Origin of the sequence: Nonomuraea jiangxiensis, from assembly GCF_900099965.1 — a bacterium.
In the GTDB taxonomy this organism is placed as follows: Bacteria; Actinomycetota; Actinomycetes; order Streptosporangiales; family Streptosporangiaceae; genus Nonomuraea; species Nonomuraea jiangxiensis.
Map to the genome: position 1 here is coordinate 227745 of NZ_FNDJ01000012.1, position 113594 is coordinate 341338.

Consider the following 113594-nt stretch of genomic DNA (forward strand, 5'->3'; position numbering starts at 1 on the left):
CTTGACGGGTACGGGGCAGGGCGCGGCCGCGTGAATCGCATACCTAAGCGACGAAATATCGTATTTTGTCCGGGTTTCTGGTGGCAGCTTGAGCAGCTTGATGAACATCGTGGGCACGAGCTGCGAGTGCGTCACCCCGTACCGCTCGACCAGCTCCAGATACCGCTCCGGCTCGAAGCGCTCCATCACCACCACCGTGGCGCCGAACCGCTGGAACGTCAGGCAGTAGCGCAGCGGGGCGGCATGGTAGAGCGGCGCGGGCGAGAGGTAGACGCTGTCCTCCGCCGGCGCGAACAGCGCTCCGATGAGCTTGAACAGCGTGCCGGGATCGGTGAGCGGGGGGTGCGCCGAGGGCCACTTGACGCCCTTCGGCCGGCCGGTGGTGCCCGAGGAGTAGAGCATGTCCGCGCCGGTGCACTCGTCGTCGATCGGGGTGACCGGCTGCTTGGCGACGGCCTCCTCGTACGACTCGAAGCCGGCGGCCACGCCGTCCAGCATGAGCCGGAGCTCGACGCCGGGCGTGGCGGCGGTGATCGAGGTGGCCGGCTCGGCGAGGTCGGCGCTGGAGATGAAGACCCGCGCGCCGCAGTTGTCGACGATGTAGGCCAGCTCGTCGGTCTGCAGCCGGGAGCTGATGGGCGTGTAGTAGAGGCCCGAGCGGTGCGCGGCCCAGGCGATGGCCAGGAAGAGGGGGTGGTTGGCGAGCATGAAGGCGATGTGGTCACCTGGGCGTAGCCCGGCCGCGCGGAACAGGTGTGCCAGCCGGTTGGACTCCTCCTCCAGCTCGCGATAGGTGATGACCTGTCCGGAGCCCGCCATGATCACAGCGGGCTTGTCTGGGGTGACTGCTGCGATGGCTCCCGGATACATGAACAGAACAGTATTCGGTTGTTCGCTCGCCGCGCCAGAACCCGGCAGGCCCCGGAGCCCCGCGCTGAACCCGTGAACCGCGGCCTCGCCGTTGAGGCCGCGGTTCACGGGGAGAGGATCAGGCGGCCGCGTGGTAGACGTCCTCCCAGCCGGAGTGGTAGCCGCTCGGGCCGTGCCGGGGGCCCGTGCTCACGTCCACATAGATATGGGCGGCGTTCCTGCCGAAGAAGGAGAATTCCTTCGCGCGCTTGGAGCAGTTGGAGAAGCTCTTGAAGTACGAGGAACCGTCCAGGTTCACGACCTTGAACGTCTCCCAGGCGCAGTTGCGCTTGCCCCACCACTTGTTGTTCTGCAGCGTGCTGTGCACCGTGTAGAAGGACTCGTAACGCCACTCCCACGTGTGCTTCTTGACCTTCTTCACGACCCAGTGGCAGTCTTTCTCGCCTTTGTGCTCGCCCTTGGCCTTGTGGTCATCCTTGCCCTTGTGGTCGTCCTCGCAGACCCACTTCTTGACCGGCACCCACTTCCAGAACCAGTGCTTGAAGCGCTTCTGGTCAACGCTCACGTGGCCGGAAGCCTTGGCCTTGTGGTCACTGGAGAAATAGGGTCCCCAGTCGTCGGAGTAGTCAGTGGCGGATGTTGCGGACGTGGTGGACGCGTTCGCGGCGACGGGAGCGCCGATCGCCACCACAGTGGCCGCCGCGACGCCGATGAGGATTCGTGAAACGAATCGCACTTTGGGGCCTCCTCGGGAGAGGTTTTGCTGTCCCCGCTTTCGTACGCCGGACGGATTGCGCCGTACTTACAATTCGCTTAACGCCACCCATTTGCCGATAAAGGCGGATATTTCCGATCATCCACGCGTTTCCACATCTCCCTCCGCCCCAGCCCGGCCGGTTTCTCCCGGCGACGGATCCGAATCCGTCGACCGAGATCAGCTGTACGGGTCGCGCAACTCCGTGATCCGTTCGGCGAAGTCCTCCTTGATCCGCTCCATGCGCGGACCCGGCGCGTAGAAGCGCCCCTTGGTCTCCCCGTACGGCCGCAGCCAGCCCTTGGCGGCGAGATCGCGCATGTCCCGGGCGGCCTGCCCCTGGCTGAGGCCCTCATCGGCCTGGTAACGGCTCCTGCGCAGCCGCGTGTTCACGAACACCTCGTAGAGCGCGGAGACGGTACGGCCGTTCAGCCCGTCGGCGTCGACCTGTTCCTCCAGCAGAGTCCAGATCTCTCCGGCTTCGGCCAGCCGCCCGCGAACCCGCTGCGCCTGCATGTGATGCGCCCTCAGGCAGAACCGCACCCACGGCAGCGTGTCCCCGTGCGGACTCCATCGCCGCCCGCCCACCTCGCCGAGCACGTCGTAGTAGTCGAGGGTGGCGCGCTGCTGACCGAGCCACTCCTCGATGGAGGAGAACTCGGGCGGCAGGATCTGCTCCCGGCCCAGGATGAGCGTCTGCAGCGCCCTGGACATGCGGCCGTTGCCATCGCGCCACGGATGGATCTTGACGAGGTTGAGGTGGGCCATGGCGGCCCGCACATAGCCGGGAGCGTCCAGGTCGCCCTCGTTGAGCCAGGCGACCAGCTCGTCCATCGCGCCGGGGACCAACGCCGCGTCGGGACCTTCGTAGACGACCTTTCCCGTGTCGGAAGCACGGACGTAAATGGCCCCCGGCCGGATGACCCCAGGACCCTTGTGGCGATGATGGCCGATGATCATGAAGTTGAGCGCGTTGAGCACCCCGACGTCGTATCGGAACACCGGAGCACACGACAAAACCTGTATGTAGGTGAGTGCCTGCTGATAACCCGCGATCTCCCGCGCCACCCGCTCCGACGTCTCCAGCGGCTCCTCACCGGCCATGATCGACTGGATGTCCTCGACACTGGCCTGGTAACCCTCGATCGCGTTCGAGCCCTGGATCGCCCGCGCCTGCAGTTGCCTGCGCAGTTGCCCGTCCCATCGGTGGGTTTCGGCCAGCCGGTATTTCAGGTCACGCCGCATCTCCTCGATCTCCTCAAGGACGGCCTTGTCCGCGGATTCGAGCGCTGGAGCCCCGTACAGCATGCCCTCATGTCAGCATGGCCGATTCATTCAGTCAAACGACGGAATGAATCGTTCAATTGCCCTCGAACCGGGCGTAGCTCCGCAAGACGGAACTGGCGGCTCAAGGGCGAGGCGGTGCGGCAGAAGCCGCCGGGCGAAGCGACGCTGCCCCGCCGCACCCCCGTTGGGGTGTGGCGGGGCAGCGGGCGCCCGCGGTGGTCAGGCGGCCACGGTGGAGGCGACCTGGGCCGGGCTGAGCGCGATGTCCAGGACCTCGCGAACGTCGCTGACCGGGTGGATGGTCAGCTCGCCGCGAACCTCCTCGGGCACGTCGTCCAGGTCCGGCTCGTTGCGGGCCGGGATGAGCACGGTGGTGATGCCCGCCCGGTGCGCGGCCAGGAGCTTCTGCTTGACGCCGCCGATCGGCAGCACCCGGCCGGTCAGCGAGATCTCGCCGGTCATGGCCACGTCACCGCGGACCAGGCGGCCCGACAGGAGCGAGGCCAGCGCGGTCGTCAGCGTCACGCCGGCCGAGGGGCCGTCCTTCGGCACCGCGCCCGCAGGGAAGTGGACGTGGACCGAGCGGTCCTTCAGCGCGGTGACCGGCAGCTCCAGCTCCGCGCCGTGGGAGCGCAGGTAGGACAGCGCGATCCGGGCCGACTCCTTCATCACGTCGCCGAGCTGGCCGGTGAGCGTGAGGCCGGTCTCGCCGGTCTCCGGGTCGGCCAGCGACGCCTCCACGTAGAGAACGTCGCCACCGGCGCCGGTGACCGCCAGGCCGGTGGCCACGCCGGGCACCGACGTGCGCTGGGCGGCCTCGGGCAGCGACGACTCCGGCACGAACCGCGGCCGGCCGAGGTAGCCGACCAGGTCATCCTCGCCGACCGTGACCGGCAGCTCGCCCCCGTCCGCCGTCGCGGCCGCCACCTTGCGCAGGATCCTGGCGATCGCCCGATCCAGCGAGCGGACGCCTGCCTCGCGGGTGTACTCGCCGGCCAGCCTGCGCAGCGCGCCGTCCTCGACCGTGACCTCCTCGGCGGTCAGCCCGGCCAGCTCCCGCTGCCTGGGCAGCAGGTGGTCGCGGCCGATGGCCACCTTCTCGTCCTCGGTGTAGCCGTCGAGGGTGACGACCTCCATGCGGTCCAGCAGCGGCCCGGGGATGGCCTCCAGGACGTTGGCCGTGGCCAGGAACAGCACGTCGGACAGGTCCAGCTCGACCTCGAGGTAGTGATCGCGGAACGTGTGGTTCTGCGCCGGGTCCAGCACCTCAAGCAGGGCGGCCGTGGGGTCGCCGCGGTAGTCGGCGCCGACCTTGTCGACCTCGTCGAGCAGCACGACCGGGTTCATCGAGCCGGCCTCGCGGATGGCGCGGACGATGCGGCCGGGCAGCGCGCCGACGTATGTGCGCCGGTGGCCACGGATCTCCGCCTCGTCGCGGACGCCGCCGAGCGCCACCCGGACGAACTTGCGGCCCATCGCGCGGGCCACGGACTCGCCGAGCGAGGTCTTGCCGACCCCGGGAGGGCCGGCCAGGGCCAGCACCGCGCCGCTGCGCCGGCCGCCGACCACGCCGAGGCCCTTGTCCTGGCGGCGCTTGCGTACGGCCAGGTGCTCGATGATGCGGTCCTTCACGTCGGCCAGGCCCGTGTGGTCGGCGTCGAGCACCGCCCGCGCGCCGGTGATGTCGTAGTTGTCCTCGGTGCGCTCGTTCCACGGAATGTCGAGCACCGTGTCGAGCCAGGTGCGGATCCAGCCGGTCTCGGGCGACTGGTCGGAGGTCCGCTCCAGCTTGTCGACCTCCTTGAGGGCGGCCTCGCGCACCTTCTCCGGCAGGTCGGCGGCCTCCACTCGGGCCCGGTAGTCCTCCTCCTCGGACTCGCCGGCGTCGCCGTTGAGCTCCTTCAGCTCCTTGCGCACCGCGGCGAGCTGCTGGCGCAGCAGGAACTCGCGCTGCTGCTTCTCCATGCCCTCCTGAACGTCCTTGCGGATCGTCTCGGCGACGTCCAGCTCGGCGAGGTGCTCACGGGACCATTCGATCAGCCTGGCCAGCCGGTCGGCGGGGTCGGCCGCCTCCAGCAGCTCGACCTTCTGTGCCGTGGTCAGCCACGGGGTGTAGCCGGAGCTGTCGGCCAGCACCGACGGGTCGTCGATCTGGTTGACCTGGTCGACCACCTGCCAGGCGCCGCGCTTCTGCAGGATCGTGGTGGCCAGGGCCTTGTACTCCTTGGCCAGCTCGTGCGCGCGCTCGCCGGCGGGAACGGTGTCCATGGTCTCGGCCTCGACCCACAGCGCGGCGCCGGGGCCGGTCGTGCCGGTGCCCACGCGGGCGCGGCCGACGCCGCGCACCACGGCGGCCGGCTCACCGCCCGGCAGCCTCCCCACCTGCTCGACCACCGCCTGTACGCCGATCGCACCGTAACGGCCGTCGATTCTGGGAACGAGCAGGACCCGCGGCTTGTTGCCACCGGATGCGCGGGCCGCGTCTATGGCAGCGCGCACCTCGGAGTCTGACAGGTCCAGCGGGACCACCATGCCCGGGAGGACGACCGCGTCGTCCAGCGGCAGCACCGGGAGGGTCAAGCTCTCACTCATGCGAACTCCAAAGGGTTGAGTTATACCGACTCAATTCATCGGAGCCCGCTAATGTTCCCAAGGTTGCCCGTGTTCGCTCATGGCGATCGTAATTGTGTAAGTGATACCTGAGGGTGACGGGCAGGATCAGACCCTGGTGTGACGCCCTCGGCGGGACGGCTCCGTAAGCTTGACCAGGTGATCTCCGTCCGACGCGCCCGCGACCAGCGCCAGCGGCCCCACCCGCCGCAGGCCCGTACCCGCCCGCCGCAGGACGCCCCCATCCCGATCACGCCGACCCCCGATCACCAGACCACCGACAACACCACACTCGATCCGAAAACCACCGACGGCACCCAGCCGACTCCCATCCGGGATACTCCCGAGGCCGCCGACCTGACCCCCACCCAGGACGCCACCGACTCCGGCGCTCCCCCTCCCGTCCAGGCTGTCCCCAAGGACACGAAGCCGCCCGCCCAGACCGATCCAGGCGCCATCGACCGCACACCCACCGGAGACAGCCCCACCGAGGCCACCCCCAGCGGGGATGATTCCGCCCAGAACACCTCCTCCGGAGAGCACGATTCCGACCGCGACAGCTTCGACCCCAACGGCTCCACGGGAGTGGACACCACTGGGGACAACCTCACCGGCCACAACCCCGCCGGGGAAGCCCCCAGACGGAACGGCTCCGCCCTGCGCGCCTCCACCGGGCACGATTCCACCCGGAACGGCCCTGTCCTTGGCGACTCCGGCCCGGGCGACTCCGGGCGGGGCGACTCCGGGCGAGGCGACTCCGGGCGGGGGTGGCTCCGGAGGGAATCGATTCGGGCTGGGTGGGTGGTGGCCGGGGCGGGGTGAGGGGGTCGGGCGGGGTGACGGGGTCCGGCGGGGTGACGGGGTCCGGCGGGGTGACGGGGTCCGGCGGGGTGAGGAGGTGGGCGGGCGGGTTTCGTGGCAAGGGGTTGGTGGGGTGATCTGGCCGCGGATGCAGGTCACCTTGCGGCCGTTCGCGATGGCGTTGGTGCAGGGGGATGCCGACCCTCCTCCGGCCTCCGGGCGGCTGTCGTTCCGGACGCCGCGCTGGCTCGCGCTGCTGTTCCCGTTCAGGATCGTCAGCCTGGTCCAGGTGGCCGATCTGGTGCTGGCCCTCGTCCTGTTCCTCCTGACCCTGTCGACCGTCTCGGACTGGAACGTCCAGGCGGCGCGGGCCCACGAGGTCAACCCCGCCGTGCCGGGGCCGGTCCCTATGTGGTTCCTCTATCTGACCGCTTTCGGGGCCTCTTTGCCCGTGGCCCTGCGGGACCGCCGGCCGCTGGTCGCCTGGCGGGTGGCGGCCCTGCTGATGCCCGTCTCCATCTGGGTGGCTGGCACCATCGGCCATACCGACCCGCCCTACGTGTCCACCGTGATCCCGGCTTATCTGCTGGTCCTCTATTCCGTCGGGGTGCGCTGCGACCGGCAGATCACCGTGGGGGTCTGGCTGGTGTCGGTGCTGGCGGCCTGGATCGTGCATCCCAACTCGATGATGCTGGTGACCGTCATCGTGACGGTGGCGCTGCTGTTCGGCTACAACGTGCGCGTCCGGCGGCGCGCCACGGACAAGCTGGTGGTCGAGGAGCGCCGATCCCAGGAGGCCAAGAGCGCGCAGGCCGTACTGGCGGAGCGCGCCCGCATCGCCCGCGAGCTGCATGACGTGGTCGCGCACCACATGTCGGTGATCGCGATCCAGGCCGAGGCGGTGCCGCTCAAGGCCAAGGGGGATCCCGTGCAACTGGAGGCGGGGCTGACGGAGATCAGGCAGCTGTCGCTGGAGGCCATCGCGGAGCTACGCCAGGTCCTCGGCGTGCTGCGCGATCAGGACGGCCGCACCGACACCGCGCCGCAGCCGGGGCTCGACCGGATCGACGAGCTGGTCACCAACGCCCGCGCCGCCGGCCTGGCGGTGCTCGTCAAGCAACCCGAGCCGCCGGGCAGGCTGCCGCCCGCCGTGGAGCTGTCGGCGTACCGTATCGTGCAGGAGTCGCTGAGCAACGTGATGCGGCACGCACCGGGCGCGCCCGTCGCGGTGGACATCGCGCTCAACGGCGAGGAGTTACTTCTGCACGTCGTCAACGGGCCGGGCGCCGAGCCCGGCGCGGCGCCCGGGGCCGGTCAGGGGCTGGTGGGCATGCGCGAGCGGGCGGCGCTGCTCGGCGGCACGCTCACCGCCGGGACCGTCACCGGCGGCGGCTTCGAAGTACGCGCGAGGCTGCCCATCGCCGACAGGGAGAGCCTTTGATCCGGGTGCTGATCGCCGACGACCAGGGGATGGTGCGCACGGGGTTCACCGTGTTCCTCAGCGCGCAGCCGGACATCGAGGTGGTGGGCGAGGCGGCCAACGGGCGGGAGGCGGTCGAGCGGGCCGCCGAGCTGGGCCCCGACGTGGTGCTGATGGACGTTCGGATGCCGGTGATGAACGGCCTGGAGGCGACCAGGGAGCTGATGTCGCGGGCCGCGCCGCCGAAGGTGCTCATCCTGACGACGTTCGACCTCGACGACTACGTCTACGAGGCGTTGCGGGGCGGGGCCAGCGGGTTCCTGCTGAAGGACGCCTCCGCCGCGCAGCTCGCCGAGGCCGTACGGGTGGTCGCGGCCGGGGACGCGCTCATCGCGCCGGCGATCACCAAGCGACTGATCCACGAGTTCGCCCGGCTCGGCGGACCCGCCCGGCCCGCGCCGCAACGGCGGCTGAGCGAGCTGACCGAGCGCGAGATGGAGGTGCTCAGGCTGGTCGCCCAGGCGCTGTCCAACCACGAGATCGCCGAGCGGCTGTTCGTGGCCGAGCAGACGGTCAAGACGCATGTGGGGCGGGTGCTGACGAAGCTCGGGCTGCGCGACCGCGCCCAGGCGATCGTCTTCGCCTACGAGACGGGGTTGGTCCGCCCTGGTGAATGAGGCAGGAGCGGGGGTCACTCCCCGTCCCGGTGAAGGAGGCCGGAGCGGGCGTCACTCCCCGTCCCGGTGAAGGAGGCCGGAGCGGAGGTCACCTCCCCGTCCCGGTGAAGGAGGCCGGAGCGGGCGTCCTTCCCCTGTCCTGGTGATGAGGCTGGAGCGGGGGTTACTCCCCCGTCCTGGTGAATACGGCGAGCGCTCATTGGCCAGGCGGCTGAGGTGGACGATCCGGTGGCGCCCGACGAGCGGGGCGAGCGTCTCTCGGCCAAGCGACCGGGGCCGGCGGACGATCCTCCGCTCCCACGAGCGGGGCGAGCGTCCTCCGGGGATCGCCGAGTGAGGTGGGCGTTCTCCAGCGCTCGCCGAATAAGGCGGGCGGGCGTTCTCCGGCCGGCGAGTCAGGCGGACAATCCTCCGGCTCCGCACGAATGGGGCGGGCGTTCCCCAGCGACCGACGAGTGAGCCGTGCCTTCCCCAGCCAGACGGACGAGGCCGACGATCCTCCAGCGGCCCACGAACGACGCGGGCGTTCCCCAGCGACCGACGAGTGGGCGGGCATTCTCTTGGGGCCCGGTGACCGACACGGGTACTCCTCGCGTCCGGCGGTCAACACCGGGGAGCCTCGCGCCCGGAGGCCAACCTCCTCGGCCCCGGAGACCGGCGCCGGGGGTACTCCTCGGGGCCGGTGGTCGGGACGGGGGGGTGGTTTGGAGTTTGGAGGGGGAGGTGGGTGGTTTGTTGGGGTTTGGTGATCGTGGTGGGCGTTTCGGTGGGGTGGGGAGGGGTCGTAGAGTCGGCGGATGGACCCGGTTGAGCTCTTTCATCGAGTGGCGGCGACCGTTCCCGCTTATAGGGCGTTTCTGGCGGAAAATCACGTCGATCCCCAGAAAATCGAGACATTTCAGGATTTCGTGGGGCTGCCGATGACCACGAAGGACACCTACACCCTCCGGCACCCCCTCCCCGACCTGTGCCGGGACGGCGTGATCGGGGACATGATCGCCGTGTCGTCCGGCTCGGCGGGAGTGCCCTCGTTCTGGCCCCGGTCCGCCTCCGACGAGCGAGTGATCGCCGAGCGCTTCGAGGAGGTCTTCCGCGACTCCTTCGCCGCCCGCGAGCGCCGCACCCTGGCCGTGGTCTGCTTCGCCCTCGGCACCTGGGTGGGCGGCCTGTTCACCGTCAACTGCTGCCGCCACCTGGCCGAACGCGGCTACCCGATCACCGTGGTGGCCCCCGGCACCGACCGCAGGGAGATCCGCCGCGTCATCCCGGAGCTGGCGCCGTACTTCGACCAGGTGGTGCTCCTCGGCTACCCGCCCTTCCTGAAGAACGTCATCGACACCGAGGACCTCCCCTGGGCCGACTGGAACGTCAAGCTGGTCACGGCGGGCGAGGTGTTCAGCGAGGAGTGGCGCACCCTGGTCGCGCGGCGGGCCGGGATCGCCAACCCGGTACGCGGCATCGCCTCCCTGTACGGCACCGCCGATGCCGGAGTCCTGGGCAACGAGACCCCGCTGTCGGTCGAGATCCGCCGCTTCCTCGCCACCCGCCCGGACACCGCCAGGCGACTGTTCGGCGAGTCCCGGCTGCCGAGCCTGCTCCAGTACGACCCGGACGTGCGCTTCTTCGAGGCACACGACGGCACCCTGCTCTTCTCCGGCGACAACGGCGTCCCGCTCATCCGCTACCACATCGCCGACGAGGGCGGCGTCATCCCGTACCGGGACCTGCTCGGCTTCGTCAGGGAGCACGGCTTCGAGCCCGCTGTGACGGGCCCCGAGCGCCCGTTCGTGTACGTCTTCGGCCGCAGCCACTTCACGGTGTCCTACTACGGCGCCAACGTCTACCCGGAGAACATCGCGATCGGCCTGGAGCAGCCCGCGGTCAGCGGTGTGGTGACGGGCAAGTTCGTGCTGGAGGTGGTGACGGACGCGGCCCAGGACCGGCACCTGACGGTGACGGTGGAGCTGATGCCGGGCGAGCAGCCCTCGGAGGAGACGGCCCAGGCGGTCGGCGCCTCGATCCTGTCCCAGTTGCTGCGGCTGAACAGCGAGTATGCGAACTACGTGCCCGCCGCGCAGCAGGCGCCGTTCGTCCGGCTGCGTGAGACGGGCGACCCGGAGTACTTCCCACCGGGCGCCAAACACCGCTACACCCGCTAGAGGGCGCGAGTCGCCCCGCCGGCCTGCTAAAGCGTGAGCTCCTGGGTCAGGGCCGCGGCGACGCGGTCCTCGGCCCACGGCACCATGAGGAAGCCGCGCTTGACGGTCAGCACCTGCACGCCCGCCGTCCACGACTGGATGCCCGGCACCGAGGCCAGCGTGCGCGAGGTGAAGTGGTGCAGGTCGGCCGTGGTCGGCACGATCACCTCGCACATCAGCGACGCCTGCCCCAGCATGGACGCGATCATCCGCACCCCCCGCTCGTTCGACAGCCGCTCGGCCACGCTGTCCTGCATGCTGGGCTCGACCGACAGCCAGAACAGGATCTCCGCCTCGTAGCCGAGCGCGGCGGCCGGGATGAACGTGGCCACCGTGGCGCAGCCGCGCTCCAGCATGGCCTCCAGCCGTCGCCGGGCCGTGCTCTCGCTGATGCCCAGCCGCCGCCCGACCGACTGGAAGCTCGCCCGCCCGTCCTCCCGCATCGCCGCGAGCACCTCGCGGTCGAGGTCGTCGAGGTGGCCGCGCTCGCACGCGTGGACGCGGGGCGGCGCCGCGAACGGCACCGCCCGCTCCCCCAGCAGCGGAACGCTCCAGTCGTAGCTCACCTTGTAGGTGTGCAGCACCAGGTCGGCGTTGCTCTGCTGGGTGCCCGGAATGGTCTCCACGAACTGCACCAGCATCGAGTACAGGTCCCGATGCTTGGGGGCGACCAGCTCGAACACGATGTCGTAGCCGCCCGTGACGATCGTGACGTACCGGATGTCGGGGTTGCGGGCGAGCAGCCCGGCGACCTTGAGCTGGCTGCCCGGCGCGCAGGTCAGCCGCACGATGAACACGTGGATGGGTCCGTCGTGCTCCAGGTGCGGCAGCACCGCCACCCGGGCCAGGCCCGCCGCGAACAGGCTCTGCGCCCGCCGGGCCACGGTCGTGGTGGAGGTGCCGAGCAGCTGCGCGATGTCGGTCCAGCTCGCCCTGCCGTTCACGTGGAGTGCGGCGAGGATCTTCCGGTCCAGGTCGTCGAGATCATCCATCGGGGGCATCATCGCGCGTTCAGTGCCGTTCTCGCACCCTGACGAGGAAGTCGCGTACGGTCGCCTCCCACAGCTCGGCCTCCTCGACCTGCGGCGAGTGCCCCGACTGCTCGAAGACGCGCAGCTCGGCGCCGGGGATCAGCCCGGCGATGGTCTCGCTGCACGCCACCGGCGTGATCCAGTCGTGCCTGCCGACGGTCACCAGCGTGGGCGCCGTGATGGCGGGCAGGAGGTGCTTGATGTCGTAGTTCGGCTGGTTCACGGCGAACGCGAAGTTGTGCGTCCTGTAGTGGTACGGCGTGGCGGCCACCCGCTGCTCGACCTTGGCCGGGTCGTAGTCGTGGTCGTAGAGCGGCAGGATCTCCCGCCAGCAGTCCCGCAGGTCGGCGTCGTCGCGCACGGTGCCGGACATGATCCGGTCCAGCTTCTCCTGGTCGATCGTCACCCGGGAGGAGGCGGCGGCGTTGCGGACGGCCAGCTCCTGGTTGCCGTTGTCGGCCGAGGTGTCACGCAGCACGACCGCGCTCACCCGGGAGGGGTGGCGGGCGGCGTACTCCATGGCGATGAATCCGCCGTACGAGCCGCCGGCGATCACGACCTGCTCCACGCCGAGCCACTGGCGCAGCGCCTCGACGTCCGCGACCCACTGCTCGTGCGTGAACGGGCCGTCCTGCCCGCTCCGCCCCGAGCCCCGGGCGTCGAAGACGACCACCCGGTACGCGTCCGCGAGCCGCCCGAAGCTGGCCGCCGGCTCGGCGAGCGAGCCGAGCCCCGGCGCGCCGTGGTGGGCGATGATCGTCTGCTCTCCGTCCCCGAGGATCTCGACGTTGAGCGAGGTGCCGTTGATGTCGACGAACACGTGTCTCTCTTTCAGATGATGTCGGTGGGCTCGCTCGGCGGCGAGCAGGTCATGAGGCGTCCCTGTGGTTGCGGGCGTCGTTGTAGGCGACCGACAGCAGCGTCGTGGACAGGACCAGTAGCAGGATGGCCAGCGACGGGAACAGGGTGGTCCACCAGGCGGAGGCCAGCGAGCCCGACTGCTGCGCCTTGTGCAGGATCGTCCCCCACGACCAGCTGCTCGGGTCGCCCAGGCCGAGGAACGACAGCCCGGCCTCGGCGATCACGGCGCGGGAGGTGGTCAGCACGACCGACACGCCCACGACCGGGATCACGCCCGGCAGCAGGTGCTTGCGCACGATCCACAACGAGGACCCGCCGACGACCTTGGCCGCCGACACGAACGGCATGGGCACGATCGACAACGCCTGCGAGCGCACCACGCGGGCCACCTCGGGCCAGCTGAACAGCGCGATCACGACGGCCAGCGTGCGCACGCTCGGCCCGGCCAGCGCCGCCACCAGGATCATCAGCGGCAGCATGGGCAACGACAGCGACAGGTCCACCAGCACCCCGAGCGGGGTGTCCAGGCGCCGGAAGTAGGCCGCGCTGACGCCGATCAGCAGACCGATCACGATGGCCAGCACCGAGGCGCTGACGCCGACCGCCATGCTGACCCTGGTGCCCCAGATCACCTGGGCGAACACGTCCTGCCCGATGTCGTCGGTGCCGAACCAGTGCGCGCCCGAGGGCGGCTGCGAGGTGTCGGTGCCGTACCCCTCGGGGAAGGGGGCGATCAGCGGCGCGAAGATCGCGATCAGCGCCAGCAGGACCAGCACCACGCCGCTGGCCAGGCCGAGCGGGTTGCGCCGGAAGGAGGCCCACGTCCGCTGGCGGGGCGTGAGTTCCACGGTTGCCGCGGTCATGTGCGCACCCTGGGGTCGAGGATTCCGTACGCCACGTCGGTGATCAGGTTCGCCACCACGACGGCGGCCGCGAGCAGCACGAACGCGCCCTGCAGGACAGGGAAGTCGAGCTGCCCGACCGCCTCGTAGATGGCCCGCCCGATGCCCGGGTAGGCGTAGATGGTCTCGGTCAGCACCGCGCCGCCGACCAGCGTGCCGAGCTGGAGCCCGGCGATCGTGGTCGTCGGCAGCAGCGCGTTGCGCAGGGCGTGCTTCCACACGACCTTGCCCGGCCGCACGCCCTTCGCCTTGGCCAGCGACACGTAGTCCTCGCCCAGCGCGTCGATGAGCGTGGTGCGCATCGTCAGCACGTAGCCGCCGAGCTGGACGAGCACCAGCGACAGGCACGGCAGCACCAGGTGGTGGATCATGCTGAGGGTGGCGCCGATGCCGGTGGCGTCGAGGTCGACGGCGCCGCCGATGGGGAACCAGCCGAGCCAGACGCCCAGGACGTACATGAGGAAGATCCCGACGCTGGGGACGAACAGCGACTGCGCGGTGACGCCGGTGATCTGGATCACCCGGTCCAGCCAGCCCTTGGCCCTGGTGGCGGCGAGCACGCCGAGCGGGATGCCCAGCACGATCGTCACCACCATGGCCGTGATCGTCAGAATCAGCGTCCACGGCAGCCGCTCCATCAGCACGGTCGTCACCGGGATCGACTGCCGGAAGGACATGCCGAGATTGCCGTGCAGGAGCTGGCCCAGGTAGTCGAGGTACTGCACCCCGAGCGGCTGGTCCAGGCCGAAGTCGGCCAGCAGCTTCTGGTGCAGTTCCTCGGTCATGTTCGGGTCGGCCACGGCCAGCACCGGGTCGCCGGGCAGCAGGCGGACCAGGAAGAAGGTCACCGTGACCGCGAACCACAGGGTGAGCACGCCGCGGGCCAGCCGTAGGCCGATGAACCTCATCCGATCAACCCGCCGGTTTCGCCGCGGCGAGGGAGAGCGGGTTCAGGATGGACAGCAGCTCGCTGGGCATCGGCTTGAACCCCGTCCACCCGGTCGAGTACGCGATGTTGAACGTCTCCACGTACAGGACGTTGTCGTAGACCTGGTCGTGGATGATCCGCGCGGCCTGCTGGATCGGCGCCTTGGCCTCGGCCGGGCTCAGCGCCCGCTGCGACTGGTCGATCAGGTCGTCCAGCTTGGGGTCGGTGACCTTGCCGTAGTTGATGAACCCGCCGCTCTTGAAGGCCAGTCCCAGGTTGGCGGGCGGGTTGTCCATGATCGCCCACGACCCGGCGTAGATGTCGAAGTCCGACTTCAGGCTCTTGTCCACGTACGTGTTCCGCTCCAGGCCCTGGAGGTTGATCGTGATCCCGGCCTTCTTCGCCGAGTCGCGGACCATGGGGGCCCAGCGGGCGATGTTCGGGTCGGCCTGGTCGTAGATCATGCCCAGGGTGAGGTTGGAGACCCCGGCCTCGGCCAGCAGCTTCTTGGACAGCTCCGGATCGAAGGTGTACTCCTTCGAAGTCGGGTCCATGTAGGCCGGCTGCGAGGGCGTCAGCACGCTGGAGTTGGAGGACTTGGCGAAGCCCTTCATCGCGATGGTCCTGATGGCCTCGTAGTCCACCGCGTGCGCGAGCGCCTGGCGGACGCGGACGTCGTCCATCGGCTTGCGCTTGGTGTTGTACTGCAGGTGCGCCCAGCCCAGCGACGCGATCTGCTGCAGCTTGACCTTGGGGTCGCTCTTCAGCTCGGCCGCGGTGGCGGGCGGCAGCACGTTGCCGATCAGGTCGATCTCGCCGTTGCGCAGGGCGAGGACCTCGGTGTTCACGTCGGGGAAGACGCGGAAGACGACCTGCTTGATCGTCGGCTGTCCCGGGCCGAAGTCGGCGACGCGGTCCATGACGTAACGCTGGCCGCGCTCGACCTTGGTCAGGTTGAACGGCCCCGCGCTCACCCAGTTGGAGTCGTTGGCGAACTTCTGCACGCTCGGCGCCTTCTCGAACACGTGCTTGGGCACGACCGGCAGCCAGAAGCCGACGTTGTCCAGGAAGGTGCCGTCGGGGCGGGTGAGGTGGAACCGCACCTCGGTCGGCGAGACCGCCTCCGCCTTGTCCAGCGCCGTGATGAGCCCGGCGACGACGCCGAAGTTCTCCTTCTTCACGGCGTTCACGGTGAAGGCCACGTCGTCGGCGGTGACCGGCTTGCCGTCGGTCCACTTCATGTCGTCGCGCAACGTGGCCGTGGCGGTCTTGCCGTCCTCGGAGTAGGACCACTCGGTGGCCAGGTACGGGATGCGCTTGCCGGCCTCGTCCATCTGGGTGAGGTGCGGGTACATCAGGTCGGTGACCCAGGAGTCCGTACGGCTGTTGCCGACCAGCGGGTTGTAGTTGACCACGTCGGCGGTGGTGCCGATGGTCAGCCGGTCGGCGCTGGCGGCCGGGGCCTGCGAGCCGGACGTGCCGCTCGATGACCCGGGCACGCTCGGGGCGCAGGCCCCGCTCAGGGTAAGGGCCGCCAGCGCGGCCAGCAGGGTGGCACGTCTCATCAGATCCAGACCTCTTCCAGTACCCGCAGCACGTTGCCGCCGACGACCTTGGTGATCTCCTCGTCGGAGTAGCCGTGGCCGACGAGCCAGGCGATGATGTTCCAGAAGCACTCGGCCGGGTTCTCCAGGCCGTCCACGTACGCGACCTTCTCGTACGGGGTGTCGCCGTGCGCCTCGTTGAGCGACAGGTGCTCGGCGAAGGTGTCGTGCAGGCCCACGTGGTCTCCGAACAGCGTGTCCGGGCCGAAGGCCACGTGGTCGATGCCGACCAGGTCCACACAGTACGTGAAGTGGTCCATCACCGACTCCAGGCTGTGGCGGGGGTGGTCCGGCGACAGGGTCGTGTGCGGGGCCGCCTCCAGGCCGATCACGCCGCCGCGCTCGGCCGCCGCCTTGATGACCGAGTCCGGCTTCATCCGGTTCGTCGGCCAGACCGAGCGGGCGCCCGCGTGGGTGATGAGGATCGGCTTGGTGGAGTGCCGGATCGTGTCGAGCGCGGTCTGGTCGCCGGAGTGCGAGACGTCGATGGCGATGCCCAGCTTGTTCATGCGGCGCACGGCCTTCTCGCCGAACAGGGTCAGGCCGCCGTCGCCGCGCTCCTTCAGGCCGCTGCCCAGGGTGTTGGCCTCGCTGTAGGCGATGCCCATCTGGCGGACGCCGAAGCCGTACAGCATGTCGACGCGGTCGACCTCGTTCTCGATCATGGTGGCGGCCTCAAGGGCGAGGACCAGGCCCATACGGCCGGTCTCGTGCGCCTCGCGTACGTGGGCCAGGCGCTCGACCTTGATCAGGTAGTCCTGGTGGGCGATGTCCGACAGGCGCATGCCGATGTCGGCGACCACGTCGTCCCACTTCCAGCCGGCCTGGCTGGTGATGCAGCAGGTGCCGTCCATGAGGTTGTCGAAGACGACGGTCATGCCGGAGCGGGCCAGGCCCTCGTATCCGGTGCGGTGGCGGGCGGTGCGGTTGTAGTCGACGGTCTGGCTGATGTCGTCGGGGAAGATCGACGGGTGGTCGTGCAGTGAGATGACCAGGCTGTCGGTCAGCAGGCGGCGCACCCGCTCGGTCTGCTCGGCGGTGAGCTCGGGGCCCTGGTACGCGGGAACCCTGCCGAGTTCCGGCGCCAGGTCGAACTCGCGGTAGTCCACACCCGCCTCCAGGTATTCGTAGGAACGGTAACCCTTGTAGCTCTTCGCGGCTTCCAGCACTTGCTATCCCCTCTTGTCCGATTGCGGGAAGTTTGCCAGGATCAGGCGCGAAAGACAATATTGGAGTTGTTTTCCGGCAGCCAAGCCGGAGTGAGCGCCAAGTTTCGTCACAACTGAGGAAGGGGTGCGGTGAGCGAAGCACCGGTCCTGGAAATTCGTGACCTCCACGTCACGTTCACCGCCCACGGGCGCGAGATCCCGGCGGTCCGCGGCGTGGACCTGACCATCGAACGCGGCCAGACGCTGGCGCTGCTGGGCGAGTCCGGCTCGGGCAAGTCCGTCACCGCCAAGGCCGTCATGGGCCTGCTCGACCAGCCGAACGTGCACGTACGGTCCTCCGTGGCCCGGCTCGCCGGCCGGGACCTGCTGACCATGTCGGCCGAGGAGCGCCGGGAGCTGCGCGGCAGCGGCATGACCCTGGTCTTCCAAGACGCCCTGTCGGCCCTGAACCCCGTGCTCAGCATCGGCGACCAGGTCGGCGAGCTGTTCCGGGTGCACCGGGGCCTGTCACGCAAGGAGGCCAGGGCCCGCTCGATCGAGATGCTGGACCTGGTGGGCATCCCGGCCGCCGCCAGGCGCATCGACGACTATCCCCACCAGTTCTCCGGCGGCATGCGGCAGCGCATCCTGGTGGCCATGGCGGTCGCGCTCGAACCCGACCTGATCATCGCGGACGAACCGACGACCGCGCTGGACGTGACCGTGCAGGCGCAGATCCTGGAGCTCATCGACCGGCTGCGGCGCGAGCTCGGCACCGCCGTCCTGCTCATCACCCACGACCTGGGGGTGGCTGCGGAGGTCAGCGACCGGGTCGCGGTGATGTACGCGGGGCGGATCGTGGAGAGCGGCGAGGTCCAGGAGTTGTACGACCTGCCCGCGCATCCGTACACGGCCGCGCTGCTCGCGGCCATTCCCGACCTGGAGCGCCCGTCCTCGACGCTGCGCGCCATTCCGGGTTCGCCGCCGAGTCCCGCGTCCGTGCCGCCGGGGTGCTCGTTCGCGCCGCGCTGCGACCGGGCCACCGGCATGTGCTCGGAGGCCCGGCCGGCGCTGAGGCTCCTGGACACCGGCACCGGCCGGCGCGCCGCCTGCCACTACTCGGAGGAGATGCTCAATGGCGCCCTCGCCTGAACCGACCACCGCCGGCGGGCGCGCGGCCACCGCCGCCGAGCCCGTGCTGCGGGCCTCGGGACTGCACAAGACCTACCACGGCGGCATGCTGTCCCGGGGCGGCGCGGTGCGCGCCGTCGCGGGCGTGGACCTGGAGCTGTACGCCGGGGAGACGCTGGGCATCGTCGGCGAGTCGGGGTGCGGCAAGTCGACCCTGGCCCGCATGCTCGTCGGCCTCGAACGCCCGGATCAGGGCGAGGTGACCTTCCGCGGCCGGCCGTTCTTCACCCGCGGGGGCGTGCCGCGCGACATCCGCCGGCGGGTCCAGATGGTCTTCCAGGACCCGCTCACCTCGCTGAACCCGCGCATGACCGTGCACGACATCGTGGCCGAGCCGCTGCGCGTGCACCGCCTGTCCCCGAACGCCCGCGCGATGCGGGACCGGGTCGGCGAGCTGCTGACCCTGGTGGGGTTGCCGCCGGACCGGATGAACCGGTTCCCGCACGAGTTCTCCGGCGGGCAGCGCCAGCGCGTCGGCATCGCCCGCGCCCTGGCCACCGAGCCGGACGTGATCGTCTGCGACGAGCCGGTCTCGGCGCTGGACATGTCGGTGCAGGCGCAGGTGGTGAACCTGTTCGCCGAGTTGCAGAGCACGCTGGGGGTGGCGCTGGTCTTCATCGCCCACGACCTGGCGGTGGTGCGGCACGTGTCGCACCGGGTGGGGGTGATGTACCTGGGCAAGCTCGCGGAGATGGGGCCGGCGGCCGAGGTGTACGGGGCGCCCGCGCATCCGTACACGATGGCGTTGATGTCGGCGGCGCCGGTGCCGAAGCCGCAGCTGCGGGGGCGCTCGCGGATCATGCTGGCCGGCGACCCGCCGAGTCCCGTCGCGCCGCCTCCCGGGTGCCGCTTCCACACGCGCTGCTGGAAGGCGACCGAACGGTGCGCCGAGGTGGAGCCCGCGCTGGAGGCGGTCGGCGACCACTTCGCCGCCTGTCACTACGCGGAACGCGCGTCGTAGGTAACCCCCGTCCCCCTGGGGTACTACGCGGAAGTTCAAACCCTGCGGTGACGCGGCCGGAGGGCCACTCTCCGTAGCGTCGCGGCATGCTCAGACACCTCTCGCTCTCCGCGATCCTGGCGGCCGGCGCGATCCTGGCCTGGCCGGGGCAGCCGCCGGGCCGGCTGGTGAAGGTCTACGGCGATCCGGCCACGGCCGATCGGGTGGCGGTCATCGTGCCGGGTGCGGACACCACGGTGGCGACGTTCGACAACAGCTACCGGCGGCCGGGCGGGGCGGCCCGCGCGCTCCGCGCCGAGGCGGCCCGGCTGGCGCCCGGGCAGGAGCTGGCGGTGGTGGCGTGGCTGGGTTACGACGCGCCGCTCACGGTCAGCCTCGACGTGCTGACGGACGGCGCGGCCGTCGAGGGGGCGGCGGCGCTCCGGCACACGGTCGAGCGGCTGCACCGGGGCACCACCGCGTCGATCGCGCTGCTGTGCCACAGCTACGGCTCGGCGCTCTGCGCGCGGGCGGTGCCCGGCTTACCGGTGACCGACCTGGCCGTCTTCGGCAGCCCCGGCCTGGCGGCGCCCTCCGCCGCCGCACTGGCGGGCCCGCCGGGCCCCACCCCCGGCACCACGCCGGCGACCCCGCCCCTCCCCACCTCCGGCGCCACGCAGGCGGGCCCGCACCGCCCCACCTCCGGCGGCAAGCAGGCGGCGGGCGCCGGATCGGCCTCGCCGCTGCGGGTGTGGGCGGGGCTCGGGGGCGACGACTGGGTGAGGTTCGTGCCCAAGGTCAAGATCGGCCCGTTCGGCTTCGGCGCCGACCCGATGAGCGGGGCGTTCGGCGCCCGGGTCTTCGAGACGGGCCCCGGCGGTCACAGCGACTACTTCGCCCCAGGCACCCCCTCACTGCGCAACCTCGCCCTGATCGCCCTGGGCCGCCGCGGCCAGGTGACCCCCTTGACCTCCCCGATCCTGGGTAGGTGACATGAGGAGGAGACTTTAATGACATGGTGTCGTCATAAGCTTGACGCTGTGTGCCGATGTTTGTGACACTTCGTCATGAAATGTCAGTGCGAGTTGGGGTGAGCCGTGACCACGCCGTTCTCCGAGACCTTGCGCAACGCCACCTGGGCCGACCACGAGTCGGCCGAATCCGGGGGCTACCTCGCGGAGCTGATGGGCGGGCGGCTGAGCGAGCACGAATACGGCGAGATGGTCGCCCAGCACTACTTCGCGTACACCGCCCTCGACGGGGTGTCGCGGGAGCTGGCCGGCCACCCGGTGGCGGGCCGGTTCGTCTTCCCCGAGCTCTATCGCGAGCGGGCGCTGGAGCGGGACCTCGTCACGATCTACGGGCCGGACTGGCGCGCCCGGGTCACGCCGTCCAAGTCCACCCGCACCCTCGTCGCCCGCATCCACCAGGTCGCCGACTGGCCGGGCGGCTTCATCGCCCACCACTACACCCGCTACCTGGGCGACCTGTCGGGCGGGCAGTTCATCCGGATGGAGCTGCAGAAGATCTACGGCTACCGCGAGGGCGGCGGCGTCGACTTCTACATCTTCGACGAGCTGGGCAGCCTGCCCCGGTTCAAGAGTGACTACCGGGCCCGGCTGGACGAGCTGGAGCTGGACGAGCGCGAGCGGCAGCGGATCATCGGCGAGGTCAGGCTCGCCTACCAGCTCAACACGGAGGTCCTGACCGACCTCCACCGCACCGTCAGGACCGCCGCCTGACCTTTTTCGCCCGTGGGCTCGGCAGGCCGGGTGATCTTCCGTCCGGCCTACCATGGGCATATGCCCCGCATCTCGGCCGCCACGATCGGCGAGCACCGCGCCCAGACGCGCGACCGGATCCTGCAGGCCGTCTCCCGGCTGTCCAGGGTGCAGGGCATCGACGCCATCTCCATGACGGACGTGGCCCACGAGGCCGGCATCACCAGGACCGTGCTCTACAACTACTTCCCGGACAAGACCGCCCTGCTGCTGGCGTTCACCGAGCGGGTGACCCGCTACTTCATCGACAGCTACGAGCGGGACCTGCCCGAGGACGCCTCTCCGGCCGACCGGCTGCGGGCGTTCGTACGGCTGCAGCTCGCGGGGCTGGTGGCCCACCCGCACCCGGGGGCCGCCGACCTGAGCGCCGCCCTGGGCCCGGACGCCTACCAGCGGCTGGCCGAGCACGTCGCGCCCATGCAGGCGATCCTGGTCCAGATCCTGGAGAGCGGGGCCGCCGCCGGGGACTTCCGCATGCCGGACGTGGCGGCGACGGCCCGGATGGTGCTCGCGGTCATCGGCGCCGAGCGGGTGCCGCTGATCAGCGGCGAGGTCACGGTGGAGGCGGCCGGGGAGCTGGTGTCGGAGTTCGTGCTGCGAGCGCTCGAGGCGGGGCAGGGTAACCGAACAGCGTAGCGCCACCGTCGTGGCCGCCGGTGGCCAGGTCCGGGCGATCGGGCGGCAAAGGGCGGTGACAGGATTGAACCATGACATCCGGCCCAGAAGAGCCCCCCGCCGACGGCCACGTCAGGCTCAAGTCAGCCCGCGGGCGGTGGATCCTCGGAGCGACCGTGCTCGGCTCCGGGCTGGCCCTGCTCGACAGCACGGTGGTGAACGTCGCCCTGCCCTTTCTGGGCAAGGAGCTCGACGCCGGCATGGACGGGCTGCAGTGGACGATCAACGCCTACACGCTCACCCTCGCCGGGCTGATCCTGCTCGGCGGTTCCCTCGGTGACCGGTACGGCCGGCGCAAGATCTTCCTCATCGGCACGGTCTGGTTCGCCGTGGCCTCCGCGCTGTGCGGGCTGTCGCCGAACATCGAGTTCCTGATCACGGCCCGGGCGCTGCAGGGCATCGGCGGGGCGCTGCTCACGCCGGGCTCGCTGGCGATCATCCAGGCCTCGTTCGTCCGGCACGACCGCCCGCGTGCCGTCGGGGTGTGGTCCGGGCTCGGCGGGGTGGCCAGCGCCATCGGGCCGTTGCTCGGCGGCTGGCTGGTGCAGACCGCCGGGTGGCGGTGGGCGTTCCTGATCAACCTGCCGTTCGCGCTGCTCATCGTGTTCGTCGCTCTCCGGCACGTGCCGGAGAGCAAGGACGAGCTGGCCGCGGGGCGCTTCGACGTGCTCGGCTCGGTGCTGGCGGCGCTCGCCCTGGCCGGCATCACCTACGGGCTGGTCCAGAAGGGGGCGCCGCTGCCGCTGGTGGCGGGGGTGCTGCTGGGCGCGGCCTTCGTGGCGACCCAGATCCGCCGCTCGCCGGACTCGCTGGTGCCCGTGTCGATCTTCCGCAACCACGTCTTCACGGCCGTGAACGTGGTGACGCTGATCATGTACGCGGCCATGGGCGTGGTGTTCTTCCTGCTCGTCATCCAGCTCCAGGTCGTGTCGCACTTCTCCCCCATCGCGGCCGGGCTGGCCATGCTGCCCACGACGATCCTGATGCTGCTGCTGTCGGCCAGGGCCGGGGAGGTGGCCAAGCGCTTCGGGCCCCGCTGGCCGATGACGTGCGGGATCCTGCTGGCGGGCGTCGGGTTCCTCTGGATGAGCACGATCGGCCCCGGGGCCTCCTATCCGTTCCAGGTGCTGCCCGCGGTGTCCGTCTTCGGCCTGGGGCTGTCGGCGGCCGTCGCGCCGCTGACCGCGACCGTGCTGGCCAGCGCCGACGAGCGGTACGCGGGCACGGCCAGCGGTGTCAACAACGCGGTGGCCCGTACCGGCAGCCTGCTCGCGGTGGCCGCCGTGCCGCCGCTGGTGGGACTGGTCGGCGACGCGTTCGAGCAGCCGCCGGTCTTCGACGCCGGGTTCAAACTGGCGATGCTGATCAGCGCCGGGATGATGGTGGTGTCGGCGCTGATCACGTTCTTCACCATCAGGACGAACGTGCTCGCCACCGAGGACTAAGAAGCGCCCCGGGGACTAGAAGGTGAACGCCTGGCTGCGCACGCTGTTGTCGAAGTTGGACAGCAGCAGCTCGGGCTCCCCGACCGAGCGGATGTCCGGGAGCCTGGTCAGCAGCTCGCGGAACATCGTACGCATCTCCTGGCGAGCCAGGTTGGCGCCGAGGCAGAAGTGCGGCCCAGGACCGCCGAAGCCGACGTGCGGCTTGGTGTCGCGGGTGATGTCGAACGTGTCCGCGTCGTCGAACACCGACTCGTCCCGGTTGGCCGAGCCGTAGAACAGCACCACCTTGTCGCCCCGCTTCAGCTCCAGGCCGCGCAGCGAGCAGTCCTCGGTCACCGTGCGGCGGAACTGCATGATGGGCGAGACGTAGCGGACCATCTCCTCGATCGCGCCGTTGATGTGCTTGTCGAAGTCGCTCATCAGCAGCTCGCGCTGGGCCGGGTGGTCGGTGAGCAGCTTGATCCCGTGGGCCATCGTGTTGCGGGCCGTCTCGTTGCCCGCAACCAGCAGCAGCGCGAAGAACGAGCCCAGCTCCTTGTCGGTGAGCTTCTCCCCGTCCGGGTTGGCGTTGACCAGCAGGGAGAGCAGGTCGCCCTTGGGCTGGGCGACGCGTTCGTGGCCGAGCTTGATGACCATGCGCTGCAGGGCGAGCAGCGCCAGCATGTTCTGGCCGGCCAGCTGCACGCTGCGGGCCAGGCTGGGCCGCACCCCGGTGTAGGCGGTGGAGATGTCGACGTGCTGGTGGACCTTGGCCCGCAGCTCCCGCGGGATGTCGAGCATGTCGCAGATGACGTGGATGGGCAGCCGGGCGGCCACCTGCTCGACGAAGTCGCCGGGGCCGTCCTTGATCACGTCGTCCACGATGCGGGCGCAGGCGGCCTCGATGTCGTCCTGCAGCCCGGCCAGCATGCGCGGGCTGAAGGAGCGGGTGACGATGCGGCGCAGCCGGGCGTGGCGCGGGTCGTCCATGTTGACCATCGACTCGCCGAACACCTGCTTCACCCAGCCCGGCGGCTCCGGGTTGGTCACGGCGGGCTCGCTGGAGAAGAGCTTGGCGTTGCGGCTGGCCTCGACCACGTCGGCGTGCCGCACGAGGGCGTAGAAGCCCTTGCCCGAGCGCAGGAACGGCACCTTCTTCTCCGGGAAGAACACCGGCTGCTCCTGCTGCCGGAGCCAGGCGAACGCCTCATTCCGCTCTTTGGGCGGTTTGCGCCAGAAGTTGAGATCCGCGAGGTCGATGTTCACGCGACTATCCTGGCACGTTCCCGAGGCCCGGGGACAACCCGGAACCCCGGCCGGCACGGGCCTTTCGCAACAAACGATCATATCTCGCGCAAGTGGGCGCTCCCCGGGGAGGATGAGTGTGCATCCTGCCCTCCTGACCCGTTCCCGCGCTGTTCAGACCCGGTTCCAGCAGGCTGGACATTACTTCCGGTATGAAGGTTCTCCTGGCCGCCTGCCTGCTTCTTCCCCTCGCTTCCGGTACGTCCTCCGCCGCGGCGTCATCGTGCGCCGGGCACCCCTCCGACTTCGACGGCGACGGCCGGCCCGACCTGGCCGTGGCAGCCCCCTACGACGCCTCCAGGGCCGGCTCCGTGACCGTGATGTACGGGTCCGGCAAGCAGGTCAAGCTCACCCAGGACGGCGCGGAGCCCGGCGACTCGTTCGGCTCGGCGCTGGCCGTGGGCGACTTCAACGGCGACCGCTGCGCCGACCTGGCCGTGGGCGTGTCGGAGGAGTTCATCGGCCGGCGGGTGCCCGGCGCGGACGGCAACGGGGTCGTCCAGATCTTCGACGGGTCCGCCACGGGGCTGGTCAAGGGCAGGGAGCTGAGGCCGGCCAAGCCGTCGAGCGACCGGTTCGGGGCCGCGCTGGCCGCCGGGGACCTCGACGGGGACGACACCGACGAGCTGGTCGTGGGAGCGCCCAGCCAGCGCTCCGGCGGGGCGGTGACGGTCTACGGGATGAGGGGCCGCAAGCCGTACCAGATCACGCAGAAGACGGCGTGGGTGCGGCAGGCGGCGAGCATGACCGACCAGTGGGGCGCGGCGCTGGCCACCGGTGACTTCGACGGCGACGGGCGGGACGAGCTGGCCGTCGGCGCGCCCGCGGACAGCGTCAAGCTGGACGGGCAGGGCTCGGTCACGGTGATCGACGTGCGCGGGCAGCGGGCTCGGCAGTACACGCAGAGCACCCCGGGCATCGCGGGCGCCTCGGAGAAGTGGGACTCGTTCGGGGCGGCCCTGGCCACCGGCGACTTCAACGGCGACGGGCGGGCCGACCTGGCCATCGGCGTGCCCGGCGAGGGGCTCAGCGAGAACCAGCGGGCCATGGACTACGGCGACGGGACCGTGGACGTGCTCTACGGCGGCCGCGGCGGCCTGAGCACCTCCGGCAGCGAGGCCTGGTCGCAGAACACGCTGGAGGGCATCGCGCGCTACTACGACCGGTTCGGGGCGTCGCTGGCGGCCGGGGACCTCAACGGCGACGGCAGGGACGAGCTGGCCGTGGGCGTGCCCGGCGAGAAGGCGGTCCAGGTGCTGGCGGGACGCTCCTCCGGCGGCCTCACCCGCGAGGGGAACCTGCTGGTCAAGGGCGAAGGCCGGGACTTCGGCGCCGCGGTGGCCATGCTCCCGGGCTGGGAGCGGTACAAGCCGCTGGAGGAGCGGCGGCCGCTGTACGGGCTCGTCGTCTCCGCGCCCGACCAGGGGCTGGTCATGTACGCGCCCGGCTCGCGTACGAAGGGGCTGAAGCTGGGCAAGGTACGGCAGCTCAGCAAGGGCACCGGCCTGTACGGCTACACCTTCGGCTGAAAACCGGGCACCTCAGAGCGGCAGGATCACCCGGAACAGGGCGCCCTTGCCCGGTTCGCTCTCCGCCACGATGACCCCGCCGTGCGCCTCCACCAGCGTCGCCGCGATCGACAACCCCAGCCCGGAGCCGCCCGCGCTGCGCGCCGGATCGGCCCGGTAGAACCGCTCGAACACCCGCTCGGCCACCTCCTGCGGGAACCCGGGCCCCTCGTCGGCCACCTCCACCACGGCCTGCTCCCCGTCGGTCCCGACCCGCACCTGGAAGGGCGTGCCCGCCGGGGTGTGGATGAGGACGTTCGTGACGAGGTTGTTGAGCACCTGGCCGAGCCGGGTCTCGTCGCCCGTCGTCACCACGTCCCCCTCGCCGCCGAACAGCCGTACCAGCTCGATCCGCCGCTCGGGCGCCAGCGTCTGGGCGTCGATCACGGCGGTGGCGGCCAGGCTGAGCAGGTCCACGGGCCGCCGGGCCAGCTCGCGCCGCTGGTCCAGCCTGGCCAGCAGCAGCATGTCCTCCACCAGCAGCCCCATCCGCGCCGCCTGCCCCTCGATGCGGCTCAGCAGCCGCACGGCCTCGGCCAGGTCCTTGTCCTCCCCCAGCCGGTACAGCTCGGCGAACCCCCTGATCGACGTCAGCGGCGTGCGCAGCTCGTGCGAGGCGTCGGCCATGAACCGGCGCATCAGCTCCTCGGAGCGCCTGGCGGCGGTGGCGGACGCGCGGGCGGACTCGGCCGCCGACTCCCGCTCGCGCGCGGCGGCCTCGATCTTGACGAGCATGGTGTTGAAGGCGCGGCCGAGCTTGCCGACCTCGGTGGTCGACGCCCACAGGGGCACGCGGCGGGACAGGTCGCCGCCGGCGATCTCCTTGGCCGTACGGGCGATCTGGCCGAGCGGGCGCAGGCTCCGGCGCACCACCCAGTAGCAGCCGAACCCGAGCACGATCAGCGTGCCGCCACCGCCGACCGCCACGATGAGCGCGAGCTGCGAGACCGTGGCCTCGGCGTCGGCCAGGCTGATGGCGATCACCCGGCTCTGGCCGTCGCGTACCGGCACGGCGACCACCCGCCAGTCGGGGCCGCCCTCCACCCGCGACGGAACGGTGAACGGCCGGCCGCGCAGCCGCTGCACGTCGGTGCCGGTCAGCTTGGGCAGGTCGGGGGTGTGGTCCTCGGTGGACTCGCTGATCGTCCTGACCGTGGCGCCGTTCGCGTCCAGGACCACCGCGTGGAACAGCCCGTAGAACCGTTGCGTCCGGCCGGCGGGCCGCGGCGGCTCGGGCGGCGGATCAGGGGGTCCCTCCCGGAACGGGCGGGTGGCGGCGGAAAGCTGCTGGTCCACCCGCTCGACGAGATAGCCGCGCAGCAACCGCACGGCGAACAGCCCGGTCAGCGTGATGGCCAGGGTGACCAGCAGCAGGGTCGCCGACACCAGCCGCAGCCACAGCGGGGCCCGCGCGAGGTGCTTGCGCAGCGCCGCGCCCTTCCGCAGCGCCCTGTCCTTCCAGGCCGCGACCCGCCTTCTCGGGGTGCTCATCTCCGGTGCCTTCACCAGCGGGCGTCTCAGATGCGCGGCGGGCGCAGGATGTAGCCGACGCCGCGCAGCGTGTGCAGGTATTTGATCTCGCCGGTGTCCACCTTGCGCCGCAGGTAGGACACGTACGACTCCACCAGGCCGACGTCGGTGCGCCAGTCGCCGTTCCAGACGTGGTCGAGGATCTGCGTCTTCGACAGCACCCGGCCCACGTTGAGCATGAAGTAGCGCAGCAGCCTGAACTCCGTCGGCGACAGCCGTACCGGGACGCCGTCCCGGTAGACCTCGCAGTTGTCCTCGTCCAGCTCCAGATCGGCGACCCGGAGCCGGTTGGGCGCCGGCGCGCCGCGCCGCGTCCTGCGCAGCACCGCGCGGATCCTGGCGATGACCTCCTCCAGGCTGAACGGCTTGGTCACGTAGTCCTCGCCCAGCCTCAACCCGGCGATCCGGTCCTCCGGCGTGTCCTTGGCGGTCACGAACAGCACCGGGACCCGCCGGCCGCGCGAGCGCAGCCGGCCCGCGACCGCCAGGCCGTCGAGGTCGGGCAGCATCACGTCGAGCATCACCAGGTCGGGCGCGCTCTCCTCGGCCACCCGCAGCGCCTCCATGCCGTCGGCCGCGGTCAGCACCTCGAACCCGGCCATCCGCAGGCTGGCCGAGAACAGCTCCCTGATGTTGGGCTCGTCGTCGACCACCAGCAGCCTGGCCTCGGGTTCGCTCATCGCCGGCCTCCTTGCCCTCCCTGGTTGATCGACACCGCCGTCACGGAGCCGTCCTCGCCCTGCCGGCCCCGCACCACGACCGTGGCACCTGTCTTGAGATCGGCCACCTTACCCGCCTGGCTGACCGTGACCGCTGTCTGGGCGTCGGTGAGCACCATGACGGTGGTGCCGTCCGCCGTCTTGACGTACACCTTGCCGCCCTCGACCTTCTCCACGGTGCCCAGGGTGCCCCCGCCGGCGGCGCCCATCCGCTGGCCGCCGCCGCGCTGGGCGCCGAAGCCGGGCTGCCCGCCCTGGGCGCCATCGGGCTGCCCGCCCTGGCCGACGCCGCCCTCCCGGCCGCCGAAGCCGCCCATCGGCCCGCCGCCCCGCTGCTGGGCCGCGGCCGGCACGTCCCGGCCGCCGGCGGCCTTGCCCGCCTGGATGCCGATGAGAATGCCGGCCACCAGCACGACCCCGGCGGCCAGCGTCAGCGTCAGCTTGGACATGCCCGCGCGCGGCCGGACGGCGAGCTCCTCCCGCAGGTCGTCGGGGTAGGGCGAGGAGTCGAGCTGGGCCATGTCATTCTCCTTACTCATGGCACGAGCTATTCATGGCGGAGGGCCTGGATCGGCCTGAGCTTGGCCGCCCTGTTGGCGGGATAACTGCCGAAGAACAGCCCGATCCCCACCGAGACGCCCAGCGCCAGCGCGACCGACGACGGCACGAGGACCGGCTGGATGCCGGCGAAGGAGAACCTGGTCCCCAGGAACGCCAGCAGCACGCCCGCCAGCCCCCCGATCAGGCTCAGCAACGTGGCCTCCACCAGGAACTGCCCCAGGATCGCGCTCCTGGGCGCGCCGATGGCCTTGCGGATGCCGATCTCGCGCGTGCGCTCCGTGACCGTGACCAGCATGATGTTCGTGATGCCGATGCCGCCGACCAGCAGCGAGATGCCGGCGACCGCGGCGAGCAGCGCCGTCAGGATGCCGGTCGCCTGGCTGACCGTCTCCTGCAGCGTGGCCTGGTTGAGCACCCGGTAGTCGGCGTTCTCGTCCGTGGTGCCGTGCCGCTGGTTGAGGATGGCCGTGACCTCCGACTGCGCCGCCGTGGTGGTCTCCGCCCCCGTCGCCTGCACGACGATCGAGCCGAGCGGCCCGAACCCGCTCAGGCTCTGCTGCACCGCCGGCAGCGGCGCGATGGCCACGTCGTCGGCGTCCTGCGTGCCGGCCGAGCCGCTCTCCTTCAGCACGCCGACCACCGTGAACGGCACCCCGGACACGCTGACCTGCTTGCCGATCGGATCGACGGTCCCGAACAGCTCCTCCACCACGGTCTGGCCCAGCACCACGACCTTCCTGGCGGCCAGCACGTCGTCGTTGAAGAAGTAGGTGCCCTTGGCCACGGGCTTGTTGACGGCCTCGAAATAGCTGGGATACGTGCCGACGAACTGCCCGACGGCGTGGCTGGCGGCCCCGTACGCGGCCGTCTGGGAGGCGGCGGTCACGACCGGCGAGACGGACTTGACGCTGGGCGCGAGGGTCCTGTCGGTCAGCGCCTTGGCGTCGGCCAGGCTGAGGTCCCTGGCCTGCGTGCGCGGGCCGGTGTTGCCGCCGCCGCCCTGCCCGCGCATCCCGCCGCCCCCGCCCCCTCCGCCGCCCGAGAACGACGGCGAGATGGTGATGGTGTTGGCGCCCAGGCGCTGGATGTTCTGCTGGATGCTCTGCGAGGCGCCCTCGCCGACGGCGACCAGCATGATGACTGCGCCGACGCCGATGAGGATGCCCAGCGTGGTCAGCGAGCTGCGCAGCTTGTTGGCCAGCAGGCCGCGCAGCGCGAAGCGGAGGATCTCGAAGGGGTTCATCCGGCCGCCTCCAGCAGCCGCGGCGGCGGGCCGTCCACCGGCGCCTGCCGGCGGTCCTCCACGACCTCGCCGTCCACCAGCCTGATCACCCGTTTGGCGTGCGAGGCCACGTCGTCCTCGTGGGTGATGAGCACGATCGTGCGGCCTTCCTCGCTGAGCCGGTCCAGGATCCGCAGGACGTCGCCGGTGGAGGCGGTGTCGAGGTTGCCGGTCGGCTCATCGGCCAGCAGCAGCGCGGGCGCGGTGACCAGCGCCCTGGCCACGGCCACGCGCTGCTGCTGGCCGCCGGAGAGCTGGTTCGGCTCGTGGTGCACCCGGTCGGTCAGCCCGACCTGGTCCAGCGCGGCCAGGGCGCGGGCGCGCCGCTCGGCCTGGCCGACGCCGCCGTACACGAGCGGCAGCTCCACGTTGGCCAGCGCGCTCATGCGGGGGATCAGGTTGAACGACTGGAACACGAATCCGACCCTGCGGTTGCGCAGGATGGCGAGCTGGCGCTCGTCCAGCAGGCCCACGTCGGCGCCGTCGATCAGGTACGTGCCGGAGGTGGGGATGTCGAGGCAGCCCAGGATGTTCATGAGCGTGGACTTGCCGGAGCCGGAGGCGCCCATGATGGCGACGTAGTCGCCGCGGTGGACGTCCAGGCTGACGCCGCGCAGGGCGCGTACCCTGGCGTCGCCCTCGCCGTACTCCTTGACGAGGTCGCGTACGCGCAGGACGGGCACGGAATCCGTCATGGGGTGACCACCCGCCTGGCGCCGCCGCCGCCACCGCCGCCAGGGAAGCCCCCGCCGCCGCCGGGGAAGCGCAGGTTGCCGCCGCCCGTCCCGCCGGTGGAGGTGGGCGGCACGATCTGGTCGCCCTCGGACACGCCCGACTTGATCTCGGTCAGCGTGGTGCTCCGCAGGCCGACCTGTACCGGGGTGGTGACCTGGCGGCCGTTCACGAGCAGGGTGACCGTGGTCCGGCCGCCGCTGGTGGAGACGGCGGTGGAGGGCACCGTGATCACGTCGTCGGCCCGGCCGGTCTCGACTTCGACCGTGGCCGTCTGGCCCAGCCGTACCTGGCTGGGGACCTTCGTGAAGGTGACCGTGACCGGATATTGCACGACGTTGTTGCTGGTGGCGGCGACCGGCTCGATCTGGGTGACCTTGCCGGTGGCGGTCACCCCCGGCAGGGCGTCGAACGTGATCGTGGCCTGCTGGCCCTGCTTGAGCTTGCTCACGTCCGACTCGGTGAAGGTGCCGACGAGCTGCAGCCTGCCGGTGTCCGCGATCTCCACGAACCCGCCGGATCCGGCCTTCTGCGCGCCACCGGCGCCTCCGCCGCCCGCGGCGTTGCCGGTGCTGCCGCTGGAGGAGTCGCCTCCGCCGGAGCTGGCGCCGCCCACGGAGCCGTTGACCGCGGTGACCGTGCCCTTGAAGGGGGCCTTCAGCACGGTGGCGGCGACCGTTCGCTGGGCCTCGCGGTAGGCGTTGCGCGCCTTGATGTAGGCGGCGTTGAGCTGGGCCGTGTCGGTGCCGTCGTCCACGGCGCCGTCGTAGGTGGCCTTGGCCGCCGACAGGTTCTCCTGGGCGGCGTCGTCGTCCAGCCGGGCCAGGAGGTCGCCCGCGGCCACCTTGTCGCCCGGCTTGACGTAGATCTTCTCGACCGTCCCGGTCGTGCCGAACGACAGCGCCCTGGACTTCGCGCTCTCGACCGCGCCCGAGGCGGAGACCGAGGCGGTCACGGAGCCGCGGGTGGCGACCACCGTACGCACGTTCGACTGGCCCGCGGCCCGGCCCGTGCCGAGCTGGGCGTAGGCGAGCACGGCACCGCCCAGCAGGAGCACGGCCAGCACTCCGTTGGTCATCAGCGCTCTGCGCCTTCTCGACACCTTCACAGCCGGTGACCCTTGCACACAATGCTGCGCCGCAGCCGCGAGCAAGCTGAACGTTCGCTGACAACCCGGCGGTCGCGACGGACCCACAGGTAACTCTGAGGCGGCTCGCAGCCTGGCGCGAACCTGCTGCGCCAGGATGGGCGCCCATGAGACCGACTTTCGCGCTGGGCGGGCTCGCCCTGGCGGTGCTGGTCGCCGGGTCCGGCCTGGCGCTGGCGCTGCGCGACGACGCCCCGCCCGCCGTCCAGGTACGGCTCGCCGCCGCCCAGCGCGGCCAGGTCACGTCCTCGGTCAGCGCCGCGGGCAACACCGTGGACGGATCGCGCCGGGACCTGGCGTTCGGGTCCTCGGGGGTGTTGACCAAGGTCTACGTCAAGGCCGGGACCAAGGTGAAGAAGGGGCAGGTACTGGCCCGGATCGACAGCCGGAAGGCGAAGGAGGCGTACGAGGCGGCCAAGGCCGACCTGACGGCCGCCCAGGAGGCCCTCGACCAGGCCCAGGACGCCTCGAACAGCACTCCCGCGCCCTGCCCGACGACCGGCCCAGCGACCGGCGCCACGACCGGCACCGCGCCCGGTGCCGCGACCGGTGCCGCCGCGTCGACCGGCTCCCCCACCGGCAGCGGCCCATCCTCTGGCGGCGCGGCGAGCGTCGTCCCGGCCGGCAGCGGGGCGCAGGCCGGCGGTGCGGTGGTCGTCATCCCCGTCGGCAGAGGCGCGGAAGGCCGTCCGGCCGGTGGCGTCTTCGGGCCGGCGGAGCGTGCCTCCGCGAGCCCGAGTACGCGGCCGGAGCACCACCGGGGCTCTCCTGCGGGCGGGCACCCGACCCCCCGGCCCACTCCCACACCGACCCCGACCCCGACGCCTACCGAGGAGCCCACCGGCGGGCCGACCGACGAGCCCCCGGGGCACGAGCCCAAGCCCACGGTGACGGTCACCGTGACGGCCACCGTCACCACGACGGTCACCGCCACCCCCACCAGCCCGCCCGGCGGCGGCACCGGACAGCCGGGAGGTCACCCACCCGCGACCGGAGGCCCCACGGGCGGACCCACGAGCGGCCCCACCGGCGGAAACCCGTCCCCCACGGCCTCACCCACCGGCAAGCCGTCCGCCGGCGGCAAGCCCTCCACCGGCGCGAAACCGACCGCCGGCGGCAGGCCGTCCGGAGGCGGTCCCTCGGCCCGGCCCGGCAACCGGGGAACGGGCGGCGCGCGACCGGCGGGTTCCTGCGGCCAGGGCGCGGGCACGGCGGGCAGGGGCGGGCTCAGCGAGGACCAGGCCACCGCGAACGTGGACCGCGCGGAGGGGGCACTCGAAGAAGCGGCGGACGGCGTACGGGCGACCCGCATCGTGGCCCCGGCGGCGGGAACCGTGCTGTCGGTGGCGGGCGGCGTCGGCGACACGGCCGGCACCGGCACCTTCGTCAGCCTCGGCGACCTGAACGAGCTCCAGGTCCAGGCCATGGTCACCGAGTCCGATGTGAACCGGCTCAAGCTCGGGCAGAGCGCCCAGGTCACCCTGGCCACCCGACCCGGCGAGCGCTACTCGGGCACGGTGACCGCGATCGCGCCGACCGCGACGGTGGACGGCCGGCTCGTCCGCTACTCGGTCACCCTCGCCTTCGACGAAGCCCCGGCCGGGCTCATGCTCGGGCAGACCGCCTCGGTGACCATCACCACCGACGAGGCCGAGGACGCGATCTATGTGCCCGCCGCCGCGGTGCGCAGCAGGTCGGACGGCACGCAGGTGGTCACGGTACGCGCCGGCGGCCACGACTCGTCGAAGGTGGTCAAGACGGGCGTACGCGGTGACCAGTACGTCGAGGTCACCTCCGGACTGGGCGAGCACGACCAGGTGGTCATGTCGGGCGGCACCTCGGGCGAGTTCCCCGACGGGACCTGGCCGGGCGCCTGAACCCGGACGAACCCCCAGGAGCCGGCCCGCGGCGTTGAGCGAACTCTCAGCAAGCTCCCAGCCGGCGTTCAGCCGGCCTGGGGAGCTCCCGCCTGCCCGGCCGCGGCGGCGGCCGTGATGGCCGGCAGGTTCAGGTGGTGCGAGGTCCTGGCCTTGGCGCCCTTGCGCGAGATGTAGTCCAGCGTCCGGAAGTCGACGGACAGCTCGTCCCGCGTGAGCCGCGCCATCAGGTACCCGCGCCGCTGGTCGATGTAGGAGAAGTGGGGGTTCTCCTGGAGCGCCTCGGCGATCCAGGTCCGGTCCCGGTAGCCGTCGCCGTCGCTGGCGATGGACGAGGCCACCAGCTCCGTGGCGACCGCCGGCGAGTCGGGGTCGTCGAAGTCGGCCTTGAGCTCGGCCAGGTGGTGCATGTGCGCGTCGCCCGTCAGCACCACCGGGTTGGCCGTGCGGGCCAGCGAGTCGAGCAGGCGGGTGCGCTCGGCCGCGTACCCGTCCCAGGAGTCCAGGTTGACCTCCCGGCCCGGACCGATCTTGAAGTCGCGCTGGGCCACCATGATCTGCTGCCCGAGCAGGTTCCAGCGGGTGGTGGAGCCGCTCAGCCCCTCCTCCAGCCAGCGCCACTGGTCGGCCCCGAGCAGGGTGCGGTCACTCGACAGCCGGGTGTCGCATCCCGCCCGCACCCCGTCCAGGCACGCCTGGTCGTCGCGGAACTGCCGGGTGTCGAGCAGGTGGAACCGCGCCAGCGTGCCCCAGGACACCCGCCGGTTCACCCGCAGCACCGCCCCCTGGAGGCTGGCCCGCCGCAGCGGCATGTTCTCGTAGTAGGCCCGGAACGCGTCCGCCCTGCGCCTGGCGAACCCGGGCTCGCCCGTGCTGGAGGTGTGCCCGGCCCAGTTGTTCTCCACTTCGTGGTCGTCGAAGGCCACCAGCCAGGGCGCCACCGCATGCGCGGCCTGCAGGTCGGGGTCGCTCTTGTACTGGGCGTGCCGCAGCCGGTAGTCGGCCAGCGTCCGGCACTTGCCGGGCGTGTGCGTACGTACGCGCCCGGCCAGCGAGGTGTAGCCGCTGGGGGCGTACTCGTACATGTAGTCCCCGAGGAACACCACCAGCTCCGGCTCCTGCTCCGCCAGGCGGCGGTAGGCGGTGTAGTAGCCGTGCTCGTAGTGGGCGCACGCGGCCACCGCGAAGTTGAGCGTGCTCTCCCCCGCGGGCGCCGTCCTGGTGCGGGCGGCCGGTGAGAGGCGGCCCTCGCTCTTGAACCGGTAGAAGTAGTCGCGCCCCGGCTCCAGGCCCTTCAGCTCGACGTGAACGCTGTGCGCGTCGCGCGCCCTGGCGGTGGTGGCGCCGGACCTGACGATCGAGGAGAAGCGCTCGTCGGTGGCGACCTGCCAGTTCACGTCGATGTCACGGGACGGCATGCCGCCGCGGCCGTCGCCGCCGAGCGGGTCGACGGCCAGCCTGGTCCACAGGACGAAGCCGTCGGTCGAGGGGTCGCCGGAGGCCACCCCCAGGGTGAAGGGATCGGATCTGAGGGTTCTCGACGAGGCCGCCGCGGGGACGGACTGCGGGATGAGGAGGCCGGCTGTCGCCGCTGTCAGGAAGGCTCTGCGGTCCACGTCACCAGGTATGTCCCGTCGCGCTGACTCCGCCGTGACAGTGGAGTCAAGCGCGGGTGAACAGCATCGGTCGTCCTGTTCGCGAAGTTTCTCCGGGAGATGACAGAGCCGGTCCGCGCCGTCCTCGCCGTCCTGCTCGACGTACGCGCCGGGCGCGGCCCGGCTGCCCCAGCGGGCGGATCAGCGGGACGCGAGCACTCCCTCCAGTGCCCCGCGCAGCGCGGTGGCGTCGGTGAAGTGCACGCCGGTCATGCCCGCGCGCGCGGCGCCCTCGATGTTCTCCTCACGGTCGTCGATGAAGACGATCTCCGACGGGTCGGCGCCGAGCTCGCCGGCCATCCGGTCGTAGATCTCCCGGTCCGGCTTGACCAGGCCCATCCGGCCGCTGTAGAAGCGGCGGTCGATCGCGGCGATCCACGGCAGCTCGTCGACGCCGTCGCCGATGCAGATCGGCGCGTTGGACAGCAGCGCCACGTTGTGGCCCGCCTCGATCAGCTCGCCGAGCAGCGTGACGGTGCCGGTGTCGGGGTAGGCCCAGCTGGCCACGTCCATGGCGACCAGGCGGGCGATCTCGGCCTGGGTCGCCGGCCGCTCCAGCACCGCCGACCAGTACGCGAACGGCGTCAGGGTGGCCCGGTCGAACTCCAGGCGGTGCTCCCAGTAGCCGCGCTTGAACGCTCCCGGGTCCGCCTCCACCGCCAGGGCCATGGCGTCGGCGTCGGACTCGGACTGGGGCAGGCTCAGGACGCCGCCGTAGTCGAAGACAATCCACGTCATGCAAGGAATGGTCGCAGATGTGGATCGAGTGCCGGGCAACCCAGGTGCTTCTCGGCGGCGTGGAAGTCGATCCGGTCGTCCTTGTCGGGGATGTTCACCCAGCGCCCGACGTTTCGCGGCCGTTGACGGGGCGGGCCCGAAAGGCGGCCGACTTTAGTCTTGCCTAAAGGTTTAGGCAGAGCTAAACTCAAAGCATCAGCAGGAGGACGTCGAGAGCGAGACCGTGATGGCCCTTCGCCGTAGCACCCGTGACGAGGTGGGCGGACTCGCCCAGGAAGTCGTCGACGAGATCACGTGGTACATGCGGGAGCACAAGATCTCCCGCGCCGACCTGGCCACGTCGATGGGCGTGTCGCCCGGCAGGGTGAGCCAGATCCTGTCCGGCGACGAAAACCTGACCCTCCGCACGCTAGGTGCCGTCGTCGAAGCGCTCGGCGCCCGCCTGGACATCACGCTCGGCGACGCGGAAGGCTCCTCCAGCGCCCTGCGGGACCTCCCCTGACCTGACGGACCCGGGGTCATCGGGCGCGCCTGGCCGCTTCGCCGCCGCGCGTGAAGGGCGCCGTCGGCGCCGACGGCGCGAACTTGGCCAGCGAGCGATATCCCGCGCGGTAGGCCGAGCTCAGCAGCCGCAGCAACTCGCTCTCCGCGTCGTGCCTGAGCACGCCGTGCAGCCGGGTCAGGTCGTTCAGATAGCGCTCATACCGGGCCAGCCGGGTGTACCGGGACCCGTTCAGCGCCGTGACGACCTTCGACCGGGGCGCCCCGTCCTCGATCAGCGCCGCCACGTCCAGCCGCCGCTCGATCGCCTCCAGCCGGGCGTGCACCCGCTCCCGCCGGCGCTCCTCGGGCGAGAGGCGCTCGACGATGCGCTCGTAGTAGCGGTTGGCGGCCAGGCTGAGCTCGTAGACGTTCCAGGAGTCGTCCACCCGCTTCTCGCACCAGATCCGCTGGTCCTCGGCCATCGCCTGATCCAGCTTCGCCAGCAGCGACACCAGCCAGAACGTCGCCGCCTCCCGCGCCAGCGACCGCCGCTCCTCCTCCTTGCCCCGCATCTGGCTGAGCCAGAGCCCGCTCGGCGCGATGGCCCCGAGCAGGGTGGACAGGTGCTGGTTCAGCAGCGCCCCGCCCGCCAGCGCGACCCCGGCGGAGACGCACCCGGTCAGTACGGTGATCGCCAGGGCGAGCCGGCGCCCCGCCGGCCCGAACGGCCGCCCCTTCCCCTGGCACCGCAGCAGCAGGAACCCGACCGCCGAGACGATGGCCAGCACCACGGTGAAGCCAACCTGCGCCGCCGAAACAGGCTGCATGGAATTCGCCTCTCCTGTGTGGTGTTCCTTTCATATTCGCAGCGACGGCGTAGCTTGGAAATGCCGTTGCGAACGGCATATGTCACCCATGTACGGTGATATCCGCATCAACGGCGCACATCGTGAACAGGAGCCCCACGCATGCCCGGCCCGCTGGTCGTCAACGACTCGGTCGTCATTCCCGACGCCGAGCTCGTCTGGCGTTTCTCGCGCTCGTCAGGCCCGGGCGGCCAGGGCGTCAACACCACGGACAGCCGTGTGGAGCTGGTTTTCGACGTGGCCGCGACGACCGCGCTGCCGCCCGAGCTGAAGGCCAGGGCACTCGATCGCCTGGGCGTCACCACGATCACCATCGCCGCCTCCGAACACCGTTCCCAGCTCAGGAACAGGGAGGCCGCCGCCGACCGGCTGGCGCAGCGCGTGCGCGAGGCCATCGCCCCGCCCCCGAAGCACCGCCGCAAGACCAAGCCCAGCCGGGGCGCCGTCGAACGCCGCATCGCCGCCAAGAAGCAGCGCTCCGACCTCAAGCGCCTGCGCCGCGAGCCCTGACGGGCCGCCCGGCCTGGCTCAGAGCGACAGCGCGGGTTCCAGCACCTGGGCCGGGCAGAGCTGCCCGATCACGGCCCGCACCTGCGCCCTCAGGTCGGGCGAGGTCAGATGGCCGTCCTCGTCGAAGTGGGGCCAGACCGGTGAGATCACCAGCTCGGCCCCCATGACGACGGCCCCCGCCCCCTGCAACTGCTTGTAGAGCTCGGCCTGGGCCCACATGGCGCCGCAGGCCCGCGCGCTCGCGCTCATCGCCGCGACGTGCTTGCCCGACAGCTCGCCCAGGGCCGCCATCCAGTCCAGCGCGTACGTCAGCTCGGCCGGCAGCAGGCTGTGCTCGGGAGCGGTCACCAGTACGGCGTCGGACGACGCGACCAGCCTGGACAACTCGCGCACGGAGGCCGGGACGGCGGGCCCGGCGGTGTACGGCGGGATCTCGCCGAGCCCCTGCCACACCTCGAAATCCACGCCCTCGGGCAACTCGCCGCCCGCCGCTTCCAGCAGTCTGTTGATGAACGACCCCGCGTGGAGGCTGGCGGCGATCCCGATGATTTTCACCCTTGCTCCCCAGGCTTCCGGTGTGTACGGAAAACCTGCCCGATGCCCGGGATGCCAAGACCATCCCCCGGTCAAGAGGCGCACAGGGTTCGGCGGTCCACCCGCCCGGCGAGTCGCGATCGTGGCGGGGAGCTCCGCGCCCCGCCGATCAGTTCACCCGTGGCGACCGGTCAGCCCGCGGTGGCGGCCGCGCGGGCCCGGCGCTCTTCCCTGCGCTCGACGAACCTGGCCGCCGTGGTCTCGGTCTTGGCCAGGAACGCGGCCAGCTCCTCGCGGGCCCGCTCACCCTCGTCGTCCAGCCCGGTCTTCTCGAACACCGACCACTGCCGCAGCACCGGCATCAGGACGTCGTCGAGGTGCAGACGGAGGTCGTAGATGCCCTCGTTCGCGATGATCATGGCCTTGCGGGCGAACCCCTCGATGCCCGTGCCCGGCATCTGGAACGTGGTGACGACGTCGGTCACCGAACGCATGGTCTGGTTGGGGTCGAGCTCGAAGGCCGCCTTGAGCAGGTTGCGGTAGAAGAGCATGTGCAGGTTCTCGTCGGCGGCGATCCTGGCCAGCAGCCGCTCACAGCCCTCGTCGCCGGAGGCCCTGCCGGTGTTGCGGTGCGCGATGCGGGTGGCCAGCTCCTGGAACGAGACGTACGCGAGCTGGTGCAGCATGGTGTCGTAATCGCTGACGAACCCGTTCTCCATGTGGTGCATGCGGGCCCGCTCCAGGGCGACCGGGTCGACGGCGCGGGTGACGGTCAGATAGTCACGGAGGGCGGTACCGTGCCGATCCTCCTCGGCCGTCCACCGGTGAACCCAGGTCCCCCAGGCGCCGTCGCGGCCGAACGTGGTGGCGATCTCGTGGTGATAGCTGGGGAGATTGTCCTCGGTGAGGAGATTGACGATCAGCGAGACGCGGGCGGCCTCGGGGATCTTCGAGTCGCCTTCCTGCCAGGCCTGGCCCCCGTAGACGCCGTCGAAGTCACGGCCCTCGCTCCACGGGATGTACTCGTGCGGGAACCACTCCTTGGCCATCGTGTGATGGCGGTCGAGCTCCACCGCGACTACCGGCTCGAGCTCGTGCAGCAGCTCCGTCTGAGTCATCGCCATAAAAGATCTTCTCCTTCAGGTTACGGTACCGTAGGTTAGGCTACCCGAAGGACATACCGGTCATAGAGGGTTCCGATATGCGACCCGGTGTCCGCTGTGTCCCACTTACCATTCTGGACGCCTGGAGCGCACGACGCGACTATGCGCTCTCCTGCAACAGCCGATCGAGCTTGATACCCAGATCGGTCATCTCCGAACGGACGGAGCCGAACTCCTGCTCGATCTCGGACCGCACGGAGGCGAACTGGTCGGCGATCTCCGTCCGGATCCACGTGTCGTCGGCCTCCGTGCCGGCGAGCCGGGTGTTCACCTCTCGCCGGATCGCCGCCACCTCGGTCTCGACGGCCGCGAACTGCTCGGCCACCTCGACCCTGGACGTCGCCATCCCGGCCCTGATCGCGGCGATCTCCGACTGCAGGTGCTTGGTCCGGTCGTTGATCTCACCCAGGAGACCCTCCTCCCGGCCCCGCTCCTCCCTCGACGCCGCCTCGCCTAAGCGCATGGTGGCTTCGAGGGTCTCCACACGGAGCTTCAGATCGAGGATCTCCGCCCGTACGTCCACGCACGCCACCTCTGTATCGCCCTGCATCGCCACGAAGGAACGTGACCAATCTATCCCGAGCCACCCTCCCCTCGTCACCACTTGGTCGCAGTCCGTAAGCAAAACCCACCCCACCACACCGAAACCGCCACCCCGCGCACGGGGTGACGGCTCCCGATTCGACCACCCAGCCGCCGCGACGACGGCTACGCGCCCAACTTCCGCAGCACCCGATCCAGCTTGGACCCCAGATCGGCGATATCACCCTTCACCTCGGTCCGGAGCTCGGCGATCTCGCCCTTCAGCTCGGTCCGAACACTCGCGACCTCGGCCCGGACTTCGGCGATCTCGCCCTTCAGCTCGGTCCGGACACTCGCGACTTCGGCCCGGACTTCGGCGATCTCACCCTTGAGCTCGGTCCGAACACTCGCGATCTCCGTGCGGACCTCGGTGATCTCGCCCTTGAGCTCCTTGTGGACATCGGCGAGGTCGCTCTTCAGCACGGTGATGTCGCCCTGCATCACCGCGATGTCGCCCCCCATCACGGTGATGTCCCCCCGCATCGCCGTGATGTCGGTCTGCATCACGCGGATGCGATCGTTCATGTCGTAGAGGACTCCATTGTGCCGATCGAGCTCCTTGCTGTGATCCGAGACCAGTCCACCCGACACCATGAGACCCTCCACCTTCCGCAGCCGGACGTCCAAATTCCGGATCTCGGCCTGCACGTTCATGTGCCCTCCTCTAGGGTGCGAGAAGGGACCTGGCTAGTGATAGTAGCCGGGTCCCACTTTCTGTAAGCACATGGTTGCAGAGAGTTCAAGATCGCATGACCCGGCCGCGACGGCCGGGAGTGGTTTCTTCCACCCGGGTGGGGTCGGGGTCATGTCCGGTCTTCGATCTCCCACAGGTGGTCCACGACGTGCCAGATGATGCGGCGGACGCCGTAGCGGGGCGGCCAGCCTGTGGTCAGTGGCGGCTCCCAGGGGTGGGAGAGCGCCTCGGCCAGTTCCTCCCGCATGGCGTCCCGGTCGGCCCGCGACCTGTACGGCCGGTGCCGGACGCCGAGCTTCCTGGCGTAGGCCCGCTCGGCCTCCTCCACGTGGGCGACCATCTTCGCCAGGTCCCGTCCCCCGCCCCGCGGCCCCTTGCGGAGCTCCTCCGGGGACCCGCCGGCCGTCTCGTCGAAGAGCGCCCAGGCGGCCCGCATGAGGGCGACGCCGCGTTCGGCCTCATCGGCCGGTACGGGCGCCAGGTCCAGGTCCGGCACGGTGTACGGCACGCCGAAGTCGGTGGTCTGGCTGCCCGGCACCCGCCCGGTCACCACCGGGTCCCCGGGCGAGAAGTCCAGCCCGGCGCGGGCGGCCACCACGCGGTAACGCGGGACGTACTCCATGAGACGGTCGAGCGCCGCCTCCTCGCCTGCGGCGATCCGGCACCAGCCGGGCCAGTCGATCGCGCAGGCGAAGACCTTCTTCGGGCCGCTCTCCAGGTAAACGCGGGTCATGCCACGTCACCCTGCCACGCATACCTGTCAGGGCCGGTCAGGTTCAGATGAGGTCGACGAGGTCGGCCACCGAGTCGACCACCAGCGAGGGCCGGTAGGGGAAGCGGTCGATCTGCTCACGCTGGGTCACGCCGGTCAGCACCAGGATGGTGAACAGGCCCGCCTCCATGCCGGAGACGATGTCGGTGTCCATGCGGTCGCCGATCATCGCCGTGGTCTCGCTGTGCGCCTCGATCTCGTTGAGCGCGCTGCGCATCATGCGCGGGTTGGGCTTGCCGATGAAGTAGGGCTCGACCCCGGTGGCCTTGGTGACGAGGGCGGCCACGGCGCCGCAGGCCGGCAGGGAGCCCTCGGTCGAGGGGCCGATGGGGTCGGGGTTGGTGGCGATGAAGCGGGCGCCGCCCTCGATGAGGCGGATGGCCCGGGTGATCTGCGAGAAGCTGTAGGTGCGGGTCTCGCCCAGCACGACGTAGTCGGGCTGGCTGTCGGTGAGCACGTAGCCGACCTCGTGCAGCGCCGTCGTCAGGCCCGCCTCGCCGATGACGTACGCGCTGCCGCCGGGCCGCTGGTCGTCCAGGAACTGGGCGGTGGCCAGGGCGGAGGTCCAGATGGACTCCGGCGGCACGTGCAGGCCGGCGCCGCTCAGCCGCGCCGACAGGTCGCGCCGGGTGTAGATCGAGTTGTTCGTCAGGATCCTGAACCTCCTGCCCGACTCGCTGAGCCTCTTGACGAACTCGTCCGCGCCGGGAACCGGCCGCCCCTCGTGGACGAGTACGCCGTCCATGTCGGACAACCAAGAATCGATCCGCTTACCCTGAGTCACCCGGACATCGTACCGAGCGCGCCTTATCGACTTCCTGCCTGGTACGTGAACAATGTGAACCATGTCGTTCACTGAATCCGCAGAGGACATGCGGGAAGAACTCATCCAGCTCAGACACTCGTTGCACACCACGCCGGAGGTCGGCCTCCACCTGCCGCGCACCCAGGAGAAGGTGCTGGCGGCGCTGGACGGCCTGCCCCTGGAGATCAAGACGGGCACCGCCCTGAGCTCCGTAACGGCGGTGTTGCGCGGTGGCAGGCCGGGACCCGCGATCCTGCTGCGCGGGGACATGGACGCCCTGCCGGTGATGGAGAAGAACGACCTGCCCTACCGGTCGGAGTCACCCGGGCAGATGCACGCTTGCGGCCACGACCTGCACACCACGATGCTGGTGGGCGCGGCCCGGCTGCTCAGCGCGCGGCGGGAGGAGCTCGCGGGTGACGTCATCTTCATGTTCCAGCCGGGCGAGGAGGGCCACGACGGCGCCAAGCACATGATCGGCGAGGGCGTGCTGGACGCGGCCGGGGAGCGGCCGGTGGCGGCGTACGGGATGCACGTGGTCTCGTCGATGTTGCCGCCGGGGCTGTTCTCGGCGCGGCCCGGGCCGATGATGGCGGCGGCCGACGTGTTCTGCGTCACGGTGAAGGGCCGTGGCGGGCACGGTTCGACCCCGCACCGGGCGCTGGACCCGATCCAGGCCGCCTGCGAGATGGTGGTGTCGATGCAGGCGATGGTGACCAGGTCGTTCGACGTGTTCGACCCGGTCGTCGTGACCGTGGGCACCTTCCACGGCGGGTCGAAGGACAACATCATCCCCGACGACGCCATGTTCGAGGCCACCGTGCGCACCTTCAGCAAGGAGAACCGGAGGCTGATCAAGCGCCGGCTGGTGGAGGTCGTGGAGGGCGTCGCGGCGGCGCACGGGCTGCGGGTCGAGACGTCGTTCGGGATGGGCTACCCGGTGACGGTCAACAACGAGGACGAGGCGGCCTTCGTCGGGCGCACGGCCGAGGAGTTGTTCGGGGCCGGGCGCTTCTTCGTCACGCCGAACCCTGTGATGGGCTCGGAGGATTTCTCGTACGTGCTGGAGTCCGTGCCGGGGGCCTTCGCCTTCCTGGGCGCGTGCCCGCCGGACCGTGACCCGGCGACGGCGCCGTACAACCACTCGCCCGAGGCGCTCTTCGACGACGCGGTGCTGCCGGACGGCACCGCGCTCTACGCGGCGCTGGCCTTCTCGCGGCTGTCCTGACATGCGGGCCTGGGTGGTGGACCGGCCGGGACCGATGGCGTCACGGCCGCTGGTGGCGGTCGAGCGGGAGGTGCCCACGCCCGGTCCGGGCGAGGTGCTGGTACGGGTGGAGGCGTGCGGCGTGTGCCGTACCGACCTGCACCTGGCGGAGGGGGATCTGCCCCCGAAGCGGCCCCGCACCACGCCCGGGCACCAGGTGGTCGGGCGCGTGGTGGGCACCGATGAGCGGGTGGGGGTCGCCTGGCTGCGCTCCACCTGCGGGACGTGCCGCTACTGCCGCAGGGGCATGGAGAACCTCTGCCCGTACTCGGCCTACACCGGGTGGGACGCCGACGGCGGGTACGCCGAATACGTCGTCGCGCCGTCCGGCTACGTCTACCCCCTGCCCGACGAGCCGCCCGCCGAGCGGCTGGCCCCGTTGTTGTGCGCCGGGATCATCGGATACCGGGCGCTGGCGCGGTGCGACCTGCCGCCCGGCGGGCGGCTGGGCATCTACGGGTTCGGCGCCTCGGCCCACCTGACCGCCCAGGCCGCCATCGCCCAGGGCGCCGTCGTGCACGCCGTCACCAGATCCGCCGCCTCCCGGGAGCTGGCGCTGGAGCTGGGGGCGGCCTCGGCAGGCGACCGGCCGCCTGAGCCGCTGGACGCGGCGATCCTGTTCGCGCCGGTGGGGACGCTGGTCCCGCCCGCGTTGGAGGCACTTGACCGGGGAGGTACTCTGGCGATTGCCGGGATCCACCTCACGGACATTCCCGTGCTCAACTACGAGCGGCACCTGTTCCAGGAGCGCACCGTGCGCAGCGTGACCGCCAACACAAGGGCCGACGGGCGGGCCTACCTGGCACTGGCACTGGCGCATCCGCCGCGGGTGACCACGACGCCCTACTCCTTCACAGAGGCCGATCGGGCACTGTCCGATCTGGCCGCGGACCAGGTCAACGGGGCTGCCGTCCTGGTCGTGGCTTGACCAATTATTTGGTGGAACTTAGTACCACTTCGTACACTCATGAAGGAAAGTTACATTAACCTCACAACCTCTGGAGATTATTGACGCCGATCGGCCGCGATCGTAGGGTCCGGTCAACTCCTACTGATCCACTTTTGGTCCGACATTCCCCGGAGCGGCACATGAAGCGACTGGCAGCGGTAGTGGCGTTGGCGAGCCTTGCCACCGCTACTGCGGCGTGCAGTGGTGGCACCACCAACACGTCCGGCGGCCCTGGCGGCGGTGGCGGGCTCTTCACCACGATCGACGTGAGCAGACCCGGCCTCGACGCGAGCGCCCCAGCCAATATCTGGAACCCGAAGGGCAACTCCTTCATCGGCTACAACGCGATGAAGCTGGGCTGGGTCAAGAACTCCCTGACCGACCCGAACCAGTTCTACCCAGGCATCGCGGCCAAATGGGAAATCGCGCCCGACAACTCCTCCATCACCCTGCACATCCAGCCGAACGCCAAGTGGTCCGACGGCAAGCCGGTCACGGCCGAGGACGTCAAGATGTCCATCGGGCTCGCCTACACCACCGGCAGCACCGCGTTCGCCCTCACGCCGGGCGCGGCGGGCGCCGCCGCGGACGTGCAGATCGTGGACGACAAGACCGTCAAGGTCACCCAGGACATGGCGAACCCCAGCAGCAAGTTCGCCCGCGGCGTCATCGACAACTGGGTCGAGCCGGCCCACATCTGGGGCAGCCTGCTGCCCGCCGACTTCTGGGAGAAGCTCAAGGCCTCCCGGGGCACCGGCGCGACGGCCGACAAGGACCGCGAGGAGATCCTCGCCATCGGCCAGAAGGTGCTCGCCTTCGCGCCGCCGAAGGACGTCTCGGCGGGGCCGTTCACCCTGGAGCGGGTGAACCCGGGCGAGGCGCTGCTGGTCAAGAACAAGTACTTCTACAACGCCGCCAACGTCACCCCCGACCAGGTGAAGTTCCTCAACTACAGCGGCAACGAGCAGGTGTGGAACTACCTGAGCGCCGGCAAGCTCGACCACTCCGGCTTCACGGCCGCCCCCACCGACGTGATGACCCGGATCAAGAACGCCCCGGGCTCGGAGATCATCAAGGGCTTCTCGCCGGTGGCCGTCGGCATGGCGTTCAACCAGAGCAAGAAGCCGTACGACAACGTGCACGTGCGCCGCGGCCTGGCCTACCTGATCGACCGCGCGCAGGTCACCAAGGTGGCCTCGCCCGAGGGCGGCACCCCGGCCCTGACGACCTCCGGCATCCACCAGAAGCCCGCCCAGGAATGGATCGGCCCCGAGCTGTCCAAGCTCAACCCCTACCCGCACGACGTGGCCAAGGCGGCGGCGGAGTTCAAGGAGGCCGGCCTGCGGCAGAAGGACGGCAAGTGGACGCTGCCCGACGGCTCGCCGTGGACGGTGACCATGACGGCCCCCTCCGGCTTCTCCGACTGGATCTCCGCGCAGGAGAACATCAAGAGCCAGCTCATCGAGAACGGCGTCAACGCCGAGGTCGTGACCGTCGCCGACTACCCGATCTACCTGGAGGAGCTGGCAGCCGGCAAGTACGACGTGGGCTTCTGGCTGATGGCCCTGGGCCCGGCACCGTACGACATCTTCCAGCGCCTCTACGGCACCCCCAACGGCTGGACCAACGTCGCGGGCAAGGTCACCCACAACGCCCCCGGCAAGGCCGGCAACTGGATGGGCGGCCCGGAGGAGCTCGACGTCCAGGGCGTCGGCAAGATCAACCCGGGTGAGCTCACCGCCAAGCTCAACGCGGCCTCGCCCGAGGAGGCCAAGCCGATCATGGCGCAGCTCGCCATGGCGGCCAACCAGGACCTCCCGGCCATCCAGCTCTGGGACTACGTCAACACGCAGTTCGTCAACACCAGCCGGTTCACCGGCTGGCCCGCGCAGGACAGCGACCTGCTGCGCCTGCCCGCCGGGGTGTGGATGCAACTCGGCATGATCAAGAAGAAGCAGTAACTTTATGGGCGTTATCGCACGGCGACTCGCGGGCCACCTGGCCCGCGGCATCGTCATGATCCTCGTCGTGGCCACGATCAGTTTCTTCATCGTCAGGAGCATCCCGGGCGACCCGGTGGCCGCGAACGTGCAGAAACTGATCCAGCAGGGCATGGATCCGGTGGCGGCCGAGCAGGCCACCCGGGTGCTGTACGGGTTCCAGCCGCGCGGCACGCTCTGGCACCAGTACATCGACTACATGTCGGGCCTGTTCACCTTCAACCTCGGCCAGTCGGTCAGCCACGCGGGCCAGCCCGTCACGCAGGTGCTCGGCGAGGCCGCCAAGTGGACCGTTCTACCGGTGCTGGCGGGCACGCTGCTGAGCTTCCTGGTCGGCATCGTGCTGGGCGTCTACGCGGCCATCAAGCGCTCCGGCAAGCTCGGCGACGTGCTGGCGATCTCCGGGTCGCTGCTGCACGGCGTGCCGCAATATGTGCTGGGGCTGCTGCTGAGCGCCGTGTTCGCCACGCTGATCCCGATCCTGCCGGCGGACGGGCCGGTGGACATCCTGTACGAGCCGGGGTTCAACGCCGGCTACCTCGGCTCGCTGGCCCAGCACGCGGTGCTGCCGGTGGCGACGTACGCGCTGGCGGCCTACGGCGGGTGGATCCTTGCCATGAAGTCCAGCGTGGTCACGGTGCTCGGCGACGACTTCATCCTGGCCGCCGAACTGCGCGGGATGAAGCGGTCGATCGTCTTCAGGTACATCGCGCGCAACGCGATCCTGCCGCTGTTCACGATCCTGGCGCTGTCGCTGGGCCTGCTGCTCGGCGGCGCGGTGTTCATCGAGCGGATCTTCAACTATCCGGGGCTCGGGCTGCTGCTCCTCGACAGCATCACCATGCGTGACTACGCGCTGATGGGCGGGGCGTTCCTGCTGATCACGGCGGCCATCATCGTCGCGAACATCCTGGCCGACCTCTTCTACAGCGTGATCGACCCGCGGGTGCGCGGCGGCGAGGAGGTGTCGACATGAGCGTGCTGCTGGAGAGCTCCTCGACCAGCGCCACCATGCGCCGCAACTTCTGGGCGGGCGTGTGGCGGGTGATGAAGCGCAAGCCGAGCCGCATGGTGGGCGTCGTGCTCGTGCTCGGGTTCGCGTTCATGGGCGTGTTCGGGCCGATGTTCTACCCCGCCCAGCTCCCCCGCGACCCCAACCTGATCACCAGCCCGCCGAGCGCGCAGCACTGGCTGGGCACCGACGACCAGGGCCGCGACGTGATCGCCCTGGTGGTCACCGGCTCCCGGTACGTGCTGCTGGCCGCGCTGGTGACCGCCCTCATCACCGTGGTGGTGGGCACCGGGATCGGCCTGTTCTCCGGCTTCAAGCGGGGCCGCTGGGACACCGTGCTCATGCGGCTGACCGACATGAAGCTGACCATCCCCGGGCTGCCGCTGCTGCTGGTGCTGTCGACGGTGTGGAAGTTCGGCAGCCCGACCCAGATGGGCCTGGTCCTGGGGCTGCTCGGCTGGGGCGGCGTGGCGCGGGCGGTGCGCTCGCAGACGTTGTCGCTGCGCGAGCGGGGCTTCATCGAGGCGGCGCGCGGGCTGGGGCTGTCCACGACGCACATCGTGGGCAAGGAGCTGCTGCCCAGCATGGCGCCCTACATCGCGATGAACATGCTGATCGCGGTCACCGGTGGCGTGTACGCGCAGGTGGGCCTGTTCTTCCTGGGCGTGCTGCCGTACGAGTCGAACAACTGGGGGCAGATGCTGAACACGGCCGTGTTCCGCTCCGGGGCCCTGACCGTGCCGAGCGGGCTGGGCTTCCTGATCGGGCCGCTGCTGGCGATCCTGCTGCTGACGCTCGCCATCGTGCTCGTCGTCGACGCGATGGACGAGATCTTCAACCCCCGGCTGCGCGAGGAGTAGAGCGTGTCCGAGCGAAGCGAGGTCACCATCAAACAGAGCACCGCTGCGCGGGAGGCCGCGGCTCCCCCGCGCAAGGAGGCGCCGGGAGTACGCATCAGCGGCCTCACCGTCGTCTACAAGACCCCGGCGGGCGAGCTGCCCGCCGTCCGGGACGTCAGCCTGACGCTGGAGCCCGGCTCCATCACCGGCATCGTGGGCGAGTCCGGCTCGGGCAAGTCCACGCTGGCCCTGTCGCTGCTCAACGCCGTGCAGCCGCCCGGCAGGATCTCGACCGGGAGCGTCGAGATCGACGGGCTCGGCGACGTGGTCGGCTTCCGGGGCGAGCGGTTGCGCAAGGCGCGCGGCCAGCACATCGGCTACGTGTTCCAGGCGGCACAGAACTCGCTCAACCCGCTCAAGACGGTCGGCAAGCAGTTGCTCGACCTGGGGCGCTCGCACGGGGTGGACGACCTGCGCGGCCTGGTGCGCGAGGCCAAGGAGCTGCTCGGCCGGATGGGGCTGGACGGGGCCAGGGTGCTCGACTCTCACCAGCACGAGCTGTCCGGCGGCATGCGCCAGCGGGTCGGCATCATGCTGGCGCTGGTGCTCAACGCCCACCTGGTGGTGCTGGACGAGCCGACGACGGCGCTGGACATGATCACGCAGGCCAACATCCTGAAGATCGTCCGTGAGGTGCACGCGGAGCGCGGCCTGACGACGCTGGTCATCACGCACGACATCGGCGTGGTCGCCGAGGTCGCCGACCGGCTGGCGGTCATGTACGGCGGGCGGCTGGTCGAGCAGGGCCCGACCAGGCAGGTGCTCGCCGCCCCGCGCCACCCCTACACCAGGGGCCTCATCAAGGCCATTCCCCGGCTGGTCGGCGACATCGACGAGGCCCAGGCGCTGCCGGGACGGCCGCCGACGCTGGTGACCGTGCCGAAGGAGGGCTGCGTGTTCAGGGAACGCTGCGCGCTGCGCATGGACGTGTGCGACACCGTCGATCCGCAGGCCCGTGTCGACGAGGGCGCGTACGGGCCCAGGATCGTGGCCTGCCACGCCGTGACCGTGAAGGAGCGCGCATGATCACCGGGACCGGCATCGTCAAGACGTTCAAGCAGCGGGGCAAGGTGCTCGGTGCCCGCGAGGTGATGGCGCTGCGGGGCGTGGACTTCGCCATCCCCAAGGGCGGGGCGGCCTCGTTCATCGGCGAGTCCGGGTGCGGCAAGACCACGCTGGGGCGGATCATCGCCGGGCTGGAGACGTACGACGCGGGTGAGATCATCATCGGCGACGTCACGATGTCGTCGTTGCGGCCCAAGCAGCGGCAGCCGCACTACCGCAAGATCCAGCTGATCCACCAGGACCCGTACTCGGCGCTGAACCCCACCAGGACCATCCACCAGACGCTGTACGCGCCGCTGAGCCTGCGGGCCAGGCAGACCGGGCGGCCGCGGTCGTGGATCGAGGAGCGGGCGGCCGAGGTGCTGTCGCTGGTGGGGCTGGATCCGGGCACGGTGCTGGCGCGCTATCCGCACCAGCTCTCCGGCGGCATGCGGCAGCGGGTGGTCATCGCCCGCGCGCTGACCGTGGACCCCGAGATGCTGGTCGCGGACGAGGCCGTCTCGATGATCGACGTGTCGCTGCGGCTGGGCATCCTGGCGCTGCTGAAGGACCTGCGCGAGCGGCTCGGCGTGAGCGTGCTGTTCATCACGCACGACGTGGCCACGGCCCGCTACATCGGCGACGACGGCGAGCTGTACGTCATCTACCGCGGCCAGGTCGTCGAGCGCGGCCCGGTGGACACGGTCATCGCCGACCCGGTGCACCCGTACACGCAGTCGCTGCTGTCGGCCATCCCGGTGCTGCACGGCCTGGAGCGGCCGGGCGAGCAGCCGGTGATGCCGCTGGAGTCGCTGGACGAGAGCCAGTCGGACGAGGGCTGCCTGTTCGCCCGCCGCTGCCCGTTCCGCGGCGAGCGGTGCACGTCCGAGCGGCCGCTGCTGGCGGTCACGGAGGCCGCGCCGCAGCAGCACGCCTGCTTCTACCCGGAGCGCCGCAGCGTGATCGCCCGCCCGATGAGCGAGGTGTGATGGCGCACGCTGTGCGGACGGCCGAGCCCGCCGCGGCGGCCCGGGTCGCGGCGGCGGCGCTGACGCTGGACGACGAGGCGGGCGCGCTGGTGGGGTGGCTGTCGCGGCCTCCCGCCGAGCGGCGCCGGACGGCGCTGGCCACCGACGGCGGGGTCGTCCTGGCCTCCATGTCCACGCGCGACCCGGCCATCGGGCACATCGACCTGCTCGCCGTGCACCCCTCCGCCCGGGGCGAGGGCCGCGGCAGGGCGCTGGTACGGGCGGCCGAGGAGTGGCTGGCGGGGCAGGGCGCGCGGCAGGTGCGCCTGGCCGGCAACCCGCCCTGCTACGCCTGGCCCGGCATCGACGTGCGCTACACCGCCGCCGCCTGCCTGGCCGAGAGCCTCGGCTACGAGCGCTATGACGTGGCCTGGAACATGACCGCCGACCTGAGCGTGGACCTGTCCACGGAGGACGACGTGGCCCGCCTGAAGGGGGCCGGAGTCACCATCCGCGCCGCCGGGGCGGACCGGGACGCCGATCAGGGCGCCGATCGGGGCGCCGGCCGGGACGCCGATCGGGACAGGGTCGCCGCGTTCGTCCGCGACGAGTGGAACGAGTCGTGGGCCTGGGAGGCGGTCAACGCCCGCGGCCTGTACCTCGCCGAGCGCGACGGGCGGGTCGTGGCCTTCGCCGCCTGGGGGGCGCGGCCCGGCTGGTTCGGCCCCACCGGCACCGCCGCCGAGGCCCGCGGGCTGGGGCTGGGCCGGGTGCTGCTGCGCAGGTGCCTGGCGGACATGCGCGCCGCCGGGCAGTCCAGCGCCCAGATCGGGTGGGTCGGGCCGTTGCGGTTCTATTCGTATGCCGTGGGCGCGCGGGCGGAGCGGGTGTTCTGGCTCTACCGGCGCGACCTGGCGTGATGTCACGAGTAGAGGAGCCGGCCCTGCGGGCGCCCGGGTGGCGGGCACAGGTCGCGGGGGTCCGCGCCGCTGTCCAGGCTCGTGGTGAGCGAGCCGGAGCCCCACAGGTCGTCCAGGAACAGGCCGGGGCCGCGCCAGCGCAGGTCGTCCGGGTAGAGGGTGCGGGCCACGTGCAGCATCGACAGCCCGGTCAGCACTGGCCGGAACGCCGCCCGGTCGTGCACGTGGAGCTGCACGCCGCGGCAGGGGGTGCCGGCGTGCTTGTGGAACGTGGGCGTGAACCAGGTCTCCCTGAAGCGCACCCCCGGCAGGTCCAGCGCGGCCAGCGCGGGGGCGAGGCGGGCGTCCGCGTACGGCGCCCCGACCAGCTCGAACGGCCGGGTGGTGCCGCGCCCCTCGGAGAAGTTCGTGCCCTCGAACAGCCCCGTGCCGGGGTAGACCAGCGCGGTGTCCGTGGTCGGCATGTTGACCGACGGCATCACCCAGGGCAGTCCCGTCTCGGCGTACGTCATGTCGCGCCGCCAGCCCTCCATCTCGACCACGCGCAGGTCCAGGTCGAACCCGAACAGTCCGGCCAGCTCCCCTGCTGTCCTGCCGTGCCGCACGGGCAGCGGGAACCGCCCCACGAAGCTCGCGTACGCCGGGTCGAGCGGCGGCCCCTCCTCGACGGTCCCGCCGAGCGGGTTGGGCCGGTCCAGCACCACGAACCGCAGCCCGAGCCGGGCGGCCGAGGCCATCAGGTCGTACATGGTCCAGACGTAGGTGTAGAAGCGGGTGCCGATGTCGGCGATGTCGAAGACCAGCGTGTCCACGCCGGTGGCGGCGACCACCCGGTCGAGCGCCGCGCCGTCGAGCCGGTGGGTGTCGTGGACCGGCAGGCCGGTGCGCTCGTCCACGGTGTCGGCCTCGCTGCCGGCCGCCTGGGCGGTGCCGCGCAGGCCGTGCTCGGGACCGAACAGCGCCGTCACCTTCAGTCCCGCCGCCAGCAGGGCGTCGGGGGTGCGGGTGAGGTCAGGCAGGACTCCGGTGGGGTTCGTGATCAGGCCGAGGCGGGCCCCGCCGGCCAGCGAGGTATCCACGGCCAGCCGTTCGGCTCCGGTGCGTACGTGTGACATGAACCCATTGTCCTGAAAGATATTTACATGGGAGTAGTTAAGGGTGGAAGTTAGCGACATGATAGATCCGCTACCCGAGTTGTCCACCGAGCAGAGCGATCCCCGCTACAGCGACATCGACCGGCTGCCGACGGAGCAGATCGCGCGGTTGATGAACCAGGCCGACGCCGCCGTGCCCGACGCCGTCGCGGCGGTCGTCCCGGCGATCTCGGCCGCGATCGACGCGATCTCCGCGCGGATGACCGAGGGCGGAAGGCTGCTGTACGTCGGCGCCGGCACCTCGGGACGGCTGGCGGTGCTCGACGCGAGCGAGTGCCCGCCCACTTTCGGCACCGATCCCGAGCTGGTGCGGGGCATCATCGCCGGCGGGCCCGAGGCGCTCACCCGATCCGTGGAGGGGGCGGAGGACGACGCCGAGGCGGGCGCCGCCGCGATGAAGGACCTGGCGGTCGGGCCGCTGGACTCGGTGGTGGGCGTGTCCGCCAGCGGGGGTGCTCCTTTCGTGCTGGGCGCGGTGGGCGAGGCGGCCGGGCGCGGCGCGCTGACGGTGGGCCTGTCGTGCAACGACGGCGCGCCGTTGTCGGCCGCCGCCGAGCACGCGATCGAGGTGGTCGTGGGGCCCGAGGTGGTGACCGGGTCCACCAGACTCAAGGCGGGCACGGCCCAGAAGCTCGTGCTGAACATGATCTCGACGATCTCCATGGTCCGGCTCGGCCGTACCTACGGGAACCAGATGATCGAGATGGCGACCATGAACCGCAAGCTCGCCGGGCGGGCGTTGCGCATGGTCAGGGACATCACCGGGGCCGACCAGGAGACGGCCGGCGCGGCGCTGGACGCGGCGGGCGGGCAGGTGAAGACCGCGGTGCTGATGATCCAGCGCGGGCTCGACGCGGACGGCGCCCGCGCGCTGCTGCAGTCGCACGGCGAACGCCTGAGCGACGCGCTCAGCGGCTGACCGCACGCACCTTCTTGACGATCGCACGGGCCTCCGGCTTGAGGGCATGGGCCGCGGCTTGAGAGCACTGGCCTCGGGTCGGGCACGGCCTCGACTTGAGGGCACGGCCTCGACTTGAGGGCACGGGCCTTCGGCGGATGGGACGTACCGGATACCGGGTGCCGGGTGCCGCGCCGGCCGCCACCCGGCTGGATGGGGAGGGAACGGATGACGGCCCGGCTCGACGGGGAGAGGGGAACGGGGATGTCCGATCGGCTGGACGCGATCCTGGCGGACGCGGTGCCGCGCGTCTGCCCGGCCGCGGTCGCGCTCATCGCCGTGGACGGCTCCGTGGTGGCCACCGCCGCGACCGGAGAGCTCGTACGCTACGCCGACGCCGCCGGGACCCTGGCCGCCGAGCGCCCGCCCGTACACCGTGACTCGATCTTCGACCTGGCCTCGGTCAGCAAGCTGTTCACCACGGTCGTGCTGCTCTCCCTGGCCGAGGAGGGCCGGCTGGGCCTGGACGAGCCGGTGGCCGCTTGGATCCCCGGCCGCGACCTGCGTATCACGCCGCGCCGGCTGCTCACCCACACGGCGGGCCTGCCCCCGACCCGCCGCATCGACCACGAGCTGCCCGGCGCCGATCACGCGACCCGGATGGCCGCGATGCTGGAGACGCCGGTCACCCACCCGGTCGGCGGCTCCTACCTCTACAGCGACGTCGGCATGGTCATCGCGGGCCGGGTCGCCGAGCTGGCCGGCGGCGCGCCACTTGACGCGCTGGTCCGCGCCCGGATCACGGACGTGCTCGGGCTGCCCGACACCGGCTACCGCCCGGCCTCGCCGTCCCGGATCGCCGCCACCGAGTGGAAGCCGGAACGCCGGGGCCCGGACGAGCACGTCTGCGTGCGGGGCGAGGTGCACGACGAGACCGCCTACGCGCTGGGCGGTGTGGCGGGCCACGCGGGGGTGTTCGCCACGGCGGGCGACCTGCTGGCCTTCGGCGAGGCGCTGCGACTCGGCGGCGGGCCGATGCTGCGCCCGGAGAGCGTCGCCGAGATGGTACGCGACCAGGGCGCCGAGGGGGCCGCGTTCCGGCACGGGCTGGGCGTGCGCCTCGGCGATCCGGGCATTGTGGGGCCGCTGGGCGCCGCCGCGTACGGCCATTCGGGGTTCACCGGCACCTCGCTGGTGGTCGATCCCGGCCGCCGGTTGACCGTGGTGCTGCTGACGAACGCCGTCCACCCCGTACGGGGAGGCGAGGGCATCGGCGAGCTGCGCCGCGCGGTCGCGGCGGAAGCGCTGCGCTTGGCCGCCCCCGCCCTCTGAACTCGGTAGTACCGCCGTGGCCCACCACGTCACGGGCCTGCGGCGTCGCCTCGCTGCCCCCGCCGCTGGAATAGCCTGAAGGTATGTCCGTCCATCTGAACCACACCATTGTGCAGGCCAGGGACAGAGACGAGACCGCCGCGTTCCTGGTCGACGTGCTCGGGCTGGAGCCGGCGCCGGTCTACGGACCGTTCCGGGTCGTCACGCTCGGCAACGACGTCTCGCTGGACGTCGTCCAGGCGGGCGGGGACGTGGTGGCGCAGCACTACGCGTTCCTCGTCAGCGAGGAGGAGTTCGACCAGATCTGGGGCCGGATCAAGGATCGCGGGCTGCCGTACTGGGCCGATCCGCACCACCGGCAGGCCGGCCGGATCAACACCAACGACGGCGGCCGCGGTCTCTACTGGTCCGACCCCAACGGTCACAACCTGGAGATCATCACGGTCCCGTACGGCGGTTAGGGAGCCAGCGCCTCCAGTGCCTCCTCCGCCCGGCGCATCGCCTCCTTGGCGTCGAGCGTGACGAACTCGCGGTCGAAGTTCAGGTCGTGGAAGACCTCCGTCACGCCGGCGGCGGCCAGTTCGGCCACGTCGTGCCGGATGTCGTCGTACGTGCCGGTCAGCGACCGGTCGGAGCGGGCCGCCCTGACCTGCGTGACGCCGCGCACCACGATCCGGAACGCGTCCGCGTCCCGCCCGGCCTCGGCCACCGCCTCCTTGAGCAGGCGCACCCGGCCCGCGATGGCGGACAGGTCCTCCCTGCTGGAGCTCACCCACCCGTCGGCCAGCCGGGCGGCACGGCGCAGCGCGACCTCGGCGGCGCCCCCGAGCAGGATCGGCGGCGGCCCCGGCTCTGGCTTGGGGTCCATGTGGGACGGCGAGACCCGGTAGAACTCGCCGTGGTGCTCGATCACGTCGTCGGCCCACGCCTTACGCAGCACCTCGACGTACTCCTCGCCGCGGCGCCCGCGCCGCTCCATGCCGACGCCGGTGGCCTCGAACTCCTCCGGCACCCAGCCCAGCCCGAGGCCGGCCGTCAGCCGGCCGCCCGAGAGCGTCTGCAGCGTGGCCAGCTGCTTGGCCAGCACCACCGGCTGCACGTACGCGTTGATCACGGCCACCCCGAGCCGGATCCGGCTCGTCACGCCGGACAGGTGAGCCAGCGTGATCAGCGGGTCGTGCACGCTGCGGTAGGTCGGCCCCATCTGGTGCCCGACGGGGTACAGCAGTCGCTGGAAGGTCCAGAGCTCGTGATATCCGAGCGCTTCGGCGCGGGTGGCGACACGGCGCAGGTTCTCCGGCGTGGCCCACGCCCCTGACTGGGGTACGGCGAAACCGACTCTCATGCCCCCTAGTCTGTCCGACACGAGTACGCCCCAGACACTTGCCCGTGACCTTCGAGGAGGAATGAGACCAGTCCCCCACCGGCGTGGCCATCCGGGAGCACCTCGTCATACAGATTCGACTGGTAGCCGGACAGCACCACGGCGGACTTGCACCCGGCGAGGAGTCGCAGCAGCCGGGCGGGCTCGCGGCCCAACTCCCTTGACATAGTGGCCGCTGCCGAACGCGTTGCGGGTGGAGCACAGGTAGGGCGGGTCCACGTACATGGCGGTCTGCGGCGAGACCATGCGCTCGATCAGCTCGAACGCGTCCACCTGCTCAATGACCGCCTCCCGCGACCTGCTGGCGTGCAGCGCCGCGGCGGCTCTCTTCGAGCCGGCCGGGTTGTTGACCCGCGTCCTCGATGTCGGCCGACTCCAGGACGCGTCTGCCTCACCGCTGCAGGACCGGGTGCACTGGATCCACCAGTGACGAGCGCGCTCCAGGTCCGACGCCGTGGTGTCGCCGAGTTTCGCGGCCTGGTGCTCGGCGCGGGCGTACGGCGTCGACTCGATCGCGCGGATCAGCACGTGGCCAGGAACGGACCGGGCCGCCCCTTGGCGCCGTAGTACTGAAAGGGAGGCCGCACCCCATGATGAGCACTCCCTATGGGCCTATGGTAATCACACGTATCCATATTCTCGGGGAGAGCAGGCCGAACGTGAACCTCGGACCAATCGAACTGGTGATTGTTGCGGTATTGCTCATTGGAATCGTCATGCTGGTCATACGCCTGAGACGACACTTGGCGGAACGAGGTTCAGGCCCACGACGACCTTCACCTGTGAATCCGACGCCGCGAGAACCGCGACAGCCACGAGAGCCGCGACGAGCTTTGACCGTTGCAGCCGAGATAGCGGGCATCATCGGCGCTGTCGCTGCCATCTTGGCCCTGCTCATCGACCGCTGATCGAAGCGATATCAAGACATCGGTAACGCCTAGCACGTCGCATGGGGGCGAAGCTTTCCACGCGGACTGTTCGGCCGGTGCGCTCTTGGCGCACATCAACCGGCGTTACCAGGCGCCTCGCTTACTCCAGTGCCGACGCCACCAACTGGGAAGGATCTCTTTCAGTTGGTTCGCCGGGTGCAGATAGATCATCGTCGTGTCCACGCTCTCATGATCGAGAGCTTCCTTGATGTCCACCGCGTTCGTGCCCAGTTCCTTCGCCATCGACGCCCAGGTGCGCCGCAGCATGTACGGAGTCACTTTCCCGGCGATCCCGGCCCGGCGGCCAATCCGCGCCACCAGCCCCGACGCCGACGACCGGTAGAAGCGGCCCCCGGTGTCGGTCACGAAGATCCGCCCGGTGAGCTGCGGCACCGCCAGCTCAGCGGAGATCGCTTCCTCGACCCGGCTCCCGGTGCGCACCAGGACTCGGATGAACGCCGCGGTGCGCAGCCAGGCCAGGCCGAAGTCGACGTCGGCCGCGGCCACCAGATCGCGGGCCGGGTCAACGCGATCGTCTCGGAGCGGTTTCCGCGACACCTTCGGCCGGCGGGTCCGCTTGAACCGGTTGGCGTCGATGATCTCCTCGTCGGCGAGGTAGTCCTACCACGACGACACCGCCGAGATCCGTCGTGCCATCGTCTTCAGTTCGAGCCACCGCTTATAGACGTCGCCATGGGATTTGCGCGCCCGCAGCGGGTCAAGGCCGGTCTCGGTGCAGAGCTCGAACCACCGCGCGATCTCGCACCGGCAGGCGTCACGCATGTTCTCAAGTCGTACGACAGCAGCCACGCCATCGTTGTGTCCTGGGCGAAGCCGAGCAGGGTTGGCGGGAAGACGATCCCGCCGGCCCCGCCCGGCTCGCGGACCAGCTCAGCGGTCACGTGCCGCCTCGTTCGAGCCTGTCGAGCATCGCTCGCAGTTGCGGGTTCCCAACAGCCAAGCGCTCCAGCTCCGGGCGGGCGTGCGCGTACAGCTCCGGAAGGACGGGGTCGCTCCCTTCCAGAGCTGCGGCAACTGCCTGCCCCGTCGCATCCGGCCACCGCAGGCGGACACGGTTTATCAGACGGTCAAAGTCGCTTATCGGGCATTCCCGCGTTCGGCGAGCTGATCACCAACGTACAGCAGCGCGTGAACGATCGCCGGGATCTGGTCGGCGACGTAAATGGCCACCGCTTCGGGAGTGTGGTGTCGTTCGCCGTAGGAAGTCATGGCCGCGGCGAGCACGTCGAGCGCTTCCTGCCGGTGGTCGGTTGGAGCTTCATTGGCGTTACTCATGATCACTTCTCTCTGCCACAAGGAGAGTTACGTGATCAATCTATCCAGTGATCTATGGCCATAACCTGGATTATGATCATCTGCTAACAACCCCGCTCCCCCGCTATTCCACCGCGCGATCACGGTCACCTGAGAGCCAGACTGGGCTATGGGACGCGAACTCCGCGGCGGTCTGCATGGGGATCGACCCGGCATTGTCCAAGAATTGCTTGAGATACTCTCTGCCCAAGCCCCAATCGCCCTAAAGGAAGGCGACGGCGATGCGGGAGCGACGGTCCGACCAGGTGGGATCCTGGTCGGGGGCCTTCGTGTGTGAGAAATCGACCAAGGGTCGTGATCAGACTCTAACCGCGCCCAAGAGTCGGCAGGGCGCAATGGGTTCCTCGTCGATGACGATCTCGAACACGGCCAGGTGGCCGTCTTCGTTCTCGCTGACCTGGACCACGGTGTAGTCGATGCCGCGCGAGGTCAATCCTTCTTCTGCATGGGCACCTCGAGACGAGAATCTCCCGCGACTCCCACGGCGATCCACCGGTGAGACGCGTCGAGCAGAGCGACGGTGCGCGCCAGCCATACGGCATGAGCCCAAGGCGGAATGGATCCATATTTGGTTAGCTCCCGGAACTTCCGGTCGATCACCGTGACCTCGATGGCCGAGCCATCGTCGAGCATCGCGATCGTACCGTCGTCCGAGGCGGCCAGATCGGCGACGATCGTCCGCTCGTCGACCGCTTCCAGTTCGGGTTTCGACTCATCCGAAAGGCGATACGACGCCAGTCCCCTCTTCCCGCCAACGAACAGCCGGTCACGTGTACGCAGAATGCTTTGGCCGCCCTCGAACGGCCACCAATTGATCTTGTGCAGGTCGGACCCGGCGCGTACGTCGACGCCGTTCGATGTCAGGAGGTAGACGACGCTGTCTCCGGCCGCCGCGCCCAAGACGGTTTCGCCGGAGGCCGGCTCGACAGGCGTGCGGACGAGGTCGCTCCCGATCGAGGTCATGCCTCGGGCGCCGAAGAGGAAGAGCCGTCCCTCCCAGGGGCAGACGGCGGTCAGGCCCGGCTCCGACCAGACCCCGACCCGTGACGGTGCATGCGGGTTCGACATGTCGAAGGCGGCGACCTTACCGTCCATCAGGGCGACGATCCCAGCACGAGACCATATGGTGGCGGGAATCAGTCGCAGGGCTTCGTTCGGGAGCGGAATCAAGGAAGTCGAGGAGATGACCTGCTGGCTGATCTCGACGCCCGCGTTCTCAACGCTGCCCTCACCTTGTTTGAGCATCGTCAGTTCTGTGCCCTCCGCAGGAGGTACGAGGGCATGGAGCCTCAGCGTCGAGCTCGGCTGCCGCTGGGCCGTCAGCAGGTGGTCGCCTTTCTGGTCGAACAGCGTGACGGTCGCATCGCCTATTAAGCCCGTGATGCGGACGTCCCAGAAATGCCCCAGCTGCATCTCGTAAGGCGGATCGATCAGCGGATCGACGATCCATGCGAGATCGAACTTTCCCTCCTTCGCCTCGTGGACCCACTCCCAGATGGCCGGACAAGCCCGGAGCTGGACGTCGACCGAGCCCACCACAAGAGCACGATCGGCATCCGTCATTGGTTTCGGAGCAGGTATGCGGATCAGCTGTACTCCCGCGGAGGTCTTGACCAGCAGGTCCAGAGGGTAGGGATCCGCGTTGTACTCGGGGGAGTCCGGCATCGGCATCTTGATTTTGATCTTCGTGGGTGCGAGGTCGCGAAGCAGTTGGAGGCCTGGAGCACTGTGGGGGAACACTCCGAGGCGGTCATTGATCACCTGGACTTCGCACACGTAGACCGGAGTCGTCCCGGTGTGGTTGATGGCCACCTCGGCGTACAGGGACGCGTAGCCGTCGGGGTTGCGCCGCACGTCGTCGAGCAGGTGGTTGCTTGCCTGGCTGCACGATACCTTTGGCCCGATCCAGGCGAATTCGGATGACTCGAACGAGGGCTGTGATGCGGTAAGGCCGCCGTCAAGCCGATGGCCGGTCGAGGTGAGCATCTCACCGGAGATGACCATCCCATCGGGCTGCCCGACACAGCCGGACAGCCGCATTCGGAGGTCTCCGAGATCGGGGGCCGGTGGCTCGATGGTGCAGCGGCGATGCGTGGGCGTGAGCATGGTGCATTCCATGCCGTCGGGGGACACGTCGATGCCGCCCAGCTTTCCGGCGATGCCCCTCACGTCATCGCCGATGGCAAGTTCGAGCACGTACCCGAGCGGGGGCGCGAACGATTTGATCGTGCCCAGCAGCCTTGCCGGAAAGTCGAGCAGCTTCTGGATCTCGTCGAGTCGCACGTCGGCGACGAGCCGCGGCGGGGTGGTCTGGGTCGAGAACGAGAAGTGCACTGTGGGCGCGACATCGACATCAGGGAGGAGTGGGATTTCCACGACACCGCTCACCGTGACGTCCACGCAAGGGACACCTCCGGCGACAAAGTAGCGGCTGCCGATGCTGTTCGGACGGAACGGCGCTGTGGGCGCGGACTGCAGCGCGACCTCGACATCACGCGTGAGCTTGGATTCCAACATCCTGGCATCCAGGAACAGTCCCCAATCGGCGGCGCCGACCCGGTCCTCAAGTGCTCCGCTGTAGAAGTTGGTCCATCTGATGTCGCTTGCGTCAGTCCCGCCGAACGGGTCGACGCGAAACGATATTCGGTCCAACGAGTGGTTGACGCTGACTCCGGCGTTCGCTATCCAGGTGACGCTCGTCGGCAGCAGTCCACCCGTGAAGTTGAATTCCTGGGGAGGCACCTGGAAACTGTTCTTCGCGAACTCGATGATCATTTCCCACAGCTGGTCCTCGTTCACCCCTGGAGGTAGGGCTGGAAGCTGTCCCGGTTCGATGTGGTCGAACCTCGTGAACAGCTTGCATCCTTCGAATGGCACGGGGTCGTAGGACAGAGTCAGCACTGCGCTGAAGGAGATCGGCGGAATGACCGCCGGGGGAGATGCGTTGGGGTTCGCCAGGACGGAGTTGCTCTCGACCAGGTGAAGCGTGACAGGCTGGACGATCTGCGTTTTGAAGCCCGTCGCGCGATTCGGCGTGGGGAAGAAGTGGGGAGGATCCGGATTCAGGCGTGGTTCGCGATAGTAGACATAGAACTCGCTCGGGACGTTGTGCCGTATGGAGTTGGCCCCGAATTCGATCCGTTGCACCTGGATCTGGAAACCCCCGATCGGAAATGGGGGCGGGAGGCAGTTTCGGCGGGACTGAACCCCCCGAAGTTGCGCGGCGAGAAAGGACGCGGTACGCATCTGGACTTCGAACAGCGCCACGTGGACCCCTTTGCACCAAATTCCTGGAGAGTCGGCTCGTAACGCTACATCCACTCCGGTTACTTCTGCCATAGGCGAAATCGAGCATGTGCGTCGACGCGTGCCACTCCCCCGCGCAGGCCACCGCGCTTGGCGCAGCCCTGCTTCTCCAGGGAACAGCTCAGGTCTCCGTGAGATACGTACAAAGCGGATATTGAAACGCGACAACGCGCCGCCGCACCAATACCGTTAGCTGCACGCGCTCGCCACGCCACCACCCGCAGCGCCTACCTTGCCCCGCAACGAGCCCAATCCCCAAGCCCGCACCTGATGCAGTGCTTCACCGCCGCCTTGGACATACCGGGCGGAGGAGGTCGCCGTATCCGTCGTAGCGAAGCCTGAGGACCTCGGGATCCTCTCGCAGTGCGCGAAGGAACTCTTGCCGGCCGGGAGCGCGGCGTATGCCGCGCGGCACGGACGCCAGGATGAGCGTCTTTGAGGGCGCCACTGCCAGAACGGGAGCGTCCAGCACGCCGGCAGCCACCGCCGTCACTCGGGCATCCCTGCGTGGGGAGCCGCAGGGGGTGGCGAGATCATTCCGCGTGTATTCCGCAAGCGGCGGCACTCGGGGGCATCGACTGGCATGCGATGGCTCCATGCCGAACATGGGCAGCCCGCCGACACGGCCGGCAGGTCTGGTCGAGGTTTGGGCCGATCCGGTGATCGCGTGCGGCGGCATGCGCCGCCCATGCCGCCGAATACTCTGTACGAGTGGGTCTGCAGGCGGAGTTGACGGGTATCGCGGAGTCTTACGGAGGCGCGGGGACGCCCGTGTTACATCCGACGCGCACGGACGTCGTGGTGTTACGCCTGGGGGAGGTCGTGGTCAAGGCCCACTCCGCGCGTGACGACGTGGAGGCGTTGCGGCCGAGGTTGCGGGCCGCCGCCTCGGCCGCGGTCAGCGGCGTGATGCTGGCCCCGCTGGAGCCGGAGGTGCTCTCGGCCGGGGGACGCGCGGTGACGGTCTGGCCCACCGGCCGCCCCGTCGCGCAGGACGACCCCGACTCCGCGCCCTGGGAGGAGGGCGCCAGGCTGCTGGCCCGGCTGCACGCCGTGCCGCTCACGCTGCTCCCCGAGCTGCCCCCGGCCGGCGGACCCGCCAGGGCCGCCCGCGCGGTGGACCGCATGCCCGGCGACGGGCCCGTCGAGCAGCTCATCAGGCGGACCTTCAAGGAACTGCCCGAGACGCCCTCGCCCCGCGGATCGCTGCCCGGGCTGCTCACGCACGGTGACTGGCACCTGGGCCAGCTCGTCCACCGCGACCGCTGGCTGCTCATCGACGTCGACGACCTCGGCGTCGGTGACCCGGCGTGGGACCTGGCCAGACCGGCCGCCTGGTTCGCCGCCGGGCTGCTCGACCCGGTCGTGTGGGAGCGGTTCCTGGGGGCCTATCTCGCCTCCGGCGGGCCCGCGCTGGGGCGCGGCGACGACCCGTGGCAGCGGCTCGACGTGCCCGCCAGGGCGCTCACCGTCCAGCTCGCCGCGGTCGCCGTGGTCAACGCCGGGCGCGAGGGCCGGGAACTGGACGAGGTGGAGCATTCGTTGGTCGAATCGTGCAACAGAATCGTCAGAGCGTGACGGGGTTGCGCGCGGTAGGTTTCACCTTGGAGACCTCGAAGGCAAGGAGAGCGACTTAGATGCAGTGTCCCAAGTGCCGCGGGAACATGCGGACTTACGAGCGCAACGGCATCCACATCGAGCAGTGCGACAACTGCCGGGGGATCTTCCTCGACTACGGCGAGCTTGAGACGCTGACTCGGATGGAGTCGCAGTACCACGCGGCTCCCCCGCCCGCCCCCGGCCCCGCGTGGGGCGCGCCGCACGGCGGCCACCACGGCCACCACGGCCACCACGGCCGTCATGGGCAGCGCAGCTGGGTGGGCATGCTGTTCTCGACCTGATCCAGGAAGGGCCGCGCACGCGGGTGCGCGGCCCTCGGGTTGTCCTGGCCTAGTGGTCGTGACCTGCCCAGGTGCTCACTCCGGGAAGTCGTCCGGATCCACCGGCGAGGTGCGGGCATTGCCGCCGGTGATGGAGTGCAGCGTGATGCGCCAGTCGTGCCAGCGGATCTGCGTGGCACTGAACGTCGTCTTGAACGTCACCGACTCCTGAAACCGCTCGAAGCTGCACTGGCGGGTGAACGCCCTGCGCTTGCCGTCCCAGTCCACGCCCTGCGTGAAAAAGACCTTGTACGTGCCGTCGCGCACGCCCCTGACCCTGAACTTGGCCTTCTTGCGCACATAGACGCTGAACACCTTGCTGCCGCCCCGGACGACGGTCACCACCGCGTCGCGGGGGCCGCCGTTGTCGATCTCCAGCGAGCTGCGGCCGTTGAGGGTGCCCCGGCGGACGAACGAGCCGTTGCTCAGCCGCCGGGTCTGCTTGCTCCTGGCCGACACGTCCACGACGTCGGCCGGGTAGTCACCGGCGTCCTGCAGGGCCTCCCCCGCCTTGTCGAGCTCGTCCAGCCGGTCGTCGAGGTCGGTGAGCACGGCCGAGGAGGTGCACAGCTCCCTGGCGCCGACCTTGCCGGCCGTGGTGCCCAGCTCGTCGGCGAAGTCGCGCAGGCTCGTCACATATGCGTCGTGCTGGGCGCGTACGGCCTCGGGCGGGGTGAGCGCGCCGAGCGCGTCGGCCGCGCCGGTCAGCGCCCGCTCGGCACGGTCCACCCGCTGGTTCAGGGCCTTGAGGCCGCCCGCGTTCGCCAGGGCGCTGATCGCGCCGGCCATCGACTTGTGCCTGCTGTCGAGCTCGCTCTTGTAGGCCTCGGCGGTCAGGGCGGCCGGGCTGGGCCTCGCGCTGGCCCCGGCCCCGCCGTTGGCGGCGACGCCGCCCTTGCCGCCCGCAACGCCGCTGGCCCTCGGCTCGCCACCGGTCGGTGAAGGCACGTCCGCGGAACAAGCGCTGAGTGTGAGCGTTGCCAGGGCGAGAAGGGAGGGGATCAACCGAGGTACAGCCACCTGCCACACTATCGCCGGGTTGATCCCCACGCGTCAATTACGATTCCGCCAGTCCACCGTCCCGATCCTGGCGCAGCCGGCGGGTGATCCCGATCGTCTCCAGGAACGGCAGGTCGTGGCTGACCACGATCAGCGCACCCCGGTACGCCGACAACGCCTGGGAGAGCTGGCGGACGCTGGCCAGGTCCAGGTTGTTCGTCGGCTCGTCGAGCAGCAGCAGTTGCGGCGGCGGCTCGGCCGACAGGAGCGCGGCCAGGGTGGCGCGGAACCGCTCGCCGCCCGACAGGGTGCCGGCGGCCTGGTTGGCCCGATCGCCCCGGAACAGGAAGCGCGCCAGGCGGGCCCGTACGTCGTTCACCGAGGCCGAGGGGGCCACGGCGCGAACGTTGTCGAGCACGCTCAGCCGGTCGTCCAGCAGGTCGAGCCGCTGCGGCAGGTAGCGGACGGGCACCTGGGCGCCCTGTCGGACGATCCGCTTGAGCAGCGTCGTCTTGCCCGAGCCGTTGGGGCCGAGCAGGGCGATGCGCTCGGGCCCGCGCACGACGAGCGTCTCCAGCACCTTCCCGCCCACCCCGGCGACCTGCTCATCGTCACCGGCCGCGCGGGCCAGCGGGAGGGTCAGGACCGTACGGCCCGCGGGCACCTCGGTGCCAGGGAGCTGGATGCGGATCTCCGCGTCGTCGCGCACGGCCTGCTCGGCCTCGTTCAGCCGCTCGCGGGCCTCCTCCAGTTTCTCCACGGCCAGCGCGCGCTGCCTGCCCGCGGTCACCTGGGCCTGCCGCTTGCGCGCGCCCGCGATGATCTTCGGCACCCGGTTGTTCTCGGCGGCCTTCCTGCCGGTGCGCGCGTTCCTGTCGATCTTGATCCTGGTCTCGACGAGCTCGCGCGCCTGCCGTCTCACCTCGCCTTCGGCGGTGCGTACCAGGCGCGCGGCTGCCTCCTGCTCGCCCGCGACCTGCTCCTCGTAGCGGGCGAGGTTGCCGCCGTACATCCGGACGGCGCCGTCGCGCAGCTCGGCGATCTGGTCGACGAGTTCGAGCAGCGCCCGGTCGTGGCTGACGACCACCAGCACGCCCTGCCAGGCCCCGACGGCGGCGTGCAGCCGCTCGCGCGCGTCCAGGTCGAGGTTGTTGGTGGGCTCGTCGAGCAGCAGCACCTCGGGCCGCTTGAGCAGCTGGGCGGCCAGCGCGACCATGATGGACTCGCCGCCGGACAGCGTGCCGACCGTACGGTCCAGCCCGACGTGGTCCAGGCCGAGCCGGTCGAGCTCGGCCCGCGCGCGCTCCTCGACGTCCCAGTCGTCGCCGACCGCGGCGAAGTGCTCCTCGGCCGCGTCGCCGCCCTCGATGGCGTGCAGCGCCGCCCGGGTCGCGCTGATCTCCAGCAGGTCCGACACGGTACGGCCGGCGCCCAGCGGCACGTTCTGCGGCAGGTATCCGACCTCTCCCGAGACGGACACCGAGCCGGATCCCGGGACCAGCTCCCGGGCGATGATCTTCAGCAGGGTGGACTTGCCCGACCCGTTGACCCCGATCAGCCCGGTACGCCCGGCGGGGAACGCGGCATCGAGCCCGTCGAGCACCGTGGTGCCGTCCGGCCAGCCGAAGGAAACGTGGTCTACCACAATGGAATAAGACATAAGGCGGCTCCCATCACAGAAATCGAAATTTCGTGACTTGGCGGGAATCACCGCATCAACGCGCGACACACAGGAGCCGTACCGAACTTAAACGGTGGAGGCGAGGACATCGCCGAGGTCCAGGTGTGCGCGCATGCCCACGACAGGGCGGAACGGCGCGGTGCCCGCGACCTCAGATCCTCACGTCAACTGCCCCCACGGTTCGGTTGTACGACACACGGGAGCTTAGGCGAAATCCGGATCAACCGGCAAGCCGACGCGCCCGATGGGCCGCCACGTTGACCCTGTTCGCGCAGCCCGGCGAGCAGAACCGGCGCCGCCCGTTGCGTGAGGTGTCGACGTAGACGGTCCCGCAGCCCTCGCGGTCGCACCGTCCGAGCCGCCGCCCGCCGGCGAACGAGATCGCCATCGCCAGGCCGCCCGCGGTGGTGTCCTTCGTCCGGGCGACGATGTCGGCCTCCACGGAGAAGAAGTGCAGGTGGGGCTCGCGGCCGTCGTGGGCGCTGACGTACGGCTTGGCCGCGGTGACGTCGAGCAGGTCGTTGATCAGCTTGATCTGGACCTCCTGGATCCGCTCCCCGAACACCGGCGCGAGCCGGCCCGCCCACTCCCGCAGCTCCGCGGCCTCCTCCATGGTGACGGCGGTGCGGAGCATGCGGTGCTCCGACAGCAGCGCGGTGACAGGCGCCGGGGCGAAGTCGGTCGCGTTGACCAGCGCCGCCGCCAGGGCCGCCCCGTTGCCGCCGTAAGTGTTGAAATGCATAAGGCCATTACATCAGGTTGGAATCATGCATACTGAGCCGCACGACCCCCTCGCCCTGACCGTCGTCTCCTCCCATCGCACGTCCGAGGGCCTGGTCTCCTACCTGCGGTGCGCCTGCGGCGCGTGGGAGGTGCGCACGTCGACGCTGGTCGCCACCGCGCTGCCACGGCGCTCATCGATCAAGACCATCGACTGAGAGGGGCCCGGGGTCCTAGAGTCGGCTCCAACACTCCCTGGAGGTCAGGCATGTCGAGCATTCCCTCCCTGCTCCGCGACCGGATCGCGGCGACCCCCGACGCCGAGGCGTACCGATTCCCCTCGGACGACGGCTGGGCCTCACTGTCCTGGCGGGAGGTGGGCGAGCGGGTGCGCGGGCTGGCCCTGGGCCTGTCGGAGCTGGGGGCGAGGCCGGGGACGCGCGTGTCGATCCTCTGCTCCACCCGGATCGAGTGGATCCTCGCCGACCTGGCCGTGCTGGCCACCGGGGCGGCCACGACCACGATCTACCCTTCCAACACCGCCGCCGAGTCCGCCTTCGTCATCACGGACTCCGGCAGCACCATCGTCATCGCCGAGAACGACGAGCAGGTCGCCAAGATCAGGTCGGTACGGGAGGAGCTGCCCGGCGTCACGCACGTGGTCGTCATCGACGGCTCGGCCGGCGACGACGGCTGGGTGGTCACGTTCGACTCGCTGAGCGGCGAGGGCGACTACGACGCGATGGTGGACGCCATCGCCCAGGACGACCTGGCCACCCTCATCTACACCTCCGGCACCACCGGCCGCCCCAAGGGCGTGGAGCTGACCCACGACAACTGGCTGTTCGCGGCGGAGTCCGTACGCGGTCTGGACATGATCTCCGGGTCCGACCTGCACTTCCTGTGGCTGCCGCTGTCGCACTCCTTCGGCAAGCTGCTGGAGGTGGTGATGATCGACATCGGCGTGTGCACCGCCGTGGACGGCCGGCTGGACAAGATCGCCGACAACCTCGGCGTGGTGAAGCCGACGTTCATGGCCGCCGCGCCGCGCATCTTCGAGAAGATCCATAACACCGTGGTCGCGACCCAGCAGCGCGAGGGCGGTCTCAAGCTGCGCATCTTCACCTGGGCGCGGGCGACCGGCATCCGGGTCAGCAGGGCCCGCCAGCGCGGCGCCGCCGTCCCGTTCACCACCCGGCTCGAATACGCGCTGGCCGACCGCCTGGTGTTCAGCAAGCTGCGGGCCCGGTTCGGCGGCCGGATCCGGTTCTTCATCGCCGGCGCCGCCCCGCTGTCGCGGGAGATCGCCGAGTTCTTCGACGGGGCGGGCCTGACGATCCTGGAGGGGTACGGCCTGACCGAGTCCTCGGCGGGCAACTTCCTCAACCGGCCGGACTCGGTCAAGTTCGGCAGCGTCGGGCTGCCGCTGCCGGGCACCGAGGTACGCATCGACGACGACGGCGAGATCCTCATCGGCGGGCGCGGCGTCATGCGCGGATACCACGGCCTGCCGGAGGAAACCGCCGCCGCGCTGGAGGACGGCTGGCTGCGTACGGGCGACATCGGCGAGCTGGACGAGGCCGGCCGGCTGATCATCACCGACCGCAAGAAGGAGCTGATCAAGACCTCGGGCGGCAAGTACATCGCGCCGACCTACCTGGAGGGCCGGATCAAGGCGGCCTGCCCGTACGTGTCGCACGTGTTCGTGCACGGCGACCGGCGCAACTACGTCACGGCGCTGGTCACCCTCGACATGGACGTGGTCAAGCCGTGGGCGCAGGCCGAGTCGCTGCCCGCCGACGCCGAGTCGCTGCGCGAGCACCCGCGCATGCGGGCGGAGGTCGAGAAGGCCATCGACCAGGTCAACGCGGACCAGGCCAGCTATTCCACGGTCAAGAAGTTCGCGATCCTGGCCGAGGACTTCACCGTGGAGACGGGCGAGCTGACCCCCAGCCTCAAGATCAAGCGCAAGGTGGTCGAGGATCGCCACGGCAAGATCCTCGACTCCTTCTACGACTCCTGAGAAGGAGCGGGACGACCCCCGGGCGTAGGGTTCCGGGGTGATCTCCCATCTCCCGGTGCGCCCGCGCCACTGTGACGCCCAGTCGATGATGCACGCCACCCGCTACTACGAGTATTTCGAGGACGCCTTCCTCGACTGGCTGGGCGCCCGGGGCGGCTACGACCGGCTCCGGAGCGAGGGCGCCGACCTGGTCGTCAAGGCCAGCGGCTGCGAGCACCACGCCCCCGCCCGGCTCGGTGACGTGCTGGCCGTGGAGAGCGCCCCGGCCCGGGTGGGCACCACGTCGCTCACGATGACGTTCACCATGCGGCGCGGGGACGACCTGGTGGCCGTCGGCACGATCACGTACGTGTGCGTACGCGACGGCCGGGCCGCCCCCCTGCCCGGCATGCTCACAGCACCCGCTTAGCCCCCGGCAGCGACCGCACGGCGTAGGCCAGCGCCCAGCACAGCGGCAGGGCGAGCACCAGCATGATGGCGAACTTGACGACCGCGACGGCCTGCAGCCGGCTCAGCGCGTAGCCGAGGGCGACCAGCACGATCGGGTGCACGATGTAGACGGTGAAGGCGTGCTCGGACAGGAACCTGCCGCGCGGCCCCTGGTCGTTGAACCGCCGCCGGAACACCACCGACAGCCCGATGATCATGCTGACCGCGAAGGCCGACTCCCACAGCGCGCCGAGCACCGAGCTCACCGCGCCGGTGGTGACCGCCGACAGCGGCAGCAGCACGACGGCCGACACCCCCGCCATGACCAGGCCGAGCCACCCGGCCCGCGCGGGCAGCGACTCGAACCAGCCACGCCGGAAGGCCACGCAGCCGATCGCGAACATGCTCGCGTACTGCGGCAGGTAGTACGGCGTCGGCAGCCCCAGCACCGGTACGTAGCTGCCGACCGGCACCAGGATCCGCCACAGGGCGGTCACGACGGCGAGTCCCAGCACGAACAGCACGATCGCCGGGAACGTGAGCGGGGACGGCTCCCGGCCGGCGGGCGCGCGCAGGCTCCGCCAGGCCGCGAAGGCCAGCGCGAAGACGATCAGCACCTCGACGAACCACATGGGCCCCGGGTCCCAGGAGAGCAGGTAGTACTGCCAGTACGGCATGTCCACGGCCAGATAGCCGGGGAAGTTGGCCAGCGGCCGCAGCAGGATGAGGAAGACCAGCAGCGGGATGCCGAGCCGCACCAGCCGGTCGCGCACGAACAGGCGGGCTCCCTTGCGCTCGTAGGAGCCGGGGGTGAATAAGCCGGAGATGAGGAAGAAGAAGCCCATGAAGAACGCCTGGTTGAAGACGACCAGGATGTCCAGGACGGCTCCCGTGGCGTCCTGGGCGGGCTCGGTGTAGAACCAGAGGGGAATGTTGCCGTACGTGACCGCGCAGTGATGGGCGATCACCAGCACGGTCAGCACGATCCGCAGGTTGTCCACCGCATAGAGCCTGGTCTTCGTGGTCGGCTCGGCTGTCATTGTCTGCATGCCCTTTCGATGAGGTCTGCAAGTTCTGAGGCGTGCGCGTCCAGGTCGTGCTCCGGGTTGGCCACCCAGTACGCGAACATGGCGTCGATGGCCGAGGAGTGCGTGATGGCCATGACGCGCCGGTCGAACTCCCGGAACTCCCCGCTCTCCTGGCCGAGGCGGTAGACCTCCTCCATGGCGCGGAAGATCTCCTCGCTGGCGTTGATCCCGTAGCGGGGTGTGTTGTCGGCGGTCCTGAGGTTGTAGAAGATCTCGCCCAGCGCGATGAGCTGGGCGCGGTGGCCGCGCATGTGCTCGGCCACGCTCCGGACGTGCGTCCTGATCATCTCGGTGGCCGTCCGCAGGCCCGCCATTTTCTCCGCCACGTGCTCGCCGATGGTGCTGTAGACGCGCCCGACGACCTCCTCCATCAGCTCGTCCTTGCTGCCGAAGTGGTAGGAGATGACGCCCTTGCTGATCCCCGCGTGCTTGGCGATCCGTGCCAGCGACGCATGGGCGAAGCCCACCTCGGCGATCACCTCCACGGCCGAGGCGACGATCTGGGCACGCCTGGCCTCCTCGATGAACGACCGGCCCTTCTGACCGCTCGCCTCATTTTCTGACCGCATGGCCAAAAACTAGCACATGCGGCTAGGAAGTGAGCTGCCTGTTTGATTCAGAAGGAGAGCCAGCCCTGACGGCCGTACCAGGTGCCGCCCGCCGCCAGGTGGTCGGCGACGGCCCGCTCCAGCCGCGTACGGCGCGGCAGCCGGGCCGGATCGGCGGCGTCCCCGCCGAACACGAACGACAACACGTCACTGTGCTCGAACCGGTCGAGCGGCTGGAAGCGCCGCTGGAAGGCGACGATGTTGGAGCCCGCCGGCAGGTAACCGGCGAGCTGCTCGTCCAGCAGCCACGACGCGCACGTCATGACCCGGTAGTCCTCCTGCGGGAAATGCCGGGGGAAGAACCGCCTGGCCCGCTCGAACGACTCGTCGCACGCCTCGGGCGTCAGCGGGCCGTGGAAGTCGGGGACGTGCACGTCGAGCACCAGGTCGCCGGGCCCCACCGGCGCCCCCTCAACGGCGGTCCCGCCGAACCTGCCCCGGTTGAACTGCAGCCGGCCGAGCTCGTAGAGCAGGCCGCGGGCGTGCAGCATGAACCAGTAGGGCGCGTGCAGCCCGCCGGTGCCGTGCCGCTTGCGGTGCACGGCCATGTTACGGCCCAGGTCAGTGAACGTCGCCCAGGACACCTCCTCGGGAATGCCCAGCTCGCGGTGGTAACGGCGGGTGTGCGGCAGGGCCGCGAGGTAGACGTAGACGTAGAAGTACGGCCCCAGCTCGGGCAGCTCCGGGAACATCGGCGGGCTGTCGAGGCTGCCCATGGTGGACACCAGACTGTGCACGCACCGCTCGGCCAGCCACCACAGGGGGCCGCCCGGCTCGGGCCGGGCGGCGATGACCTGGTTGATGTCCTCGTGCGGCACCGCCAGCCGCAGTAACGCCGCCGGCAGGTCGGCGGGCAGCACGAGGTCCACGCCGTCGCGTGACTCGAAATGTTCGAGCCAGAAGGGGTGGGCGCGGAGCAGGTCTTTGACGTTCACCGCGGTCAGCTTAGCCGCCCCCGGTAAACGGCCCTGGCCTGCTCCAGCAGGGACATGTGATCGCCGAACTGGTACGGGCCGGCCAGCCGGCCGTGCTGCCTGATGAGGTCCTCCAGCAGGTCCAGCCACTCCAGGCACCAGCGCACGTCCTCCTGCCTGGCCACGCGCCGGCCGTGCACGTCCACGTAGACGGGGCTGGTCAGGGCGTACCCGGTGGAGGTCAGGGTGCGCGGGTGCGGGTCGCACAGGACCTCGGCCACCACGTACGTCGGGGTGTCGACCTGGAAGGAGGTCGTCACGGTCAGCCGCTCGCCGCCCGCCCGCCGGTCGTCGACCGGCAGCCGCGCCGCGCCCGCCCGCACGCCGTCCGCCGTACGGATGCGCACGGCCGCGACCTCCGGGCCCACGGCGGAGGCGGTGATCGTGATCTGCTGTCCCGGGCGGGCGTCGATGACGTGTCCCGGGCCGTGGCCGTCCACGGTCAGCTCCAGCCAGGGGCCGGTGGTGGCGAACGTACGGCCCGCGCGTACCGCCGCCGCGAACGACCTGGCAGTCAGCGGCCCGTCGAGCCGGGCGTAGACACGGGCCCAGCCGGGCGGGTTCGACTGGTTGTCGGAGCGGGTGAAGGAGATCATCGCGTCTGTGCCCGCGGTGACGGCCAGCCGGTTGCCCGCGCCGATCAGCCGCCTGTAGACCGCCGCCGTGGAGAGGATCGAGGCGTGCGTGAGCACGTCGAGGCTGTCCACCAGGCCGAGCGCGGCGTCGGCGACCAGCTCGCGGGCGGCGCAGTTGCGCGGCACCGGCGACACGACGCCCTTGGGCGGGTCGCCGTCGGCGATCGGGGTCTTGAAGGGGTGGCTGTAGCCGACGAGCGCGCCGAGGCCGCGCAGCTCCCGCAGCCCGTCGGCGTTGGGCGGCCAGTCCGAGTCCCCGGCGAACCCGGTGTGGTAGCGGCCCGGGGCGGCGCGGGGCGCGAAGGCGTAGATGTGGCCGAGCAGGTCGTTGCGGTATTCGACGCCCATCCTGGCCACGTGGGTGGCGTCGGACCACGGCAGGTCCACGTCCGTCCAGTGCTCCAGCGCCTCGCGGTCGTAGACGCGCCGGCCGGAGACGTTGCCCGCCAGCAGGTTGAGCACGTGCAGGTCCTCGCCGTGCTGGGCGGCGGCCGCGTCGGCGGGCAGGCCCACCAGGTCGCCCGCCCAGTTGAGGTGTACGTGCATGTCGGCGCCGTACCAGCCGCGGGCGGCCGCGTCGTACAGGCGCTCCGGGGTCAGCCTGATCAGGTGCGTCCCGCCGGGGTCCGGGGTGACCTCCAGCGTCGCCTCGCCGTACTCCATGCCCCGGGCCACGGTGATCGTCAGGGGGGCGGCGGGGACCTCCAACTCCAGGTCGTCGCCGTGGAAGTACGGGCGGCCGTGGTAGTCGTGGCGGTGCGGGGTGTCGGCCGGGAACCAGCCGCCGCCGTCGGCCGCCATGACGCTCCACCGGCAGGGCATGCCCGCCAGCAGGCGCAGTCTGGCGGCCGGGGTGGGCCGCAGGAGGGTGTCCAGGCGCACGCGGACGCCGTCGACGACGATCGTGCTGTCCTGATCCACCTGCACCAGCCAGGCGCCGTACGGGGTGAGCCGCCGCTGGACGTCGTCGACGGAGACCAGGCAGGAGTGCTCGCGGCTGGAGTCGACGAGCAACGAGATCCCCTCCTCCCCCCTACCGGGCAACGAAGCCCCCACCGACCCCTTGGTGTGGGCGGGCCCCGAGGTCGCGGCCAGGGCGGGGGCCGGGGCCGGGATTGCGGTCGGGGCCAGGGTTGGGGTTGGGGCTGGGCGGGCGGCGAGGCGTTGCGCTGCGGAACGGGCGCCGCCGGGTAGCAGCACGAAAGGCGTCCCGCCGGTCCGCCGCCATCGGGCCTTGCGCCGGGCCGGTTGGGCGTCGGCGCCGGGCGGCATCGGCAGTAGCACCGTTCGCGGGGCGCCTTCCAGCGAGATCCCGTCCGGCGTGACCCGCAGGGCGACGAGGTGTCCCGGCAGCTCACCGGCCAGGGTGTCGCGGAGCACCCGGTCGTAGTCGGGTTCGGCCAGCCGGGCGGCGAGCTGGTCGAGCGGCTCGTCCGGATGGCTCTCGGCCACCGACCGGAGGACGAGCTGCCAGAACCGGTCGAACAACGACGGCGGCAGCACCCTGCGCCTGGCGAAGAACTTCACATAGTGGATCTCCGGCTCCCCCCAGGTGATGCCGTGTTCACTCAGCAGCCGGCCGTACTCCTCCAGTGCTCCCGCCACCGTTTTTGGCAGCGTCGCTTCCGCACACATGTGTCGCCTCTCCCCACCTAGGTTGCGCGCCATCGTGACATGGCCCGCGGGGGCGGCCCGGTCGGCGGAATCCTTGCGGAGGCGGAATCTTCACTCCCGGGTGGAGGTATTCCATCCGCGGGTTTCCGATGCTGCTCCGACAGGCGCGTCCAGCCCGAATCACGGGGCGGTACCCGGCGAGAGAGCCCGGACGGCCACCACTCCCGGCGCGGCGGTCAGGGACCCTGGAAGACGGCTGGCCACCGGCGGTCAAGGACGCTCGAAGGCGGCCGGGAGGCGGGGCCGGGAGGCGGTGGTCAGGGGCGTTTGAAGGCGGCCAGGAGGCGGTCGGCGGCGAGCGCGGGTGTCAGCTCACCCGCGAGCACCTCCCGCTCCACTTCCTCCGTGATCGCGGCCACCTCGGGATCGTCGCGCAGCTCGGCCAGCAGCCGGTCCCGCACCAGCGTCCAGGTCCACTGCACCTGCTGCGCCCGCCGCTTGGCTCCCAGGTCGAGCGACTCCTGATGGGCCAGCACCTGCCGCCACAGCCGCTCCAGCCCGTCCCCGGTCAGGGCGCTGCAGGTCAGTACGGGCGGCGGCCCGGTCCCCGACGCCGCGTCGTACCGCAGCATGCGCAGCGCCCCCGCGAGCTCCCGCGCCGCCTTCCTGGCCGGGAGCTCGTGTTCGCCGTCGGCCTTGTTGACCGCGATCACGTCGGCCAGCTCCAGCACACCCTTCTTGATCCCCTGCAGCTGATCGCCGGTACGCGCCAGCGTGAGCAGCAGGAACGTGTCCACCATGTCGGCCACCGCGGTCTCCGACTGCCCCACGCCCACGGTCTCGACCAGCACCACGTCGAACCCGGCGGCCTCGACCACGACCATGGCCTCCCTGGTCGCCTTGGTGACGCCGCCGAGGGTGCCGGAGGTCGGCGACGGCCGGATGAAGGCGGCGGGATCGACCGCCAGGCGCGACATCCGGGTCTTGTCCCCCAGGATGCTGCCCCCTGTCCGGCTGGAGGAGGGATCCACGGCCAGCACGGCGACCTTGTGCCCGCGCCCGGTCAGCAGCGTCCCGAGCGCGTCGATGAACGTCGACTTCCCCACCCCCGGCACACCGGAGATCCCCACCCGGCACGCGTGCCCGGACAAGGGGGTGAGCTCGACGAGCAACCGCTGCGCCAGGGCGATGTGGTCCGCCCTGGTCGACTCGACCAGCGTGATCGCACGGGCGATCCAGGTGCGTGACCCGGCCCGTACACCCCGGACGTAGTCCTCCAGCGAATGCATCCGCCTTCCCCCCTTTTCTTCAGTGATCAGCCTAATGTCTGACAAGTCTTGACCCTTGCCAGTAGGGTGCTGGAGTTCTTGTCTCAGCCGTCACAGGAGTCACTCCCCTTATGCCCAACGTCGAACCGCTTCGCGAGGGCGACCCGGCAGCGGCGGGACCTTACCGGCTGGTCGGGCGGCTCGGCGCCGGCGGCCACGGTGTCGTCTACCTCGGCCAGGCGCGCGACGGCTCCCCGGTCGCCGTCAAGGTGCTGCACGAGGGGATCGCCGTGACCGAGCGCCTGGCCAGGGCGATCGCCGGCGCGCGGACGGTCGAGCCGTTCTGCCTCGCGCGGGTGCTGGACGCCTCGACCGGCGGCCGCCCGTACATCGTCACGGAGTACGTGGACGGGCCCTCGCTGCAGCAGGCGGGCCCGTGCCGCGAGGCGGACCCGCGGCGGCTGGCCGTGGCGACCGCGACGGCGCTGGACGCCATCCACCAGGCCGGCGTTCTCCACGGGAACCTCACCCCGGCGAACGTCCTGCTGGGGGCCGACGGGCCGCGGGTCGTGGACTTCGGCATCGCGGGGGCGCTCGGCTCGGGGGTGAGGGCGACCGGCACCATCGTGGGCACGCCCGCGTACATGGCTCCTGAGCAGCTCGCGGGCAGGGCGGTGGGGGCGCCGGCGGACGTGTTCGCGTGGGCGTCGGTGGTGGTGTTCGCGGCCACGGGGGTGCCGCCGTTCGGGGACGGCTCGCTGCCCGTGGTGATCAACCGCATCCTGAACGACGAGCCGGAGATCGGTGAGCCGCCGTCGCCGTTACGCGAGGTGGTGCTGGCGTGCCTGGCCAAGGACCCGGCCACCCGCCCCGCGATGCGCGACGTCCTCCTCCATCTCACCGCTCCCCTCCGCCACCATGCCCCCGCCGCGCCCCGGCCCGAGACCGCCGCCGCCTTGCCGAACTGGCACCAGGTCCCCGACCTCACCCCCGACCACACCGCCTCCCACCCTCAACCCTCCGCCGGCCCCCTCCCCGGACGCCGGCGCGCCGACCGTCCCCAGCCCCAGGACCTGTCCCTGGGCGGCCGGGACCAGACCCCCCATCAGAGCCCCGCACAGGGCCACACGCAGGGCGCAGGGCCGTACCTGCCGTCGCGTACGAACCCGCACGAGAGCCCCGCCCAGGCCACCGCACCGCTACCGGCGCTGTCCGACCTCGCCTCCCCATCCAAGCCACCGGAACGCCCCGAACCCATAGCCCGGTTCGAGCAGGAGCGGCCCGAGCCGATGGCCCGGTTCGACGGTGTGGTGCCGGGCCAGTCCCCGGTCGCGGTGATGGTGGCGCCCGCGGTCCCGGTCGAGGCGGCCGGGGACGCGGACGAGGCCGGGGCTCCCGCGCCGGGACCGAGGCCCAGGCGCCGGTTGAAGACCGTGCTCGTCGTGACCGTGGCGGCCGTGACCGTGCTCGCCCTGGCCGGTGCCATCGTGTGGCTCACGCCCACCGCCCCCACCCCGAAGACCAGGAGCGACGCTCCCGCGACCGGCCCCGCCGCGACGCCCGGCCCATCGCCGGAGCGGGGGCGTACGACGGTCCCCCAGTCCGGCGACACCTCCGGCGCCGTGCCCACCACCACGGGCGGGATCGACCGGCTCAGGCTCGTCAGCCTGCGGGCGAGCGGCACCAGGGACGGCGACTGCTGGGCGGCCGGCGAGGTGACGCTCCGGGCGCTCGTGCAGCGGACGGGCGGCCCGCTCACCCTCACCTACGCCTGGATCATCGACGGCACGGCCACCAGGCGCGCCATGGCGCTCATCCCGGAGAACGGCCGGCGTTACCTGTCCCCGCCCCGCGCCCTCCTCACGAGCCTGGGCGGCGGCACCCACGAGGTCACGCTGCGGATCACCGCCCCCACCGCCCTCCAGCGGACCGTCTCGATCACGACGTGCGAGAGCACCGCCTTCTGACCGCCAGGCTCACCATCCGCCCTGCCCGGCGCCGGGGCCTGCCTACCGGTGGCGGAGCCGGGTCAGCAGGTCGAGGGCGGCGTCGGCGATCACGGTGCCCGGCGGGAAGATCGCGGTGGCGCCCGCCGCCCGGAGCTCGTCGTGGTCGCCCGGCGGGACGACGCCGCCGACCACGATCATGATGTCGGAGGCGTCGAGGTCGGCCAGCGCCCGGCGCAGCGCCGGCACCAGCGTGAGGTGGCCGCCGGCCAGCGAGGACACGCCCACCACGTGCACGTCGGCCTCGACCGCCTGCCTGGCGACCTCCTCCGGCGTCTGGAACAGCGGGCCGACGTCCACGTCGAAGCCCAGGTCGGCGAAGGCGGTGGCGATCACCTTCTGGCCGCGGTCGTGCCCGTCCTGGCCCACCTTGGCCACCAGGATGCGCGGCCGGCGGCCCTCGGCCCGTTCGAAGTCGGCGCAGGCGCGGCGGGCGCGCTCGACGTCGGCGGCCGGGCCTGACTCGTCGCGGTACACCCCAGAAATGGTACGTACCTGCTCGGCGTGCCGCCCGAACACCCGTTCAAGCGCGTCGGAGATCTCGCCCACCGTGGCCTTGGCGCGGGCGGCGTCCACGGCCAGTTTGAGCAGGTTGTGCTCCAGGCCGGGCGCGGGGTCGGCGGCGGCCTTGGTGAGCGCGTCGAGGGCCCGCCGGACGGCGTCGTCGTCGCGCTCGGCCCGCAGCCGGGCCAGTTTGTCGAGCTGGCGGGCGCGTACGGCGCTGTTGTCGACCTTGAGCACCTCGATGTCCTCGTCGGCGTCCGCGCGGTATTTGTTCACCCCGATGACGGGCTGGCGGCCGGAGTCGATGCGGGCCTGGGTCCGGGCGGCCGCCTCCTCGATGCGCAGCTTGGGCAGGCCCGCCTCGATGGCCCTGGCCATGCCGCCGGCGGACTCGACCTCGCGGATGTGGCCCCAGGCGCGTTCGGCGAGGTCGTGGGTGAGGCGCTCGACGTAGTAGGAGCCGCCCCAGGGGTCGATCACCCGGGTCGTGCCGGACTCCTGCTGCAGGAGGAGCTGGGTGTTGCGGGCGATGCGCGCGGAGAAGTCGCTGGGCAGGGCGAGCGCCTCGTCCAGCGCGTTGGTGTGCAGCGACTGGGTGTGGCCCTGGGTGGCGGCCATGGCCTCCACGCAGGTGCGGGTCACGTTGTTGAACACGTCCTGCGCGGTCAGCGACCAGCCGGAGGTCTGGCTGTGCGTACGGAGGCTCAACGATTTCGGGTTTCTGGCATCGAACCCGGACACGAGCTTGGCCCACAACAACCGGGCGGCCCGGAGCTTGGCGACCTCCATGAAGAAGTTCATGCCGATGCACCAGAAGAACGACAACCGCGGCGCGAACCGGTCGATGTCCAGCCCCGCGGCCACTCCGGCGCGCAGGTATTCCACCCCGTCGGCCAGCGTGTAGGCCAGCTCCAGGTCGCAGGTGGCCCCGGCCTCCTGGATGTGATAGCCAGAAATGCTGATCGAGTTAAATTTCGGCATCTTCTCGCTCGTATAAGCGAAAATATCCGAAATGATCCGCATCGACGGTCCCGGCGGATAAATGTAGGTGTTGCGGACCATGAACTCCTTGAGGATGTCGTTCTGGATGGTCCCCGCCAGATCCTCCGGCGCGACGCCCTGCTCCTCGGCCGCCACGATGTAGAGGGCGAGCACGGGCAGCACCGCGCCGTTCATGGTCATGGACACCGACATGCGCTCCAGCGGGATGCCGTCGAACAGCTGCCGCATGTCGTAGATCGAGTCGATCGCCACCCCCGCCATGCCCACGTCCCCGGCCACCCGCGGGTGATCGGAGTCGTATCCCCGGTGGGTGGCCAGGTCGAACGCCACCGACAGGCCCTTCTGCCCGGCCGCCAGGTTGCGCCGGTAGAAGGCGTTGGAGTCCTCGGCCGTGGAGAAGCCGGCGTACTGCCGGATGGTCCACGGCTGGTTGACGTACATGGTGGGGTAGGGACCGCGCAGGTAGGGGGCGGCGCCCGGATAGGTGTGCAGGAAGTCGAGCCCGTCGAGGTCACCGGCCGTGTAGAGCGGCTTGACGCCGATTCCCTCGGGGGTCTCCCAGACCTCGCCCGCCGGCGGCTCCGCGTCCTTGGCGGGCCGGGTGTCGAGCGGAACGCCGGAGAAGTCCGGGATCATCGGGTCACCTCCAGGTCGTCGAAGGTCTCGCGGAGCACGGCCAGGGCGTCGCAACCGGCGTAGAGGTTGGCGTCCACGCCTTCGTAGTGACCCTTCCCCGCCAGCCACACCTTTCTCGCGCCCGCCCGGACCAGCGCGGTGGCCACGGCGGCGGCGTGCTGGGCGTAGAGCTTGTCGGTGGAGCACAGGCAGGCGACGCGGGAGCCGCTGACGGCGAAGGCGGTGGCGATCTGCTCGGGGTCGGCGCCCGGGCCCGCGGTCTCGGTGTCCAGGCCGCCCGCCCCGAACAGGTTGGCCGCGAACGACGCCCTGGCCGTGTAGGCGGCCAGCGGGCCGATGGTGGCCAGGAACACCTTGGGCCGCTCGGGCTGCGCGTCGGCGAGGTCTCTCAGGTCCTCGAACGCCCGCGCGTACCGCACCTTCGGCGGGCCGTCCGTGGAGGTCCGGGAAGGGGCCGCCTGCGGGCCGGGCTCCACGGCGGGCGGGCGGCGGAGCGGGGTCTCGTGGATGTTCGGGAACTCGCTCACGCCGGTGATCGGGAAGCGCCGGTGGGCGATGTCGGCGTCGCGGCGGGCGCGGGTGGCGGCCAGCCGCTCCGACACCCGCCCGGAGGCCGCCTCGATCCCCCCGGCGGCCTCGATCTCCTGGAACCAGGCCCAGGCGCGCTCGGCCAGCTCGGCGGTGCGATGTTCGACGTAGTAGGAGCCGCCCGCGGGGTCGATCACCCGCCCCAGCCCGGACTCCTCCAGCAGCAGCGACTGCGTGTTACGGGCGATACGGCGTGAGAAGGCGTCGGGCGGCCCGAGGCAGGCGTCGAACGGCTGCACGGTGACCGCCTCGGCCCCGCCCACCCCGGCGGCGAAGCAGGCCACGGCGGTGCGGAGCAGGTTGACCCAGGGGTCGCGGGTGGTCATCATGGCCGAGCTGGTGACGGCGTGCTGCCGTTGCGCCCCGTGCTCGGCGGCCCCGCACACCTCGGCGACCCTGGCCCACAGGCGCCGCGCGGCCCGCAGCTTGGCGATGGTGGCGAACTGGTCGTCGGTGGCGGCGTACCGGAAGTCGATCTGGTCCAGCGCCTGCGCCACGGAGAGCCCGCCGCCGGTGAGCACCCGCAGCTCGGCGACGCCCCGCGCGATCGAGCAGCCCAGCTCGTCGGCGTCGCCGCCGCCGGCGTCGTGGTAGGGAGTGGCGTCCACGGTGACGGCCCGCAGCCCGGGGAAGTCCGCCAGGCAGCGGCGGGCCAGCCGGAGCCCCAGGGCGCCCGCGGCGCCCAGGTTGCCGCGGGGCGCGACGCCGCGCTCGGCGGCCAGGCCGAACAGGACCTCGGCGGCCTCCTCAGCCAGCTCCCCGGCCTCCAGCACGACGGGCGCCAGGTCGAGGTAGACCTCCGCGAGCACCGCGCCCAGCGACTCCACCGGGATGGCCCCGGGCCCGACGACCAGCCACAGCGAGGTGACGCCGCCCTCCAGATCGGCCAGCACGGCCTCCGGGTCGGGCAGGGCGTGCCGCTGCCGTACGTCCCATCCGGCGACCGCCCGGGACCCCCGCAGGAACGGGTAGGCACCGGGCAGGCCGGGATCGCCCGGCAGGTCGTCCGGGTCGTAGAGCGGCGCGACCGTCATCCCGTCATAGGTGGCGCCGGCCAGCGCCTCCTCCGGCGAGTCCGTATCGACCCCGGACCGGCGCAGCACCTCGACCGCCAGCGCGCGCCAGTCGTCTCGGGTGATGGACGCGAAACCCGATGCGAGTTCCATGATTCGGATAGTAGGTGGAAACGCGGCCATCCTCACAACCGGGTGGGGTCAGGACGGCGCCTCCCAGGTCAGCCGCCAGGTGACCGGCCCCACGATCCCGTCGTCGGGCACCTGCTGTCGGCGCTGGAAACGCCGGCACACCTCACGCGACTCGCTCCCGTACGCGCCGTCCACCGCCAGCTCCCAGCCGCGTGCCCGCATCTGCCGCTGCCAGGTGCGTACGTCCTCGCCGCGCGTCACCGGCGGATAGCGCAGCAGCCGGCCGGGGAACGGCGGGGCCGAGGGCCTGTCCGGGGGTGTGTCCGGGGGTGTGTCCGGGGGTGTGTCCGGGGGTGTGTCCGGCACCGGCCCGCCGTCGGCCGGCCGGGGCGCGCCCCGCCTGACCCAGGTGTAGAGGGGCTGGCCGGGGCAGTCGGTCGAGTATCCGTCCCGGTGCCCCTTGATCTCCTTGCCGGCCTCCCCGTGCTCGCGGGTGTACTGGATGGCGTCGAGGATCGCGTGCAGCAGCTCGTCGGGCGGCTGCACCAGCCCCGCGTTGCCGACCAGCCCGAGCACCGCGTAGTGGCCCGCGTTGAGCCCCGGGCCGTTGGCGGCGGGCAGGTTGTGCAGCCCTCGTCCCTCGAACACCATGCGGTGCGGGCAGGCGACGAAGGAGTAGGCGATGTCGATCCAGCCGTTGCCGTCCATGTGGTAAGCCTGGATGGATCGCACCAGGTCCACGCAGCCGCCATGGTCGGAGACGATGCCCGGGTCCACCCTGCCGCCCGTGTAGTGCACCTTCACGCCTTTGGTGGATTCGAGCTGTGTGTAGTCGCCACGCGGCGAACGGGCGTTCCAGTCACGTCTTAACACCAGGTCAATGGCCACGGTGATCTCCGAGAGTAGATATCGCGAACACTGAGCGTAACGCGCGGAGTGCCGGTGGGTCCCCGGGATCGGGATTTTCCGCTACGGCCTGATCACCCGCTGGTCCGTCACGATCGCGGTGATCAGGTCGTGCGGGGTCACGTCGAAGGCCGGGTTCAGCGCCCGTGTGCCCTCGGGGGCCAGCCGGGTCCCCCCGATGGTCACGATCTCCTCCGCGCCCCGGTCCTCGATCTCGATGTGCTCGCCGGACGGGGTGGCCGGGTCGATCGTGGACTCCGGCGCGACCACCACGAACGGCACCCCGGCCCGTTCCGCGCCGAGCGCGAGGGCGTACGAGCCGATCTTGTTGGCGGTGTCGCCGTTGGCGGCGATCCGGTCCGCGCCGATGAGCACCGCGTCGACCTGCCCCTTGGCCAGCAGGTACGGCCCGGCGGAGTCGGCGATGAGGCGGTGCGGCGCGCCCATCCTGGCCAGCTCCCAGGTGGTCAGCCGGGCACCCTGGAGCAGCGGGCGGGTCTCCAGGGCGAGCACCTCGGCCAGCCGCCCGCGCTCGTGCAGCGTCTGCACGACGCCGAGCGCGGTGCCACGTTCGACGGCGGCGAGCCCGCCGGTGTTGCAGACGGTCATGATCCGCAGCCGGTCGCCTTCGAGCAGGTCGGCCCCGCGCTCGCCCATGGCCCGGCAGGCGGCGATGTCGTCGTCGCGCACGCGCAGCGCGGCGGCCAGCACCGCCTCGCGGCCCCCGGACAGGTGCGCGGCCGCCCGGTCCACGCCCCACGCGAGGTTGACGGCGGTGGGCCGGGCGGCGCGGAGCGCGGCGATCGCGGCGAGGTCACCGTCGGCGAGCACGACTCCGAGCGCACCGGCCACGCCGAGCGCGGGGGCACCGCGCACGGCCAGCCGCCGGATGGCGTCCACCAGTTCCTCGACGGTGTGGATGCGCAGCATCACGCACTTGCCGGGCAGCAGGGTCTGGTCCACGAGCTCCACGGCGCCGTCGACCCAATCGATGGTCCTCACGGCCAAACGCTAACTTATCCGGCAACCCACACATTCAGCGCTCGGCGAGCACGATCACCGAGTCACCCTCGTCCAGCACGATGGGCTCGGCCTTGGCGGGGTTGAGGACGATGCCGTAGTGCGGGGGATCGTTCCTGGCCTGGGCGTTGCGGTAGCCGATGGCGGTCTCGCCCCTGCGCCGGGCGGCCTCCACGACCGTGGAGAACGTCACCTTCGTGCCCGGCCTGACGTAGGACGTGGCCGGGCGCGGGTAGATCTCGGACCCGCACGAGTCGAACAGGTAGGCGAACACGTCGGCGAGGTGGCGGTTCTCGGCCAGCTGGGCGAGGAGCAGGCCGATGACGGTGTCGCTGATCACGATGTCGTCGGCCTCGGTGACCTCGGCCAGGGCGCGGTTGTTCTCGTCGTGCATCTCGCTGACGATCGAGTAGTGCTCGCCGAGCGTGCTCTGCATGTCGCGGAGCTGCAGCAGCGTCATGAGCGTGCGCGTGTCGGAGTGGTGCGGGTCGAAGCGGTCGTCGGACAGCACGATGACGTGCTGGAAGAGGCCGATGCCGAGGGACTCCAGGGCCCAGCGGTCGGTGGTGTCGCAGTCCTTGACGTTCACGGTGAGGTTGCGCAGGCCCGCCAGGTTCGTGCCCGCCTTGGGGTGGTCGGCGGCGACCTCCAGCACCGAACCGGGGGCGACGTACCCGTCCAGGTAGCGCACGATCTGCTCGGCCCGGCCGTTCCAGTTGAGCAGGAGCGTGCGCTCCGGCTCGGTGGGCACGCCGGGCGCCATGACGATGGCGGACTCGTCCACGGAGGGCATGCCGGCGGCCAGGCTGATGTGGGAGTCGTCGTGCGCGATGACGATGACCTGGTCCTCGTCCGTGATGACGGTGTCCATGGGCGGGTTGAGCACGATGCCGGACGGGCGGCGCAGGCCGATCACGGAGGCGGTCTGGTAGGCGTGCAGCGCGTCGCCGTACGTCATGCCGACGGTCTTCTTGGGGGTGCGCAGGTAGATCTCGCCGCCGTCGAAGTTCAGCAGGTCCATGCAGACGACGGACATGCCGGACTGGCGCGAGGACTGCACGATCAGCCTGGAGGCGGTGTCGTCCGAGTCGACCAGGTGTACGTCGGGGCCGCCGGCCAGGCGGGCGGCGGCGATGTTGCGGCTGGAGGCGAGCGCCGCGACCACCGGCGGGTGGGAGCCCTCGCGCTTGGCCAGGGCCAGCAGGATCTTGATGACGTGCGCGTCCGGGTCCTCCTTGTCGGGCGAGAGCACCACGACGGAGTTGGCCGCCGCGAGGTTCATCAACGCGAGGTCGTGCGGCTCGGTGGGACGTCCGGTACGGCAGACCACCCGCGTCCTGCCGAGGTCGCCCACGTGCTCGCGGATGTCCTCCTCCATCTCCAGCTTGTCGCGCTCGGCGAGGATGGCGATGGCCGAGCTCCGCTGGCTGGCGTGCGCCTTGACCAGCTCGGCCACGATCGTGAAGATCTGGTCCGACCAGCCGAGCACCACCGTGTGGCCGGACTCGACGATGCGCGAGCGCCCCCGGCGCAGCCGGTCCACCTTCTCCTTCAGCCCGTTGGACAGCAGGCCGACGAGCAGGCTCACGATGAAGAGCCCGCCGAGCGACCCGGCGAACATCACCGCCATGTACGCGATGGAACCCTTGTCGCTGGAGATCTTGGCCGGGCTGAACGCGTGCATGAGCGCGATCCACAACACATGCCCCGCGCCTGTCACGCCGTCCGGCTCGTTCGGCGCCAGCCAGAGGGTGAGCGCCGCCACCACCACGATCAGCGCCACCGACACCACCGCCAGCCAGCCGATCAGCGACGCCGTCCCCCTGGACATGGTGTTGTCGAACCAGTACCGCAGTCTTTCGCGGACCGTGACCTTCGACACTTCCCCGATACCTCCACGTAAGGAGTGATTTATCCCAGCGGTACAAGGTACCGGGGGATCTTCGCTTCCGCAGGGCGACCGGTAACGTATCGGCCATGGCGACCCCCCTGACTGCGGACGACCCGGCGTCGCTGGGTGCCTTCCGGCTGGCCGGCCGGCTCGGCGAGGGCGGACAGGGCGTGGTCTATCTCGCCCACTCCCCCTCCGGGGAGCCGGTCGCGATCAAGCTGCTGAGCACGGGTGACAGGGAGACGCGGGCCAGGCTGGCCCGGGAGCTGGACGCGCTGGAGGGCATCGCCTCCTTCTGCACGGCGCGGGTGCTCGACGTCTCGGCCGACGGGCCGCGCCCGTACGTGGTGAGCGAGTTCGTCGACGGCCCGTCGCTGGCCGACCGGGTCCGCGAGCGCGGCCCCCTGCGCGGCGGCGACCTGGAGCGGCTGGCGGTCGGCACGGCCACGGCGCTGGCGGCCATCCACGCGGCCGGGATCGTGCACCGCGACTTCAAGCCGGCCAACGTGCTGCTCGGCCCCGACGGGCCCCGGGTGGTGGACTTCGGCATCGCCAGGGCCGAGGGGGCGGCGACGATGACGTCCGGGCTGATCGGCACGCCGGCCTATCTGTCGCCGGAGCAGATCGGCGGCTCGCCCGCCTCGCCCGCCTCCGACGTGTTCGCGTGGGCGGCCTCGATGGTGTACGCGGCGACGGGTGTGAGCCCGTTCGGGGCCGACACCGTGCCGGCGGTGCTGCACCGGGTGCTGCAGGCGGAGCCGGACCTGTCGGCCCTGCCACCGCGCCTGCGGGCGCAGATCGGGGCCGCCCTGTCCAAGGACCCGTTACGGCGACCGGCCGCCCAGCAGCTGATCGTCGCCCTGCTCAACCCCAACACGCCTGCCCCCCTAACACCACATCGAACCCAGCCGCCCCATGCAGCCCCGCCCCGCCCCGTCGGCCCTCACGGGACGCCGTCCGGCGTTCCCTCGCCATCGGCCACCGGGACATCCTCCGGCGGGCCGCCCTCACAGCCCGTCCCCAGCGGACCGCCCTCACAGTCCTTCCACGGCGGGCCGCCGCCACGGCACGGCCCTGTGGGGACGCCGTCCGGCGGGCCGCCCTCGCAGGAGGCCCTCACCGGCCCGCAGCGGGGGGTGGGGGCCACCACCGAGACGTCGGCACGTCCCCGTGGCCGGGGGCTGCTCATCGGAGGGGTGGCGGTGGTGGTGGCCCTGGCGGCGGGCGGCGCGGCCCTCTACGCCACCCGCACCCCGACCATGGGGGACGGCACCCCCACGTCCTCGGCGGCCCCGCCGCAGACCCTGACGGCACCCGCGACCCCGCAGGAATACCCTTCGGAGTCCCCGCCCGTGACGCACACGGCGACGCCCGTCCCGACCGGGCCCACCACCCCGGCCGGTGACCTGAAGATCCCGGCCGCCTACGAGGGCAAGTGGTCGGGACACACCACCAGTACCAATCCCCTGGACGCCGACGGCGCCGAGAACACGGTGGAGCTCGACGAGGGAGAGTCCAGCGCGTCCTGGTCCGAGGAGAACCAGGACGGCGACTGCACGGGCACCATCACCCTGACCAAGGTGGAGCCGCAGCGGCTGACCTTCTCCCTCGGGCAGAACGAGGGCAACTGCATCGCCGGCACCATCTGGCTGACGCTGAAGGACGACACGCTCGTCTACCTCTGGCGGGACGTGCCGGGCCTGGATCTCGTCACCCAGACCGGCACCCTCAGGAAGGGCTGACCGCGATTTTGTCGGCCAAAACCCTTCGACATCCGACCCGCTGAAGTAGATCATTGACCTTATGTCTGTGATCAGGGAGGTGCCGTTCCCCAACCGGGACTCCTCTGAGCTTCCCATGAACATCTGGATCGACGACTCCGACTCCGCCATCGACGTCATCGACGCCATGGCGCTGTCGCCGTTCGCGACGGGGGCCCAGCCGTGGTCGCGGCTGGCCCATCTGGCACGCGTACGCCCTGACGCGGCGCTGCGGCCCGCCGAAGGGCGCGTGCTGCGCACCGCGCGGGTCGAGGACGGCACCGAGTCGCGGCTGATCGGCGGTGACGGCTGGACGCTGTGTGTCGTGCGCCACCGCAACCGCACCGCCACCGTCAGCGTCACGGCCGTGAACGAGGACCTGGCCAAGTCGGTCCTCACGGAGAGCATCGACGGCGCGGAAGAGCCCATGCCGGAGGCCGACCACGTCGAGATGGGGTTCTGGTGGCGCGGCATGCACGGGGGCACCCGCTCGGAGAAGCCGATCACGGCGCAGCCCTGGAGCGAGGTCAGCGCGAACTACTCGGCCAAGGTCCGCCCGGCGCTCGACCGGCTGATGGCGATCACCCCCGGCGACGTGAGCGGCCGCCTCATCCTCCTGCACGGACAGCCCGGCACCGGCAAGACCACGCTGCTGCGCACGCTGGCCAGGCAGTGGCAGGAGTGGTGCCAGGTGGACTGCGTGCTCGATCCCGAGCGGCTGTTCGACGAGCCGGGCTACCTGATGGAGGTGGCGGTCGGCTACGACACGGACGACGAGGACACACCGCGGTGGCGGCTGCTGGTGCTGGAGGACTGCGACGAGCTGATCAGCGCGGGCGCCAAGGCCCAGGCGGGCCAGGGCCTGTCCCGGCTGCTCAACCTGACCGACGGGCTGCTCGGCCAGGGCCGCGACGTGCTGGTGGCGATCACCACCAACGAGGACCTGACCCGCCTCCACCCGGCGGTCGTGCGGCCGGGCCGCTGCCTGGCGCAGGTGGAGGTCGGGCCGCTGACCAGGGAGGAGGCGGTGGCCTGGCTCGGCACCACCGAGGGCGTCGGCCCTTCGGGGGCGACCCTCGCCCAGCTCTACGCCCTGCGCGCGGGCCGCGAGTTCCCCGCCCCGCCCCAGGGCGAGGAGTCCACCGGCCTCTACCTCTGACGCCGCCCGGCGGAGGCGCGGGCGAGCCTCCGCCTCCACCTCCGCCTCCGCCTCCGCCTCGGCCGCCACCGGCGCCGGTCCCGCCCCTGTTGGGCCCGGCGCCGCACCCGACGACACGGCGATCAACCACGGACGGCGCGTCCAGTTACGCCGAACAACCCGGCCGGTCAGACCACACGGCACGGCCCGCCAGGCCGGACGACACGGCCGATCACGCCGCACGGCCCCGGACGTCACGACCGATCACGCCGCACGGCCCACCAGGCCGGCCGATCACGCCGCGCGGCCCCGGACGGTCACGGGCGGTCACACTGGCGCTTCGACCGCGACGCGCGCCGCGATCCTGGCGGCCAGCACGTGCTTGCAGGGCCCGCGCGACCCCCGGTGGTCGAACCACCACGGGCACGTGCACTCCCCCTCGGTGACGCGGACCCGCCGCACCCCGCCGTCCGTCGTCACCTCGGCCGCGTCACCCCCGTCCAGCAGCCGCACGGCCCCGGACCCTGCCAGCGCCCTGGCCGCGGTGAGCCGGGGGTTGAGCTCGGCCACCTGCTCCCTGTCATAGGGCAGCTCCCGGTGGAAGTGGGCGGCCTCGTGCAGGTCGTAGCCCACCCGCCCGGCGGTGCCGAGCTGGGTGAGCGCGGCGCGTACGCGCCCGATGGGCAGGCCGGAGCGGTCGGCGAGCAGCCCCAGCTCGACCGTGGGCTCGAAGTTGAGCAGCATGCCCACCACGTCGGCGTCGCCCGCGGCCTCGTCGGTGGCCAGGTCGGCGAGCACGGCGCCCTCGCCGGAGAAGCCGCGCCACGGCTCGGGCGAGACGGCCAGGGTGTAGCGCATGCCGGGCAGCTCCAGCTCCCACGCGCTGGCCGTGGACGAGCCGTCGGCCGGGCCGTAGACCCGCAGCGCCTTGGCGAACCTGAGCAGCGGCATCAGCGTGGTCACCCGGGAGGCGCCCGACAGGCAGACGCCGCCGCGCCCGGGCGTGGCGGACACACGCAGGTCGCGACCGGCGGGCACGGCCCACACGGTGGCGCGGGCCGAGCGGGGCAGGGAGCGCAGGAACCGTACGGCGTGCGGCCCGGACAGCTCGGCCCGCAGGTCGAACCCGGCCGCGATCACCTGCACCTCCGCGAACCCGCGCAGCCATCGCGTCGGCAGCGGCACCTTCTTCTCCACCACGGCCCCGTCGAGCGTGGTCACCGTCAGCTCGTCGGGCCCGACGCCCAGGTGCAGCGGGTCACGGCCGCCCACCCGGGCCAGCGCCTCACGCAGCGGGCCGTTGACGTCGACGTTGGTGGTGCCCCGGTCGAGCACGTCGCCCTCCAGCTCCAGCACGTCGAGCCGGGCGTAGACGCCGCCGCACGCCGAGAACGACTCGAACCTGAGCCGCCCGCCGTCGCAGGTCACCACCGGGTCGCGGGTCCAGCCCGGCCGAGGCTTGTGATAGCGGGCGAGGGCGACGTCGGCCACCGCCAGCAGGCCCGCCGCGGCCGGGGCCGCCTGGGAGAGCAGCCCGCTGAAGAAGCGGGGATGCGTCTGGGGACCGGATAACGCCGTGCCGCCGGAGGTCGAGAGGCCGAGCCTGCCGTCGGCGAGTGTCGAGGGCCCGGCGTAGGAATACGCCTGAGTCGCGTGAGTCATGCCCCGAACTTTAAAGATCGGCACCGACACAATCGGGCTTTACGTAAACCATCCGATGTGCGACATGGAGTACGAAACCACAATGGTGCCGGTGCTCACCGTCGATCTGGCCCGCGTCAGCTTCACCCGCTTCGCCCTCCCCGCCGGCCCCGCCACGGCCGGCCGGTGGACGAGCGGGGAACGGCCGATCGGCTTCCCCGCCACCCAGCTCGTCCCCTCGTGGACGGCGCGGACCCCGCCGGGCTCCTGGATCGAGGTCGCGCTGCGGGCCACGACGGCGGGCGGTGAGCGTACCAAGTGGTATGTCATGGGCCGCTGGTCCGAGCAGGGCGACCCCCGTACCTCGGTGCCCGGGCAGGGCGACGAGGATGGAGACGTGGCGGTGGACACGTTCGTGGCCAGGCGGCCGGTGGTGGCCTACCAGGTGCGGGTCGTCCGGCACGGCGTGGGCGCCCGCGTGACCGGGCTGGGCGTGATGGCCTCGGCGCTGCCCCGGCTCCCGGTCACGCCGAGCGCCCCCGGCGGGGCGGGGCCGGTGGAGCTGGCCGTGCCCCGGCTCTCGCAGCACGCGCACGCCGGGCACCACCCGCGCTACGACGGCGGAGGCGCCAACTGGTGCGGTCCGGCCTCGGTGGCCATGGTGCTCGGCTTCTGGGGCCGCGGCCCGGCGCCCGCCGAGCTGGCCTGGGTCGGCGCCGGCGACCCGGCGCCGGTCGTGGACCACGCCGCCGCCGGCACCTACGACGAGAGCTACCAGGGCACCGGCAACTGGCCGTTCAACGTGGCGTACGCGGGGCGGTTCGGGCTGGCCGGGTTCGTGACGCGGCTGCGGTCGGCGGCGGAGCTGGAGCTGTTCGTCCGGGCCGGGATCCCGGTCATCACGTCGCAGTCGTTCAAGGCGCACGAGCTGCCCGGGGCCGGCTACTCCACCGGCGGGCACATCCTGGTCGTCACCGGCTTCACCGCCGCCGGCGACGTCGTGGTGAACGACCCCGCCGCGCCCGCCGAGGCCGGCGTGCGCCGGGTTTATCCGCGGGCGGCGTTCGAGAACGTATGGCTCAGGAGCTCGGGCAGCGGGGGCATCGCCTACGTCCTGCACCCGCCCGAGCATCCGCTTCCTTCCTGTATCAACGGTAATTGGTGAGTTCATGAGCATTAGCCCGATCGACGTAGCCCGTACCGACGGAGGCCCTCAATGGGTGGAAGCGGTGGCCACGCCCTCCGGTGTCGAGGTGTGGTGGGACGAGCCGCGCCCGCACGAGGGCGGCAGGCGCTGCGTGGTGCGCCGCCTGCCGGACGGCTCGCGGGCCGACGCCCTGCCGCCCGGCTGGAACGCGCGCAACCGGCTGGTGGAGTACGGAGGCCGCTCCTGGCGCCCGCTGCCCGGCGCCGGCCTCGTCTTCACGAATTGGGCCGACCAGCGCCTCTACCGCCTCGACGGCGCCGTTCCGGTGCCGCTCACCCCCGCGGGCGCCGCCCGTTACGGTGACCTGTACCTGCCGCCGGGCCGGGACGAGGTGTGGGCGGTACGCGAGAGGGACGACGTGCGGGACCTGGTGGCGGTGCCGCTCGACGGGGGCCCGCTCAGGGTCGTCGCCAAGGCCCAGCACTTCCTCATGAACCCCCGCCTGTCCCCCGACGGCCGCCACGTCGCCTGGATCGGCTGGGACCACCCGAACATGCCCTGGGACGGCACCGAGCTGTGCGTGGCGCCGCTCGGCGAGGACGGCACCGCGGGCCCGTACCGGGTGGTGGCGGGCGGGCCGGAGGAGTCGGTCACGCAGGCCGAGTGGCGCGACGCCGCCACCCTGTACGCGGTGACCGACCCCACCGGCTGGTGGAACGTGCACCTCGTGCCCCTGGACGGCTCGCCCGGCCGCAACCTCACCCCGGTGGAGGCGGAGTTCGGCGCCGCGATGTGGAAGCCGGGCCTGTCCTGCCTGGCCGTGGCGGACGACGGCACCCTGGTCGTCGTGTACGGCGGCCCGGACCACCGCCGCCTGGCCGTGCTGGACCCGGACTCGGGCGATCCGCGGGAGATCGGCGGCGGCCCGGACGGGCCCACGTACTGGTCCTCGACCGTGTCGGCCGCGGGCGGGAAGGCGGCGGCCGTGCGGGCGACGCCGTACACGCCGATGGAGGTGGCGCTGGTGGACCTCGACGACGGTACGTACGAGGTGGTGTCGGCGCCCAAGCCGCTGCCCGCACGCGAGCTGCTGCCCGTCCCCGAGGCCGTGACCGTCGAGGGCGTGCACGCGCACCTGTATCCCCCGGCCGCGGCGCGTGGCGGGCCCGCCCCGTACGTGATCTTCGTGCACGGCGGCCCCACCGGCAACCTGCCGATCGCGCTCGACCTGGAGATCGCCTACTTCACCAGCAGGGGGCTGGGGGTGGCCGTGGTGAACTACGGCGGCTCGACCGGCTACGGCAGGGCCTACCGCGAGCGGCTGCGCCACCAGTGGGGCGTGGTGGACGTGCAGGACTGCGCCAAGGTGGCCCGCGGCCTGGTGGAGCTGGGCCGGGCCGACGCCGCCAGGCTCGCCGTCCGCGGCGGCAGCGCGGGCGGCTGGACCACCGTGGCCGCGCTCGTGCACAGCGACGTGTTCGCGGGCGGGGTCGCGCACTACGCGATCACCGACCCGGAGAGCTGGGCCGCCGAGACCCACGACTTCGAGTCCCGCTACCTGGACGGCCTGGTGGGCCCGCTGCCCGAGACGCGGCAGCGCTACGTCGAGCGCTCCCCGCTCCTGAACGCCTCCCGCGCCTCCGGCCCGTGCCTCATGCTGCACGGCCTGGAGGACGCCATCGTGGACGTGAGCCAGGCGCAGCGGTTCACCGCAGAACTGGACAAGCATGGCAAAGAGTGGGCCCTGCTCACCTTCCCCGGCGAGCAGCACGGCTGGCGCAGGGAGGAGACTATCGTCGCGGTGCTGGAGGCCGAGCTGGCCTTCTACGGGCTGATCTTCGGCATGGAGACGCCCGGCGTGCCGCCTTTGACCTTGAAGGGAAGAGCGTGAAGAGCGTTGCCGAGATCTGCTCGGATCTGATCAGGTTCGACACCACCAATCCCGGCTCGGGTGAGCGCCCGGCGGCCGAATACGTGGCCACGCTGCTGGCGGACGCGGGGTTGGAGCCGGTGGTGTTCGAGTCGGCGCCGAGGCGGACGACGGTCGTGGCCAGGATCGACGGCGACTCCTCCGACGCGCTGCTCGTGCACGGCCACCTCGACGTGGTGCCCGCCGACCCGGCCGAGTGGCGGATGCACCCGTTCTCCGGGGAGATCGTGGACGGCTGCGTGTACGGGCGCGGCGCGGTCGACATGAAGGGGTCGTGCGCGATGACCCTGGCCACCGTGCTCGGCCTGGCCGCGCGGGGCGTGCGGCCGAAGCGTGACCTGGTGCTGGCGTTCCTGGCGGACGAGGAGGCGACCGGCGACTACGGCTCGCGGCACGCGGTCACCGAGCATCGGGAGCTGTTCGACGGGGTGACGGAGGCGATCAGCGAGTCGGGCGGCTTCAGCGTGGCCGCCGGAGGGCACCGGGTCTACCCGATCGCGGTGGGCGAGCGCGGCACCGCCTGGATGAAGGTGACCGCGCACGGCGTGGCGGGCCACGGCTCGCGCCCCGCCGTGGACAACCCGGTCGCGACGCTGGCGCACGCGCTGTCGCGGGTGGCCTCCCACCAGTGGCCGGTACGCCTGACGCCGTCGGTCGCGGCCCTGCTGGACAGCCTGTCGGAGATCACCGGGCAGCCGATCGACCTGGACCGCCTGGACGCGGAGGCCGAGCGGCTCGGGGCCCTGGGCAGCCTGTTCAGGGGCCAGATCCGCAACTCGGCGAACCCGACGATGCTGGAGGCCGGATACAAGGTGAACGTGGTGCCGTCGTCCGCCGGGGCGCACGTGGACGGGCGCTATCTGCCGGGGCTGCAGGAGGAGTTCCTGGCGACGATCGACGAGCTGCTCGGGCCCAAGATCACCCGGGAGTTCGTGAACCTGGAGGACGCGCCTGCCACGCCGTACCCGTCGCCGTTCTTCGACTCGCTGGCCGCCGCGCTGGTGGCGGAGGACCCGCAGGCGCGGCCCGTCCCCTATGTGATGGCCGGCGGCACGGACGCCAAGTCGTTCGCCCGGATCGGCATCGAGGGGTACGGCTTCGCGCCGCTCATGCTCCGGCCTGATCTGGACTATTTCGGCATGTTCCACGGCAAGGACGAGCGGGTGCCGGTGGAGGGCCTGGAGTTCGGCACCCGCGTCCTCACCCGCCTGCTCACCTGACGTCCCGGGCCGCCCCCTCGACCCGCCCGAGCTTCAGGAGAACTTGGTCTTCGGGCGTTCCTGGAGCTCGCCGTCCACGTAGATGTCGAGCTTCTCGTTGTAGAAGGCGATCAGCCCGGCGATCTTCTGGCTCTCCGGCAGCGGCGTCCGGTAGGACCAGGCGAGGTCCTTCCCGCCGTTGACCGACCAATATTCCGCCGTCCCCTTGTACGGGCAGGAGGTCGCGGTGTCGGTGGGTTCGAGCAGGTCCAGCCGTACGTCCGTCTTCGGCAGGTAGTAACGGGCGGGCAGCCCGGTCTCGAACAGGATGCGCGGGCTGTGGGTGTCGGCGACGGTGACGCCGTCCACCTCCACCCGCACGTGCCGGTTGCTGGCCAGGATGTCGACCCTCGTGTACGGGTCGCGCGGGTGCACGAACACCTCCTCGTCCTCCTCGAACCAGGCGTCCATGGCGTCCCACCGGAAACGTACGTGGCCGCGGATCTGCTCCAGCGGCGAGTCCCCGTAGACCAGCGCCGCCTCCGGGGCCTCCACGGCGCCCGAGGCGACCGTGTGGACCGCGGCGTCCCCCCGGCTCGGGGAGTGCTCGACGGCGCCGGTCGGCTTCAGCGCCGCCTCGTCCACGTCTTCCAGCGGGAAGTAGTACGTCGGATAGTACGGAACCTCCCATACCAACAGGGCCGAGGTGGTGTCGGCCACCACTCGGCCGCCGAGATAGGTCCTCACACGTTTGGCCGTGGGCTTTACGCGTACCCGGCCGCGGTTCGTGGCGTCCATGTTCGCGAAAACCCCGGCGGCGAACCCGCTATTCCACCCCGAAGGCCAGCAGCGTCAGCGACGTCGTCAGCGCGCCGACCACCGCTCCGGCCAGGACCTGGGCCCAGGTGTGGTGCGTGAGGCGTACCCGGGCCCAGGACACCAGCGCCAGCACGGCGGCACCCGCGATCGCGGTCGGCCAGGCGGGCAGGACGTGCGCGAGCACCACCACCGTGCCCGCCCAGACGGCGGCGTGGAAGGAGATCTTCCAGCGCAGCGTGATCGGCACGGTCACGCCCAGCGCCACCAGCATCGCCGTGACGGTGGCGACCAGCAGCGTGGGCGCGCCCAGCACGACCAGCAGGGCCAGCGCCGCCAGTACGGCCGCCGTCGCGGCCAGCAGCGGCCCGGTGCGGCGGGCGCGGTCCACGATGTGGTGGGAGTCGAGACGGCCGGAGCGCACGCCCAGCGCGATCACCGCCGCCGGGACGCCGCCGCACAGCGCCGAGGCCACCAGGCCCCACGCCGCCCCGCCCCAGCCCTGGGCGAGCAGGCCGACGATCGGCGGCATGACGATCACCAGCACCTGCGGTGCCAGCAGGTTCGTCACCCGTTTCGCCACGAGGTCGGCCGTCATGTCAGGAAGACTACGAGATCATGAACCGCGCCCCTCGCGAGGGGCACCCTTCCCAGCACCCTGACAGCCCCCCACCGACCCCTGCCGCCACGCGAGGCCCGCGCCGCGATCAGCCCTTTCCGGCCGCGTTCACGATGCGGGTGGTCGAGCGGCCGGGGATGGCCGCCATCTCCCAGCACTCGGCGCCCAGGATCGCGGCGGCGGCGGCGCGGGCCCCGGCGTGCGGGTCGCCCGCCGTGTGCGCCAGCGCCGCAGGACGCATCGGCGCCAGCAGGTCGATGTAGTCCTCGGGTCCGTGCGCCTCGGGCGGCCCCGTCACGACGAACACGCCGGTCACGAAGCGGAGCGCGGACAGCACCTCGGCCCGTTCCACCGCCGGGTTGAACGGGCGGGTCGGCCCCTTCCAGGCCCGCACCCGGGGGTCGTCCTCGACCCCGACGACCAGCGGCAGCCCGCGCGCCGCCACCGCCCCCAGATAGCGCACGTGCCCCACGTGCAGGATGTCGAAGACCCCCGTCACGACCGCCGCCCCGGGTTTGTCGTACGGCTGCACCCAGACGGCCTCCAGACTGCTCACACGACCTCCTCGGACGGCCGGGCGAGTAGGCTGCTGTGCACGACTTTGCTCCCCCACGGGCCTAGACGACTCGTCGATCGCAGCGTACTCGGTCGGCCTCCGCGGTCGCACAGGCGACCTTGAGAAAGGGCATTCCTACCTTTTCGCAATAATCTCCACCCCAGGTCTGGCGCGTCTCCTAACGTCACCGGATTTGGGGGAGGTCGCCGTGGCACAGCCGGACGTCAGACAGGCCGCTGGATCGGGGGACGGGGAGGATGAGTCCGGCCCGCACGACCGCATGGCCCGGCTGCCGGGGATGCCCTCCCAGGTGTCCAGGGCCAGGCAGCTCGTCACGTCCGCGCTGGGCCGCGACCACCCGTTCTACGACGACGTCGTGCTGCTCACCAGCGAGCTGGCCACGAACGCCGTCCTGCACACCAGGTCCGGCTGCGACGGCTCGTTCACGGTGACCGTGACGAGCTCGGACGCCCTGGTCAGGGTGCACGTCTCGGACGCCGGGTCGGAGGGGCCGCCGTGCGTGTGCCGTACCGGTGCGCAGGCCACCGGCGGGCGCGGCCTGCCGCTGGTCGAGGCGCTCAGCCACCGCTGGGGTTTCGTGCGGGAGGGCGGCGCCACGACGGTCTGGTTCGAGCTCGTGCACTCCGCCGTGCCCGCCGAGGTGGCGGTCTAAGGGTCCAGGCGGCACAGGCCCTCGGCGAGGGCCTTGGTGGTGAGCCGGGTGCGGCTGTCGCAGCCCAGCTTGGCGAAGATGTGCTCCAGGTGGGTGGTCACCGTGCGGACGCTGAGCACGAGCGCGGCGGCGATCTGCGGGTTGGAGTCCCCGGCCGCCACCCTGGTGAGCACGTCCACCTCCCGCCCCGTCAGGTCGTAGGGCAGCGCGCAGGGCCGCTCGGCCGCGATGGCTCCCTGTAACGACCCCTGGAACCCGACTCCCGCCCTGATCAGCCGTAACTCGTGCCACCGCCCGTCACGGTCGAGCCAGAGCCCGTGCCGGCCCAGCTCCCGCGAGTCGATGAACGCCCGGGCGAACGCCGCCGCCGCCGGATCCTCCCACAGCACCCGCGACACCGCGTGCCGGGGAACCTCGCGCCGCACGCCCAGCCGGTCGAACGCCACCGCGTGGAAGTCCGCGGGCAGCCCCACCGGGTCGATCACGCACCGGGTCAGGTCGGTGACGTGGGCCAGCATCGGGCTCGCCGCCGCCACCAGCCTCCCGGTGGCCCGCGGGAAGTCCCGCCGGGCGGTCAGGTGCAGCAGCCCCGTGTACCGCCCCTCGCTCAGGAACAGCGGCGCCGTCAGCCCGGCCCGCCAGCCGTGGGGGGCGAGATGGCGCCGGAAATAGCCCTCGGTGCCGGGCTCGGGCATCCGTACCGGCTCGCGGGTGGCCATCGCCCTCCGGTACGCCTCCAGCCCGGCGTATTCCTCGGCCGCGTCCCGGTCGATGCGCCCGTGCCCGTCGGAGATCACGCTGTGGTGCCGCCCCGTGGCCGGGTCGAACGCGACGAACTCGTAGGCGTCGTGCGGGATCACCCGCCGCAGCGCCGCCATCGCCCCGTGCGCGCCCCCGCCGCCCGCCACCTGGTAGCCGACCTCGGCGAACGCCTCCAAGTGGCGCACGTCCAAGGTGATCTCTACCACGGAGCCCTTTATATCATTTGCCCGAATTTCACCCCAGGACCGCGAAGGCCGGGGATCCGCCCCGCCGTCATCCGGTCCTCCGTAGCCAGCGCGTGTGCGCGGCCCAGGCCGTCGCAGCACCCACCGCGTACCAGAAGAGGTCGGGCGGGTTGAACGTGCTGCCCAGCAGTGGCCGCAGCATGGCAGGGATCTCGCCGAGCTGGGCGAACTCGATCAGCCAGCTCACCCCTGCCGCCACCACCGCCGCCGCCCAGGGTCTCACCCTGGGGAGGATCAGCACCACGAGCGTGTAGATCAGGACGGTGTAGAGGGCGTCGCCCGCGTACTTCGACACGGGGCCGTCGAACAACGCACGCACCCCCAACCCGACCGCAATCGTCAGGACGGCTGCGATGAGAACAGGCATACGGGACACCGGCGCCACGTTAGCGGCAATTCCGGGGACCGAACGCGGCCACCAGACCCACCGGCCGCGCGGATGCTATGGTCGGTGCCATGCAGCGCGCCTTCGTCACGACGACGCCGGATCTCCTCCCGGCGCGCTGAATCCATGCTTCCCGGGCGGACGCCCGGGACCTGGTCGTTCGCCCTTTCCCGTAAAGGACGATCATGAACGACCACCGCAAGCTCGGCCGTGAGCTGGGCATCTTCGACACCGACCCGCTGATCGGCGCGGGCCTGCCCTACTGGCTGCCCGCCGGGGCGGCCCTGCGCAAGGCCGTCGAGGACTATGTCCACGAGCTCGAACGCCGTAACGGCTACCAGCACGTCAACTCGCCCGTACTCGGCAAACGCGAGCTGTACGAGCGATCCGGCCACTGGGCGCACTACGCCGAGGACATGTTCCCGCCCATGCGGGTGGGCGGGGAGGAGTTCGTGCTGCGGCCCAGCCTGTGCCCGCACCACGCGCTCATTTACCGCTCGCGGCAACGCAGCCACCGCGAGCTGCCGCTGCGCGTGGCGGAGCTGGGCGGCATGTACCGTTCCGAGCTGTCCGGCGTGCTCGGCGGGCTGACCAGGGTGCGCTCCATCCAGCTCAACGACGGCCACGTGTTCTGCCCGCCGGAGGCCGCCGCCGCCGAGACCTCGGCCGCGCTCGACCTCATCGAGGCCGCGCACGCCCAGCTCGGCATCCGGGCCGTACGCTACCGGCTGTCGCTGGGCGGCGACGGCGGCAAGTACGTGGACGACCCGGGCATGTGGGCGCGTTCCGAGGCGATCCTGCGCGAGGTGCTGAAGCAGCGCGGCCGGGACTACGAGGAGGAACGCGGCGAGGGCGCCTTCTACGGCCCCAAGATCGACATCCAGATCGCCGACCCGGCGGGCCGCGAGAGCACCCTGTCCACCGTCCAGGTCGACCTCTACCAGCCCGGACGCTTCGACCTGCGCTACGTCGGCGGCCACCGGCCCGTCATGGTGCACCGCAGCGTCGTCGGCGGCCTCGAACGCCTGGCCGCGCACCTCGTCGAGGTGCACGGAGGCGCGTTCCCTGCCTGGATGGCGCCCGTACAGGCCGTGGTGCTGCCGGTGTCGGAGACCGAGTCGGCCGCCGCCGAGGACCTGCTGCGGCGCTGCGTGGCCGCCGGGTTGCGGGCGGAACTGGCGCCCGCCGACCGGGGCAGCCTGGGGGCCAGGATCAGGGCGCACCGGCTGGTGCCGTACCAGCTCGTGGTGGGGCCGCGCGAGGCGGCGAGCGGCCAGGCGTCGGTACGGCTGCGCGACGGCCGCCAGGCCGGCCACGTACCGGTGGAGCGGCTCGCGGCCGAATCGCGGCCCGTTTTCTGACGTCGCCGCGACCGGGAAATCAAAAAGGTAACGGCCCCTTCCCTAATGCAGTAAAGGACTCGTAAAGTCCCTGCAACACGCCGTGTCGGGGAGGACGACTTGACCGAGCTGAGCGACCGTGAGGCCGAGCTGGTTTCCGCGCACGAGCAGGAACGCCCGGCGCGGCAACTCGGCGGGGCCCTGCGGCTCGGCGTGTGGATCGTGGGCGGGTTGTTGTCCGTCTATTCGCTGGTCGTGGTGTTCCGGCCGGTCGAGGCGGTGGAGCATCGGATCACGTTCCTGGCGGTGGCGCTGCCGCTGGTCTTCCTGTGCTACCGGGCGGGGACGGGATCGCTGCTCCAGCGGCTCGGCCGACGCGGCGGCGGCACCCCGGCCCCTGTCCCGGTTCCCGCTCCCGAGCCCCAGGCCGAGCCCGCCGCCCCCGCCGCCTCCCCCGGGGGGACGCGGCGGGTGGAGTGGCCGAGCGTGGCCGACTGGCTGCTGGCCGCCGCCGCGCTGGCCGTGCTGGTCTACCCGCTGCTCGACATCGACGGCTTCCGCGACCGCGGCTCGGGAGCGGCCCTGACGGAGCTGGACATCGCGGCCGGGCTGGTGCTGACGGTGCTGCTGCTGGAGGCGGTACGCCGCACCGTCGGCTGGGCCCTGTCCATCATCTGCATAATTTTCCTGATTTATGCCTATTACGGTGCCTATTTACCGATCGATTGGACGATCGGGCACCGCGGATTCGACCTCAGCCAGATCGTGTCCCAGCTCTACACGGGCACCGAGGGTTTCTTCGGCGTGCCGATGCAGGTGGCGGCCAGCTACATCATCCTCTTCACCATTTATGGCGCCGTACTCGACTATTCCGGTGCAAGCCGCTTCTTCATCGACCTGAGCTTCGCCGCGTTCCGCAGGTCCCGCGCCGCCCCCGGCCGTACCGTCACCACGGCGGGCTTCCTGCTCGGCACGGTGTCGGGCTCCGGCGTGGCCACCACGGTGAGCCTGGGCAGCGTCGCCTGGCCGGTGTTGCGCAGGGCGGGCTATCCGAGGGAGCCGGCCGGCGGCATCCTGGCCGCCGCCGGCATCGGCGCCATCCTCTCCCCGCCCACGCTGGGCGCGGCGGCCTTCATCATCGCCGAGTACCTCAGGGTCAGCTATCTCCAGGTGCTCCTCTACGCCACGATCCCCACGATCCTGTACTACCTGGGCATCTTCCTGGCCATCGAGATCGACTCGCGCCGCTTCGGCACCCACGCCGTACGGGTGGACGCCCCCCGGGCGGGCAGGCTGCTGCTGCGCTTCGGCTACCACTTCAGCTCGCTGATCCTCATCATCGTGCTGATGGCGCTGGACCGCTCGGCGTTCCAGTCCGTGGTGATCGCCACCGGCATCGCGTTCGCGCTGTCGTTCCTCGACCCGCGGCACCGGATGGGGCCGAGGCGCGTCGGGCAGGCGCTGGCCAAGGGCACGCTGGAGGTGCTGCCGGTGACCGCGGTGTGCGCGGCGGCGGGCATCATCGTGGGCGTCATCACCCAGACGGGGCTCGGGCTCAACCTCAGCGGGATCATCGTCGACCTCGCCGCGGGCAACCTGATCCTGACGACGGTCATGTCCGGCGTCGCGGTCCTGCTGCTGGGCCTGGCCGTGCCGGTGACCGCGAGCTTCATCATCGCCGCGGTGATCATCAGCCCGGCGCTCATGGCGCTCGGGGTGACGCAGCCCGAGGCGTACATGTTCATCTTCTACTACGCGGTGCTGTCGGAGGTGAGCCCGCCCACGGCGCTGTCCGCGGTGGCGGCGGCCGCGATCACCGGCGGCAACACGTACCGGACGATGATGATGACCTGGCGTTACACGCTGCCGGCGTTCCTGGTGCCGTTCGCTTTCGTGCTGACGCCGAACGGGCAGGCGCTGCTCGGGCAGGGCCCGATCGGCACCGTGCTGCTGATGACCGCCGTCTCGGCGGTCGCGGTGGCCGCGCTCGCGCTGGCCACCGGCGGCCTGAGCGGCTGGCCGGAACGCCTGCTGGCCGCGGTGGCCGCGGTGCTGCTGCTGTTCCTCGAACCCGTCCCCATCGTCGCCGGCCTGGCCGTCCTGGCCCTGGCCGCCGCCGTGCACCTCGTCAGAAGCAGGAGAAGGGACCCAGCTTGAAGCGGATCACAGCGATCGTGGCGGCGGCCGTCCTGGCCGTAGCGGGTTGCGGCAGCGGAGGAAGCGGCGGCGGCGGGTCGGGCAACCGGCTCTCCATCGCCACCGGCGGCACGACGGGCGTCTACTACGTGTACGGCGGCGGCCTGGCCAAGCAGCTCTCGGCCAACATCGCCAACACGCAGGCCACCGCGTCGGTCACCTCGGCCTCGGTGGAGAACATCAAGCTGCTGGCCTCCGGCCGGGCCGACATCGGCTTCTCCCAGGCCGACACCGCGGCCGACGCGGTCAACGGCAAGGACACGTTCACGGCGAAGCAGCCGGTCAAGGCCCTGGCCCGCATCTACGACAACTACGCGCACGTCGTGGTCTCCCCGGGCGTCCAGGCGGCCAAGGTCGCCGACCTGAAGGGCAAGGTCGTCTCGCTCGGCCCGGCCAACTCCGGCACCCAGGTGGTGGCCAGGCGCATGCTGGAGGCGGCCGGCCTGAACCCCGACACCGACATCACCAAGCAGCAGCTGTCGATCAACGAGTCGGTGCAGGCCGCCAAGGACGGCACCGTCGACGCGTTCTTCTGGGTCGGCGGGCTGCCCACCAGCGGCATCACCGATCTCGCCACCAGCAAGCCGGACATGAAGCTGCTGGACACCAGTGACGTGCTGGCCAAGATGCAGGCCACGTACGGCGAGCAGTACGTCGGCCTGGACGTCGACCTGGCCACCTACAAGCTGCCCGGCACCGTCAAGACCGTCGGCATCGCGAACGTGCTGCTGGTCCCCGACAAGATGAGCGACCAGCTCGCCTACGACATCACCCGGGTCCTGTTCGAGAAGAAGGCGGAGCTGACGGCGGTGCACCCGGAGGCCGAGAAGCTCGATGTCCAGCTGGCCCAGCAGGTCGCGCCGGTCCCGTTGCACCCGGGGGCGGCCCGCTACTACCAGGAGAAGGGCTGATCAGGCTGGCGCTGGCGCTGGTCGCGGCGATGGCGCTCGGCTCCGGCGGCGGCGCCGGGCGCCTCACCGTAAACGGCCTCCCCATCCACCAGAGGTTCGCGATCGGGTATGTTCATACGGTTTACCAAGCCCCCTCAGCCGAACTCTTCGAGGTGCGGGACCACCGTTTCACCATGTGGGCGATCATCTCGACCAATGACAGCGTGCTCGACTACTACGCCCTGGCCGGCACCCGCTCCCGCACGCCCAACGGGTTGTGGATGCTGCGCCTGGCCGAACCCGCCACGTACGAGGAGTTGTCGCTGCTCACCACCCCGCTCGGCCGCAGGACCCTGCTGGCGGGCGGCCGCTGCCTGCCTCTCTATCCCGCCTCGGGGGCCGCCGAGGTGCGCCTGGCGGTGGAGCTCACGCCGGATCCGCGCGGCGAGCCCTGTCTCCCGCCCTACAGCCAGTCCTTCTTCTTGAACGCCGCGTAGAGCGCGATCGAGGTCAGCGCCACCAGCACCAGGGACGTCCAGAACCCCCACGACTGGCCCTCGCCCGGGTAGGGCACGTTCTGCCCGTAGAAGCCGGTGATCATGGTGGGCACCGCGATGATCGCGGCCCAGCTCGTGACCCGTTTCATGATCTCGTTGAGCCGGAAGCCCTGCTGGGCGAGGCGGGTCTCGCGGATGTTGGCCAGCATGTCGCGGATGGACTCCACCCATTCGGCCACGCGCAGGACGTGGTCGTAGACGTCCTCGTAGTAGGGCACCAGGACCGGGTCGGAGACGATCTCCTGGTCGCGGCGGAGCAGGGTGCTGACCACCTCGCGCATCGGCATGGTGATCTTGCGGAGCTTGGCGGTGTTCTTCCGCAGGGCGTACATGGCGCGCTGCAGCTCCCTGCCGTCGCGCACCTGGTCGTCGAACACCGACTCCTCCATCGCCTCCGCCTGCGCGTCGAGGTCCTGGACCAGCTCGAACTGGCCGTCCACCACGTAGTCGAGCAGGCCGTGCAGCAGGAAGCCGACGCCGTGCTCGGCCAGGCGGGGGGACGCGTCCCAGCGCCGGACCACCTCGTCGATGTCGAAGTGGTCACTCTCCCGTACGGTGACCAGGGCGTTGGGGGTGACGAAGATGTTCACCTCGACGGGGTCGAGCCGGTCGTCGTCGAAGTGCACCCCGTAGACCGTGATGAACAGGTGGTTGTCGTAAATGTCCACCTTCGGCCGCTGATGGTCGGACAGCACGTCTTCGACCGCCAGCTCGTGCAACCCCAGCTCCTCGCCGATCACGCCGAGGTCCGCGGGCGACGGGGAACACAGGTCGAACCACACCGTATTGCCCGGATCGCTGACATATTCGGAGACATCCTCGATCGGGAAGCCTTCCTTCTCGAGGATCCCATTTCTGTAAAGACGTGTATGCACTAGCCGAGTCTGGCAAATCGTCTTGCGTTCCGCACAGCCGCTCCTTCTGGGTCGTTGTTGAAATAGACGTACACGTCCTGCCAGCCCGCCTCATGCAGCCGCCCGGCCCACGTCTTCAGGGCCTTGTCGCCGTACTCCCAGCCGGCGCGGCCCTCGTGCAGGCGCACGTAGCCCCAGTCCGCGGTACGCCAGAGCGGGCTCTGCGGCCGGCCCAGCCGGTCGGCCCAGCACAGGGCGGCCCCGTGCCGGTCCAGGATCTCGCGTACCTCCTGGGTCCACCAGGAGTCGTGCCGGGGCTCCACGGCCACCCGCGTGCCCGCCGGGAAGCAGCCCAGGCACCGGTCGAGCCGGTCCGGAGCGACCTTCAGGGTGGGCGGGAGCTGCAGCAGGATCGGCCCGAGCTTGCCCTTCAGCTCGGCGGCGGCCCCCATCAGCCGCTCCACCGGCTCCTCCGGGTCGGCCAGCCGCTTGATGTGAGTGAGGAACCTGCTGGCCTTGACCGCCATCACGAACCCTTCTGGCGTGCGGTCACGCCAACCGGCGAACGAGTCGGCCGTCGGCAGCCGGTAGAAGGCGTTGTTGCTCTCGACCGTGGCGAACTCCTCCGCGTACGTCTCCAGCCACAGCCGCATCGGCAGCCCCGGCGGGTACAGCACACCCCGCCAGTGCCTGTACTGCCACCCGGAGGTGCCCACCAGCCACGTCATGCCGTTGGCCCTACCCAGCGCGGCGACGTGCAGTACTGTCCTTGTTCGTCACCCGGAGGAGGACCTTTCACACGATGGGCGCCAATCACGCGCACGGCACCGCCGTGCCCGCCTCCCGGCGTACGGTGCTGGCCAGCCTGGCCGTGCTGGTGCCGCTGGCGATCGTCACCCTGGCGGGCCTGCTGTGGCTCTGGCCGGACGGTGGGAAGGACCTCGGGGGGCAGCCGTCCCCGGTCGAGCGGCTGAGCGGCACGGTGGCCCTCGTCACGCTCAAGCAGTGCCCGGACGTACCCGAGGGCGCGCCCCGGCCGGACCCCGCCACCTGCGGCACCGCCGTGGTCAAGGTCACGGACGGGCCCGAGGCGGGCAGGAACGTCACGCTCCGCCTGCCCGGCGCCCCCGGGTCCCCGCGGTTCGCGGCGGGCGACGACGTGATCCTGCTGCGCGAGGCGGACGGCGCGTACCAGATCTCCGATCATGACCGGGCGACGCCGCTGTGGTTGTTCGGGGCGGCGTTCGCGCTGGCGGTGATCGCCTTCGGCCGCTGGCGCGGGGTGACGGCGCTGGTCGGGCTGGTGGTCACGTTCGTGCTGCTGCTGACGTTCGTCATTCCGGGGATCCTGGAGGGCAGGTCGCCGATGCTGGTGGCCATCGTCGGGGCGGCGGCGATCATGCTGACGGTGCTCTACCTGACGCACGGCTTCTCGCTGCCCACCTCCATGGCCGTGCTCGGCACCGTGGCCAGCCTGGCGCTCACCGGGCTGCTGTCGTACGTGGCGCTGCGGCTGGCCGAGCTCAACGGGGTCACCGACGACAGCGCGCTGACCCTGGGCATGAGCCTGTCGATCGACACGCAGGGGCTGCTGCTGGCCAGCATCATCATCGGCGCGCTCGGGGTGCTCGACGACGTCACGGTGACGCAGGCGGTGACGGTGGCCGAGCTCGCCCACGCCAACCCGTCCTACGGCTTCACCCGCCTCTACCGGGCGGCCGGCCGGGTCGGGCGGGCGCACATCGCCTCGGTGATCAACACGATCATCCTGGCGTACGCGGGGGCGTCGCTGCCGCTGCTGCTGCTGTTCAGCATCGGGGAGCAGCCGCTGGGTGACGTGCTGACGACGCCGGTCGTCGCCCAGGAGATCGTCCGCAGCATCGTCGGCACGCTCGGCCTCATCGCCGCCGTCCCGATCACCACCGCCCTCGCCGCGCTGGCCGCCACCCGCCGCCCCGACCCCGACGAGCCCGCCGGCCACGGACGGGAAGAGCCCGCGGACCACGGCTTCTTCACGCCGCACGCCTTCGAGCCGCACGACCGGCACCCCGCCGCCGACCCCCACGACCGGCGATCCCCCACCCTTGAGCCGCCCGACCGGCGATCCGCCACCCTTGAGCCGCCCGACCGGCGATCCTCCACCCTTGAGCCGCCCGACCGGCGATCCGCCCCTCGTGAGCCGTCCGACCGGCCCGCCCGCCACCGACGGGCACGCGCCTGAGACCCGACCAGGGTCACTCGATCGCGGCGCTGCCGTCCACCCGCAGCTTGCGCCGGGCGCGCTCGTAGAAGGTGGTGCCGACGCGCACCACCTTCGCCGCCCCAGGCCAGGCGCGGACCCTGACGGTGTCGCCGGGGCACAGGTGCCCGACCACCGTCCCGTCGACCTCCACCGCCAGCCGCCCGCTGCTGGGCAGCACCTCCAGCGTCACGTCCTCGTCCGCGGGCAGCACCAGGGCCCGGTTGAACGCCGAGTGCGCCGCGGCGGGTACGACCAGCACCGCCTCAAGCCGGGGCGAGACGATCGGCCCGCCGGCGGAGAAGCTGTAGGCCGTGGAGCCGGTGGTGGTGGCCACGATCACGGCGTCGGCGGCGTAGTTGACGAAGGGGCCGTTCGCCGGGGTGCCGTACCTGACGTGGGGGCTGCCCGACGGGGTGACGGACACGGCCGCCAGCCCGTCGCCCGGGATTCTGACCAGCGCGATGTCGTTGAACGCGGTCACCGCCACGCCCCCGATCTCGCTGCGGATCGCCATCCGCGGCTCGATCGTGTAGTGGTGGCCGTCGATGGCCGACAGCGTCGCCTCCAGCTCGTCCACGTCGATCTCCGCCAGGAACCCGAGCCGTCCCAGGTTGACCCCGAGAATGGGCGTCGGCCGGCCGGCCAGCAGCCGCATGGTCCGCAGCATCGTGCCGTCGCCGCCCAGCCCGACCAGCAGGTCGGCGCGCTCCACGAGGCTGACGGCGTCGACGGGCACGGCGCTGCAGTCGATGCGCCCCACCTCCTCCGGCAGGCCGAGCACGGTGACCCCCTTGTCCCCGGCCCAGCTCAGGATGGTGTCGATCGCCTTCTTGGAGTCGCGCTTGGGGTGCAGTACCAGCCCGACCGTCCCGACCATGCCCATAAGGCCCACCTTAGGCGATCCCGTGCACCCCGTTCTCAGCGGACGAGGCTGGGGCGTTTCGGGTCGAACGTCCAGTCCTTCACCAGGTATCGCATGGCGACGGCGTCGTCCCGGGCGCCCAGGCCCTCGCTGAGGTAGAGCTCGTGCGCGGCGGCGAGGGCCTCGCGGTCCAGCTCGACGCCGAGCCCCGGCGTGTCGGGCACGTCGATCGCGCCGTCCGTGATCCGGAACGGCCGGGTGGTGAGCGCCTGGCCGTCCTGCCAGATCCAGTGCGTGTCGAGCGCGGTGATCTCGCCGGGGGCGGCCGCTCCGACGTGCGTGAACATGGCCAGCGAGATGTCGAAGTGGTTGTTGGAGTGCGACCCCCAGGTCAGGCCGAAGTCGTGGCAGAGCTGGGCGACGCGGACCGACCCGGCCATGGTCCAGAAGTGCGGGTCGGCGAGCGGGATGTCGACGGCGGCGGCCCGTACGGCATGGGCGAGCTCGCGCCAGTCGGTGGCGATCATGTTCGTCGCCGTGGGCAGGCCGGTGGCCCGCCGGAACTCGGCCATCGTCTCCCGGCCGGAGAAGCGGCCCTCGGCGCCGCACGGGTCCTCGGCGTAGGCGAGCACGCCGCCGAGCCCGGCGCACAGCCGGACGGCGTCGGCGAGCAGCCAGCCGCCGTTGGGATCGAGGGTGATCCGTGCCTCCGGGAACCTGCGGGCCAGCGCCCTGACCGCCTCGATCTCCTCCTCGCCGGCCAGCACCCCGCCCTTGAGCTTGAAGTCGGTGAAGCCGTAGCGCTCCTGGGCCGCCTCGGCCAGCGCGACCACCGCGTCCGGTGTGAGGGCCTCACGGCGGCGCAGCCGGGACCAGCGGTCGTCGCCGGCGTCGTCCACGCGGTAGGGCAGGTCGGTCCGTCCCGGGTCGCCGACGTAGAACAGGTAGCCCAGCATCGGCACCCGGTCGCGCTGCCGCCCGTCGCCGAGCAGCTCGGCCACGGGCAGGCCGAGGTGCTGGCCGTGCAGGTCGAGCAGGGTGGACTCCAGGCCGGTGACCGCGTGCACGGTGGTGCGCAGGTCGAAGGTCTGCGGGCCGCGCCCGCCGGCGTCCCGGTCGGCGAAGCGCGCCGCCACCTCCCGCAGCAGGCTGCGGTAGCGCGCCACGGGCCGGCCGGCCAGCAGCGCGCCCGCCTCCTCGACGGTGCGGCGGATCGCCTCGCCGCCGGGCACCTCGCCCAGGCCGGTACGCCCGTCGGAGTCGGTGGTGATGACGACGTTGCGGGTGAAGTACGGCCCGTGCGCGCCGCTGAGGTTGAGCAGCATGCTGTCGTGACCGGCGACCGGGACGACCTCGACGCGCTGGATGGTGGGCGACATGGTCCTGCCTTCTAGCTGATCTTGTTGCCGAGGGCGGTCGGCCGTGAGGGCCTTGCCGCACGGACGCCGCCAGACGATTCCTGTCCACGTGCGATTCCGTATCCGGCGATACCCTACGCGCATCACGACCTACGCTGGTGCCGGCGGCGGCGGGTCGTCGCGCAACCGGCTGTAGAGACATCCGTCGCGCCACTGCCCGGCCCGGAACTCGCCCGCACGGATCCGGCCCTCAAGCTGGAGCCGGCCTTCTCCAGCGACTTCTGCTCGGAGACGTGGTCGTCCTCGACCTCGACCATGAACCGCCCGTCGTCGGCGCCGAGGTAACCGTCGGGCGGGCTCCTGGGCGTCGCGGAACCGGCCCAGTCGAGGCCGATGAGGAGGGCTCCGCGAGAAATCGCCTACCAGCCGCCGTTGGCGGAGTAGAGCTGGCCGCGCACCGCGCCGCCGGGGAACTCACCCGTGTGGAGGTTGGCGTACCAGTTCTTCGGGTTCTTGGCGATGCCCTTGGCGGTGCCGCTCTTGATCGATACGGACCCGGCCAGGCCGTCCACGCCCTTGGGCAGTCCCTTGGGAGCCTCGAAGAGGGGCACCGCCACCGGGCCGTTCTTGCCCTTGGCCCCCTGGTGGATGTGGGCCAGCGTCGGCGCTGCGATCCCGCGGAACAACGTCGCGTAGTCGATCTTCCCGCCGTGGATGTCGAACAGCCACTCGGCGTGACCGTTGCGGTCGCCGACCTTCTGACCCGGGGCCGGAACCTCCTGCTTGCCGTCGGCCTTCGCGTGCAACCGGCGGCCGTTCCCGATCGCCAGCACCGAACCGAGGTTCACCGGGCTGATCCGGTAGAGCTGGGCCCGCACCGCGCCGCCGGGGAACTCGCCGGTGTGCAGATTGGCGTACCAGTTCGCCGGGTTCTTCGTGATGCCGGCCAGCAGTGCCTTGTCGGTGACCTTCACGGTGCCGGACACGCCCGTGGTGCCCTTGGGCAGGCCGTCCATGAAGAACCCGATCTTCACGTCGCCGTTCTTGCCCTTCTTCCCCTGGTGGATGTGGAACATCGCCGGCGTGGCGACGCCCTGCCACTTGACGGCGTAGGACACCTTGTCACCGTTGATCTCGAAGACCGCGAAGGCGCTGCCGTTCTTGTCGCCGACGGCGGGGCCGCCCTTGACCGGCACCTCGTTCTTGCCCACCAGCTTGGCGGCCAGATAGACCGGCGCCGAGTGCGCGGCCGAAGCCGTGGCGGACGACGTGGCGGCCTGGGAGGCGCCGGGCGCGAGGGCGGCGGTGATCATTCCGACGGCGAGCACCGAACTGGACAGTGCGAAGGCGCGCTTGTACATGGAAAACCCTTTCAGGATGCGTTCGCCCCGCGCGGGACTGTCAGGTGACAACCGGGGCCGATGCGAACAGAGTGCCGCAGCCTTCCGACCCCGGAACACGTACAAGTACGCATATCCGGTGAATAGTGAAAGGTGTCGTAACCTGTGCCGATGGCGTCGGAGTCGAGTCCATCATGCGCAGGAGCGTGTCACCGGAGCTGGTGAGCCACATCCCCGCCAGGCGGAGCGCTGGAGGCACGTGACCTGTTCACCGTGCCGGCCCGGCCGGACCTCGGGCTGGAGGTCGCGCGCGTGGGCATGCCGATCCGTCACGAGCGGAGGCTGCTGGGGTTCGTGTGGTTGCTGGTCTCGGACGGTCCCGTCTCCGGGGAGGCGGTGGCCGTACGCCGGGCGGCCGACAGCGCCGCGCACATGTTGCACCGGGAGTTCCTGCTCGGGGAGCTGACCCGGGGCCGTGAGCGTGAGCTGGCGCGCGACCTGATCTCCGCCGACCCCGAGGTACGCGCCCCGCGCAGTGCCCTCCACCTCGAACGCCCCGACCACGGGCTGCTCGTCCTCGTGCAGCCGGTCCCGTCCGCGTCCGAGATCGAGGGGCTGGCCGCGACCGTCCATCGGCGGGTGGCCGAGGAGAGCGGCAAGGAGTGCTGGGTCGGGCTCGGCGAGCGTCATCCCGGCCTCGCGGCGGTCCACCTGTCGTACGGCGAGGCCAAGCGGAGCGCCGACGTCGCCCGGATCGTCAAGATCCTCGGCCCGGTGGTGCGGCAGGCACTCCGGGCTGGGCGTCTACGGCCTGCTGGCCGAGCTGCCCGCGGCACGGCTCGGCCGCAGCCTGCACCCCGGGCTGCGCCGGCTGCTCGACCACGACGGGGACACGGACGCGCTGGCCGGGACCTTGGAGGCGTTCCTCGACAACGCGGGCGACGTCAAGCGCACCCTCGTCGATCGCCGAGCCGTGCTCGACGCACCTGGCGCCGGCCTCGATGGCGTTGCGGAGACCGGCGTTGTTGTGCGCGTGCACGGTGACGTAGGTGCCGCGCGCGGCGGCCTCGCCGACGGCCGCCGCGATCTCCTCGACGGTGAACTGCGTGTCGGAGAGGTTGTCGTGGTGGGAGACCACGCCACCGGTCACGCACATCTTCAGGAAGCCCGCGCCGCGGCGGAACGCCTCCCGGGCGTTCTTGCGGACCTCGTCGGGCCCGTCCGACAGCAGGGACAGCGCGCATAGGCCGGGGATCTCGTGGGTACGCCAGTCGTGCGACGGCTCCCATTCCGCGCCCAGGTAGCCGTGGCCGCCGGTCTGGCACAGCAGCGGTCCGCAGTGGAGGATGCGGGGGCCGGGAATCTTGCCGCCGGCCACCACCCGGGCGAGGCCCGCGTCGATGCCACCGGTGTCCCTGACGGTGGTGAAGCCCGCGTCGAGGGTCTGCCGGCAGTTCTCGAACATGTCGGCGGCCAGCTCCGCCACGGACAGCCGGTGGGTCAGGGCGGCGCCGATGTCGCTCGACAGGCCGAGGTGCACGTGGGCGTCGATCAACCCGGGGGTGACGAACAGGCCCGAGCAGTCCAGCGTCTCGGCGCCGGCCGGCGGGGCGCCGCCGAGCGCGGTGATCCGGCCGTCCTCGACGCGGATGGCCTGGTCCGGTACGGGCTCGCGCCCGGTGCCGTCGATGACGGTCGCGCCGATCAACCACATGGGACAGACCTTTCCGGCCGGGAGCCGCCGGCCTTGATCAGGGGTGAGGATGCCGTCCCTGCACGGGTGCCGCACCTCGCGATCACCATACGGCCTTCATCGCGGCCACCGACTGTTCGACGAGACCGGGGTGCCCTACGAGGAGTGGGACGGCGACACGCTCGCCGCCCGGGTGCCGGGCATCGACACCGGCCGCTACTGGCCGCCCAGGCGCCTCGACGACGGCGCGTTCTGGGCGGACGCGAGCGGCTCGCTCGGCGCGGTCTACACGCCGGACGCGGGATACGTCACCGATCCCAAGCTGGCGGCGCAGAACCTCGCGGTGGCGGCGGCGCGGCAGGGGGCCGAGTTCCGCTTCCACAGCGCCGTGACCGCGATCGAGTCCGGCGGCGGGAGAGTACGCGCGGTCCGGCTGGCCGACGGCGCCCGGCTGCCGTGCGAGGTCGTGGTGAACGCGGCCGGCCCGTGGTCGGGCAGGCTGAACGCGCTGGCCGGGGTCGGGTCGGACTTCACCATCGGCGTGCGGCCGCTGCGGCAGGAGGTGGCGCACGTGCCCGCACCGGCGGGCTACCAGGGGCCGGCGGTTAGGGGGAGCTCAGGCACGGTGATGGGCTGACCGCGCTCTCAGGGCTTGCCGAACTCGACGCTGTCCACGACCCACCGGCGGCACTGCTCGCTGAGCGTGAACCCGAGTCCTGGCCGGTCGGGAACGTGCATGCGGCCGTCGCGGGTCTCCAGCCGCTCGTCGAACAGCGGGTTGAGCCATTCGAAGTGCTCGACCCAGGGCTCGCGCGGATAGGCGGCGGCCAGGTGGAGGTGGATCTCCATGGCGAAGTGCGGCGCGAGCTGCAGGCCCGCGTGGTCGGCGAGGGCGGCCAGGCGCAGGAAGGAGGTGATGCCGCCGACGCGCGGGGCGTCCGGCTGGATGACGTCGGCGGCGCGCGCCTCGATGAGCCGGACGTGCTCGGCGACGCTGGAGAGCATCTCGCCGGTGGCGATGGGCGTGTCGAGCGCGGCGGCCAGTCGCGCGTGTCCCTCGGCGTCGTAGGCGTCCAGGGGCTCCTCGATCCACACGAGCCCGAAGTCCTCCACCGCCCGCCCGAACCGCAACGCCGCCGCCCGGTCCCACTGCTGGTTGGCGTCCACCATCAGCGGCACGTCCCCGAGGTGCTCGCGTACCGCCGCCAGCCGCCGCAGGTCCGCCCGCATGTCCGGCTGCCCCACCTTGATCTTGATCCCGCCGATGCCCTCCGCCAGCGACCGGGTGGCCCGCTCCTTCACCTCCTCGATCGGCGCGTGCAGGAAGCCGCCCGAAGTGTTGTACGTCCGCACCGAGTCCCGGTACGCCCCCAGCAACTTGGCCAGCGGCAACCCCGCCCGCTTCGCCTTCAGGTCCCAGAGCGCGATGTCGATCGCGGCCAGCGCCTGGGTGGCCACGCCCGACCGGCCGACCGACGCGCCCGCCCAGAGCAGCATGTCGTGGATCCTGCCGATGTCGGAGGGGTCCTGGCCGATCAGGTCGCCCGCGACCTCCTTGGCATGGGCGTACTGGGCGGGGCCGCCCGCCCGCTTGGAGTAGCTGAAACCGGTCCCGTCATGGCCGTCCTCGGTCGCGATCTCGGCGAACAGGAAGACGATCTCGGTCATCGGCCTCTGCCGTCCGGTGAGCAC

103 protein-coding genes and 1 pseudogene (2 of these 104 cut by a window edge) are annotated in these 113594 nt (G+C 71.1%); 44 read left to right on the plus strand and 60 right to left on the minus strand.

Going from position 1 to position 113594, the window contains the following annotated elements:
- The 4 genes from BLS95_RS26455 to lon form a co-directional block, all read right to left on the minus strand.
- Window positions 1–870 carry the 5' portion of an AMP-binding protein gene (locus BLS95_RS26455; protein ID WP_090936674.1) on the minus strand. 666 nt of this gene lie to the left of the window's left edge, so 870 of the gene's 1536 nt are visible here — the first part of the coding sequence; the start codon lies at window positions 868–870; the stop codon falls past the left edge of the window.
- A gap of 118 nt (window positions 871–988) precedes the next feature.
- Window positions 989–1606 (minus strand): hypothetical protein, encoded by a 618-nt coding sequence (locus BLS95_RS26460; RefSeq protein ID WP_090936677.1) that lies wholly within the window; start codon window positions 1604–1606, stop codon window positions 989–991.
- 198 nt (window positions 1607–1804) lie between these two features.
- On the minus strand, window positions 1805–2932 hold the full coding sequence (locus BLS95_RS26465; RefSeq protein WP_090936680.1) for a Fic family protein: 1128 nt from the start codon (window positions 2930–2932) through the stop codon (window positions 1805–1807).
- Between the two features lie 198 nt (window positions 2933–3130).
- Complete coding sequence (gene lon, locus BLS95_RS26470) at window positions 3131–5503, minus strand: endopeptidase La (protein ID WP_090936682.1); 2373 nt, start codon at window positions 5501–5503, stop codon at window positions 3131–3133.
- A gap of 177 nt (window positions 5504–5680) precedes the next feature.
- Here lon and BLS95_RS26475 point away from each other — a divergent pair, with 177 nt between their 5' ends.
- From BLS95_RS26475 to BLS95_RS26490, 4 genes are all read left to right on the plus strand, one after another.
- Window positions 5681–6343, plus strand: a complete 663-nt coding sequence (locus BLS95_RS26475) for a hypothetical protein (protein ID WP_143043874.1) — start codon at window positions 5681–5683, stop codon at window positions 6341–6343.
- A gap of 112 nt (window positions 6344–6455) precedes the next feature.
- The gene (locus tag BLS95_RS26480; RefSeq protein WP_143043875.1) at window positions 6456–7763 is read left to right on the plus strand and encodes a sensor histidine kinase; all 1308 of its coding nucleotides are present in this window, start codon (window positions 6456–6458) and stop codon (window positions 7761–7763) included.
- Complete coding sequence (locus tag BLS95_RS26485) at window positions 7760–8419, plus strand: response regulator (protein WP_090936690.1); 660 nt, start codon at window positions 7760–7762, stop codon at window positions 8417–8419. The genes BLS95_RS26480 and BLS95_RS26485 overlap by 4 nt, the downstream gene beginning before the upstream one ends.
- A gap of 920 nt (window positions 8420–9339) precedes the next feature.
- Window positions 9340–10578 (plus strand): phenylacetate--CoA ligase family protein, encoded by a 1239-nt coding sequence (locus tag BLS95_RS26490; RefSeq protein ID WP_245765290.1) that lies wholly within the window; start codon window positions 9340–9342, stop codon window positions 10576–10578.
- A gap of 26 nt (window positions 10579–10604) precedes the next feature.
- Here the strand turns inward: BLS95_RS26490 and BLS95_RS26495 are convergent, their stop codons facing one another.
- The 6 genes from BLS95_RS26495 to BLS95_RS26520 are packed head-to-tail and all read right to left on the minus strand — an operon-like array spanning window position 10605 to window position 17112.
- Window positions 10605–11609 (minus strand): Lrp/AsnC family transcriptional regulator, encoded by a 1005-nt coding sequence (locus BLS95_RS26495; protein ID WP_176993391.1) that lies wholly within the window; start codon window positions 11607–11609, stop codon window positions 10605–10607.
- 19 nt (window positions 11610–11628) lie between these two features.
- The gene (locus BLS95_RS26500) at window positions 11629–12468 is read right to left on the minus strand and encodes an alpha/beta fold hydrolase (RefSeq protein WP_090936699.1); all 840 of its coding nucleotides are present in this window, start codon (window positions 12466–12468) and stop codon (window positions 11629–11631) included.
- A gap of 49 nt (window positions 12469–12517) precedes the next feature.
- Window positions 12518–13372 (minus strand): ABC transporter permease, encoded by an 855-nt coding sequence (locus BLS95_RS26505; RefSeq protein ID WP_090936701.1) that lies wholly within the window; start codon window positions 13370–13372, stop codon window positions 12518–12520.
- Entirely contained in the window at window positions 13369–14319 is a 951-nt protein-coding gene (locus BLS95_RS26510) for an ABC transporter permease (RefSeq protein ID WP_090936704.1), read from the minus strand. The genes BLS95_RS26505 and BLS95_RS26510 overlap by 4 nt, the downstream gene beginning before the upstream one ends.
- 4 nt (window positions 14320–14323) lie before the next feature.
- A complete protein-coding gene (locus BLS95_RS26515; protein ID WP_090936707.1) occupies window positions 14324–15904 on the minus strand; it encodes an ABC transporter substrate-binding protein in 1581 nt (526 codons plus the stop codon).
- Complete coding sequence (locus BLS95_RS26520; RefSeq protein WP_090936710.1) at window positions 15904–17112, minus strand: dipeptidase; 1209 nt, start codon at window positions 17110–17112, stop codon at window positions 15904–15906. Before BLS95_RS26520 ends, BLS95_RS26515 begins: the two co-directional genes overlap by 1 nt.
- Window positions 17113–17241: 129 nt before the next feature.
- Here BLS95_RS26520 and BLS95_RS26525 point away from each other — a divergent pair, with 129 nt between their 5' ends.
- The 6 genes from BLS95_RS26525 (at window position 17242) to BLS95_RS26550 (ending at window position 23123) form a co-directional block, all read left to right on the plus strand.
- Window positions 17242–18243, plus strand: coding sequence for an ABC transporter ATP-binding protein (locus BLS95_RS26525; protein ID WP_090936713.1), 1002 nt, complete (start codon window positions 17242–17244; stop codon window positions 18241–18243).
- On the plus strand, window positions 18227–19243 hold the full coding sequence (locus BLS95_RS26530; RefSeq protein WP_090936716.1) for an ABC transporter ATP-binding protein: 1017 nt from the start codon (window positions 18227–18229) through the stop codon (window positions 19241–19243). The genes BLS95_RS26525 and BLS95_RS26530 overlap by 17 nt, the downstream gene beginning before the upstream one ends.
- Window positions 19244–19329: 86 nt before the next feature.
- Window positions 19330–20214 carry an alpha/beta hydrolase gene (locus tag BLS95_RS26535; RefSeq protein ID WP_090936719.1) on the plus strand — a complete coding sequence of 295 codons (885 nt, stop codon included), beginning with the start codon at window positions 19330–19332 and terminating at the stop codon, window positions 20212–20214.
- Window positions 20215–20319: 105 nt separating this feature from the next.
- Window positions 20320–20964, plus strand: a complete 645-nt coding sequence (locus BLS95_RS26540; RefSeq protein WP_090936722.1) for a biliverdin-producing heme oxygenase — start codon at window positions 20320–20322, stop codon at window positions 20962–20964.
- Between the two features lie 60 nt (window positions 20965–21024).
- A complete protein-coding gene (locus tag BLS95_RS26545) occupies window positions 21025–21639 on the plus strand; it encodes a TetR/AcrR family transcriptional regulator (RefSeq protein ID WP_090936725.1) in 615 nt (204 codons plus the stop codon).
- Between the two features lie 71 nt (window positions 21640–21710).
- Window positions 21711–23123, plus strand: coding sequence for an MFS transporter (locus tag BLS95_RS26550; RefSeq protein ID WP_090936728.1), 1413 nt, complete (start codon window positions 21711–21713; stop codon window positions 23121–23123).
- 15 nt (window positions 23124–23138) lie between these two features.
- Here BLS95_RS26550 and BLS95_RS26555 read toward each other — a convergent pair whose 3' ends face one another.
- On the minus strand, window positions 23139–24368 hold the full coding sequence (locus BLS95_RS26555; RefSeq protein ID WP_090936730.1) for a cytochrome P450: 1230 nt from the start codon (window positions 24366–24368) through the stop codon (window positions 23139–23141).
- A 191-nt stretch (window positions 24369–24559) separates the two neighbouring features.
- Here BLS95_RS26555 and BLS95_RS26560 point away from each other — a divergent pair, with 191 nt between their 5' ends.
- Window positions 24560–25936 (plus strand): FG-GAP and VCBS repeat-containing protein, encoded by a 1377-nt coding sequence (locus BLS95_RS26560; protein ID WP_090936733.1) that lies wholly within the window; start codon window positions 24560–24562, stop codon window positions 25934–25936.
- A 12-nt stretch (window positions 25937–25948) separates the two neighbouring features.
- Here the strand turns inward: BLS95_RS26560 and BLS95_RS26565 are convergent, their stop codons facing one another.
- From BLS95_RS26565 to BLS95_RS26590, 6 genes are read right to left on the minus strand one after another with little or no spacing between them, the layout of a single operon-like run.
- Window positions 25949–27466, minus strand: a complete 1518-nt coding sequence (locus tag BLS95_RS26565; RefSeq protein WP_245765291.1) for a sensor histidine kinase — start codon at window positions 27464–27466, stop codon at window positions 25949–25951.
- 26 nt (window positions 27467–27492) lie between these two features.
- Entirely contained in the window at window positions 27493–28185 is a 693-nt protein-coding gene (locus tag BLS95_RS26570; RefSeq protein ID WP_090936736.1) for a response regulator transcription factor, read from the minus strand.
- On the minus strand, window positions 28182–28745 hold the full coding sequence (locus BLS95_RS26575; protein ID WP_090936739.1) for a hypothetical protein: 564 nt from the start codon (window positions 28743–28745) through the stop codon (window positions 28182–28184). The genes BLS95_RS26570 and BLS95_RS26575 overlap by 4 nt, the downstream gene beginning before the upstream one ends.
- A 26-nt stretch (window positions 28746–28771) precedes the next feature.
- A complete protein-coding gene (locus BLS95_RS26580) occupies window positions 28772–30028 on the minus strand; it encodes an ABC transporter permease (protein ID WP_090936742.1) in 1257 nt (418 codons plus the stop codon).
- Window positions 30025–30762 (minus strand): ABC transporter ATP-binding protein, encoded by a 738-nt coding sequence (locus tag BLS95_RS26585; RefSeq protein ID WP_090936745.1) that lies wholly within the window; start codon window positions 30760–30762, stop codon window positions 30025–30027. The genes BLS95_RS26580 and BLS95_RS26585 overlap by 4 nt, the downstream gene beginning before the upstream one ends.
- Complete coding sequence (locus BLS95_RS26590) at window positions 30759–31877, minus strand: efflux RND transporter periplasmic adaptor subunit (protein ID WP_090936748.1); 1119 nt, start codon at window positions 31875–31877, stop codon at window positions 30759–30761. Before BLS95_RS26590 ends, BLS95_RS26585 begins: the two co-directional genes overlap by 4 nt.
- Before the next feature lie 176 nt (window positions 31878–32053).
- Here BLS95_RS26590 and BLS95_RS59125 point away from each other — a divergent pair, with 176 nt between their 5' ends.
- Window positions 32054–33823: an efflux RND transporter periplasmic adaptor subunit gene (locus BLS95_RS59125; RefSeq protein WP_090936751.1), complete on the plus strand. Its 1770-nt coding sequence runs from the start codon at window positions 32054–32056 to the stop codon at window positions 33821–33823.
- Between the two features lie 68 nt (window positions 33824–33891).
- On the opposite strand, the gene BLS95_RS26600 is transcribed toward BLS95_RS59125, so the two are convergent.
- Complete coding sequence (locus BLS95_RS26600) at window positions 33892–35439, minus strand: alkaline phosphatase D family protein (protein WP_090936754.1); 1548 nt, start codon at window positions 35437–35439, stop codon at window positions 33892–33894.
- A gap of 180 nt (window positions 35440–35619) precedes the next feature.
- A complete protein-coding gene (locus tag BLS95_RS26605; RefSeq protein ID WP_090936756.1) occupies window positions 35620–36216 on the minus strand; it encodes an HAD family hydrolase in 597 nt (198 codons plus the stop codon).
- Window positions 36217–36442: 226 nt separating this feature from the next.
- On the opposite strand from BLS95_RS26605, the gene BLS95_RS26615 reads away from it, so the two are divergent.
- Window positions 36443–36718, plus strand: coding sequence for a helix-turn-helix domain-containing protein (locus BLS95_RS26615; RefSeq protein ID WP_090936761.1), 276 nt, complete (start codon window positions 36443–36445; stop codon window positions 36716–36718).
- Between the two features lie 16 nt (window positions 36719–36734).
- Here BLS95_RS26615 and BLS95_RS26620 read toward each other — a convergent pair whose 3' ends face one another.
- Complete coding sequence (locus BLS95_RS26620; RefSeq protein ID WP_090936764.1) at window positions 36735–37526, minus strand: hypothetical protein; 792 nt, start codon at window positions 37524–37526, stop codon at window positions 36735–36737.
- A 141-nt stretch (window positions 37527–37667) separates the two neighbouring features.
- Between BLS95_RS26620 and arfB the strand changes: the two genes are divergently transcribed.
- Entirely contained in the window at window positions 37668–38075 is a 408-nt protein-coding gene (gene arfB, locus BLS95_RS26625) for an alternative ribosome rescue aminoacyl-tRNA hydrolase ArfB (RefSeq protein ID WP_090936767.1), read from the plus strand.
- Window positions 38076–38093: 18 nt separating this feature from the next.
- On the opposite strand, the gene BLS95_RS26630 is transcribed toward arfB, so the two are convergent.
- From BLS95_RS26630 to BLS95_RS26655, 6 genes are all read right to left on the minus strand, one after another.
- A complete protein-coding gene (locus tag BLS95_RS26630; RefSeq protein ID WP_176993393.1) occupies window positions 38094–38630 on the minus strand; it encodes an NADPH-dependent FMN reductase in 537 nt (178 codons plus the stop codon).
- A 170-nt stretch (window positions 38631–38800) separates the two neighbouring features.
- Window positions 38801–39733, minus strand: a complete 933-nt coding sequence (locus BLS95_RS26635; RefSeq protein ID WP_090936773.1) for an acyl-ACP desaturase — start codon at window positions 39731–39733, stop codon at window positions 38801–38803.
- A gap of 139 nt (window positions 39734–39872) precedes the next feature.
- Window positions 39873–40322 (minus strand): hypothetical protein, encoded by a 450-nt coding sequence (locus tag BLS95_RS26640; protein WP_090936777.1) that lies wholly within the window; start codon window positions 40320–40322, stop codon window positions 39873–39875.
- A 158-nt stretch (window positions 40323–40480) separates the two neighbouring features.
- Entirely contained in the window at window positions 40481–41008 is a 528-nt protein-coding gene (locus tag BLS95_RS26645) for a coiled-coil domain-containing protein (RefSeq protein WP_090936781.1), read from the minus strand.
- Between the two features lie 149 nt (window positions 41009–41157).
- Window positions 41158–41781 (minus strand): hypothetical protein, encoded by a 624-nt coding sequence (locus BLS95_RS26650; protein ID WP_090936784.1) that lies wholly within the window; start codon window positions 41779–41781, stop codon window positions 41158–41160.
- Window positions 41782–41824: 43 nt separating this feature from the next.
- Window positions 41825–42565, minus strand: coding sequence for an HAD-IIA family hydrolase (locus BLS95_RS26655; RefSeq protein WP_425434749.1), 741 nt, complete (start codon window positions 42563–42565; stop codon window positions 41825–41827).
- 100 nt (window positions 42566–42665) lie between these two features.
- Between BLS95_RS26655 and BLS95_RS26660 the strand changes: the two genes are divergently transcribed.
- From BLS95_RS26660 to BLS95_RS26695, 8 genes are all read left to right on the plus strand, one after another.
- Window positions 42666–43853, plus strand: coding sequence for a M20 metallopeptidase family protein (locus BLS95_RS26660; protein WP_090936790.1), 1188 nt, complete (start codon window positions 42666–42668; stop codon window positions 43851–43853).
- A gap of 1 nt (window position 43854) precedes the next feature.
- The gene (locus BLS95_RS26665) at window positions 43855–44820 is read left to right on the plus strand and encodes a zinc-dependent alcohol dehydrogenase family protein (protein WP_090936794.1); all 966 of its coding nucleotides are present in this window, start codon (window positions 43855–43857) and stop codon (window positions 44818–44820) included.
- Window positions 44821–44981: 161 nt separating this feature from the next.
- A complete protein-coding gene (locus BLS95_RS26670; RefSeq protein WP_090936797.1) occupies window positions 44982–46802 on the plus strand; it encodes an ABC transporter substrate-binding protein in 1821 nt (606 codons plus the stop codon).
- A 4-nt stretch (window positions 46803–46806) separates the two neighbouring features.
- Window positions 46807–47817 (plus strand): ABC transporter permease, encoded by a 1011-nt coding sequence (locus BLS95_RS26675; RefSeq protein ID WP_090936800.1) that lies wholly within the window; start codon window positions 46807–46809, stop codon window positions 47815–47817.
- On the plus strand, window positions 47814–48713 hold the full coding sequence (locus BLS95_RS26680; RefSeq protein ID WP_090936802.1) for an ABC transporter permease: 900 nt from the start codon (window positions 47814–47816) through the stop codon (window positions 48711–48713). Before BLS95_RS26675 ends, BLS95_RS26680 begins: the two co-directional genes overlap by 4 nt.
- A gap of 3 nt (window positions 48714–48716) precedes the next feature.
- Window positions 48717–49778 (plus strand): ABC transporter ATP-binding protein, encoded by a 1062-nt coding sequence (locus BLS95_RS26685; RefSeq protein WP_245765292.1) that lies wholly within the window; start codon window positions 48717–48719, stop codon window positions 49776–49778.
- Complete coding sequence (locus BLS95_RS26690) at window positions 49775–50785, plus strand: ABC transporter ATP-binding protein (protein ID WP_090936805.1); 1011 nt, start codon at window positions 49775–49777, stop codon at window positions 50783–50785. The genes BLS95_RS26685 and BLS95_RS26690 overlap by 4 nt, the downstream gene beginning before the upstream one ends.
- Window positions 50785–51684 carry a GNAT family N-acetyltransferase gene (locus BLS95_RS26695; protein WP_090936808.1) on the plus strand — a complete coding sequence of 300 codons (900 nt, stop codon included), beginning with the start codon at window positions 50785–50787 and terminating at the stop codon, window positions 51682–51684. The genes BLS95_RS26690 and BLS95_RS26695 overlap by 1 nt, the downstream gene beginning before the upstream one ends.
- A gap of 2 nt (window positions 51685–51686) precedes the next feature.
- On the opposite strand, the gene BLS95_RS26700 is transcribed toward BLS95_RS26695, so the two are convergent.
- A complete protein-coding gene (locus BLS95_RS26700; protein WP_090936811.1) occupies window positions 51687–52799 on the minus strand; it encodes an exo-beta-N-acetylmuramidase NamZ family protein in 1113 nt (370 codons plus the stop codon).
- A gap of 58 nt (window positions 52800–52857) precedes the next feature.
- Between BLS95_RS26700 and murQ the strand changes: the two genes are divergently transcribed.
- From murQ to BLS95_RS26715, 3 genes are all read left to right on the plus strand, one after another.
- Window positions 52858–53757 carry an N-acetylmuramic acid 6-phosphate etherase gene (murQ, locus tag BLS95_RS26705; protein ID WP_090936814.1) on the plus strand — a complete coding sequence of 300 codons (900 nt, stop codon included), beginning with the start codon at window positions 52858–52860 and terminating at the stop codon, window positions 53755–53757.
- 243 nt (window positions 53758–54000) lie between these two features.
- A complete protein-coding gene (locus BLS95_RS26710) occupies window positions 54001–55068 on the plus strand; it encodes a serine hydrolase domain-containing protein (RefSeq protein WP_090937133.1) in 1068 nt (355 codons plus the stop codon).
- 83 nt (window positions 55069–55151) lie between these two features.
- Complete coding sequence (locus tag BLS95_RS26715; protein ID WP_090936817.1) at window positions 55152–55529, plus strand: VOC family protein; 378 nt, start codon at window positions 55152–55154, stop codon at window positions 55527–55529.
- Here the strand turns inward: BLS95_RS26715 and BLS95_RS26720 are convergent.
- The 7 genes from BLS95_RS26720 to BLS95_RS26740 form a co-directional block, all read right to left on the minus strand.
- Window positions 55526–56413: a TIGR03619 family F420-dependent LLM class oxidoreductase gene (locus tag BLS95_RS26720; protein ID WP_090936820.1), complete on the minus strand. Its 888-nt coding sequence runs from the start codon at window positions 56411–56413 to the stop codon at window positions 55526–55528. The two genes, BLS95_RS26715 and BLS95_RS26720, sit on opposite strands and share 4 nt — an antisense overlap.
- Window positions 56414–56518: 105 nt before the next feature.
- Window positions 56519–56980 carry a DNA adenine methylase gene (locus tag BLS95_RS54410; RefSeq protein ID WP_143043876.1) on the minus strand — a complete coding sequence of 154 codons (462 nt, stop codon included), beginning with the start codon at window positions 56978–56980 and terminating at the stop codon, window positions 56519–56521.
- Between the two features lie 485 nt (window positions 56981–57465).
- A complete protein-coding gene (locus tag BLS95_RS26730) occupies window positions 57466–57888 on the minus strand; it encodes a tyrosine-type recombinase/integrase (protein ID WP_176993394.1) in 423 nt (140 codons plus the stop codon).
- A 114-nt stretch (window positions 57889–58002) separates the two neighbouring features.
- A complete protein-coding gene (locus BLS95_RS54415) occupies window positions 58003–58191 on the minus strand; it encodes a hypothetical protein (protein WP_143043877.1) in 189 nt (62 codons plus the stop codon).
- 288 nt (window positions 58192–58479) lie between these two features.
- Window positions 58480–58677: a hypothetical protein gene (locus BLS95_RS26735; RefSeq protein ID WP_143043878.1), complete on the minus strand. Its 198-nt coding sequence runs from the start codon at window positions 58675–58677 to the stop codon at window positions 58480–58482.
- Window positions 58678–59014: 337 nt separating this feature from the next.
- Window positions 59015–59149 carry a hypothetical protein gene (locus BLS95_RS59130; RefSeq protein ID WP_281250042.1) on the minus strand — a complete coding sequence of 45 codons (135 nt, stop codon included), beginning with the start codon at window positions 59147–59149 and terminating at the stop codon, window positions 59015–59017.
- A complete protein-coding gene (locus tag BLS95_RS26740; protein ID WP_090936832.1) occupies window positions 59146–61983 on the minus strand; it encodes a hypothetical protein in 2838 nt (945 codons plus the stop codon). Before BLS95_RS26740 ends, BLS95_RS59130 begins: the two co-directional genes overlap by 4 nt.
- An 810-nt stretch (window positions 61984–62793) precedes the next feature.
- Here BLS95_RS26740 and BLS95_RS26745 point away from each other — a divergent pair.
- Both BLS95_RS26745 and BLS95_RS26750 read left to right on the plus strand, forming a co-directional pair.
- Complete coding sequence (locus BLS95_RS26745; RefSeq protein WP_245765293.1) at window positions 62794–63600, plus strand: phosphotransferase; 807 nt, start codon at window positions 62794–62796, stop codon at window positions 63598–63600.
- Between the two features lie 59 nt (window positions 63601–63659).
- The gene (locus tag BLS95_RS26750) at window positions 63660–63923 is read left to right on the plus strand and encodes a TFIIB-type zinc ribbon-containing protein (RefSeq protein WP_090936839.1); all 264 of its coding nucleotides are present in this window, start codon (window positions 63660–63662) and stop codon (window positions 63921–63923) included.
- A gap of 75 nt (window positions 63924–63998) precedes the next feature.
- Here BLS95_RS26750 and BLS95_RS26755 read toward each other — a convergent pair whose 3' ends face one another.
- From BLS95_RS26755 to BLS95_RS26765, 3 genes are all read right to left on the minus strand, one after another.
- Window positions 63999–64910 (minus strand): hypothetical protein, encoded by a 912-nt coding sequence (locus BLS95_RS26755; RefSeq protein ID WP_090936842.1) that lies wholly within the window; start codon window positions 64908–64910, stop codon window positions 63999–64001.
- 109 nt (window positions 64911–65019) lie between these two features.
- A complete protein-coding gene (locus tag BLS95_RS26760) occupies window positions 65020–66621 on the minus strand; it encodes an ABC-F family ATP-binding cassette domain-containing protein (protein ID WP_090936845.1) in 1602 nt (533 codons plus the stop codon).
- Window positions 66622–66862: 241 nt separating this feature from the next.
- The gene (locus BLS95_RS26765; protein ID WP_090936849.1) at window positions 66863–67384 is read right to left on the minus strand and encodes a CGNR zinc finger domain-containing protein; all 522 of its coding nucleotides are present in this window, start codon (window positions 67382–67384) and stop codon (window positions 66863–66865) included.
- 25 nt (window positions 67385–67409) lie between these two features.
- Between BLS95_RS26765 and BLS95_RS55865 the strand changes: the two genes are divergently transcribed.
- Genes BLS95_RS55865 through BLS95_RS26775 form a run of 3 tightly spaced genes read left to right on the plus strand, consistent with a single transcriptional unit; the run spans window position 67410 to window position 69794 of the window.
- Window positions 67410–67580 carry a hypothetical protein gene (locus BLS95_RS55865; protein ID WP_176993395.1) on the plus strand — a complete coding sequence of 57 codons (171 nt, stop codon included), beginning with the start codon at window positions 67410–67412 and terminating at the stop codon, window positions 67578–67580.
- Between the two features lie 50 nt (window positions 67581–67630).
- Window positions 67631–69385: an AMP-dependent synthetase/ligase gene (locus tag BLS95_RS26770; protein WP_090936852.1), complete on the plus strand. Its 1755-nt coding sequence runs from the start codon at window positions 67631–67633 to the stop codon at window positions 69383–69385.
- A 37-nt stretch (window positions 69386–69422) separates the two neighbouring features.
- A complete protein-coding gene (locus BLS95_RS26775) occupies window positions 69423–69794 on the plus strand; it encodes an acyl-CoA thioesterase (protein ID WP_090936855.1) in 372 nt (123 codons plus the stop codon).
- On the opposite strand, the gene BLS95_RS26780 is transcribed toward BLS95_RS26775, so the two are convergent.
- The 5 genes from BLS95_RS26780 to meaB all read right to left on the minus strand — a co-directional run bounded on the left by BLS95_RS26780 (window position 69778) and on the right by meaB (window position 76022).
- Window positions 69778–70863, minus strand: a complete 1086-nt coding sequence (locus BLS95_RS26780; RefSeq protein WP_245765294.1) for an acyltransferase family protein — start codon at window positions 70861–70863, stop codon at window positions 69778–69780. The two genes, BLS95_RS26775 and BLS95_RS26780, sit on opposite strands and share 17 nt — an antisense overlap.
- The gene (locus tag BLS95_RS26785; RefSeq protein ID WP_090936861.1) at window positions 70851–71471 is read right to left on the minus strand and encodes a TetR/AcrR family transcriptional regulator; all 621 of its coding nucleotides are present in this window, start codon (window positions 71469–71471) and stop codon (window positions 70851–70853) included. Before BLS95_RS26785 ends, BLS95_RS26780 begins: the two co-directional genes overlap by 13 nt.
- Before the next feature lie 47 nt (window positions 71472–71518).
- Window positions 71519–72445 carry an acyltransferase domain-containing protein gene (locus BLS95_RS26790; RefSeq protein ID WP_218135991.1) on the minus strand — a complete coding sequence of 309 codons (927 nt, stop codon included), beginning with the start codon at window positions 72443–72445 and terminating at the stop codon, window positions 71519–71521.
- A 5-nt stretch (window positions 72446–72450) separates the two neighbouring features.
- Window positions 72451–74724, minus strand: coding sequence for a CehA/McbA family metallohydrolase (locus tag BLS95_RS26795; RefSeq protein ID WP_090936865.1), 2274 nt, complete (start codon window positions 74722–74724; stop codon window positions 72451–72453).
- 326 nt (window positions 74725–75050) lie between these two features.
- Window positions 75051–76022, minus strand: a complete 972-nt coding sequence (gene meaB, locus BLS95_RS26800) for a methylmalonyl Co-A mutase-associated GTPase MeaB (protein WP_090936868.1) — start codon at window positions 76020–76022, stop codon at window positions 75051–75053.
- Between the two features lie 110 nt (window positions 76023–76132).
- Between meaB and BLS95_RS59135 the strand changes: the two genes are divergently transcribed.
- A complete protein-coding gene (locus BLS95_RS59135; protein ID WP_090936870.1) occupies window positions 76133–77968 on the plus strand; it encodes a serine/threonine-protein kinase in 1836 nt (611 codons plus the stop codon).
- A 42-nt stretch (window positions 77969–78010) separates the two neighbouring features.
- Here the strand turns inward: BLS95_RS59135 and scpA are convergent, their stop codons facing one another.
- From scpA to BLS95_RS26830, 5 genes are all read right to left on the minus strand, one after another.
- The gene (scpA, locus tag BLS95_RS26810; RefSeq protein ID WP_090936873.1) at window positions 78011–80149 is read right to left on the minus strand and encodes a methylmalonyl-CoA mutase; all 2139 of its coding nucleotides are present in this window, start codon (window positions 80147–80149) and stop codon (window positions 78011–78013) included.
- The gene (locus BLS95_RS26815; protein ID WP_090936876.1) at window positions 80146–81903 is read right to left on the minus strand and encodes a methylmalonyl-CoA mutase family protein; all 1758 of its coding nucleotides are present in this window, start codon (window positions 81901–81903) and stop codon (window positions 80146–80148) included. Before BLS95_RS26815 ends, scpA begins: the two co-directional genes overlap by 4 nt.
- Before the next feature lie 48 nt (window positions 81904–81951).
- Window positions 81952–82770, minus strand: a complete 819-nt coding sequence (locus tag BLS95_RS26820) for a peptidoglycan recognition protein family protein (RefSeq protein WP_090936879.1) — start codon at window positions 82768–82770, stop codon at window positions 81952–81954.
- Between the two features lie 81 nt (window positions 82771–82851).
- Entirely contained in the window at window positions 82852–83790 is a 939-nt protein-coding gene (gene mtnA / locus BLS95_RS26825) for an S-methyl-5-thioribose-1-phosphate isomerase (RefSeq protein WP_090937138.1), read from the minus strand.
- A 34-nt stretch (window positions 83791–83824) separates the two neighbouring features.
- The gene (locus tag BLS95_RS26830) at window positions 83825–85690 is read right to left on the minus strand and encodes a CASTOR/POLLUX-related putative ion channel (protein ID WP_090936882.1); all 1866 of its coding nucleotides are present in this window, start codon (window positions 85688–85690) and stop codon (window positions 83825–83827) included.
- Window positions 85691–85785: 95 nt separating this feature from the next.
- Between BLS95_RS26830 and BLS95_RS26835 the strand changes: the two genes are divergently transcribed.
- Both BLS95_RS26835 and BLS95_RS26840 read left to right on the plus strand, forming a co-directional pair.
- On the plus strand, window positions 85786–87441 hold the full coding sequence (locus tag BLS95_RS26835; RefSeq protein WP_090936884.1) for a serine/threonine-protein kinase: 1656 nt from the start codon (window positions 85786–85788) through the stop codon (window positions 87439–87441).
- 61 nt (window positions 87442–87502) lie between these two features.
- Window positions 87503–88618, plus strand: coding sequence for a DUF5925 domain-containing protein (locus BLS95_RS26840; protein WP_090936887.1), 1116 nt, complete (start codon window positions 87503–87505; stop codon window positions 88616–88618).
- A gap of 306 nt (window positions 88619–88924) precedes the next feature.
- Here the strand turns inward: BLS95_RS26840 and BLS95_RS26845 are convergent, their stop codons facing one another.
- Entirely contained in the window at window positions 88925–90259 is a 1335-nt protein-coding gene (locus tag BLS95_RS26845; RefSeq protein WP_090936890.1) for an SWIM zinc finger family protein, read from the minus strand.
- 64 nt (window positions 90260–90323) lie between these two features.
- Here BLS95_RS26845 and BLS95_RS26850 point away from each other — a divergent pair, with 64 nt between their 5' ends.
- From BLS95_RS26850 to BLS95_RS26860, 3 genes are read left to right on the plus strand one after another with little or no spacing between them, the layout of a single operon-like run.
- Window positions 90324–91403, plus strand: coding sequence for a C39 family peptidase (locus BLS95_RS26850; protein WP_245765295.1), 1080 nt, complete (start codon window positions 90324–90326; stop codon window positions 91401–91403).
- A 4-nt stretch (window positions 91404–91407) separates the two neighbouring features.
- Window positions 91408–93276 (plus strand): dipeptidyl-peptidase 5, encoded by a 1869-nt coding sequence (locus tag BLS95_RS26855; protein WP_090936896.1) that lies wholly within the window; start codon window positions 91408–91410, stop codon window positions 93274–93276.
- Window positions 93273–94535: a M20/M25/M40 family metallo-hydrolase gene (locus tag BLS95_RS26860; RefSeq protein WP_090936899.1), complete on the plus strand. Its 1263-nt coding sequence runs from the start codon at window positions 93273–93275 to the stop codon at window positions 94533–94535. Before BLS95_RS26855 ends, BLS95_RS26860 begins: the two co-directional genes overlap by 4 nt.
- A 33-nt stretch (window positions 94536–94568) precedes the next feature.
- On the opposite strand, the gene BLS95_RS26865 is transcribed toward BLS95_RS26860, so the two are convergent.
- The 3 genes from BLS95_RS26865 to BLS95_RS26875 form a co-directional block, all read right to left on the minus strand.
- A complete protein-coding gene (locus tag BLS95_RS26865; protein WP_090936901.1) occupies window positions 94569–95312 on the minus strand; it encodes a DUF427 domain-containing protein in 744 nt (247 codons plus the stop codon).
- Between the two features lie 28 nt (window positions 95313–95340).
- Window positions 95341–95928, minus strand: a complete 588-nt coding sequence (locus tag BLS95_RS26870; RefSeq protein ID WP_090936904.1) for a phosphatase PAP2 family protein — start codon at window positions 95926–95928, stop codon at window positions 95341–95343.
- Window positions 95929–96037: 109 nt separating this feature from the next.
- Window positions 96038–96505, minus strand: a complete 468-nt coding sequence (locus BLS95_RS26875; protein WP_090936907.1) for an adenylyltransferase/cytidyltransferase family protein — start codon at window positions 96503–96505, stop codon at window positions 96038–96040.
- 208 nt (window positions 96506–96713) lie between these two features.
- On the opposite strand from BLS95_RS26875, the gene BLS95_RS26880 reads away from it, so the two are divergent.
- On the plus strand, window positions 96714–97178 hold the full coding sequence (locus BLS95_RS26880) for an ATP-binding protein (RefSeq protein ID WP_245765296.1): 465 nt from the start codon (window positions 96714–96716) through the stop codon (window positions 97176–97178).
- Here BLS95_RS26880 and BLS95_RS26885 read toward each other — a convergent pair.
- Together BLS95_RS26885 and BLS95_RS26890 are read right to left on the minus strand one after the other, a co-directional pair.
- Window positions 97175–98146 (minus strand): helix-turn-helix transcriptional regulator, encoded by a 972-nt coding sequence (locus BLS95_RS26885; protein ID WP_090936912.1) that lies wholly within the window; start codon window positions 98144–98146, stop codon window positions 97175–97177. The two genes, BLS95_RS26880 and BLS95_RS26885, sit on opposite strands and share 4 nt — an antisense overlap.
- Before the next feature lie 67 nt (window positions 98147–98213).
- A complete protein-coding gene (locus tag BLS95_RS26890; RefSeq protein WP_090936915.1) occupies window positions 98214–98552 on the minus strand; it encodes a ribosomal maturation YjgA family protein in 339 nt (112 codons plus the stop codon).
- A 203-nt stretch (window positions 98553–98755) separates the two neighbouring features.
- Between BLS95_RS26890 and thrS the strand changes: the two genes are divergently transcribed.
- The 4 genes from thrS (at window position 98756) to BLS95_RS26910 (ending at window position 103493) form a co-directional block, all read left to right on the plus strand.
- The gene (thrS, locus tag BLS95_RS26895; protein ID WP_090936918.1) at window positions 98756–99931 is read left to right on the plus strand and encodes a threonine--tRNA ligase; all 1176 of its coding nucleotides are present in this window, start codon (window positions 98756–98758) and stop codon (window positions 99929–99931) included.
- A gap of 99 nt (window positions 99932–100030) precedes the next feature.
- Window positions 100031–102067, plus strand: a complete 2037-nt coding sequence (locus tag BLS95_RS26900; protein ID WP_090936921.1) for a TRAP transporter permease — start codon at window positions 100031–100033, stop codon at window positions 102065–102067.
- On the plus strand, window positions 102064–103017 hold the full coding sequence (locus tag BLS95_RS26905) for a TAXI family TRAP transporter solute-binding subunit (protein WP_090936924.1): 954 nt from the start codon (window positions 102064–102066) through the stop codon (window positions 103015–103017). Before BLS95_RS26900 ends, BLS95_RS26905 begins: the two co-directional genes overlap by 4 nt.
- A 173-nt stretch (window positions 103018–103190) precedes the next feature.
- On the plus strand, window positions 103191–103493 hold the full coding sequence (locus BLS95_RS26910; RefSeq protein WP_342742766.1) for a hypothetical protein: 303 nt from the start codon (window positions 103191–103193) through the stop codon (window positions 103491–103493).
- Here the strand turns inward: BLS95_RS26910 and BLS95_RS26915 are convergent.
- A complete protein-coding gene (locus BLS95_RS26915) occupies window positions 103460–104428 on the minus strand; it encodes a magnesium transporter CorA family protein (RefSeq protein ID WP_245765297.1) in 969 nt (322 codons plus the stop codon). The two genes, BLS95_RS26910 and BLS95_RS26915, sit on opposite strands and share 34 nt — an antisense overlap.
- A complete protein-coding gene (locus BLS95_RS26920) occupies window positions 104428–105135 on the minus strand; it encodes a DUF72 domain-containing protein (protein WP_090936928.1) in 708 nt (235 codons plus the stop codon). Before BLS95_RS26920 ends, BLS95_RS26915 begins: the two co-directional genes overlap by 1 nt.
- Window positions 105136–105209: 74 nt before the next feature.
- On the opposite strand from BLS95_RS26920, the gene BLS95_RS26925 reads away from it, so the two are divergent.
- Window positions 105210–106628: a YibE/F family protein gene (locus BLS95_RS26925; RefSeq protein ID WP_143043880.1), complete on the plus strand. Its 1419-nt coding sequence runs from the start codon at window positions 105210–105212 to the stop codon at window positions 106626–106628.
- A 13-nt stretch (window positions 106629–106641) separates the two neighbouring features.
- Here the strand turns inward: BLS95_RS26925 and BLS95_RS26930 are convergent, their stop codons facing one another.
- The 3 genes from BLS95_RS26930 to BLS95_RS26945 all read right to left on the minus strand — a co-directional run bounded on the left by BLS95_RS26930 (window position 106642) and on the right by BLS95_RS26945 (window position 110230).
- A complete protein-coding gene (locus BLS95_RS26930; protein WP_090936930.1) occupies window positions 106642–107532 on the minus strand; it encodes an NAD(+)/NADH kinase in 891 nt (296 codons plus the stop codon).
- Between the two features lie 35 nt (window positions 107533–107567).
- Complete coding sequence (locus BLS95_RS26935) at window positions 107568–108890, minus strand: enolase C-terminal domain-like protein (protein ID WP_090936933.1); 1323 nt, start codon at window positions 108888–108890, stop codon at window positions 107568–107570.
- A gap of 398 nt (window positions 108891–109288) precedes the next feature.
- Window positions 109289–110230 (minus strand): CHRD domain-containing protein, encoded by a 942-nt coding sequence (locus BLS95_RS26945; RefSeq protein ID WP_090936936.1) that lies wholly within the window; start codon window positions 110228–110230, stop codon window positions 109289–109291.
- Window positions 110231–110641: 411 nt separating this feature from the next.
- On the opposite strand from BLS95_RS26945, the pseudogene BLS95_RS59870 reads away from it, so the two are divergent.
- A pseudogene (locus BLS95_RS59870) lies at window positions 110642–110941 on the plus strand (hypothetical protein); the annotation flags it as partial.
- 25 nt (window positions 110942–110966) lie between these two features.
- Here the strand turns inward: BLS95_RS59870 and BLS95_RS26955 are convergent.
- On the minus strand, window positions 110967–111923 hold the full coding sequence (locus BLS95_RS26955) for an amidohydrolase family protein (protein ID WP_090936940.1): 957 nt from the start codon (window positions 111921–111923) through the stop codon (window positions 110967–110969).
- Between the two features lie 49 nt (window positions 111924–111972).
- Between BLS95_RS26955 and BLS95_RS26960 the strand changes: the two genes are divergently transcribed.
- Entirely contained in the window at window positions 111973–112539 is a 567-nt protein-coding gene (locus tag BLS95_RS26960) for an NAD(P)/FAD-dependent oxidoreductase (RefSeq protein WP_090936943.1), read from the plus strand.
- Between the two features lie 8 nt (window positions 112540–112547).
- Here the strand turns inward: BLS95_RS26960 and BLS95_RS26965 are convergent, their stop codons facing one another.
- A protein-coding gene (locus BLS95_RS26965; RefSeq protein WP_090936946.1) for an L-talarate/galactarate dehydratase crosses the window boundary here: on the minus strand, window positions 112548–113594 show its 3' portion. It continues 78 nt past the right edge of the window; only the last 1047 of its 1125 coding nucleotides appear in the window; its start codon lies off the right edge, out of view; it ends in the stop codon at window positions 112548–112550.

Coding starts and splice junctions, on each gene's coding strand:
- BLS95_RS26465 (WP_090936680.1), bottom strand. CDS start 2,932: ATGCTGTACGGGGCTCCAGCGCTCGAATCCGCGGACAAGGCCGTCCTT.
- lon (WP_090936682.1), bottom strand. CDS start 5,503: ATGAGTGAGAGCTTGACCCTCCCGGTGCTGCCGCTGGACGACGCGGTC.
- BLS95_RS26490 (WP_245765290.1), top strand. CDS start 9,340: ATGACCACGAAGGACACCTACACCCTCCGGCACCCCCTCCCCGACCTG.
- BLS95_RS26495 (WP_176993391.1), bottom strand. CDS start 11,609: ATGGATGATCTCGACGACCTGGACCGGAAGATCCTCGCCGCACTCCAC.
- BLS95_RS26505 (WP_090936701.1), bottom strand. CDS start 13,372: ATGACCGCGGCAACCGTGGAACTCACGCCCCGCCAGCGGACGTGGGCC.
- BLS95_RS26510 (WP_090936704.1), bottom strand. CDS start 14,319: ATGAGGTTCATCGGCCTACGGCTGGCCCGCGGCGTGCTCACCCTGTGG.
- BLS95_RS26515 (WP_090936707.1), bottom strand. CDS start 15,904: ATGAGACGTGCCACCCTGCTGGCCGCGCTGGCGGCCCTTACCCTGAGC.
- BLS95_RS26530 (WP_090936716.1), top strand. CDS start 18,227: ATGGCGCCCTCGCCTGAACCGACCACCGCCGGCGGGCGCGCGGCCACC.
- BLS95_RS26535 (WP_090936719.1), top strand. CDS start 19,330: ATGCTCAGACACCTCTCGCTCTCCGCGATCCTGGCGGCCGGCGCGATC.
- BLS95_RS26545 (WP_090936725.1), top strand. CDS start 21,025: ATGCCCCGCATCTCGGCCGCCACGATCGGCGAGCACCGCGCCCAGACG.
- BLS95_RS26550 (WP_090936728.1), top strand. CDS start 21,711: ATGACATCCGGCCCAGAAGAGCCCCCCGCCGACGGCCACGTCAGGCTC.
- BLS95_RS26560 (WP_090936733.1), top strand. CDS start 24,560: ATGAAGGTTCTCCTGGCCGCCTGCCTGCTTCTTCCCCTCGCTTCCGGT.
- BLS95_RS26565 (WP_245765291.1), bottom strand. CDS start 27,466: ATGAGCACCCCGAGAAGGCGGGTCGCGGCCTGGAAGGACAGGGCGCTG.
- BLS95_RS26570 (WP_090936736.1), bottom strand. CDS start 28,185: ATGAGCGAACCCGAGGCCAGGCTGCTGGTGGTCGACGACGAGCCCAAC.
- BLS95_RS26575 (WP_090936739.1), bottom strand. CDS start 28,745: ATGGCCCAGCTCGACTCCTCGCCCTACCCCGACGACCTGCGGGAGGAG.
- BLS95_RS26580 (WP_090936742.1), bottom strand. CDS start 30,028: ATGAACCCCTTCGAGATCCTCCGCTTCGCGCTGCGCGGCCTGCTGGCC.
- BLS95_RS26585 (WP_090936745.1), bottom strand. CDS start 30,762: ATGACGGATTCCGTGCCCGTCCTGCGCGTACGCGACCTCGTCAAGGAG.
- BLS95_RS26590 (WP_090936748.1), bottom strand. CDS start 31,877: ATGACCAACGGAGTGCTGGCCGTGCTCCTGCTGGGCGGTGCCGTGCTC.
- BLS95_RS59125 (WP_090936751.1), top strand. CDS start 32,054: ATGAGACCGACTTTCGCGCTGGGCGGGCTCGCCCTGGCGGTGCTGGTC.
- BLS95_RS26605 (WP_090936756.1), bottom strand. CDS start 36,216: ATGACGTGGATTGTCTTCGACTACGGCGGCGTCCTGAGCCTGCCCCAG.
- BLS95_RS26615 (WP_090936761.1), top strand. CDS start 36,443: ATGGCCCTTCGCCGTAGCACCCGTGACGAGGTGGGCGGACTCGCCCAG.
- BLS95_RS26620 (WP_090936764.1), bottom strand. CDS start 37,526: ATGCAGCCTGTTTCGGCGGCGCAGGTTGGCTTCACCGTGGTGCTGGCC.
- arfB (WP_090936767.1), top strand. CDS start 37,668: ATGCCCGGCCCGCTGGTCGTCAACGACTCGGTCGTCATTCCCGACGCC.
- BLS95_RS26635 (WP_090936773.1), bottom strand. CDS start 39,733: ATGGCGATGACTCAGACGGAGCTGCTGCACGAGCTCGAGCCGGTAGTC.
- BLS95_RS26640 (WP_090936777.1), bottom strand. CDS start 40,322: ATGCAGGGCGATACAGAGGTGGCGTGCGTGGACGTACGGGCGGAGATC.
- BLS95_RS26645 (WP_090936781.1), bottom strand. CDS start 41,008: ATGAACGTGCAGGCCGAGATCCGGAATTTGGACGTCCGGCTGCGGAAG.
- BLS95_RS26650 (WP_090936784.1), bottom strand. CDS start 41,781: ATGACCCGCGTTTACCTGGAGAGCGGCCCGAAGAAGGTCTTCGCCTGC.
- BLS95_RS26655 (WP_425434749.1), bottom strand. CDS start 42,565: ATGGACGGCGTACTCGTCCACGAGGGGCGGCCGGTTCCCGGCGCGGAC.
- BLS95_RS26660 (WP_090936790.1), top strand. CDS start 42,666: ATGTCGTTCACTGAATCCGCAGAGGACATGCGGGAAGAACTCATCCAG.
- BLS95_RS26665 (WP_090936794.1), top strand. CDS start 43,855: ATGCGGGCCTGGGTGGTGGACCGGCCGGGACCGATGGCGTCACGGCCG.
- BLS95_RS26670 (WP_090936797.1), top strand. CDS start 44,982: ATGAAGCGACTGGCAGCGGTAGTGGCGTTGGCGAGCCTTGCCACCGCT.
- BLS95_RS26675 (WP_090936800.1), top strand. CDS start 46,807: ATGGGCGTTATCGCACGGCGACTCGCGGGCCACCTGGCCCGCGGCATC.
- BLS95_RS26680 (WP_090936802.1), top strand. CDS start 47,814: ATGAGCGTGCTGCTGGAGAGCTCCTCGACCAGCGCCACCATGCGCCGC.
- BLS95_RS26690 (WP_090936805.1), top strand. CDS start 49,775: ATGATCACCGGGACCGGCATCGTCAAGACGTTCAAGCAGCGGGGCAAG.
- BLS95_RS26695 (WP_090936808.1), top strand. CDS start 50,785: ATGGCGCACGCTGTGCGGACGGCCGAGCCCGCCGCGGCGGCCCGGGTC.
- BLS95_RS26700 (WP_090936811.1), bottom strand. CDS start 52,799: ATGTCACACGTACGCACCGGAGCCGAACGGCTGGCCGTGGATACCTCG.
- murQ (WP_090936814.1), top strand. CDS start 52,858: ATGATAGATCCGCTACCCGAGTTGTCCACCGAGCAGAGCGATCCCCGC.
- BLS95_RS26710 (WP_090937133.1), top strand. CDS start 54,001: ATGTCCGATCGGCTGGACGCGATCCTGGCGGACGCGGTGCCGCGCGTC.
- BLS95_RS26715 (WP_090936817.1), top strand. CDS start 55,152: ATGTCCGTCCATCTGAACCACACCATTGTGCAGGCCAGGGACAGAGAC.
- BLS95_RS26720 (WP_090936820.1), bottom strand. CDS start 56,413: ATGAGAGTCGGTTTCGCCGTACCCCAGTCAGGGGCGTGGGCCACGCCG.
- BLS95_RS26735 (WP_143043878.1), bottom strand. CDS start 58,677: ATGAGTAACGCCAATGAAGCTCCAACCGACCACCGGCAGGAAGCGCTC.
- BLS95_RS26750 (WP_090936839.1), top strand. CDS start 63,660: ATGCAGTGTCCCAAGTGCCGCGGGAACATGCGGACTTACGAGCGCAAC.
- BLS95_RS26760 (WP_090936845.1), bottom strand. CDS start 66,621: ATGTCTTATTCCATTGTGGTAGACCACGTTTCCTTCGGCTGGCCGGAC.
- BLS95_RS26765 (WP_090936849.1), bottom strand. CDS start 67,384: ATGCATTTCAACACTTACGGCGGCAACGGGGCGGCCCTGGCGGCGGCG.
- BLS95_RS55865 (WP_176993395.1), top strand. CDS start 67,410: ATGCATACTGAGCCGCACGACCCCCTCGCCCTGACCGTCGTCTCCTCC.
- BLS95_RS26770 (WP_090936852.1), top strand. CDS start 67,631: ATGTCGAGCATTCCCTCCCTGCTCCGCGACCGGATCGCGGCGACCCCC.
- BLS95_RS26780 (WP_245765294.1), bottom strand. CDS start 70,863: ATGCAGACAATGACAGCCGAGCCGACCACGAAGACCAGGCTCTATGCG.
- BLS95_RS26785 (WP_090936861.1), bottom strand. CDS start 71,471: ATGCGGTCAGAAAATGAGGCGAGCGGTCAGAAGGGCCGGTCGTTCATC.
- meaB (WP_090936868.1), bottom strand. CDS start 76,022: ATGCATTCGCTGGAGGACTACGTCCGGGGTGTACGGGCCGGGTCACGC.
- BLS95_RS59135 (WP_090936870.1), top strand. CDS start 76,133: ATGCCCAACGTCGAACCGCTTCGCGAGGGCGACCCGGCAGCGGCGGGA.
- scpA (WP_090936873.1), bottom strand. CDS start 80,149: ATGATCCCGGACTTCTCCGGCGTTCCGCTCGACACCCGGCCCGCCAAG.
- BLS95_RS26815 (WP_090936876.1), bottom strand. CDS start 81,903: ATGGAACTCGCATCGGGTTTCGCGTCCATCACCCGAGACGACTGGCGC.
- BLS95_RS26835 (WP_090936884.1), top strand. CDS start 85,786: ATGGCGACCCCCCTGACTGCGGACGACCCGGCGTCGCTGGGTGCCTTC.
- BLS95_RS26840 (WP_090936887.1), top strand. CDS start 87,503: ATGTCTGTGATCAGGGAGGTGCCGTTCCCCAACCGGGACTCCTCTGAG.
- BLS95_RS26845 (WP_090936890.1), bottom strand. CDS start 90,259: ATGACTCACGCGACTCAGGCGTATTCCTACGCCGGGCCCTCGACACTC.
- BLS95_RS26850 (WP_245765295.1), top strand. CDS start 90,324: ATGGAGTACGAAACCACAATGGTGCCGGTGCTCACCGTCGATCTGGCC.
- BLS95_RS26855 (WP_090936896.1), top strand. CDS start 91,408: ATGAGCATTAGCCCGATCGACGTAGCCCGTACCGACGGAGGCCCTCAA.
- BLS95_RS26865 (WP_090936901.1), bottom strand. CDS start 95,312: ATGGACGCCACGAACCGCGGCCGGGTACGCGTAAAGCCCACGGCCAAA.
- BLS95_RS26870 (WP_090936904.1), bottom strand. CDS start 95,928: ATGACGGCCGACCTCGTGGCGAAACGGGTGACGAACCTGCTGGCACCG.
- BLS95_RS26890 (WP_090936915.1), bottom strand. CDS start 98,552: ATGCCTGTTCTCATCGCAGCCGTCCTGACGATTGCGGTCGGGTTGGGG.
- thrS (WP_090936918.1), top strand. CDS start 98,756: ATGAACGACCACCGCAAGCTCGGCCGTGAGCTGGGCATCTTCGACACC.
- BLS95_RS26910 (WP_342742766.1), top strand. CDS start 103,191: ATGTGGGCGATCATCTCGACCAATGACAGCGTGCTCGACTACTACGCC.
- BLS95_RS26920 (WP_090936928.1), bottom strand. CDS start 105,135: ATGACGTGGCTGGTGGGCACCTCCGGGTGGCAGTACAGGCACTGGCGG.
- BLS95_RS26925 (WP_143043880.1), top strand. CDS start 105,210: ATGGGCGCCAATCACGCGCACGGCACCGCCGTGCCCGCCTCCCGGCGT.
- BLS95_RS26930 (WP_090936930.1), bottom strand. CDS start 107,532: ATGGGCATGGTCGGGACGGTCGGGCTGGTACTGCACCCCAAGCGCGAC.
- BLS95_RS26935 (WP_090936933.1), bottom strand. CDS start 108,890: ATGTCGCCCACCATCCAGCGCGTCGAGGTCGTCCCGGTCGCCGGTCAC.
- BLS95_RS26945 (WP_090936936.1), bottom strand. CDS start 110,230: ATGTACAAGCGCGCCTTCGCACTGTCCAGTTCGGTGCTCGCCGTCGGA.
- BLS95_RS26955 (WP_090936940.1), bottom strand. CDS start 111,923: ATGTGGTTGATCGGCGCGACCGTCATCGACGGCACCGGGCGCGAGCCC.
- BLS95_RS26960 (WP_090936943.1), top strand. CDS start 111,973: ATGCCGTCCCTGCACGGGTGCCGCACCTCGCGATCACCATACGGCCTT.